We start from the raw sequence: 115343 nt of genomic DNA on the forward strand, positions 1-115343 counted from the left end.
ATCTGAAGCGGCCCGGCGGCCAGTCGCAGTTCAGCATGCACCTGAACAGCCAGAACACCAGCCACCCCGGCATCCGGGCGATCCAGGAATGGCTGCTGTCGAATCTATCGCTGCCGCTGGACGTGTCGGTGCTGGCCGGCCGCGCAGCCATGAGCGAGCGCAACTTCCGCCGGGTGTTTGCCAAAGAGGTGGGCAGCAGCCCACTGCAGTTCATCGAATCGGCCCGGCTCGAAGCCGGCCGGCGGCTGCTGGAAGAAGGCGACCTGCCGCTGAAGTCGATTGCCGGGCGCATCGGTTTTGCATCCGAGCAATCGCTGCGCAAGCTGTTTCTCAAGCGCCTGGGCGTAGGCCCGCAGGCCTACCGCGAACGCTTCGGCGGCGCGCGGCCCTAACTTGAACTACGCCGCTTTGCGCAACTTGGCGACTTGGGTGGCCAGCACGTCCATCAGCGTGGGCGACAGGCAGTCATAGGGCTCCAGCCCCGCCTCGCGCAGCTCCTGGCGGATGCCGGCCATCTGCTCGGGTGGAGTGCCGGTTTCGATGATGGACGACACAAAGGCCGCGAACTCCGGCCCGGCCCAGCCGGCGTCGCTGGACAGCTCGGTATGGATGAAGTCCAGACCGTAGAACCCATGGTCTTTGTTCTCGATGCGGCCGAACATATGCACGCTACAGGCCTTGCAGGCGTGGCGTTGGATGGTGGCGCTGGGGTCGACAACCTGCAATTTCTCGGGGCGTGAGGTCACATGCACCTTGTCGCGCGAAACCACACCGACGATGGAAAACAGCGCACGGGCCGGCTTCCAGCACTTGCTGCAGCCGCAGGCATGGTTGTGCGCCACCTGCGCATCCACCATCACCACCACCGGGTCGTGGCTGCAATGGCAGGTCAGCGTGCCGCCGCCGAAACCCGGTGCGCCCGGCTTCTTGCCCTGGCCAATGCCCGGGTGCAATGCAGAAAGAGTCATTTTTGTCTCCTGAAGGTCCACGCGGAACGGCCGCGCACCGCATGAAACTACTTGGCGCTAGTACAGCACCACACCCCGGATCGATTCACCGCGCTTCATCAAGTCAAAGCCCTTGTTGATGTCCTCCAGCGGCATGGTGTGGGTGATCAGCGGGTCGATGCTGATCTTGCCCTCCATGTACCAGTCCACAATCTTGGGCACATCGGTACGGCCACGGGCGCCGCCGAAGGCCGAACCTTCCCATTTGCGGCCGGTGACCAGCTGGAAGGGACGGGTGCTGATCTCGGCGCCGGCTTCGGCCACGCCGATGATGATGCTGCGGCCCCAGCCCTTGTGGGTGCATTCCAATGCCTGGCGCATGACCTTGGTATTGCCTATGCACTCAAAGCTGTAGTCGGCGCCGCCATCGGTGAGCTGGACAATCGCATCGACGATATTGCCGCCCGCGGCTTCGATGTCCTTGGGGTTGAGGAAGTGGGTCATGCCGAAGCTGCGGGCCATGGCTTCACGGGCGGGGTTCAGGTCGACGCCGATGATCTTGTCGGCACCGACCATCTTGGCGCCCTGGATCACATTCAGACCGATACCGCCGAGGCCGAAGACGACCACGTTGGCACCGGCTTCCACCTTGGCGGTGAACAGCACGGCACCGATGCCGGTGGTAACACCGCAGCCGATGTAGCAGACCTTGTCGAAGGGTGCATCCTTGCGGATCTTGGCCAGCGAGATTTCCGGCGCCACGGTGTAGTTGCTGAAGGTGCTGGTGCCCATGTAGTGGAAGATGGGCTGGCCGCCCAGGCTGAAGCGGCTGGTGGCGTCAGGCATCAGTCCCTTGCCCTGGGTGCCGCGGATCAGCTGGCACAGGTTGGTCTTACGCGAGAGGCAGAACTTGCACTGCCGGCATTCGGGGGTGTACAGGGGGATGACGTGGTCGCCCTTCTGCAGGGTGGTGACGCCGGGGCCGACATCGACCACGATGCCCGCGCCTTCATGGCCGAGGATGGCGGGGAAGATGCCTTCGGGGTCGGCGCCGCTCAAGGTGTAGTAGTCGGTGTGGCAGATGCCGGTGGCTTTGATCTCGACCAGCACTTCGCCGAACTTGGGGCCTTCCAGGTCCACGGTTTCTATGGTCAGGGGGGCGCCGGCTTTCCAGGCGACTGCGGCTTTGGTTTTCATGTTCGGGTTCTCTCGGGATACACAGGTTTCTGCAGGGTTCGGGCCTGGCAAGTGGCTGCCATGGCCGCGAATGTAATCCTGCATCGCGCTGCACCCCGTGGCAACAGGGCGCTCCCTAGATGAATGGCCGTCCTGGGGCGCAAGTTGGCCGAATTGAACCCCTGGCCGCGCGCCAACCCCGCTCCTGCGGCGGTCGCCGCGCAATCCCCGAATGCTATTTATTCAATAGCTGCCCGCGCACAGAAAATAAGCGCTAGAGGCCTATTTCTTACAAAGAATTACCGGCGGGCTAGGCGGCCAGGCCGGCGCTGTCGAACACACCCTCGAACAGCGCCGAGCTCAGGTAGCGCTCGCCCGAATCCGGCAGGATCACCACGATGGTCTTGCCCTCGCTCTCCGGCTTGTTCGCCCAGCGCACAGCGGCGGCCACCGCAGCACCGCAGGAGATGCCAGCCAAAATGCCTTCGTCGCGGGCCAGGCGGCGCGCGTAGTCCAGCGCTTCCTCGTTGCTGACCTGCTCGATCGCGTCGACCAGCGACAGGTCGAGCACATCGGGCACAAAGCCCGCGCCTATGCCCTGGATCTTGTGCGGCGCAGGTTTCAGCTCTTCGCCCGCGCGCTTCTGCGTCAGCACCGGGCTGGCAGTCGGCTCCACCGCCACCGAGATGATGGCCTTGCCCTGGATCTGCTTGATGTAGCGCGATACGCCGGTGATGGTGCCACCCGTGCCCACGCCGGACACCAGGATATCGATCTTGCCATCGGTGTCCTGCCAAATTTCCGGCCCGGTGGTGGTGGCGTGGATCGCCGGATTGGCCGGGTTCTTGAACTGCTGCAACAGCACGTATTTGGGGTCGCTGGCCGCTATTTCCTCGGCCTTGGCGATCGCCCCCTTCATGCCCTTGGCGCCCTCGGTCAGCACCAGCGTGGCTCCGTAGGCCAGCAGGATCTTGCGCCGTTCGATGCTCATGGTCTCGGGCATGGTCAGGGTGATGGGTATGCCTTTGGCCGCGGCCACAAAGGCCAGCGCGATGCCGGTATTGCCGCTGGTCGGCTCGACGATCTCTTTGCCCGGACCCAGTAGTCCTCGCTTTTCGGCATCCCAGATCAGCGCAGCGCCGATGCGGCACTTCACCGAATACGCGGGGTTGCGGCCCTCGATCTTGGCCAGCACCGTGGCCTTGGCCCCATGGGTGATGCGGTTCAGGCGGACCAGCGGGGTACGGCCAATCGACAAGGAGTTGTCGGCGTAAATCGAAGACATGGTGCGGCTTTCTGCGTAGCTAAAAGCGGCCACTCTAGGGCGGAAGCGCAGTCCGGCGAACGAATTAAAAATCAGCTGCAAACAAGCAATCTGTATAAGAACCTGTTCAGAGTCTTTTTGAGGCCGCGCAGGCGCCTTTTCGGGATGCGCTGCTAGGCGCAAAACCCAAGCCAAGGCTTCTGCCTTGGCTGGTTTTGTAACAACGCAGAGCGCCCGAAAAGGTACCTGCCCTACGGGTTGGGGTGAAATCGGGCGATTTGCCCGCCATCTCCCTTGCATGGGCAGAGAGCCCATGCTGCGGTCTATGACAGCCAACTCATCCCGATTGCCCCCCAACGCGACCCCAAAAAGATTCTGAACAGGTTCTTAGAACGTTTTTAGTTCTCTACACGAGCTGGTTATGCGTTTTTCCAGCTTGCATATCCCAAATGCTTCGTTCACGACGGCCATGTGTCTCTCTACATTCGGGCTCCTCATCACTTACAGGTAGCTCTCACAATGCAGTTCCGCCCCTCCGTTCTTTTGGCCGCCGTGCTTGCCACCTCCATGTTTGCCCAGGCTGCCTTGGCCGACCAGCTGGACGACATCAAGAAGAAAGGCGAGATCGTCATCGGCGTGCTCGGCACCGACGAGCCGAACAGCTTTGTCGACCCCAAGACCCGCGAGATCGTGGGCTACGAGGTGGATATCGGCAATGCGATTGCCAAGAAGCTGGGCGTGAAGCCGGTGTTCAAGCAACTGGCCGTGGCCGCGCGCATCCCCGAGCTGCAGCAGGGCCGGGTCGACATCCTGGCCGCATCGCTGACCCACAACAAGGAACGTGAAGCCCAGATCGACTTCTCGCTGACCACCTTCGTCACCGGCCAGAAGGTGCTGGTCAAGACCAGCAGCGGCATCACCGAACTGCCCCAGCTGGGCGGCAAGAAGGTGCTGACCGTCAAGGGCGGCACGCAGGAGCCGAACATCCGCAAGGCCGTGCCGAATGTCGACGTGGTGACTTTCGAAACCACCCAGCAGGCCTTCCTGGCCCTGCAACAGGGCAAGGGCGTGGGCTACGTGAACGACGAAGCTTCGCTAATCAACGACCACGCCAAGCTGGGCGCCGCCAAGAAGGACTACGCGATCCTGCCACAGAACATCAGCGTAGAGCCGCTGGCTCTGGGCCTGAAAAAAGGCGAAAAAGGCCTGAAGACCCTGGTTGACGGCGTGCTGCGCGAGCTGGAAAGCTCGGGCGACGCCAACAAGCTGTTCGTCAAATGGTATGGGCCTGAGACCAAGCTGCAGTTCGACAAACGCAGCTTCAAGATCGACAGCGACCAGATCTAAGCACCCGCACTTTTCTTAGCCGCGCCACCCCATTACCGGGGCGGTGCGGTTTCTTTTTTGCACAGTACGGCTTGGTGCGTGATGTTGAATTTTGATCTGAACCTGCTGCGAACCGGGCAGTACCACGACTGGCTGGTCAGCGGTCTGCTGCTGTCGCTGCAACTGGCCGGCATCACCCTGGTGCTGGCGCTGCCACTGGGGGCGGTGATCGCCCTGCTACGCCTGTCGCCACTCAAGCTGCTGCGCGGCCTGGGCTGGCTGTATGTGGAAGTGATACGCAATGTGCCGCTGCTCGCGCATCTGCTGTTCTGGTACTTCGGCGCGCCCGAGCTGCTGCCCGAGCCGGTCAAGCAATGGCTGTACGCGGGCAATATCGAAGCCATCAGCGCGGTGGTGGCGCTGACGCTGTACACCGCGGCCTATATGGCCGAAGACATACGCAGCGGCATCCGCGCGATCCCTACGGTGCAGACCGAGGCCAGCCGCGCGCTGGGCTTCGGCTTTCTGGCCACCATGCGCTTGGTGGTACTGCCCCAGGCCTTGCGCGTTACCGTGCCGCCGCTGCTGTCGCAAACGCTGAACCTGTGGAAGGACACCAGCGTGGCCACCGTGATCGGCGTGGCCGAACTGATGTACCAGGCGGCCAAGGTCGAGTCGGCAAGCTTTCGCAGCGTCGAAGCCTTTGCCTTCGCCACCAGCGCCTACCTGCTGGTATCGCTGGCCATCACCGGGGCCGGCGCCTGGTACCACCAGCGCTACCCCGTGCGCACTCTATAAGGCTGCCATTCCATGTTGGAGCTTATCCAGACCTACTGGGTCTATTTTCTGGTCGGACAGTACCCGAACGGAGCCCTGGGCGGGCTGGCGCTGACCGTGCTGCTGGCCGGGCTGGCGCTGGTGCTGGCCTTGCCGCTGGGCCTGCTGCTGGGCCTGGCCCGGGTCAGCCCCTACCGCTGGGTCTACTGGCCGGCCACGGTCTTTGTCTTCGTGCTGCGCGGCGTACCGCTGCTGATGGTGATCTTCTGGGCCTATTTCTTCCTGCCCAGCCTTACCGGCCACAAGACCGACCAGTTCAGCACCATGCTCATGGCGCTGGTGGTGTTCGACAGCGTGTACCTGGCCGAGATCGTGCGCGCCGGTATTCTGGGCATTCCCAAGGGCCAGGTGGAAAGCGCACGCTCGCTGGGCTTCAGCTACCTGGCGACGATGCGCCTGGTGGTGCTGCCCCAGGGCCTGCGCCACATGCTGCCCTCGCTGGTCAACCAGTTCATCGCCACCATCAAGGCCACCTCGCTGGGCTACATCATCGGCCTGACCGAGGTGTCGTTCATCGCCGCGCAGATCAACACCCAGGTATTCACCCGCAGCACCGAGGTCTACGCGCTGCTGGCGCTCAGCTATTTTGTTTTGTGCTTCGGTTTGTCGCGCCTGGCCTTCTGGCTGGAGCAGCGCAGCCAGGCACGTCCTTTGAAAGTATCCGCATGATCCACCTGGACAAGGTCAACAAATGGTATGGCGCCTACCACGCGCTGGTCGACGTCAGCGAAAGCATAGGCCGCGGCGAGGTGGTGGTGGTCTGCGGGCCGTCGGGCTCGGGCAAGTCCACCCTGATCCGCACCCTGAACCGGCTGGAAGCCATCCAGTCCGGCCAGATCCAGATCGACGGCCAGGACATCCACCGCAAAGGCCTGGACGTGAACGCCTTCCGCTCGGGAATCGGCTTTGTGTTCCAGCAGTTCAACCTGTTCCCGCACCTGACGGCACTGCAGAACTGCACCCTGGCCCCGGTGCGGCTGCGCGGCCTGCGGCCGGCCGTGGCGCACGAAGAAGCGCTGTCGTTGCTCGACCGCGTGGGCCTGGCGCACAAGGCCAACGCCTATCCATCCGAGCTGTCGGGCGGCCAGCAGCAGCGCGTGGCGATTGCCCGGGCCCTGGCGATGCGGCCGCCGTTGATGCTGTTCGACGAACCGACCAGCGCGCTCGACCCGGAGATGGTCGGCGAGGTGCTGCAGGTGATGCGCGCCCTGGCCAAGGACGGCATGACCATGGTTTGCGTGACGCACGAAATGGGCTTTGCCCGTGAGGTGGCCGACCGCGTGCTGTTCATGGACCAGGGCCAGGTGCTGGAGCGCGCCACGCCGCAGGACTTCTTCGCCCAGCCCCAGCATCCACGGGCGCAGCAGTTTTTGGCGGATATCCGTACGCCCTTTGCGGTGGCGGGGTAGGCATACCACCATCTCTTGATGGCCATGAATCTCCCAATCACGTCGCACCACGGCGGAATGTCTGTACCGCTAATGCGATGAATGCCCGGGTGGCCGGCGACGCTTGGCGCTCATCAACCACCGCCAAACCGACACATCGCTTGACCATAGGAGCCAGCGGCTTCTTGACGTAATGGATGTCTTCGGCCAGCGGCAAAGACGACTCGGCAACAATCGTCACGCCATCTCCTCGCGCCACCGTGGCCAGGGTGCTGAGCAATTGAGATGTCCGATAGCGGATATTGGGCTGCAGCTTGGCCACCAGAAAGAGCCTGGACACCAGCTCTGCCGAGCCCGCCTCGGTCAACACAAAGGGGTCGGCGCAGAGCTCCTTCAAGCTCACCGCATCCTTGGATGCCAACGGGTGCGTTGCCGGCAGCAAGGCCACCATTTGGTCTTCGATGATCGGATAGGTGTCGAACTGGTCTTCCGGCAGCGCCACAAAGCCCACGTCGACCCGCCTGTCCATAAGCCATTGCACGACCTGCCGATCAGGCCCTTCGTCCACATGGATCTCGATCCCCGGATAGATCCGGCGATAGTCGGCCAGTATCGCGGGCAGCAGCCGCGTGGACGAGGTGGGCCCGAACGAGCCGATCCGCAGCGTACCCCGCTTCATGCCCCGGGCATCGGACGCTTCCTGCTGCATGGTTTCCGCCAAACCCAGGATGGCTTGCGCCCGGCCCAGCAGGCGCGCGCCGATGTCGGTCAGCTCCACGTCGCCCTGGTGCCGGTGGAACAATTCCACGCCCAGCTCTTGCTCAATCGCCCGGATGGCATGCGATACGCCTGACTGGGAGATCTTCAGCTGCGCCGCCGCGGAAGTGAAGCCCTTGCGCTGCGCCACGACGGAAAATATTTCAAGCTGCGTCAAGGTCACAGTCGCCTCCTCATGAGTAATTGCTCATTTCCACATGATCGAGCATCCAATGAATGATAGGCGCCAGCAGGCTCCCACCGAGCGACAAAATGGTTTTGTCGCGCATGCAGGGAAGCAGCGACCAAGGGCCGATGAATAGCAAGCAAACCACCCGCGCATCGCATACCGATGCCGCCACCTACGTCAAGCTGTCTCTCGTCGCCATCATCTGGGGCGGGACCTTCATTGCCGGCAGAACCCTTTCGCCAGGCACGCCACCACTGCTGTCAGCAAGCCTGCGTTTTCTTATCGCGGGTACGGTATTGGCCATTTTTTTGATCGTCTCTGGCGAGCGGTTTGTCCGCATCAACCGGCTCCAGCTCTTGAAGATCAGCGGGCTGGGGCTGTGCGGTGTGTATGCCTACAACCTGTTTTTCTTCTATGGCCTGCAGCACACAACGGCGTCCAGGGCATCGCTCATCGTGGCGCTGAATCCCGCGGTGATGGCGATCACCGCCTACCTGTTTTACCGGGAGCGGCTATCGCTGGTGAAGGCCGCGGGCATTGCCCTGTGCCTGCTGGGAGCGGCGACCGTGATCTTCAGCAAATCGCCCCAAGTACTGGGCGCTGCAAGCAGCTGGCAAGGTGACGCACTGATTTTTGGCTGCGTCTTGAGTTGGGTGGCCTACAGCGTGTTTTGCAAAAATACCGTCGTGCAAGTCGGCGCCCTGCATACCGTCACCTATTCCCTGTGGGCCGGCGCCGCCTTGCTGACATTGACGGCGCTGCTCACCGGGCAAATGAGCCCGTCGTCCATCGCGGCACTGGGCATCGGCGACCTTGCCAGCCTGCTGTACCTTGGCGCTGTGGGGTCGGCCGTAGCCTATATCTGGTACTACAACGGCATCCAAGAAATCGGTGCCACCCGTGCTGGCGTGTTCATCGCCCTCAACCCCTTGACGGCAGTGCTGCTCGGCGCAGTGCTGCTAAACGAGCCGCTGACACCCGCGATGCTGGTTGGCGGCGCTGTGGTCATCCTGGGCATCCTGGTCTGCAACAGCGCGCCTCTGTTCGATGCCAAACAAAACGCCCAGGGCGCTACCTAAGTCCTTATGTGTTTTCCGAGTAAGCATCTGCAAGCTTATTCGTTGGCCTTTGGTGGGTGGCTTTCCACAATCGAAAATCTTTTTTCCTTCGATTGCCCCGCATGCGCCTGCCTCTTGCCCTTACCCGTTTTGCCTGCCTGCTGGCCAGCGCAGGAGCGCTGCTAGGCGCCCAGGCCGACCCGGCTTACCCTGCCAAAGCCGTGCACCTGCTGGTGCCCAACACAGCGGGTAGCTCGGCCGACTCCATCGCCCGGCAGGTCGGCCAACGCCTGGCCACCGTGTGGAAGCAACCGGTGGTGGTCGAAAACCGGGCCGGCGCGGGCGGCATCGTGGCCGCCGATGCGGTGGCCAAGGCCACGGCTGACGGCCATACCCTACTGCTGGGCGCGGACGGTCCGATCACCATCCTGCCCAATCTGTCCGTTGCCCTGCCCTACGACCCCAAGCGCGATCTGCTGCCCGTGGTCTCACTGGGCGAAACCGACTTTGTGCTGGTGGCCAACCCCAAGCTGGGGTTCAAGACCCTGCAGGACTTCGTGCAAGCCGCCAAGGCCCGGCCCGGCAAGTACAACTACGCCTCGGCAGGCAATGGCAGCCCCCAGCATTTCGCGGCCGAACTGTTCAAGCAGGCGGCCGGGGTGTACCTGACGCACATCCCCTACCGCGGCGGCCCCCTGGGCATGTCGGACGTGATAGCCGGCCAGGTAGACGTGATGTTCATCGCCGTCGGCCCGGCCCTGGCGCACATCCAGTCCGGCCGCCTGGTGGCGCTGGCCAGCGGTGGCGAGAGTCGCCTGGCGCTGCTGCCCGCCGTGCCCACGGTGGCCGAAAGCTATGCAGGTTTCCGCGCCGGCACGTGGTTCGGCCTGTTTGCGCCGGTAGGCACGCCGGCCGCAGTGGTCGACAGCATAGGCGCCGAAGCCGGGCGCGTGCTGGCCGACCCCGCGCTGCGCAGCGAACTCGCCGCCCAGGGCATAAGAGTCACCGGCTACCCGCAAGTGCGCTTCCAGGCCCTGGTGGGCAACGAGTCGCGCAAATTCGCCGCCCTGGTCAAGACCGCCGGCATCCACGCGGAGTAACAGCATGTCCGTCAACGACTTTCAAGACATCCAGCGCCGCTACGAAGTGCTGCAGCACGACCTCGGCCCGCACCACGCGCCGCAAGGCCTGTACGTGCAGAACAAGGCCCTGCCCTTTATCGGCAGGGTGCAATGCAACGTCAGCGAGATCGAGGCAGGCAGCTGGCAAGAGATCATCCTCGACTACGAGGTCGGCGCCTCCGGCATTGCCGACGGCGCCTGGATCAAGGCCACATTCAAGTTCTATTCCGACTGGGCTCTGTTCCAGACCAGCGACCCGACGGCCGCCAACTACATCAGCGCCGAATACCAGGCCGCGCCCCTGGTGCCCGGCCAGAGCCCGGCATCGGTGCAGTCCCTGTCCATCCGCTTCGACCAAAAGGGCCACGAGCGGCCCTACCAAAAGGCCATCATCGTCGACGTGGTCGACGGCTACCTGAACGCCGGCGACCACATCATCATCCGCCTGGGCGACCGCCGCGCGGGCGGCCCTGGCACGCGGGTGCAGACCTTCGTGGAAGACAGCTTCCGCTTCCGCCTGTATGTAGACCCGCTGGGCACCTCGCGCTTCGTGACCGTGCCCGACGATGTGGTGATCAAGGTGGCCCACGGCCCTGCCGCCAAGCTATTCCTGAACGCGCCGCGCTACGCCCAGCCCCAGGTGCCGCTGCCGCTGCGGGTATCAGTGCTCGACCGCTGGGGCAACATCGTGCGCGACCAGGGCCTGCCGCTGCGCCTGCAGGTGCAGCAGGACGGCACCACGCTACACACCCACAACTTGGACCTGCCCGCGCAAGGCTGGGCGTCGGTGGGCCTGGACATTGGCACAGGCCTGCGCCTGCCCGCCGGCAGCTACCGCCTGCTGGCCGATGTACCTGGCCTGCCGCAACTGCCGGCTACCGAGTTTTATGTGGACGTGGCGGCCGACTTCCCCACCCAGCGCCCGTTTTATGCCGACCTGCATGTGCATGCCCACGACACCGTGGGTACCAACAGCCCGGCCTACAACGCCGCCTATGCGCGCGACATCGGCGGTATCGACGTGTTCGGCTACACCGCCAACGACTTCCAGATCACCGACCAGAACTGGCAGCTCGGCCTGGACGCGGTGAACGAAATCGACCGCCCGGGCAGCTTCGTCGCCTTCCCGGTGCAGGAATGGTGCGGCAGCTCCACCGCCGGAGGTGACCACAACGTGGTGTTCCTGGGCGACACCGCGCCCGGCTTTCCGTACAACGCGCGCGGCGAGCACAACCGCACCCTGGTGTGGAACGAGGACATGAAGGGCAGCGCCGTCAGCCTGGGCCGCTGGCCGGTGGAAGAGCTGTGGGCCGCCTATGTGGGCGAGGCGCAGCAGCATTTGCTGATCCCCCACGTCGGCGGGCGCCGCTACATCCCCGACTGGCACCACCCAGAGCTGGAGCGGCTGGTGGAGATCGCCTCCACCTGGGGCCACTTCGGCTGGCTCTACCAAGACGTGATCCAGCGCGGCTACCAGCTAGGTGTGGCCGCCAGCAGCGACGAACACCGCGGCCGACCCGGCGGCGGCGCACCCGGCGTGCAGGTATTTGGCGTACACGGCGGCCTGACCGGCGTGCTGGCCGACACCCTGGACCGCGCCAGCATCGGCCGCGCCCTGCGCGCCCGCCACACCTGGGCCACCACCGGTGAGCACGCGGCACTGATCACCCAATGCGGCCCGCACCCGCAGGGCGATGCCTTCCGCTGGCAGGGCGACGCCGTGCTGGACTACCGCTTCCTCGGGCAAAGCGGCTGGGAATACCTGGCCGCCAACGACCATACCGGCCGCATCTGGGAGCGCGACCTGCACCGCGAACTCGGCTATTCAGACCGCCGCATCCGCCTGCGCTGGGGCGGCGCGCGCATCCCCGACCGCTACCGCTGGGCCGCCTGGCAAGGCCGCATCCAGGTGCTGGGCGCCAGCATCCAGAGCTTTCGCAGCCATGGCTTCGAGCATGCCGAGGAATCCAGCTGGCGCGCCGACCCGACCAGCATCGCCTTCCGCAGCGACACCTATGGCGATGCCGACAGCATCGAGATCGAAGTTAGCCAGCTCAAAGATTTGCGCCTGGTGGTCGAGGGCACGATAGACAGCTATGTGAAGGTGGGCGACCCGCTGCAGCGCAACCCCTTCGTGCACCGCCCCGACTTCCACTGGGAAGTATCCGGCGCCGACCTGCTGCGCGACGGCCGGGTGCAGCTGGAGCTGGGCGGCACCGAGCTGTTCCTGGCGCTGGAGCGGCTGACCGACGCGCCTTTGCCCCGCACGGTGGCAGGCCAGGTGCAGGTGGAGCCGGTGAACGCACCGTTCGGCTTCCGCCCCGTGTACTTCCACGGGCGGCAGCGCGACGACAGCAAGGTCTGGTCGTCGGCGCATTTCATCGAATTCGGCTGAAACCCGGCGCCCCTAAAATCGCCGGGTGAGTACCGTACTTCCCCACCCCATCGCCCGCCCTCCCCGCCGCAGCATCCGCGAGCTGCCCGACGAACTGATCAGCCAGATCGCGGCGGGCGAAGTGGTCGAGCGGCCGGCCTCGGTGGTGCGCGAGCTGGTCGACAACGCGCTGGACGCGGGCGCGACCCAGATCACCCTGCGGCTGCTGGCCGGCGGCGTAAGACTGATCGCGGTGGAAGACGACGGCGGCGGCATCCCGATGGAGGAGCTGCCCATCGCCCTGAAGCGCCACGCCACCAGCAAGATTCGCGACCTGCAAGAGCTGGAATCGGTGGGCACCATGGGTTTTCGGGGCGAGGCCCTGGCCGCTATCAACTCGATAGCTGACATGGCAATATCCTCGCGCGCCAGCGGCCAATCCAGTGCATTTTTACTGGACGGCCGCAGCGGCGAGCTGAAACCCGTGGCCCGCAGCACCGGCACCACGGTCGAGGTCAAAGAGCTGTTCTTCAGCACGCCGGCACGGCGCAAGTTTTTAAAGACCGACGCCACCGAGCTCGCCCACTGCGTGGAAGCCGTGCGCCGCCACGCTCTGGCCCGGCCCGATGTGGGCTTTGCCATCTGGCACGAGGGCAAGCTGGTCGAGCAATGGCGCGCATGCCCTCCCACCCAGTTCACCAACAATATCGACGCCATTAGCGAGCGCCTGCGCGACGTGCTGGGCGACGATTTCAAAGATAAATCGGTGGCAGTGGACTACCTGAGTTCGATGCGCGACGACGGCGGTCAGGCGGTGCGCGTCTGGGGCCGGGTAGGCATTCCCGACGCGGCGCGGGCCCGGCCAGACCAGCAGTTCGCCTATGTGAACGGCCGCTTCGTGCGCGACAAGGTCATCACCCACGCGGCCCGCAGCGCCTACGAAGACGTGCTGCACGGCCAGCGCCAGCCTATCTACGCGCTGTATGTAGAGATCGACCCGACGCGGGTCGACGTGAACGTGCACCCCACCAAGATCGAGGTGCGCTTCCGCGACAGCCGCGAGGTGCACCAGGCGGTGCGCCGCGCGGTGGATACGGCCCTGGCCGCCCCGCGCGCTGCCGCTGCGGCCCTGGCCACCACGTCCAGCTCGGCGCCCAGCCCGGCACCCGATATTTTCAAGCCAAATCTGCCTCTGGCGCAGACTCTACCTGCGCAGGCAGCTATGCATTTTGTAGCTCCGGTCGCACACCGGGTGTCGGACATGGAAGCGCTGTGGCCGGTGCAGCCAGCCGTGACAGCCGTGTCGACTGCGCCCACGCCAGCACCCACCACTCCAGCCCCGGCCGCCGCCGAGATCTGGCCGCTAGGCCGGGCCATCGCCCAGCTGCAAGGCATCTACATCCTGGCCGAAAACGCCCAGGGCCTGGTGATCGTCGACATGCATGCCGCCCACGAGCGCATCGTCTACGAGCGCCTGAAGACCCAGCTGGTGGATGCGCGCATCACCAGCCAGCCGCTGCTGATCCCGGTGACCTTCGCCGCCACACCGCAGGAAGTGGCCACCGCCGAGGCGCATACCGACACCCTGGCCACGCTGGGCCTGGAGATCACCCCGTTCTCGCCCAAGACCCTGGCCGTGCGCGCCGTGCCCACCAGCCTGGTGCAGGGCAACGCCACCGAACTGGCACGCAGCGTGCTTGCCGAACTGGCACAACATGAAGCCAGCACCGTCATACAGCGCGCGCAGAATGAGCTGCTCGGCACCATGGCCTGCCACGGCGCCGTACGGGCGAATCGCCGCCTGACCACCGACGAAATGAACGGACTGCTGCGCCAAATGGAAACCACCGACCGCTCCGACCAGTGCAACCACGGCCGACCGACCTGGCGGCAGATCAGCATCAAAGAGCTGGATGCTTTATTTATGCGTGGCCGCTGAAAGATGAAGCGCCTACTCCTCTTGGTCGCCTGCATCTGTAGCCTGGCCCAAGCCGAGACCGTGGACTGCCACGTCAGCTACGGTGGCGAGACGCAAGTCATCCGCGCCCACCCCGCGACCTCGCCGTATACCGTGGCGCCGGTGTCCATCGGCTCTTACTTCATGTTCCGCCTGGTGTTCGAGCGCCAGCCCGCCGACCAGGCGGCCATCAAGCTCTACACCTACGCCGACCGCGAGCCGCCGCAAGGCGCGGTGCTGCTGCACCAGGCCGATTACCTGTATCCTCCTGCAAAAAATGGGCGCTACGGCTTCACGGGTTTGCAACGCGTGTACGAGCCCATCCGCGACGGCGAGCTGTATTACTGGTGCGAGTGGAAGAAATGATGAAAACCACCCTGCTAGCTGCCCTGCTCTGCCTGCCGCTTATCGGCCACAGCGCTCCGCCCACAGTAGAGCTGCTATTCGGCGGCGACGTGATGCTGGACGACGGCCCCGGCAAACTGATTGCCGCGGGCGGCGACCCGCTGGCGCCCATCGCCAGCATCCTGCAAAGCGCCGACGTGGCCATTGGCAACCTGGAAACCTCGGTGGCCAGCAGCGGCACGGCGCTGGACAACAAGATCTACACCTTCCGCGCCACGCCGCAGAGCGTCAAGGTGCTGCAAGGCCGCTTCCACGCCATGTCGGTGGCCAACAACCACAGCGGCGACTACGGCCGCGATGCCTTCATGGAAACGTTGGACCACCTGCACAACGCCGGCATCGCCGCCTTTGGCGGCGGCGCCAACCTGACCGAAGCCCACAAGCCGTACTGGATCGAGAAAAACGGCATCCGCATCGCCGTGCTCGGCTACGACGAATTCAAACCCCGCTCGTTCGAGGCCGGCGCCCAATGGGCCGGCGTAGCCTGGAGCGAAGACAGCCACGTGGTGGCCGACATCCGCGCGGCCCGCGCAGCCGGTGCCGACGTGGTGATCCCTTTCATGCACTGGGGCTGGGAACGCGAGCCCGGGCCCAGCCAGCGCCAGCGTGAGCTGGCCAAGCTGATGGTCCAGGCCGGCGCCGACGCCGTGGTCGGCAGCCATCCGCACGTCACCCAGGGCGCCGACGTGGTGCTGGGCAAGCCGGTCATCTGGAGCCTGGGCAATCTGGTGTTCGACGGCTTCGAGCTGCCCGAAGCCAAGGTCGGCTGGCTGCTGCGCCTGAGCGTGGACAAACGCGGCATCCGCAGCTGGAACACCGTCACCGTGCGCATGGACGCCGACGGCACCCCCATCCCCGACCCGGCCACCCCCGGCCCCTGCGGTCAACGCGGTCAAGCCCAGGTGGGAGCCTGCGCTACGCCCAAAGCTCCTCGGCAGGTAAATCCCAAGCCGAAAAAGTGGGCAGCGACTCGAAGCCCGGCTTGGCAAAATAGTAGCCCTGCATCAGGTACACGCCGTGGGATTGGAACCACCGGGCCTCGGCGGCGGTTTCCACGCCCTCGGCCAGCAGGCGCACACCCGGCAACTGGCTGCATGTCTGGATCATGCCTTTGACGATGGCCTGGCGCACCGGGTGCTGGTCGATGCCGCGCACCAGATGCATGTCGAGCTTGATCACATGGGGCTGGAAATCCACCAGCAAATTCAGCCCGGCGTAGCCCGCACCAAAGTCGTCGATGGCGGTCAAGAATCCACGGCTTTGGTAGTAGCGAAAAATCGCCACCAGCTTTTCGGGCTCCAGAATCTGCTGGCCTTCGGTCACTTCAAAAATAATCTGTTGCAGGGGGAAGCCCGCCGCCTCCGCCGCAGCAATCGTCGTGCGTATGCACAACTCCGGCTGGTACACCGCATTCGGTAAAAAGTTGATGGAGATGCGCGTTTGCATACCCAGCCGCTGCGCCAAAAAAATGCTGCGGATGCGGCACTCCTGGTCAAAGCGGTAGCGGTTCTCATCGTTCACCTGGCCCAGCACCTGCATGGCGCCCTGCCCCTGCGGCCCCCGAACCAAGGCCTCATAGGCAAAAATACTGCCCTCAGCCACATCCACGATCGGCTGAAAAGCGAAGGTGAAGTCAAAACCCAATCGGTCCAAGCACACCTTGCATCCCGGCTCGGGAATATCAATAGAAACCGGCGCGATGCGTATGTCGGCAATAGACATAGATACCTCTTCAGGGCAAAAAAATCTTGGCTGACCATGCTAACAGCGCATGCGCAACGACACCTGTGGCACGGCAAGCCAGCATGCGCGACAGCTCACGGCCTGAACAAAGGCTTTGGCGTCGCTGATACGGCCGCATAATACAATTCAAAATGTATTGAACTGCACCACATGTCCACCACTCCGGTCGAACTCCACCAGTTCCTCGAAACCCTCGCCAAATCCGCCAATCCCGGCGATCGCGCGCCCACCGTACGCGACCTGATGCGGCGGTTTGGCGCCTCGCAAGCCCTGGTGCAACACGCATTGGGGAGCCTGAAGAATCAGGGTCTGATCGACTCCCAGGTAGGCCGGGGCACTTTTTTCACATCCAACGGCGAACCGCTGCGCGCCACGGTGGATGCACCGTCGGCAGCGACACGCTCCATCCTGCTGCTGCGCCGCTCGGTCAGCATTGCGCGCGGACGGGTGGTGGTCGACGGGCTGCAGCGGCGGTTTGCCGCCGAAGGGCACCGGGTGCTGGAAGTCTCGTACACCGACCCCGAGCACGCCCGCGCCGTGCTGCGCGGCATGCCGCGTTTCGACGCCTGCGTGATCCAGTCGTCGTTCGAAACCATCCCGATTGAAACCCTGGCCGCGGTACGCCAGAAGACTGACGTGGTGGCGGTGGACGGCCTGGGCCTGGTCGGCACCAACGTGGATGCCGTGGGCATGGAATGGGGCGAGCCCCTGGCCGCCGCCGTGCACGGCCTGGTGCAGCAAGGCCACCGCAGCATCGCACACGCCACCAGCACCCACCAATTCCTGGCCAACGCACTGGGCTTGCGCCGGCTGGAACAGCTACGCGGCACGTACTCCGATGTCGACCTGCAATCCATCGCCGTCGCCAAGCTGCCGCACGAAGACTTTGCGAGCGCCCTGGTCGCGCTGCTGCAGGCGCGCCGCGACTCTGCGGGGCAGCTACCGTTCAGCGCGCTGGTGGCCTGGGGCATAGAAGACGGCGCCGGCTTTCGCGCACTGCTGGCGAGCCTGGGCCTGGACGTGCCCAACCAGCTCAGCGTGGTCCTGCTAGGGCGCGCCGACCTGGCGAATGAACATGCGGATTTCTTCGATACCGTAGGCTGCAACGCGGCCGACCAGGTCGAATACCTGCACCAGGCCATCCATGCGCGCTGGGCTGATGCCGCACGCGCTTACGGCGTGCGCTTTCTGCCGGTGGCACTGCGCCCAGGGCAGTCGACCCAGGCGCCAGCCAGCGCAGCCAAGCGCCGCGCCAGGGCCTAACCCCAACTCATCGACGCGCCAGCCGGGCCGCGGTCTCCACCGCAATCGCCGCCGAATCACCCACATAGGCGCTGGCTTGCAGCGACTGCGCCAAGTCGTCCGGCAAGGCGCGCGTGCCCCACATGGCGTGCGTGCAAATCGCCTCCAGAAATGGAATTCCCTCGGCCACCGTGCGCTGGGCTGCGTCGTACAGCAGATGGTGCGCCTCGTGCCGGCCCATCAAGGCCGTCAGGCGCATCATCACCGCCTCCGAGGCGATCAGGCCTTGCGACAACTCCAGATTGAGCCGCATCGCCTCAGGATGCACCACCAGTCCACGCACCAGCTGCGCCAGGGTTTCGGCAACCGACGTAGCCAGGATGGCGATCTCGGGCAACAAGGCGTCCGTCACATTGGTGGCCGACGAATCACCCTCATCCATGCGCACCATGGCCTCCAGCGCCAGCGGCACCCGCGCGCGCAGCATGCGGGCCAGACTGGTCAGCATCAGAGCAGAGGAAGGGTTGCGCTTTTGCGCCATGGTCGAGCTGCCCACCTTGCCCAGGTGGAACGCCTCCTCCACCTCGCCGATCTCGGTGCGCTGCATGAACACCACGTCCTGCGCGATCTTTTGCGCCGTGCCCGCCAGCAAACCCAGCGCCGCCACGAAATCGCTCACCCGGTCGTACGAGGAGCGCATGGGCAGGCCCGCCGGGGCCAACCCCAGGTGCGCAGCCATCCGCACCTCGACCGCCCGGCCCTGGCCCGCCATGGCCGCGAAGGTGCCGATAGCGCCCCCCAGGCTGGCCACAAAAGCCCCGGAGAGCCGCTGATTCAAACGGCTGCGGTCGCGGTCCAGTTCGTCCATCCAGCCCGCCAGCTTGAAGCCAAAGGTCATGGGCAGCGCATGCTGTCCGTGGGTACGCCCGGCCTGCACGGTGTCGCGGTGCTGCTGCGCCAGCGTGCACAGCGCCTCGATGGCCGCATCCAGATGCCGGGACAGCACCCGGTGCGACTGGAACATCTGCAGCGAAGCCGCGGTATCGAAAATATTCTGCGTGGTGGCGCCCCAGTGGATGAAGCCCGCGGCGGGTTCACCGCACAGCGCTTCATACTGGCGCAGCACCGGAACGAAGGGATGCTGGGCAAACGCGATATCGCTGGACAAACGCTCCATGTCGAAGGCACTGGCATCTGCCTTCTCGGCAATTGTCTGGGCCGCCGCTTGGGGAATGATGCCCAGCTCGGCCTGGGCGCGCGCCAGCGCGGCCTCGACCGTCAGCCAGGCCTGCAAGGTGGCATGGTCACTCCATATCGCCTTGGCCTCGTCATTGAACCAATGGCGGGTGACGAACGAATCAAACATGCCTGTACTCATGGGTACTCCAAAGAAAATAAATACAATATGCATTGTATCAGTACAATACACGCAAGCCAACGCCGTACGTTGGCTGCCCCGGAACTACCGATCCTTCAAATGGAGACTTTCATGCAACGCAGACTTTTGAACCAACTGGCCCTTTTCAGCACCGGCATGCTGCTGGCCGGCCTGTGCCATGCGCAGTCCAACAAACCGATCTCGCTGGTCGTCGGCTACTCGGCGGGCGGCAGCTCCGACTATGTGGCGCGGGTGGTGGGCGCCGAGCTGTCCAAGCGACTGGGCCGCGCGGTGGTAGTGGAAAACGTCGCTGGCGCCAGTGGCATGCTGGCCGCACAGAAGGTGTTGAACGGGCCAGCAGACGGCAACCTCATCTACATGGGCGGCACCGACACCGTGCTGGTGCCCATGGTCAACACCCGGGTCAAGCTGGACTGGGAGAAAGACCTGGCGCCCATCGGCCGCATATCCACTGCCCCGCTGATTTTTGCGGTGCCCGCCAGTTCGCCCTACAACTCACTGGCCGATCTGGTCGCCGCGCTACGCAAAGGCGGCAAGGAGAGCTTTAACTACGCCACGCCGGGCATTGCCACCATGCAGCACATCTATGGCGAACTCATCAACGACCGGGCCAAGATTTCGATGCTGCACATTCCCTACCGGGGCGGCGCGCAAATCACCACCGACCTGGTCGGCGGCCAGGTGGACAGCGCGGTGCTGGTGCTGTCCACCGCCATGCCCTTCCTCAAGGAGGGAAAGATCAAGGCACTGTCGGTATCCGATGGCGCGCGGGTGGCGCAGCTACCGGCCGTCAAGCGCGTAGGCGAGGAAGAGGGCTTCACTGGCGTCTCGCTGCCAATCTGGCAGGGCTTGTTCTTGAAGGCAGGCACCCCGGCGGCCACCGTGGCAGCGTATGAAAAGGCGCTGCACGAGGCCACGGCCGAGCCCGAGGTCCGCAAAAAACTGGCCGACGCCGGCTTCACCGTGGCACCCGCCAGCGGGCAAGAATTGCACAGCTTCGTCAAACCCCAGGCCGTGCTGTACCGCGACATCATCAAGGGCGCCAAAATCACCATGGATTGACATACCCTGGCGGCAGCGCCCAGCCAGGCTTATCTGGTAGCCTCAGGCGGATGTCTGCACCGCCCCTGTCTGCCGCCCCCCTCGCCTCCACCCCTACCAGCATGCCCTCTGGCCTGGTGGTGCTGTTTCTGGCGCTGATGCTGGGCATCCAGCCCGTCACCACCGATCTGTATTTACCCGCCCTGCCCAGCCTGACCGAAGACTTCGGCGCGTCCATGGCCCAGGCGCAACTCACCTTGACCAGCCTGCTGCTGGCGTTTGGCGCCTCGCAGCTGGTCTGGGGGCCGCTGTCCGACCGCTTCGGGCGCCGCCCCATCTTGCTTTGCGGACTGGCGGTGTACACGCTGGCGGCAGTGGGCAGCGCACTGGCGCCATCGATGGCGCTGTTGGTGCTGTGGCGTACCCTGCAGGGCGCGGCCATGGGCGCGGTGGTGATGTGCGCTCGGGCGCTGGTGCGAGACCTGTACGCGCCAGAGGTTGGCGCCCGGGTGCTGTCCAAAGGCCTGTCGGGCCTGGCGGTGATTGCCTGCATCTGCGCGCCGCTGGGCGGCCTGCTGTCAGACACCTTCAACTGGCGGGCTGCGCTGGCGGCGTTGGGGGTGTTCAGCGCGGCCACCTTGGCCCTGGTGGCACTGCGCTTTGTGGAAACCACGCCGCGCAAGAACCCGCAGGCGCTGCAGCCCCGCGTGCTGCTGTCCACCTGGGTGATGATTCTGCGCAACCCCACGTTCTGGGCCTTCACGCTGCTGGCCACCGCGTCCTACGGCGTGCTGTTCACGGTGCTGGCTTCGTCGTCCTTCGTGTTCATCCAGGTGCTCGACCTGAGCAAGACGGCGTACGGCCTGGTGATGTTTTCCTTCAGCTTCGTCTACCTGCTGGGCACTTTTTTGTGCCGCCGCCTGCTGGCGCGCTTTGGCATACGCCGCACGGTGGCCCTGGCAGCCGGTGCGTCGCTGCTGGGCGGTAGCCTGGTCGGTGTATTCGGCCTGCTGGGCTGGCACACGCCGGCGGCCATCGTACTGCCGTTCTGGCTGGTGGCGCTGGCCCACGGCGTACACCAGCCCTGCAGCCAGAGCGGCGCGGTCGGCCCGTTTCCGCAGGCGGCCGGCGCGGCGTCGGCACTGAACGGTTTCAGCATGACCCTGGCGGCCTTTGGCATGGGCCGCTGGCTGGGCGGGCGCATGGATGGCACGGTACTGCCACTGAGCAACGGCGTCTGGTTCTGGAGCCTCTGCATCGCCATCGTCGGCTGGACCCTGGTGCAAAAGTACGGCGAGGTGCGCAGATGAGTGCCCTGCCCCGCTGCATTGCGATTGCCGGCCCCACAGCATCCGGCAAGACCGCCGCCGCCCTGGCGATTGCCCAACGCCACCCGGTGGAGATCATCAGCGTCGATTCGGCCCTGGTCTACCGCGGTATGGACATCGGCACGGCCAAGCCCACAGCCGCCGAGCTGGCCGCCGCGCCGCACCATCTGATCAACATCCGCGACCCGCTGCAGGCCTATAGCGCCGCCGAGTTCGTGGCCGATGCCGAGCGCCTGCTGGCCGAGATCCACGCACGCGGCCGGCTGCCGCTGCTGGTGGGCGGCACCATGCTGTACTTCAAGGCGCTGTTCGACGGCATCGACCCCATGCCCACCGCCGACCCGGCGGTGCGCGCGGTGCTGGAAGCCGAGGCCGCCGCCGTCGGCTGGCCGGCCATGCACGCCCAGCTAGCCCAGGTCGATCCGGTCACCGCGGCCCGGCTGCAGCCGCTGGACAGCCAGCGCATCCAGCGTGCGCTGGAGGTGTACCGGCTGTCGGGCCAACCCTTGTCCAGCTTCCACGCTACAAAAGACATAGCTGCTCGCGCAGACAGAATCAGCGCTACCACCCTTATTTCCTTGGAACCCGCAGACCGCGCCTGGCTGCACGCGCGCATCGCCCTGCGCTTCGAGCAGATGCTGGCGGCGGGCTTCTTGGACGAAGTGGTCACCCTGCGCGCCCGCGGAGACCTGTACCCGGACCTGCCCAGCATGCGCTGCGTGGGCTACCGCCAGGCCTGGGAGGCATTGGACGGAACCCTGCCCATGGCCGAGCTGTGTGAGCGCGGCATCTACGCCACCCGCCAGCTTGCCAAACGGCAAATCACCTGGCTGCGCTCCATGCCGCAGCGCCAGATCGTGGCCTGCGACGCACCCGATGCGCTGCAGCAGGTGCTGGCCCTGGTGGACGACATCGCATGAGCCTGGTCGTCGAAGCCCTGGGCAAACGCTATGGCGACAGTGCTGTGTTCAGCAATGTGTCGCTGCGCGTGGCGCCCGGCGAATTCGTGGCCATCGTCGGTGAATCGGGTGTGGGCAAGTCCACCCTGCTCAACTGCATGGCCGGGCTGGACGGCTGGGACAGCGGCAGCGTGCACATAGGCGGCACCGACCTGGGCACGCTGGACAACGACGCCCGCGCGCTGCTGCGGCGCAAGCAGGTGGGCTTTGTGTTCCAGGCCTTCCACGTGCTGCCGCATCTGGACGTGGCGCAGAACGTGGCCCTGCCGCTGATGCTGCTGGGCCAGCAGGATAATGCGCGGGTGCACAGCCTGCTCGCCGCCGTGGGCCTGGACGGCCTGGGCGCGCGCCTGCCGCAGCAGCTCAGCGGCGGCCAGCTGCAGCGCGTGGCCATCGCCCGCGCCCTGGTACACCGCCCGGCCCTGCTGCTGGCCGACGAGCCCACCGGCAACCTCGACCCGACCACCGCCGCCAAGGTGATGGACGCCTTGCTGGCCCAGACGCGGGCCCAGGGCGCGGCGCTAGTGCTGGTCACGCATTCGCAGGCGGCGGCCGCGCGGGCCGACCGCGTACTGCAGCTGCGGGCGGACGGCATCTTTGAATGATTCATGCCGCTGGCGCTTATATAGCCTGCGCCAGCAGCTACCAATTAGATAGCATGCAAGCATGCCTGCCCAACTTTCAGACAGAACGCATGCCGTCCAGAAACACCGCAGAACTGGCTTTGCCAGGCTGCTGGTGTTGCCCCCTGCAAGGGGGTTGGCGGAAAGTGCGCAGCACTGCAGCCTGGGGGTGAGCTAAAAGGTGGTTTCAGCGTTCAGGCTCTGCCGGGCGGGCAGAAAGACGCGGAAAATGGCGCCACCCTCGGCGTTGTTGTCGGCCTGGATGCTGCCGCCATGCGCGTCGATGATCTTCTTGCAGATCGCCAGGCCCAGGCCGGTGCCGCCCGAGCCGTCCTTGCTGCTGCTGGACTGCACAAAGGCTTCGAAGATCTTCTCCAGCTCGCCCGTAGGAATGCCCGTGCCCTGGTCGCGCACGCTGATGCAGATGCGCCGGTCCGCGGTGATGTGGCCTTGCACCATGATCTCGCCGCCGGCGGGCGAGACCTTGATGGCGTTGGCGGCGATATTGCGCACCACCTGCTGGAAGCGCACCGGGTCCACCTTGGCGATCAGCGGCTTACGGCCCAGCTCGCAAACCAGCTGGATGTGCTTGGCGTCGAGCAGCGGGCTCAGCTCGTGCAGCACGCTCTGCACCAGGCCGCGCAGGTCGGCCCGCTCCAGCGTGATGGCGCCGACCGAGCTTTCGATCTTGGCCACGTCCAGCAAGTCGTTCACCAGCGCCAGCATGCGTCCGCCCGAGGCATGGATGTCGGTAAACATGGACTGCAGCTTGGGCTGCTCCCGGCCGCGCAGCATGCCCAGCTCGGAAAATCCGAGTATGGATTGCAGCGGCGTGCGCAGCTCGTGGCTGATGTTGGCAATGAATTCGGACTTGGCGCGCGACGACTCTTCGGCGGCTGCACGCGCATCGTCGATGGCCCGCTCGGCGGCGCGGAACTCGCTCACGTCCATCATGCTGCTGAGCAAGCTGGCGCCGAACTCCTCGCCCGGCACCAGCACCTTGGTGACTACCACGTCGCGGCGCGAGCCGTCGCGGTGCTTGAGCTTGAGCTCGTAGCGCAGCGTGCCGCCGCTGCGCCACAGCTGGGCGTCGGCCTTGGCATGCTGCTCGGCATCGGCCTCGGACATGAAGGCCGCGCCGCGCTGGCCGATCACCTGCTCGCGCGGGATGCCCATGAAGTCTTCCCAGGCGCGGTTGACGCTGGTGTACTGGCCGCGCGAATTGATCGTGGCCACCGGCGCCGGGCTGATCTCCAGCAGCGAGGCAACGAAGGCCAGCTGGTGCTGCAGGGCTTGCTGGGCGGCAAAGCGCTCGGTCACGTCCACCGCGCTGCCGGCAAAGCCGACGATGCCGCCGTTGTCACCGGTATCGCGCAAGGGCACCACGGTCACGTCAAAGCGGTGCAGCGCACCGTCCACCGCCCGCAGATGCGCGGTCGCCATCCGCACGCCTGCACCGTTCTGCGGTGCAAACAAGTGGGCTACGGCATCAAAGTCGGCCGGTTCGACAAAGGCCGCCAGCGCCTGGCCCAGCGCCTGCTCCACCGGCTGGCCGCGCAAGGCCTCCCAGCGCTCGTTGACGAAGGTCATTGCGCCCTGTGGGTCGGTGCGGAAGATCAGCTCCTGCACGCTTTTCAGCAGCACCCGCAGCTCGCGCTCGCGGCGCACCAGATCAAGCCGGGCGGCGGCCAGCTTGGCATCGGCGGCTTCGCGGGCCAGCAGGCTGCGCCGCACCGATAGCGTGACAAACAGGATGAACACCACGGTACACGCAGCCGCCGCGGCAAACCAGCGCATCGACACAAACCAGCGCCACAGGCTGTCGGCATAGGGTTGCTCGACCAGCACCACCAGCGGCCGGGACTTGGACAGGCGGAACGCCACCACCTGGCGGGCCGGCGCCACCCCATCGCCCACGTAGCTCGCATGCTCGGTCTTGGGCAGGTAGCTTGTGAACACCGGGTGCGGCCCCACCCTGGCGCCGGGCGCCAGCGCGTCCGGGCCGCTGCTGGCCAGCACATTGCCCTGGTAGCCCAGCAGGTAGGCGGCGTTCTTGTCGTTGTTCAGGGTGAACAACTGGAAGTTCGAAAAGTAGTCGGGGTTCAGCAAGGCCACCAGGATGAAGTTCTGCCCGGCCCGGGAGCTGAACGCCCGCGTGAACGGAATAAAGCCCAGGCCGGCCATGGTCTTGCCGGGCGTGGCCTGTTCGACCAATGAGGCCAGGCTGCGCCCGGCCTGGAACGCGCCCAGCGCCTCCTGGCCGGGAGCCAAGTCCATGGGCAGCCGGCCTGGCGCAATCCGCAGGCCGATCTCGTTGGACGAAGAGCTGGACAGCACCAGGCCCGAGGCATCCAGCACACTGAGTTCGCGCACAAACGGCAAAGCCACCAGCGCCTGGGTCAGCATGGCATCGGAGCGCGCAAAGCCGCCCAGGATGTCGGCCCGCGCCAGGTCGGTGGACAGGTACTTCAAGGCCACCGACACCGTGCCCATGGAGCGGGTGACGTGGTCTTCCAGTACCCGGGCCTGCAGGTCGCCGCGCTCGCGGTCTTCGTCCAGCCGGACATCGTATTCATGCCAGCCCAGCAGGCTCAGCGCGCCCAGGGTTGCCAGCGTCAGCAGGATGCCGGTGGCCAGAGCCAGCCCGCTGGACACGCGGTTGTTCAGCACCTTGAAAGACGCAAGCTTGGGCATGGATCAGCAGGTGGCCGCAGCGCTCATTTGTGCACCACGATGGCCGACAGGCCATGGCGCTTGGCCGCGGTTTCCAGCCGGCCGTCGCGCTGCACGCGCTCTACAAAAGCATCGATCTTCTTCCACCAGGTATCATCGCCCTGCTTGACCGCATAGCCGTAGGGCAACACGCTGAAAGGCTTGGACGGCGAGATCAGCCGGGCCCAGTCGGCGTTGTCCAGCAGGCGCCGGCTGTACGGGTAGTCGGTCATGAACACGTCGATACGGCCGGCTTCCAGCTCGCTTTCGCGGCTGGCTGGCGGCTTGACCACCACCATCTGCGCGCGCTTCAGATGGGCCCGCATGATGGGCTCCATGAAGGTGCCAGCCTGCACCCCTACCAACACGCCCGGCTGGTCAATATCGGACCACTGCTGCACCACCCGGCTGCTCTTGGTGGCCATGCCGTAGATATCGCTTTGCAGGTAGGGGCGCGAGAAGCGCAGGTGCTGCATGCGCTGGGGCAGCATGCCGACGGCAAACATCGCCACATCGCAGCGCTCGTTGTTCAGGTCGTCTACCAGGGTGGGGAAGGACGAGTCGACGTACTGCAGCTTGAGCTTCAGGTCGCGTGCCAGCTCGGCCGACAGATCGATGTCCACACCTTCGAGCTGCTGGGTGTTCGGGTTGCGGTGGCTGACGCCGTAATAGTCGGGCCAGATGCAGACCCGCAGCGTGCCGCTGGATTGCGCGCGGTCGGCCACTTTGCCGGCCCAGGCCAGGCTGGCCACGCCGCAGAGGGCCACAACCGCCAGTCCGCGGATCAGATGCATACAGGTTCCTTCAATCGGCTTCTACCAGGTCATTGAATGTGGGATTGGTCTGGTTGACGCGATCGCGCACTGCGATCAGCCCATCCGCATGGGCCAAGAATACATCGACGATATGCGGATCGAAAGCAAAACCGCGCTGCAAGGCCAGCATGCTGAGTGCGACGTCGTCCGAAAACGCCGGGCGGTAGCAGCGGTCCATGGTCAGCGCATCAAAAAAGTCCACCACCGCCACGATACGGCCGGACAGCGGAATCGCCTCGCCACTGAGCTGGCTGGGGTAGCCCGAGCCGTCCCAGCGCTCGTGGTGCGACAAAGCCAGCTCGGCCGCCATCTGGAACAAGGGGATGCGCGAGCGGCCCAGCAGCTCTGCACCCATGATCGGATGCTGGTTCATGGTGACGCGCTCCTCGGGCGAAAACGAGCCCGGCTTTTTCAGCACGTCGTCAGGGATGCCGATCTTGCCGATGTCGTGCATGGGCGCGGCTTTGCGCAGCATGCGCGCAGCCTCCTTGGTCTGCCCCAGCAGCAGCGCCAGCGCCTCCGACAAGTAGCCCATGCGGATGATGTGCACGCCGGTGTCGTCGTCTTTCAGCTCGGCCGCCATCGCCAGCCGGAACAAGGCGTCGTGGTGGGCCCGGGCCACCTCTTCCAGCGCGTCGTTGCGTTCGCGGTACATGCGGCCGAAGTCGGCCACCAGGCGCTCCATCTGCTGGCTTGCGGCCTCGGAAAAGCTGTTCCCCCCGTCGGGGATCAGCGATTGCTGGCTATGGCGGGTCATGCTGGCTCCCATTGTTGTTCAACGACTTCCATCAGCTGCAAGGGGCTGAAGGGCTTGACCAGATAGGCATCGGAGCCGGCGCGCAAGCCAGCCTCCAGGTCTTCGCTGCGGCCGCGGGCGGTCAGCAGCAGCACACGAGGTGCGGTCGGCTGGGCCTTCAGCTGGCGGCATACCTCCAGGCCGTCGATGCAGCCCGGCATCATCACGTCCAGCAGCACCAGGTCGGGCTGCACCTCCTGCGCGATGCGCAGGCCGCTCTCGCCGTCGGCTGCTTCAAAAATGTCGTAGCTCTCGAACTCCAGGGTCATGCGGATCAGGCGGCGGATGTCGGCGTGGTCTTCCACAATCAGAATTTTCTTCATGAGACGTTCTTTGTACTAAAAATGATATTTAAATTGATAAATGTATCATATGTGATCGAATCATATTTTAGAAGTGATGCATTTAACGAAATCTGATGTATTCGCTAAAATAGCCCCATGGCCCACGACCCCACCCGGATATCCCCACCTCCCCCCGAAGACCACTACACCACCATCGAGGTCGCCCGCATGCTCGGCTTGGCCGTGCGTTCGGTGCAGCTCATGGTGGACCGGGGCGAGCTCGAAGCCTGGAAAACCCCGGGCGGCCACCGCCGTATATCGCGGCAATCGGTAGAGCGCTGGCGCAGCGGCGAACGCAGCGCAGCACCTGCGCCCGATGCGTCCGCCCCCGGCACTTCCGATGTGGCCAGCGCGATTACCCGCCACGGCCGCATGGCCGGCCCGGTCAAGCTGCTGCTGATCGAAGACTCGATGCACTTCCAGAACCTGGTCTCGCTGCTGGTGCGGCGCCAGTTCCCCACGGTGGAGCTGCAAACCGCCAGCGACGGCATCGCCGGGCTGATCATGGCCGGCCAGTTCCAGCCCGATGTGCTGATGGTCGACCTGCTGCTGCCGGGCATAGACGGCGCCACCTTGCTGGCCGGCCTGCGCGCCCACCCGCTGTTCGGCAAGCTGCAGGTGATCGTCATTACCTCGCTCAGCCCCGGTGAACTCGCGCCCTATACCTTTGCGCTGGACGGTGTGCCCGTGGTGCACAAACCCCAGTTGGTGACCGACCTGCCTCCGCTGCTGGCCCAGTGCCTGGAGCAGGTGGCGGGCAAAGGACTCTGAATGGCACAACCCCGCGTCCTGCTGGTCGAAGACGATGCCCTGCTGCGCCGCTTCGTCCGCATGGCCCTGGAAGAGCTGCCCATCGAGCTGCTGGAATGCGAGAGCGTGGCCGGGGCGCTGCAGATACTCGGCACCGCCCCGGTGCAGCTGATCCTGACCGACTTGATGCTGCCCGGCGCCTCCGGCGTAGACCTGCTGCAACAGCTGCAGCAATCGCCCTGCCTGCGGGGCCAGGCCAAGGTGGTGGTGCTCAGCGCCGGCCTGACGCAGGACACCCGGCAGCAGCTGGCCCCGCTGGGCGTGTGGCGGCTGCTGGAAAAGCCAGTGTCCGTCGGCCTGCTGGAGCAGTGCGTACAAGAAGCCGTGCAAGGCGACCCGCCGGCTCCAATCCCGCCCCAGCCCGCACCCGCCGACCTGGAGCGCACCAACGCCATCGACCAGTACTTTGCCGGCGATACCGAGTTGTTCCAGCTCTACCGTGGCAGTTGCTTGCTTCAATTGCCGCATGACATCGCCACCGGCGACCAGGCCGTGGAAGACGCCGACCTGCCGGCCCTGCGCCGGGTGGCGCACAGCCTGAAGACCGTGTTGCTGACCCTGGGCGCACCCCAGCTGTCGGCCCAGGCACGGGATCTGGAGCAGCTGTGCCACAGCGCCGCACCTGGCCCCGCCCACAGCGGTTGGCTGGTGCTGCGGGTTGCCCTGGCCCACTGGATAGATGTGCAAAAAACCGGCCTCTAGCGCATATCCTAGCTGCGCAACCAGCTATTAATTGAATAGCAAACAGCCGCGGCATGGGAATGCCTATGATCGCAGCCATGCAAGACCGCCGCGCGCTGCGCAACCCCAACCGCTCCGCCGTGCGCAGCCTGCTGGCCAGCTTCTCCTGGCAAGAGCTTGTCCACCACCCCTGGCGCAACGCGGCCGCCGTGGTGGCGGTGATGCTGGGGGTGGCGCTGGCGTTCTCTGTCCACCTGATCAATGCCTCGGCGCTCAGCGAATTCTCCAGTGCCGTCAGCGCCGCGGGCGGCCAGCCAGACCTGGAACTGCGCGCCACCCAAGGCCAGTTTGACGAAGCCATCTACACCCGCATCGCCGGCCACACGGATGTGGCGCTGGCCAGCCCGGTGCTGGAACTGTCCACCCTGGTCACCGGGCAGGACGGGCGCCGCCAGCTGCTCAAGGTGCTGGGCGTGGATGCGCTGGTGGTGGCCGCCGTCGCCCCCGGCCTGATGCCGGTGCCGGACAAAAACGCCGAACGCCTGGCCTTGCTGGCACCCGACACGCTATTCCTCAACCCCGCCGCCCAGCAGCTGCTGACCAGCCCCGTGCAGCTGCAAAACGGGTTGAGCTTGCGCGTGGCGGGCAGCGTAGGCGCCACCGGCCCGCCGCTGGCGGTGATGGACATAGGCGCGGCCCAGCAGGCCTTTGGCCGGCTCGGCCAGCTGTCGCGCATCGACCTGCGGCTGCGCAGCGGGGTGGACCGCGCGACTTTCATCCAGGCGCTGAGCCTGCCGCCAGGCATCACCGCCGCCGAGCCCGGCGACGCCGCGCAGCGCATCAGCAACCTGTCGCGCGCCTACCGCGTGAACCTGACCGTGCTGGCCCTGGTGGCGCTGTTCACCGGCGCGTTCCTGGTGTTCTCGGTGCTGTCGCTGAGCGTGGCCAAGCGGGCCCAGCAGTTTGCGCTGCTCGGCGTGCTGGGCCTGACCGGGCGCGAGCGGCTGCAGCTAGTGCTGTGGGAATCGCTGGTGCTGGGCAGCATTGGCAGCCTGGCCGGGATTGCGCTGGGCACGGGGCTGGCCGCCCTGGCGCTGCGCCTGCTGGGCGGCGACCTGGGCGGTGGCTACTTCGCCGGCGTGGCGCCGCGGCTGCAGTGGGACGGCCTGGCGGCCCTGGTGTACGGCGCGCTCGGCGTGGCCGCAGCGCTGGTCGGCGGCTGGTGGCCGGCGCGGGCCGCACAGCGCCTGCCGCCTGCCCAAACCCTGAAAGGCCTGGGCGCCGACCTGGGCCGCGGCCACCGCCATGGGCTGAGCCTGGCGCTGGTGCTGCTGGGTGTGTTGCTGGCGCTGGCGCCGCCGGTGTTCGGCATCCCGCTGGGTGCGTATCTGTCGGTGGCCTTGCTGCTGGTTGGCGGCATCACCGCCCTGCCCTGGCTGATCGCCGCGCTGTATGACCGGCTCGCGCCGCTGCTCGCGCACCGGCTGCTGCCCATGCTGGCGATTGAGCGTGCGCGCCGGGTGCGGCAAAGCGCGGCGGTGGCGGTCAGCGGTGTGGTCGCCTCGCTAAGCCTGGCGGTGGCGCTAACGGTGATGGTCGCCAGCTTCCGCGACTCCATGGTGCAGTGGCTGGACGTGGTGCTACCCGCCGACCTGTATGTGCGCACCGCCACGGCCAGCGCCGGCAACGACGCACAGACCTTGCCGCCCAGCCTGGTGCAGGCCGTGGCGCAGATTCCCGGCGTGCAGCGCGTGGCCACACAGCGCACACGCGCCCTGCTACTGGACCCGGGCAAGCCCAGCGTGACCCTGATCGCCCGGCAAATCGGCGACCCCGCGCGTAGCCTGCCGCTGGTGGGCGCCGCGCTGCCGGTGCCGCCCGGCCAGATTGGCATTTATGTGAGCGAGCCCATGGTCGACCTGTACGGCGCCCAACCTGGCACTACGTTCACTCCGCTTTTGAAGACTTTTGAGGCTCTACCGCAGGCAGCACCTGCACCACCAGCTACTTTTTTTGTAGCAGGCGTGTGGCGCGACTATGCACGGCAGTTTGGCGCCATCAGCCTGGAGCAGGCCGACTTTGTGCGCCTGACCGGCGACGCATCGGTGAACGACATGGCGCTGTGGCTGGGCGACGGCGCGCGCGAGGCCGATGTGCAGCAGGCCATCCGCGCCCTCAGCGATGCGCCGCTGGAGTTCTCGTCGGTCAGCCAGATCCGCGCCACGTCGCTGAAGATTTTTGACCGCAGCTTTGCCGTGACCTACTGGCTGCAGGCAGTGGCGATTGCCATTGGCTTGTTCGGCGTGGCCGCCAGCTTCAGCGCCCAGGTGCTGGCGCGACGCAAGGAATTCGGCCTGCTCGCGCACCTGGGGCTGACGCAGCGGCAGATCCTGGCGGTTGTGGCCGGTGAAGGCGCGGCTTGGACGCTGATCGGCTCGGTCGCCGGCCTGGCGCTGGGCCTGGCCGTGTCCATGGTGCTGGTGTTCGTGGTGAACCCGCAAAGCTTCCACTGGACCATGGACCTGCACCTGCCCTGGCCCCGCCTGCTGGCCCTGTGCGCCGCCGTGGTGCTGGCCGGCACGGTGACCGCCTGGTTGGCCGGCCGCGCAGCCGCCGGCCACGACGCCGTGCTGGCGGTGAAGGAGGACTGGTGATGCAGCGCCGCGAATGGTTGATGCTGGCCATGGCCAGCCTGGGTGGCCATGCCTGGGCCCTGCCGCCGATACACATGCAGTTCCCACGCGACCTGGGCAGCCACCCAGGCTTCGGCACCGAGTGGTGGTACATCACGGGCCGGGCAGTATCCGGTACCCGCGAGTTCGGTTTCCAGCTCACCTTCTTCCGCAGCCGCGTGGAAGCCACGCAGGCCATGGCCTCGCGCTTCGCCGCCAAGCAGCTGCTGTTCGCGCATGCGGCCATCACCGATGTGCAGGGTAAGAAACTCTGGCACGACCAGCGCATTGCCCGCGCCGGTTTCGGCATTGCCGAAGCCAGCGAAACCGACACCGCCGTACGCCTGCGCGACTGGTCGCTGGTCCGGACCGGAGAGCAATACATCGCCGAGCTGCCGGCGCAGGATTTCGGCCTGTATCTGCAGCTGGCACCGACACAGCCGCTGCTGCTACAGGGCAGCCAAGGCCTGTCGCGCAAAGGTCCGCAGCCCGACCAGGCCAGCTACTACGTGAGCCAGCCGCAACTGGCCGCCAGCGGCCACCTGCAGCTGCAAGGCCAGCGCTTCGAAATCAAGCCCAGCGGCAGCCGTGCCTGGCTGGACCACGAGTGGAGCAATGCCTACCTGGCGCCCGAAGCCGCCGGCTGGGACTGGCTGGGCATGAACCTGCAAGACGGCAGCGCCCTCACCGCCTTCCGCATCCGCCGCAAGGACGGCGGCACGCTATGGGACGGCGGCTCGTTCCGCACCGCGCAAGGCGCGCTGACCATCTTCCAGCCCGGCGAGCTGCGCTTCACGCCGGAGCGCGTCTGGACCAGCCCGGCGAACCAGGCGCGCTATCCGGTGGAATGGACGCTGGATACGCCGCTGGGCCGCTTCAACGTGCAGGCCGTAATCGACAACCAGGAACTGGACAGCCGGCAGTCCACGGGTGCCGTGTACTGGGAAGGCCTGAGCCGGCTGCTGGATGCGCAGGGGCGGCTGGTGGGGCATGGGTATCTGGAGATGACGGGGTATGCGGGGGCGTTGCGGATGTGAGGAACGCCTGCAACCCAGCTACAACGTCTGCAGAATTCACAGCTATTTTTAATGAAGCAAGCTATTCAAGTGAGGCGAGCCTGAACGGCATTTTTTACAGCTACAGTCACTGCGTTATACCGCACTGTTTGCGGTATGTGTAACGTTAGCCCCTGCGGGCAGATCTATGCGCCATTTCATGAAATCCGTCTCTGCAACACTGTTCGCGGTAGCGCTCTCGGGGTGCGCATCCATGACGACGGTGAAGGTATATGACGGGCCGGAACGAGACCAAAGTCAACTGGCGATCGTGCAGCTTGATCCCCATGTGCTGATTTCGCGCGTAGACAATATTTCGAAGCATCCCGACGGTGGAGCTAGGGTGTTAGCTCACTCGGCTGGAAAGCGACGTGAATCAATCGCCGTTCTTCCGGGGAGGCACGAGTTGTCCACTCGATTCTTTGTTCTGTGCCTTCAATCCGATGAAATTACCATTCCCTTTACCGCCGAACCCGGAGGCAGGTATAGACTCAAATCTGAGGTCGATACCGAGCTGAAAAAGTGGAGGCCGTCAATCGTTCCCTACTCCGGAGAGCCAGTCGAGGACAACTTTCCATGGCTCCAAGCGCTATGTCCGGTCAACGTCACAATCATTCGCCTGGGTCGGTAAAACGATAGGCTAATTGGTCAGCCAACACGGATCCGCGACAGCATGAGGAGGATTCGCCGCGAGTGTTACGGTCCGATTGCCTCCAACGTTAGGTATCACAACCACCATGTCGCTGTCCACTTCGATCTCTTTCAAGACTGAACGGTTCGACTACAAATCCGAATTACCCGAAGACATCAACGCCGGAAACCGCTTCTACGGCAGAGACGTTGCAGAGTTTATTGTGGAGCAACTAAACTCGAACGGGCTGAAAACTGACTACTTGGACGAAGACTGGGGCTGGCTTGTTTTCAGCTCAAAAGACCAGACACCAATCTTCCAAGTTGCTGTCTACAACTTGGCCGAGTACAAGGGCGCCACGGAACGCGGCATCCCTGAATGGGGACTTTGGATTCGAGCGTACGAGAGCCGTAAATTAATTGGAATCCTGCCGAAGAAGCGTGAGGTATCTGTTCCTCCCGAAGTACTCAGGGCGATCGAGTCTTCGGTTCGAGCGGCTGGCGCAGTGCCTATGCACTGGGAGGGCGGCCCCAATGACGCCTAACCCCTCGCTCAAGCGGAGCGCCAACGTTAAACCTCAGAAACCAACCTTCTCCCCCCCATGATCAAGTCTGTCGCTGGCGTCGCCATCCTCCCCAAGCACCGCCTTTCATGCCACTGTGGCACCGTCGTGCTCGAACTGGACTTGCCGGACGGCATCGTCAATCCGCGCCGGTGTGACTGCTCGATCTGCCGTAGGAAAGGCGCCATCGTCGCCTCGGTACCGCTTTCGGGCATTACCGTCATCCAAGGCGGCGAGTCGCTCAAGCTCTACCAGTTCAATACAAACGTCGCCAAGCATTACTTCTGTGCGAACTGTGGCATCTACACGCACCACCAGCGCAGGTCTTTCCCGGACCAGTACGGCTACAACGTCGGCTGCCTGGAAGGCGTGAATCCATTCGCGCTGGAGCCCGTACCGCTGAATGACGGTGTGAACCACCCTGCGGATCGCCAGGGCTGAAACTTGATCCCAGCCCCCCCGCCGCAGGAGGCGGACTCGGGGCTGAAGTGCCGCACCTTTATCTCAGCCGCCCCAGCAAAGCATCAAAGCGTGGCCCGTTCATCAGAATGCGCCCACGCTTGTCGGCCGCCACCTCGCGCACCTGCGCCAGGTTGACCGGAGCCCCTGCCTGGATGATGCCGACCATGGCCATCATCAGATGCGGCGGGCACATGTAGAAATACACGCCGGGCTGGTCGATGCGCACGCTGTAGTCCTGATCTTCTTCGCTGAGCCAGGGCTCCACGCCGTCGGGCAGGGCCAGCGAACGCACATAGTGCCCGCTGTTGACGGCCTTGAAGCGCACCGTGTCGCCCACGGCAACGGTCAGGTACTGCGGCGAAAACACCATGCTGCCCTCGGGGCCGCTGTTGAGCATCTGCACCGTGTGCTCGGCTGCAGTTGCCATGCCCGCGCTGCAGCACAGCCACGCGGCCACAAGCCATGTCTTCATGCGGCCTCCTGTTGCAGGGCTACGGCGTGCAGGCTGCGTTCGCGGATGGGGCGGATATGCGGATCGCCGAAGCGGTCGTGTCCGACATCGACCGCCACTCCGTACAAACGCTGCACCAGCTCGGCGGTGAGCACGTCTGCGGGTGTGCCGAAGGCCTGCAGCGTGCCGTGGGCCAGCACTACCAGGCGGTCGCCGTACTGGGCGGCGAGGTTGAGGTCGTGCAGCACGACGACGGTGATCCAGCCGTTCTTGCGGGTCTGGCGATGCAGCAGGTCCAGCAGCAGCACCTGGTGCTTCAGGTCCAGCGCGCTGACGGGTTCGTCCAGCAGCATGATGCGCGGCGCGCGCAGCAGCACCTGGGCAAACAGCACCATCTGGCGCTGGCCGCCGCTCAGGCTGTGGACAGCACGGTCGGCCAGTGCCACCAGGCCTACGGCGCGCAATGCCTCCAGGGCCTCCATCAGCGTGGCGTCGTCCACATGCATGCCCAGGTGGTCGAGCTTGCCCATCAGCACCACTTCGAGCACGCTCAGATCCAGGTCCAGCCCGGTGTCTTGCGGCATGTAGCCAAACTGCTTGCGCCACGGCCCCAGGTGGTGGCGCGGCATGGCCTGCCCGTTGAGGCGAATCTGGCCGGCGGCCGGCGGCAGCTCGCCAAACAGGGTGCGCAGCAAGCTGGTCTTGCCGGTGCCGTTGGGGCCGATCACCACGTTGATCTCGCCCGGCGCCAAGGCCACCGACAGATTGCGTGCCAGTACCTGGGGGCCGACCTTGACGTTCACATCGTCCAACTCAAGCATGGCGGCGCCGCTTTCCCAAGATCAGCCAGAAGAAAAACGGCACGCCAATGATGGCCGTCACGATGCCAATCGGAAACAGTGCTCCGGGCACGATGGTTTTGGAAAGCACCGACGCGGTGGACAGCAGCAGCGCCCCGCACAGCATGGACAGCGGGATGAAGAAGCGTTGGTCCTCGCCCACCAGCATGCGGGCGATATGCGGTGCCACCAGGCCAATGAAGCCGATCACACCAACGAAGCTGATGGCCGTGGAAGTCATCAGCGCCACCAGCACCAGGGTTTTTAAGCGCAGCCGCGTAACGTCCACCCCCAGGCTGCGGGCACGCACTTCGCCCAGGCGCAAGGCCGTCAGACGCCAGGCATCCTGGAACAGCAGCAGCGAGCACACGGCGGTCACCACGGCGGTGATGCCCAGGGTTTGCCAGGTGGTCTTGGTCAGGCTGCCGAACAGCCAGAACAGGATTTGCTGGTTCAGCTCAGGCGACGACAAAAACTGCAGCAAGGACAACAGCGACTGGAACAAAAACAGCAAGGCAATGCCCGCCAGAATCAGGGTTTGCGAACTGACGTGCTTCAGCAAGGCCAAGCCAAACAGCACACTGGCGGCCAGCATGCACATCACGAAGGCACCCAAGGGAATCGCCACCAGAGGCGGCAGACCAAAGCCGCCAAAGTACAAGCTCAGCGCAGCCCCCAGGCCGGCAGCGGCTGCCAGCCCCAGCGTAAAAGGGCTGGCCATGGGGTTGTCCAGCAGGGTTTGCATTTCACCGCCGCCAATCCCCAAAGCCGCGCCCACCACCAGGGCCATGAGGGCGATGGGCAAGCGCATGTCCAGCACGATGGCCTTGGTGGTGGCGTCCGCCGTCTCGCTGTGCAGCAGCGTGTTGACCACATCGGCCACGCCCAGCAAGGACGGGCCGGTGGCAATGTCCAGCACCAGGCTGACCGCCGCCAGCCCAGCAAAACCCAGCAGAACCAGCCAACGCCGGCTTTCACGGCGGCGCTGTCCGTCCAGTGCAGACCGCAGCGCTAAAACTTCGGCGTTCATTTGCTGTCCAGACCGAGCATGAACGTGCCTTCAGGTCGGATCGGCAGGTAGTTGCGGTAGAAACCCAGGTAGCTGGCTTGGGGGTCCAGGTCTTTGAACAGCGTGGGGTACAGAGACTTGGCCATGTACTGCAGCAAGGCCAGGTCCATGATGCTGCGCGTGGCGCCGTGGTACACGCCGTATACGCGCTTGTTCTTTACCGCAGGCAAATCGCTCCAACCACTGCGTTGGGTAAAGCCCGCTAGACGCTGTGCCGCACTCTTGGCATCGATGCCGAGGCCCATCTGCATCGCTGTGGGATTGAGCACGTTTTCATAGCCGGCAATCAAGATCACCTCGGGTTTGGAGGCCAGCAATTGCTCGGGGTTGATCGCGCCCCAGGTCTTGATGAAGGGTTCGGCTACGTTGTTCCCGCCCACTAAATCGGCCATGGCTCCCCACATGTTTTTGCCGTAGGTATAGCTGTATTCGGCGGGCCCTTTGTCGCCCAGCTCGATATAGATACGCGGTTGCGGCAGCTGGGCTTTGGCTATGCGTTGCTGGATCAAAGTGACGGCTTGCTGGTATTCGCTGGCAATGCGCTGGGCGCGTTGCGGCTCCCCGGTCAGCGCGCCCAAAATTTTGGTACTGGCCAGGTGGCGCTCCAAGGTTTGGGCGTTGTAGTCAATCACTACCACAGGGATACCGGCGTTCTCCAGCCGAGCCAGATCCGACCCCAGCGCCTTGTACTGCCAGTCGGCCAGCACCACCACATCGGGCTTGGTGGCCAACACCTTTTCGATCGAGAAAGTCTGGTCTTGCACATTGCCCACATCAGGCACTTGCTGCAGCATGGGCTTCTGCGCTACGTACTGGCTCCAGGCGGCCGGACGGGATTTGACAAACCAGCCACGCGACATACCCACCAGCCGCTCAAACGACGCATCGCCACCCACAGCAAAATAGTCTTCGATATAAAAGCCCAGCAGGATGCGCTTGGCGGGCAAGTCCAGCGTAACCTTGCGGTTAGCCACGTCTTGAATCGTCGCCACGGCCGCCTGGACGGCTGTGCCGCACAGGCCCAGCACCAGCGCCAATACGTTCAAACCCCATCGCATGCTTACTTGCCCCCCTGGCTGACCATGAAGGTGCCCGTCGGAATCACCGGCAGGTAGCGCTTGTAGAAGTCGAGGTAGTTTGTTTCGGGATTCAGGTCTTTGAATAGCGTGGGATACAGCGCCTTGGCCATGTACTGGACCATCACGTAATCAGAAATGGTACGTGAAGCTCCTTGGTAGATGCCGTACACGCGGTTGGTCTTGACTGCAGGCATTTCAGCCCAGCCATTGCGGCCGGTAAAGCCCGCCAGGCGCTGTGCGGCCTGCGCCTTGTCCACGCCCTGGCCCATCAGCATGGCCGCCTGGTTTTTTGTGGATTCGGTACCGGCAATCAGTACCACTTCGGGCCTGGAGGCCAATACCTGCTCGGGGTTCATAGGGCCCCACCATTCAACAAAGGGGGCCGCAATATTGTCACCGCCGGCTACCGCAGCCATGGCTCCCCACATGTTTTTGCCGTAGGTAAAGCTGTATTCAGTGGGCCCTTTATTCCCAAACTCGATATACACACGTGGCTTGGGTAGCTTGGCTTGAGCAATGCGCGACTGCACCTGGTCAATGGCATCCTTGTATTCGGCATTGATGCGCTCGGCGCGTGCGGTTTCGCCAGTCAGCTGGCCCAGCACCTTGGTACTGGCCAGGTGGCGTTCAAGCGTCTGGGCGTTGTAGTCCACCACCACCACGGGGATCTTGGCGGCTTCCAGTCGCTTGATGTCGGAGCCCATGCCCTTGTACTGCCAGTCGGCCAACACCACCACATCGGGCTTGAGGGCCAGAGCTTTTTCGACCGAGAACGTCTGCGCCTCGACTTCACCCACATCGGGAATATCCTTCAACGACGGACGGTGCGCCACATGCAAGGCCCAGTTGGCAGCCCGCCAGCCGGCCCAGGCTTCGCGCGAAATTCCGACCACCTTGTCAAAAGCCTTCTCCCCGCCTACCGCCATGTAGTCTTCAAAGTAGAAGCCAAGCAGTACCCGCTTGGCAGGTGCCTCGACCTCGACTGTGCGACCCAGCACATCCTGGATGCTGGTGGGTGCGGCCTGGGCGGCCACGCAGGCCATGCCCATGGCAAAGGTGGAGAAGGATGCGGCGAGGCTTCGGCGGTACAACATGTCAGAGGCGCTTTCCTGGTTTAAACACAAATGACAATTATTATCATTCACAACACCAGCAAAACGCCTCGTCGCATGTTTTCTTTCTTTACCTACCCTGCATCGCTTAGAAGCGGTAGGTAGCACTGAGCACCGCGGTGCGGCGCGCGCCGTACCAGCAATCGCCGCGCGACATGCAGATGGTGTTGTAGACCTTGTCGGTGAGGTTGTTCACGTTCAAAGCATAACGCCAGTGCTGCTGGTCCCAGGACAACATCGCATCCACCAGCGTAATGGCCGGCGTGGTGGGCGCGGCGCCGTCGCGGAAGGCGCTCAGGTAGCGAACGCCTGCACCCATCGCCAGCCCTTCGATGCCAGCGAGCGTAAAGCGGTACTTGCCCCAGGCCTTGGCCTGGTTGCGCGAAGTCTGGGTCAGCTGCTTGTCCACATCGGTGTAGGTGTAGCTGGCCATGGCGTCCACATCGCGGGTGACGGCAGCCTTCCACTCCAGTTCCAGGCCCTTGTTCTGGGTGCTGCCCACCTGGATGGTGTTGTCGGCCCGGGTTGGGTCGACCGTGGACTGGTTCTTCTCCTTCAGCTGGTAGACCGATGCGGTGAACTGCGTGCTGCTGTTGGCCGGCATGTATTTCACCCCGGCTTCGATCTGCTCGCCGCGCAGCGGTTTGAAGCGGGCACCGTAGACATTGGTGCCAGCCACCGGTGTGAACGACTCGCTGTAGCTCAGGTACGGTGACCAGCCATTGGGCAGCAGGTACATCAGCCCCAGGCGCTTGGTGGTGGCCTGGCTGCGCTCATCCACCGTGCCTTGCACGCTATTGGTTACGCGGTCATGGCGCAGGCCCGCCACCACGATCCAGTCTTGCGCGATCTTCATCTGGTCCTGCAGATAGATGCCGGCCTGGCGCTGGCTGGAGTGCACGCTGTCGCCCAACTCAATAGGTGCGGCGAGCCCATAGACCGGCGCATAGGCGTCGATGGTGTCGTAATTGCTACCCGAGCGCTTGTCGTTGCGGTAGCGGGTCAGGTCCAGCCCGGTCAGCAGGGTGTGCTGTACCACGCCGGTCTGCAGATGGCCTTCCAGGTGCTGGTCGATGGTGGCGATGTGCACCTTGGTTTGCGTATGGTCGCCGTAGCGCCCGATGACGCGCTGGTTCACCGGGTCGTCATACCAGCCACCAGGCAGACTGAAGGAGTTCGCATAGTGGGTCAGGTAGTCCACCTTGTTCTCTGCATAGCGGAAGTTCTGCCGCAGCTTCCACTGGTCGTTGAACTGGTGCTCGAACAGGTAGCCCAGGGTATTGCGGTCGGTATCGTAGAGGTCGCCCGGCTCGCCAATGAAGCGGCTGGTGGGAATCTGCCCATTCGGGTTGGCGGTCAGCATGCCGGCCCAGGGCAGGAACTGCGAGGTCGATCCGGTGCGGTCGTGCTGCGACAGGCCTTGCAAGGTGAGCGAGGTGACGGCATTCGGTTTCCAGGTCAGGCTGGGCGCCAGCAGCGTGCGGTCGTCTCCCACGTAGTCCACCTGCGTATCGGACCGGCGCGCCACAGCCACCAGGCGGTAGAGCCATTCGCCATCGGCTGTCAGCGGGCCGGTGACGTCGGCCTGCAGCTGCTTGCGGCCGTAGTTGCCCAGCTGCACGCCCACTTCGCCCTGGAATTCCGCCTGCGGCCGCTTGCTGACCAGGTTCAGCACCCCAGCTGTGCTGCCTTGGCCGTACAGCATGGCCGCCGGGCCGCGCAGCACTTCGATGCGCTCCATGGTGTACGGGTCGGGCCGCGCGGTGGATGTGTAGTAATCGTTGGTCTGGCGCAGGCCGTCGATATAGGTCTCGGCGGTACTGCCGCGGATGTGGGCATCGTCGCTGCGCGAGTCCAACCCGTAGAGGTCTGCACGCACCCCTGCGGCGTACAGCAGCGCTTCTTGCAATGTGTTCGCCCCCTGGTCGACCATCTGGTCGCGCGTCACCACGGTGATGGACTGCGGGGTCTCAGACAGCGGGGTATCGGTCTTGGTGGCGGTGCTGCTGCGTTTGGCGACATAGCCCAGCACCGGGCTGAAGGCGGTTTCCACATCGGCTGTGGCCGTCACAGTGACCGCTGAGAGCGTGGCTTCGGGTTTGGCCGGGGCCGCCTTGACCACCACGGCATTGCCCTCGGACACCGCCACCAGGCCGCTGTCGGCCAACAGGCGATCCAGCGCTTGTTTGGCGCTCAGGCTGCCCGCCACCGCAGGCGCCTGCTTGCCCGCAACCAGTGCGGGCTGGACGATGATTTGCATACGGGTTTGCAAGGCCCAGTCGTTCAGCGCCTGGCCGAGCGGCTTGGCCTCGATGCGGATCTCCAGTGCCCCTTGGCTGGATTGGGTATGACCAGGTAGGGAGCAAAAACCCAGAGCTAGGGCCAGAGCCAGCGGTGCCGGCTTCAAAGGGGTACGAAACATAAAACATCCTTCAACAACAAAAACAAATGGTTCTTGCTGGTGAAGACGGACGGGCCCGCGGATACCCCAGGTCCCGCCTCAAAAATAACGGTAACTTTTAGAGTTTGGGCAGATCTATGCGGTCCGCACGCACCACCTCGATCGCGCCCGCAACATCCTTCAAGCGCACCGGCAAAGACTGCGGCAGCACGCGCCTAAAGGTTGCCGGGTCCATCGGATCAAACACGCCGGTGATGCGCAGCGCGGCTACACCCTCGTCTTGGATCAGCAGTTGCGGATCGCGGTAGCGGGCGAATTCCGCCAGAGCCCGGTCCAGGCGCATGTTGTCGAAGCTGACCCGCCCTTCACGCCAAGGTGCAATGCCCGCAGCCGACACGGCCAGTACCGCGCCCAAGCCACCGGCCGCATCGCTGTAGCTCCGCTGGCCGGGTGATAAAAACACCACGCTGGAATCGACACCGCCCTTGGCCACCTCCACAGGCTCAACCCGCACCCGGCCTGCTTCGACGGCCACATGCACGCCTTCGTCCCCCAGCATGCCCGGTGTATGGCGCACAGAAAAACGCGTGCCGACCACGGTGACGCGGGTGCGGCCGGCCAACACCTGAAACGGCCGCTCGGCATCGGCCTGCACCGCAAATACCGCCTGCCCTTCCAGCAGCTTGACCTCGCGGTGCTGCCGGTAGTAAGCGACTTCCAGCCGCGTCGCGGTATCGAGACGCACGCGGCTGCCGTCCGGCAACCGTTGCTCGGCCTGCTGGCCGCGCTGGGTGCTGAACGCTTGGCTGTACAACGGCTGCGCCTGCGATTGGTTCCACAACACCAGACTGCTGCCACCCACGACCGCAGCAAGCCCAGCCAAAGCCGGCAGAAAAGCCCGGCGACGGACCTGCCGGGCGCAGGGCGCGATTGGCACAGACGCCGGCGCAGCTGGCCGCGGGCCGCTGTCGCTCGCAGCCTCCATGGCTTGGTCGAACGCCAGATTACGCTGCAGCAGATGTCGCATCTCTGATGGAATGCCGTCGAAGGCCTGCCATTCGTCCTGCCAGCGGGCGAACGCTTCACGGTGGATGGCGTCGCTGGCCAGCCAGGCCTGAAAGCCCTGTTCCTCCTTCTCCGTGAATGCCGCGTCGCGCCGCCGAACAACCCAATCGAGCGCTGTCTCACGCACGTGCGCAGCAGCGTCAAGGGTGGGAGTAAAAGGTGGGCGCATGGCGTTCAGGGGATCTCATGTGGGTAGACGCGCGAGCCGCCGGATACCCTAGGTCGCGGAGTCAGAGATTACTGGTTTTTTATAAATGCTTTGACCGGTGCAGCTTGGTGCGTGGCGTGGTTTCGCCAACCGTCCCTCCGGCGGAAGCACGCCGGCAGCGTTCACAGCTGTCAAGCGCGAGCTTGATGTGCTGCTCGACCATTTTGACGGAAATACCCATCTGCGCTGCCACCTGCGCATAGCCCAGTCCGTCAAAGCGATTCAGCATGAAAGCTTCGCGGCAGCGTGGCGGCAGCTTGTCGATGGCGGCAACCATTGCCAATACGCCTTGGTGCGACGACAGTGCAACCTCGGGCTCCCAGTCGCAGGGACCGGCGGCTTCCAAAGGCTCGTTTTCCTTCGGCGCTACTTCAACACCCGCCCGGACTGCACCGTGGCGCTGGTGATCGATCACCAGGTTGCGGGCTGTGCGGTAGAGCAAGGCGCGAGGCTCTTGAATGGATGAACCCGATGCCTGGGCCGCGTAGACCCTGGCGTAGCTCTCCTGCGTCAGGTCGGCTGCCGTGGCGCGGTCAGCGACTTGGCGGACCAGAAAATTCAGCAGTTCGCGGTAATAGCGGTCGAACACAGTCCAGCCAAGCCCTGTAGACATGGATTGAAATCCATGGGCAGGTTGGCGTCGACACGGCGTGGCTCACCTGATGCAATTGAGAATAATTCCCATCATTATCTGCGATGCTCGCCCACATCTGGCTGGCCTCCAGTTTCGTCAGCAGCTTCATAGCCCCTTACAATACGAATTATTCTTATTTACATACCGGCATACGTCACCGGTGAGGGAAAAGAAACGCATGTCCATCGCCGAGCTTTCCCCGCAGCACGAAGTTCAAGCTCTCTACAGCGCGCACCACGGCTGGTTGCATCGCTGGCTGCGCAAGAAGCTGGGTTGCGCACACAACGCGGCCGATGTGGCGCAAGACACTTTTTTGCGCATCATCACCTCGCGCGATGCATTGCTGGGTATGCGCGAGCCACGCGCCTACCTGACCACCACGGCACAACGGCTGATCGTGGACCGCGCACGGCACAGGCATTTGGAGCAAGCCTATCTAGCGGAACTGGCATTGGCTGCGGAATCGATGTCGGGCTACCCGTCACCCGAAGAGATTCTGGTCGCAGTGCAAGCAATGGAACACATCGGCACTGCCTTGCAGAACCTGTCAGAAAAGGCCCGCACAGCCTTTTTGCTGCATTACCTGGATGGGCAGACCCATGCCAGCATCGCGAACCAACTTGGCGTGTCCACCAAGATGGTGCAAAAGTATCTAGCCCAGTCGCTGCTGCATTGTCACCAGGCCCTGGGGGCATAGCGTGGGCGGTCAAACCACACATCCCACTGCCCTGAAGGATCCGATTGCGGAGCAGGCTGCAGCATGGATAGTCCGCCTCACAGCCGACGACGAGGCCGAGTGCCAAACCGCGCAGATTGGTTTTGAAGCCTGGCAGCAGGCAGATCCACGCCATGCGGAAGCGGCAGCCCGCATGCAGGGCTTTATCGGCCAGGTGCAGCGCTTGCGCGAAAGCAGCGGTGGCAACACCCAACCCGCCCACACCGTGCTGCAGGCTAATTTTCCACGAGAGCGCTCGGCCCGGAGCCGCTACAGAGGCAAGCGTGTGGGCGCGCTGCTAACGCTTGTAATTGCGTTGGCCGTGCCTAGCTGGCTTGTGCTGCAGAGCCATCCGCTGTCCTATCTGCTGGCCGATGCACGTAGCGCTACCGGTCAGTGGCAAACGCAAACCTTGCCAGATGGCACACGCCTCACCCTGGGTAGCGCCAGCGCAGTCAACCTGCGCTTTGACCGCCAACGCCGCACGTTGGAGCTGGTGCGAGGGGAAATTCTGGTCGACGTGGCGCACGACCCCGCCCGACCCTTCGTGGTGGAAACCTCGCACGGCAGCATTCGTGCACTGGGGACGAAGTTCGTGGTGCAACGTGAGGCAAATAGCACCTTGCTGAGCATGCTGGAGTCCAAAGTGGCCGTGCAAACCGCTGCCCAGCGCAATACTCCACTGGGCGATACCACCACGGTCAGTGCAGGACAACGCCTGCGTATTTCTAGCAATGATCTAGGCAAGACCGAAGACATCAGCACGCGCAGCATCAGCGATGCATGGAAGTTCCACCACTTGGTCGTCAACGACTGGCCACTGGCCCAAGTGCTCGACACGCTGGATCGCTACCGGCCCGGCCACATCCAGTACGACCGCGCGCAAATCGCGGGCATACAAGTGTCCGCCGTGCTACCGCTCGACGACACCGACAACGCACTGCAACTGCTGCTCACCAGCTTCCCCTCGTTACGGATACGCACGTTGACACCCTATCTGGTGATGGTGGATGCACCCGGTGACAGATAAACAGATTGCTGTTGCGGTCAAGTAATTTAAAAATATTTCCGGTCTGCTGGTTCCAGTTTTCGAATCTCGCTCGTCAAACAGAGTGAAAGCACGATAAACGGACAGCCAAACTCCAACCGGAAAGCGATTTCCGCGTCTGTGGCACTAGCCAGTTCCAGTTTTCATGTCGGGCCTATCCAGGCCATGAAATCACCCACCAAGGAACTGCTGACTATGCCTGCCACCGTGGCCAAAGCCGCCCTCTTTTCTACACGTCTATCGCCTCTGGCGTTTGCTGCTCGTCTTAGCCTAGCCACCAGCTTTGCACTGACTGGTTTCGGATCGGCACAGGCGCAAGCCCTCGCGCCGCATACCCAGTACGAGATACCCGCCGGGCCATTGGCCGAAGCCTTGAACCGCTTCGCCCAACAGTCCGGCGTGGCCATCGTGGTGGACGCGAACAAGGTGCAAGGCCTGCGCAGCCCCGGCCTGCACGGGAGCTACGAATTGGACGAGGGTTTCAACCTGCTGCTGCGCGGCAGCGGCTATGTGATTGCCAAAACCGCCGCCGGCTATGTGCTGTCACCGGCTCCCAAGTCGCAAGATGCGGCAAGCACCACGCCCACACTGCCGGCGGTACTGGTGACCGCCAGTGCGGATCTGCCAGGCGATCTGCCCAAACCCTATGCTGGCGGGCAACTGGCCCGCGGTGCCCGGCTGGGCATGCTCGGCAATACGGACATGATGGACGCCCCCCTCAGCAGCACCAGCTATACCGCGCAAACCATCCAGAACCAGCAAGTACGCACCGTTGCCGACGTGGTGGTGAATGACGCCTCGGTGCGCGCCGCCAGCCAGTCCGGCGGCATCTTGGACGCATTCTTCGTACGCGGCTTCCCGGTGGGCAATGGCAACCTGGGAGAAATCGCGTTTGACGGCTTTTACGGTGTGGCCCCGAACTACCGCGTAGGGACTGATTACGTTGAACGGGTTGAGGTCATCAAGGGCCCCACGGCGTTGATCTACGGCATGGCACCCAGCGGCAGTGTGGGTGGAGGCATAAATATTGTGCCCAAGCGCCCTGCCGACAAAGACCTCTCACAATTCACCGCCGACTATGCCAGCGCATCCCAGCTGGGTGGACACCTCGATCTGAGCCGTCGATTTGGCGAGGATCGCCAGTTCGGCATGCGCTTCAACGGCAGCTACCGCAGCGGCGACACCGCGCAAGACAAGCAATCCCGCCAGGCCGGCGTGGGCGCACTGGCACTGGACTACCGGGGCGAGCGCTTGCGGGCTACGGTCGACTACGTGAACCAGCAGGAGAACATCGACGCACCGTCGCGCCTGCCCCGCATGACCGCAGGCATCGCCGTACCAGCTGCAGCAGATGGCCGACGCAACACCACCCAACCCTGGGAATACGCCAAGGTGGAAGACCAGTCGCTGTTGCTGCGCGCGGAATACGATCTCACCGATAGCACGACATGGTCCGTCGGGGCAGGCGCGGGCCGTACCCATGTGGACCGCTTATTTGCCACATCGCCCGTGTTATTGAATACAGCCGGCGATGTCAGCGCCCTGCCCTCCAACTTCAGGTTCAATATAGACCGGGCATCGGTCGATACCAGCCTACGCTCGCAGTTCGCCACGGCGTCCGTCCACCACAGCGTTAGCTTTCAGGTCAGCGCTTACCAGGACCGTCTGGGGCGGGCATCCAACTCCGCAGCTACGGCGCTGGCAACCAATATCTACCAGCCCATTGATTACGCTCCGCAAACAGTCGCCACGCCCCTGGTGGTGCCCAAGGTGTCGGAAACCCATTTGACTGGTGTGGCCCTGGCCGACACGCTGTCGATCCTCGACAAGCGTGTGCAACTTACCCTAGGCTTGCGGCACCAGAAAATCGAATCGGACAACTTCAGCGAAACCACCGGCGCCACCACCTCGCAATACGCCAAGAGCGCCACCACGCCCATGCTCGGCCTGGTCGTCAAGCCGTGGCAAAACATCTCTCTTTACGCGAATCGCATCGAGGGCCTGACCAAGGGCGATACAGCTCCCGGGACCGCCTCAAATGCCGGAGTAGTTTTCGCGCCGTACAAATCCAAGCAGTACGAGCTAGGCGTCAAGATCGACCACGGCCGCCTGAGCACCACGCTCAGCGCGTTCGAGATCAAGAAGCCCAGCGGGCAATTGACTGGTTCACTGTTTTCTGTAGAAGGCGAGCAACGCAACCGGGGCCTGGAATACAACCTGTTCGGCGAAATCCTGCCGCATATCCGGGTGCTGGCCAGCGCCAGCCTGCTCGACGCCAAATTGACCCGCACCAACAGTGCCTCAACGCAGGGCAAGACGGCGGTTGGTGTGCCATCGGTGCAAGCCAATCTCGGCCTTGAATGGGACACGTCTTTTGTGCCCGGACTCACATTCACCGGCGGCCTGGTCCACACCGGAAAACAGTATGCGAACACTGACAATACGCAAAGCATTCCCGGCTGGCGCAGACTGGACCTGGGTGTGCGCTACGCCACCCAGCTCGCCGGGCGCACAACGACCTACAGGCTCCTGGTACGCAACGTAGCCGACAAGAGCTACTGGGCCAGTGTGGATGCTTACGGTGGCCTGGTGCAAGCTGACCCGCGCACCCTGCTGCTCTCGGCTACGGTGAACTTCTAAAGATGCAGCTGCAGCAGGTGCGGCGGGCGATCCGCACCTTGTTTATCCTCCAACTGATCTCCATGGGCGCCATGGAGATGAGCGGTCCATTCTGGCCCGTGCATTTGCGCTCGCTGGGCGCGTCCGGTTTGTGGTTCGGCTTTGCCGGGATTGCGGTGTATGTGGGTCCGATGCTGGGCATCATGCTCACCAGCGCATTCTGGGGCCGCATCGGCGACCGTTATGGGCACAAGCCCATGATGGTCCGGGCCTTGCTGGGCTTGGCGGTCACCCAACTGGCACTGGCGTTTTCCAACGACATCGCCACGATTTTGCTGCTGCGCTTTCTGCAAGGCAGCTGCGCGGGCTTTATTGCGCCAGCCCAGGCCTATGGCGTGCGCATCGAATCGCCGATACGCCGGGCTCGCTTGTTTGCCCTGTTGCAGGTGTCCACCAATATAGGTTCGTTGCTGGGCGCTGTGGTAGGTGGCGTGATCTTGGACACCGCCAGCTTTTTCTGGATCAATGCCGTAGCCGCCCTGCTGTGCGCACTGTGTGCACTGGCGGTCATGTCCTTGTTGCCCACCGTGCCGACGGCGCAAGCTGTGGTACCGCAAGCAAGTGCGCAGCAGCCCCGCCCAGCGCCACTGTGGCGCTCCACACCCGTCTCTGGGCTGCTCTGCGTGATGGGCATTTTGCTGATGGCCCGCATGCTGACCCAGACGCCGTTCTCGTTGTACGTAACCTCGGTGTTCGGTGCGGCCAACAGCCTGGTCGGCCTGTGCTACGGCGTGCTCGCGTTGGGCTTTGTGGCTTCGGCCAGCGCCTGGGCAAGGCACTTCGAGGGCAAGGCCTTGGGCGAGGTGCTGATGCGCTTGACCGGTATTGTCGTCACCTGCGCCGCCTTGATGCTGGTGGCGGGCCTGACCCGCCACATCGCCGTGTTCGCCGCGATGTATCTGGCCTGGGGCGTGCTCCTGGGCGCCACCACACCGGTGCTGATGGCCCTGGTGTCCCGCGCCGCTGCCAGCCACCAGCAAGGCCATGTATTAGGGCTTGCGCAAAGCGCCTCGCAGGCCGCTTCCATAGCAGGAATTGCTTTGGGCGTTGGCTTCAGCCAGGTCTTCGGTCTGGAATCCATTTACTTTTTTGTCTCACTGTTTTACGCGCTGGCAGCGGCGGCCATTCTGCTGCTGCGGCGCGCTTGCAGCCCTACCCCACCATGACCATCAAACTACGTAAACCGCTCCTATGGGTGGCTGGCATCGCCGGCACCGCATTGGCCTTGTTCTACTTCTTCCACACACCCTCTCCCGCCACTTCGCTGGCTTCTGCGGACGGTGCAGAAAAAACCACCATCACCGACCTCGCCGGGCGCAAGGTGCAGGTCAAGATCCCGGTGCAGCGTGTGATTCTGGGCGAGGGGCGGCAACTCTATCTGGTGGCGGCGCTGGATACCGACAACCCGATCCAGCGCATCGTCGGCTGGCGCAAAGACCTGATGCAGGCCGACCCGGACACCTATGCGCAGTACCGGCAGAAGTTTCCGAAGATAGCCGACATCCCCAGCTTCGGTGGCTTCGAAGAAGGCAGCTTCGACATCGAACAGGCCATCGCCCAGCAGCCAGACGCCATTCTGCTGAACATCGAAGCCCAGCGCTCCACCGAAGATGCACAGTACATCGAGAAGCTGGACGCATTGGGCATCCCGGTGGTCTACGTAGACTTTCGCCATAACCCCATGGCAAATACCGAGCCGACCATGCGCCTGTTCGGCAAGCTGTTTGGCAAGCAAGCCCGTGCCGAAGAGCTGATCGCGTTTCGCACCGCGCAAATCAAGCAGGTGACCGACGTGATCGCCGCCCACCAACCGCCACGGCCCAAGGTCTTTATCGAACGCATCGGTGGCTATAGCGAAGACTGCTGCCTGAGCTTTGGTGATGAAAACTTCGGCCGCTACGTAGAGCTGGCCGGCGGCAGCAATATCGCCAAAACCCTGATCCCCGGTACCTTCGGCCAACTCAACCCCGAGCAGATCATCGCCGTCAATCCCGACCAGATCGTCGTCACCAGCGCCAACTGGGAGGCCTTTGTACCTGGCGGCAAATGGATAGGTGTCGGCCCCGGAGCGAACCTGGCCGAGGCCCGGCGCAAGCTGCAGGCCTATACCGCCCGGCCGGCCTATGCCGGCGTCAAAGCCAACCAGGACCAGGCCTTCCACGCCATCTGGCACCAGTTCTACAACAGCCCCTACCAGTTCATCGCCATCCAGCAACTGGCCAAGTGGTTCCACCCCGATTTGTTCGCCACGCTGGACCCGGATGCGAGCTTCCGCGAGCTGCACGAACGCTTCCTGCCCATCGCCTACACGCCCGGTTACTTTGTATCGCTCAACCCGCAAGGAGCACAGCCATGAGCGCGCGGCCATTGCCGGCTCTCGCAGACAAACACGGCAGCTACCGCAGACTCGTCTTGCGCAAACAGCTGCTGCTGCTGGCCCTGGTGGCCCTGCTGTTGTTCAGCCTGGTACTGGACCTGGCCATCGGTCCGGCCAACTACGGGCTGGGCGAAGTGGTCCAGGCCCTGCTGGCCCCCGACAGCGTACGCCTGCAGGCGCGGGTGGTGATGTGGGACATCCGCCTGCCGGTGGCTCTGATGGCGATTGCCGTGGGTGCGGCGCTGTCGGTGGCCGGCGCGCAGATGCAAACCATTCTGAACAACCCGCTGGCCAGCCCGTTCACCCTGGGCATCTCGGCCGCCGCCAGCTTTGGCGCCGCCCTGGGCCTGGCTTTTGGCGTCAAGCTGCTGCCTGTGGCCGTGGACTACCTGGTGCCGGCCAACGCCTTTGCCATGGCGATGCTCACCGCATGGTTGATCCATATGCTGAGCCTGCGGCGCGGCGTGACGGCCGAAACCATCGTGCTGCTGGGTATCGCCCTGGTGTTCAGCTTCAACGCCCTGTTGGCGCTGGTGCAGTATTTTGCGAGCGAGCAGGCGGTGGCCGCCGTGGTGTTCTGGACCATGGGCAGCCTGACCAAGGCCACCTGGCCCAAGCTGGGCCTCACCTGTCTGGTGATTGCCGTCACCCTGCCGATCTTCGCGCGCCGCGCCTGGGCCTTGACGGCACTGCGGCTGGGCGACGACAAGGCGGCCAGCTTTGGCGTCAACGTGCAGCGGCTGCGCCTGGAAACCATGGTGCTGGTCAGCCTGCTGGCGGCGATCCCCGTGGCTTTTGTGGGCACCATCGGCTTCATCGGCCTGGTAGGGCCGCACATCGCCCGCATGCTGATCGGCGAAGACCAGCGCTTCTTTCTGCCGGCCTCGGTGCTATCGGGCGCGCTGCTGCTGTCGCTCAGCTCGGTGGTCAGCAAATCGCTGGTAGATGGTGCGATCTTTCCCATCGGCGTAATCACCTCGCTGATCGGCATACCGTTCTTCATTGCGCTAATCCTCGGGCAGACGAGGCGCTCATGGTGAGGCTGCGCCTGCAAGACCTGGGAGCCCACCATGGGCGCCATCTGGCCCTCTCTGGCGTCAACACCCCCAGCTTCCAGGGCGGCGAGCTGGTGGCGGTGATCGGCCCCAACGCCGCCGGCAAGTCCACGCTATTCAAGCGCATGGCCGGGCTGCTCAAGGGGTCTGGCCAGCTGCACCTAGAAGGCTCAGCCAAAGGCCCGGCCGGCATCTGCTACATGCCGCAGGACACCACGGCAAATGCAGTGCTGACGGTCTACGAATCGGTGCTGCTGGCACTGAAGCAAAAAGCCTCCTGGGCCGTGAATGACAGCGAGTTGGCATTGATTGACGGCGTACTCGCCTCGCTGGGCATTGCCGACATCGGGTTCCGCAACCTGGGTGAACTCAGCGGTGGCCAGCGCCAGCTGGTGTCGATTGCGCAAACCCTCGTGCGCCAACCGGAAGTCCTGCTGATGGACGAGCCGACCAGCGCGCTCGACATGCACCGGCAGGTGCAGGTGCTGGGCTTTGTGCGCGATCTGGCGCGGCAGCGCGGCATGCTGGTCTTCGTGGCACTGCACGATCTCAACCAGGCGCTGCGCTTTGCCGACCACACCCTGGTGATCGCCGACGGCACGGTGCGCTGCAGCGGCCCGTCTGCGGAAGTCATCACGGTACAGATGCTGCACGAGGTCTACCAGATAGACGCCCGGGTTGAGCGCTGCTCACGGGGCATGGGCCATGTCATTGTGGATGGCGTTGTATAGCGCCCGAACACTATTCAATTTATAGCCGGTAGCGCTGACAGAATAAGCGCCAGCGGCCTATTTGGCACTCAAAATGGCTACAGCGGGCTGTCGATGCGGATCCAGGTGGTCTTCAGCTCGGTGTATTTATCGAAGGCATGCAGCGACTTGTCTCGGCCCACGCCGCTTTGCTTGACACCGCCAAAGGGGACGGTGATGTCGTCCTCGTCGTACTGATTGACGTGCACCGTGCCAGCCTTCAGCGCGCGGGCCACGCCGTGGGCCTTGTTGATGTCGCTGGTCCACACCGCAGCCTGCAGGCCGTAGATGCTGTCGTTGGCCATGCGCACCGCCTCGGCAGCGTCGGTAAAGGACAGCACCGACAGCACCGGGCCGAAGATCTCCTCCTGGGCGATGCGCATGCGGTTGGTCACGCCGTCAAAGATCGTCGGTTCTACATAAAAACCGCCTGTGTCGCCCATTACCTGTGCGCCACCTGCTATCAATTTTGCACCTTCGCTCTGGCCGGCGGCGATGTAGCCCAGCACCGTGTCCATCTGCGTCTTGTCGACCAGCGCGCCCATGATGGTGTCGGGCAACAGCGGGTTGGCCGGGGCGTAACGCGGCACCAGGGCCAGGGCCTTTTCCAGGAACTTGTCCTTGATCGAAGCCTCGACCAGCAGCCGCGATGGCGCGTTGCAGCTCTCGCCCTGGTTGAAGAACACGCTGCCCACCGCCGCCTCCACCGCGCGGTCCAGGTCCGGGCAGTCAGCGAACACGATGTTCGGCGACTTGCCACCGAGTTCGGTCCAGGCGCGCTTGAGGTTGCTCAGGCCGGCCATCACGTGGATGCGCTTGCCGACCTTGGTGGAGCCGGTGAAGGCGATGCAGTCCACATCCATGTGCAGCGCCAGCGGCTCGCCGGCCTCCTGGCCGAAGCCGGGCACCACGTTGAACACGCCGGGCGGAATACCCGCCTCCAGCGCCAGCTCGGCCAGGCGCAAGGCGGTGAGCGGCGATTTCTCACTCGGCTTGAGCACGATGGAGTTTCCGGCGGCCAAGGCCGGAGCAATCTTCCAGGCGGCCATGATCATCGGGTAGTTCCAGGGCACGATGACCCCGACCACACCCACCGGCTCGCGGGTGATCAGCGCCAGCGAGGATTTGCCGGTGGGGGCAATTTCGTCGTACACCTTGTCCACCGCCTCGCCGTACCAGCGGATGCAGTTGGCTGCGCTGTTTACGTCCACCGCACGCGCATAGCGCACAGGCTTGCCCATGTCCAGGGTCTCGGTCAGCGCCAGCTCGTCGGCGTGCGCCAGCAGCAGGTCGGAGAACTTGACCAGCACCCGCTTGCGCTGCGCCGGCGCCAGGCCGCGCCAGCGCGCGTCTTCAAACGCGGCGCGGGCGGCGGTGACGGCCAGGTCGATCTCGGCCTCGCCGCCGCGGGTGACTTCGCACAGCACCCGACCATCGACCGGCGAGGTCTTGCTGAACACTGCCGCGCCCTGTACCCGTTTGCCATCTATGAGGGCGCGACCGTCTAGCTTGAGATCAGAGACATTGAACATGCTGGTTTCCGTAACGGGGTTAACGTGAAAGAACTTTCATGACCCGGGGTGCTCTGCCCCCAAAGTACATGACAGTTAAGCGGCCGTGGCCGCCTGGATATCGCGCGCACGGCGGGCCTGCTGGCGCGCCATGATCACGCTGTAGGCAATGATGCCGACGCTGACGACCGTGATCAAAATCGCAGCCGCAGCATAGATCGACGGGTTCACCCCGCGCCGCGCGTAACCAAAAATCACCTGCGGCAACGTGGTCACACCCGGGCCGGACAAGAACTCGGACACCACCACGTCGTCAAACGACAGGGTGAAGGTCAGCATCCAGGCCGCCACCAGCGACGGTGCGATATTCGGCAAGGTCACCAGAAAGAACACCTGGAACGGACGGCAGCCCAGGTCCATGGCGGCCTCTTCAATGGAGCGGTCCATCTCGCGCAGCCGGCCGGTGATGACCACCGTGGCATAGGCCATGCCCAGCAGGGTGTGGCCCAGCACGATGGTGATCGCCCCGCGGTCCGGCCAGCCCAGCGCCCGCTGCACCGCCACCATCAGCAGCAGCAGCGACAGACCGATGATCACCTCGGGCATCACCAGGGGCGCGCTGACCAGGCCGGCGAACATGGTGCGGCCCTTGAAGCGCACGTAGCGCACCAGCACAAAGGCCGCAAACGCACCCAGGATGGTGGACAAGGTACCGGTGATCACCGCCACCTTGAGCGACAGGAAGAAGCCCTCGACCAGCCGAGAATCGCCCATCAACGCGTTGTACCAGCGCAGCGAAAAGCCGGTGAAGATGCCGTCCTGGCGCGTGCTGTTGAACGAGAAGACGATCAAGAAGAACAGCGGCAGGTACAAGAACAGGTAGACCGCCGCCAGCCAGAAGCGGCCGAAGTATTGCTGGATGAAGCGTGTCATTTCAGGCGTCCTTCGGTGCGTTGCTGGCGTCGCTGTACCGGTTATAGATGGCCATGGGCACCAGGATGAACAGGATCATCACGATGGCCAGCGCCGAGGCCCGCGGCCAGTTGTTGCTGCTGAACATTTCGTCCCACACCACGCGGCCGATCATCAGGTTCTCGGCACCGCCCAGCAGGGACGGAATCACGAACTCACCAACGCTGGGGATGAACACCAGCATAGAGCCGGCGATGATGCCGGCCTTGCTCAAGGGTACGGTGATCAGCCAGAACGCATGCCAGGGCGAGGCGCCCAGGTCGTGCGCGGCCTCCAGCAGGCGAAAGTCCATCTTCACCAGATTGGCGTACAGCGGCAGGATCATGAACGGGCAGTACACATAGGTCATGCCGACCAGCATGGACACATCGGTGTAGAGCATCTGTATCGGTTCATGGGTGATACCGGCCCACATTAGCAGGTTGTTCAGCACGCCCTGGTCGGCCAGGATGCCCTTCCAGGCATAGACCCGCAGCAGAAAAGAAGTCCAGAACGGCAGCATTACCAGCATCAGCAGCGCCGGCTGGCGGCTGGCCTTGGCCCGGGCGATGAAGTAGGCAAACGGGTAGCCGATCAGCAGGCACAGCACCGTGGTCCAGAACGCATACTTGACCGAGGTGATATAGGCCTCGATGTAGATGGTCTGGCCCCAGACCATCACGCCATCGTCGCCCTGCTCGCCCACGATGGACAGGTAGTTGTGGTACTTGAGCAGGATGTGCCACACGCCGTCGACCGCGGTGACCAGGGGTGCAAACGGGTCCACGCCATTGCCCATGTCGGTCACGCTGATGCGCACCAGAATCAAAAACGGTACGACGAAGAAGATGACCAGCCACAGGTAGGGCACGCCGATCACAAAGCGTGCGCCGGGCAGCAGCCGGGTCCATTTCAGAAGGTTCTTCATGGCACGGTGCTCCTATTGGGTCAGGGTCACAGGGGCGGCATCGTCCCACCAGAAGAACACCTTGTCGTCCCAGGTGATGTTGCTGTTGTCGTGGCGGCTTTGGTTGGCCTCGGTCACCTTCACGCGGCGGCCGCCGGGCATCTCGACGATGTACGAGCTGTAGCTGCCGAAGTAGGCGATCTCGCGCACCGTGCCGTGGAACAGGTTGATGGCCACATCGGCCGGCTTGTCTTTGGAAATCTGTATCTTCTCGGGCCGTACCGCCACCGCCAGCGGCATGCCCAGGGTGCCGCTGATGCCGTGGCCGATATGCACCACGCCCTGCTCAGTGGTGACTTCGCAGCGGTCGGGTTCGTCGACGCTGAGCTGGCCGTCGAACAGGTTGATATTGCCGATGAAGTCGGCCACAAAGCGGTTCGCCGGGTGCTCGTAAACCTCTTTGGGTGTGCCGACCTGCAGCACCTTGCCTTTGCTCATCACGGCGATGCGCGAGGCCATGGTCATGGCTTCTTCCTGGTCGTGGGTCACCATCACCACGGTCACGCCCACCGATTCGATGATGTTGACCAGCTCGAACTGGGTACGCTCGCGCAGCTTCTTGTCCAATGCGCCCAGGGGTTCGTCCAGCAGCAGGAGCTGGGGTTTCTTGGCCAGGCTGCGGGCCAGGGCCACGCGCTGCTGCTGGCCACCGGACAGCTGGTGCGGCTTGCGCTTGGCGAAGTCGGTGAGCTGCACCAGGTTCAGCATCTCGTCCACGCGGGTCTTGATCTGGGCGCTGGGCATGCCTTCGCGCTTCAGGCCGAAGGCGATGTTGTCCCAGATATTCAAATGCGGAAACAGCGCGTACGACTGGAACATCATGTTGATGGGACGCTCGTACGGCGGCATCTTGGCGATGTCCACGCCATTCAGGATCACCTGGCCCGAGGTCGGAGTTTCAAAACCGGCCAGCATGCGCAGCAGGGTCGATTTGCCGCAGCCCGAGCTGCCCAGCAGCGCAAAAATCTCGCCCTTCTGGATCGACAAACTGACGTTGTCCACCGCCGCCACGCCGTCAAAGCGTTTGACCAGGTTCTCGGTGCGCAAAAAACCTTCAGGACGAAGTTTGGGCAAATTCATAAGGCTGTATCCCCGCAGCAATCAATAAACAATAAAAAAAGCCGTGCACCCCGGTAAAGACGGTGCACGGCCTGTCACTCACAACCGCTTATTTGCTTTTCTTGAACAGCGTGTAGACGTTGCTCATGGATTCGCGGGTTTCGTTGCTCAGGCTGGTGGGCGAAACCATCTTGGCCATGTTGTCGGCATCGACAAAAATCGTCTTGTCGTTGGCGATTTCAGGCTTGACCTTGTCCAGGCTGGCCTTGTTGGCCGTAGGGTAGGTCAGCTCGTTGGTCAACGAAGCCGAGACTTCGGGGCGCAGGAAGTAGTCCATGAAGATCATGGCATTGTTCGGGTGGCCCGCGTCCTTGGGAATGGCCAGGTTGTCAAAGAAGATCAGGCCGCCGCTCTTGGGCACCAGCACTTCAATGTCGTTGCCGTTCTTGTTCTCGATGGCGCGCGCCTTGGCGATGTTCATGTCACCCGCCCAGCCCAGGCCCACGCAGGCCTTGCCGCCGGCCAGATCGTCGATCATGGTGCTGGAGAACAATCGGATGTCCTTGCGCACCTTGGCCAGCATGGCGCCGGCTTCCTTGTGGTCGGCCACTTCGGCGGAATAAGCGTTCTTGCCCAGGTAGTGCAGTGCGGGCGGGATCACCTCGGTAGGCGAATCCAGGTAGGCAATGCCGCAGGATTTGAGCTTAGAGGTGTAGGTGGGGTTGAACACCAGATCCCAGGCGTTGTCGGGCAGAGGGGTCGAACCCAGGGCCTTGGCAACCTTGGCCTTGTTGATGGCCACCGTGGTGTAGCTCCAGGCCCAGGGCACGAGGTAGTCGTTGCCGGCATCTACGCTGGCCACTTTGGACATGATGGTCGGGTCGAGGTTGGCCAGGTTCGGGATCTTGCTCTTGTCGAGCTTCATCAGCAGGCCGCCGTCGATTTGCGACTTGGCGAACACCGCGCCGGGCACCACGATGTCGAAACCGCTATTGCCGGCCACCAGCTTGGCCTGCAGGCCTTCGTTGTTCTCAAAGGTCTGGTAGTTGACCTTGATGCCGGTTTCTTTCTCGAAATTGGCCACCATATCTGCCGCGATGTAGTCGGGCCAGTTGTACACGTTCAATACCTTTTCTTCGGTATTGGCGGGGGGTGGTGGGGGTGCGGCAGGAGCCGATGCCACCGGCGCGGCAGCCGGCGCAGCGGCCGCCGGGGCCTCTTCTTTTTTACCGCAGGCGCTCAGCAAAATTGCCGACAGCGCAATAACCAGTGCTTGCTGTTTCATAGTGTTGGTAACTCCAAAAAAACCTGTAATAAGTAAGGAAAAAGAGGCCGGGCCAGATTGTATAAAGCGAATCGATCTTAGAACGTGTTTACGATCTCTTTGGGGTCGCGCAGGTATCTTTTCGGGATGCGCTGCTAGGCGCAAAACCCAAGCCAAGGCTTCTGCCTTGGCTGGTTTTGTAACGACGCAGAGCGCCCGAAAAGGTACCTGCCCTTCGGGTTGGGGTGAAATCGGGCGATTTGTCCGTCGTAGCCCTTGCATGGGCAGAGAGCCCATGCTGCGGTCTCCGACAACCAACTCATCCCGATTGCACCCCAACGCGACCCTAAAGAGATCTTAAACACGTTCTTATTGCACGTGACCGGCGGTTTTAAGCTCCTGCCAGGTCAGGTCCAGGCATAGCAAGATCAGCGCCACCATTTCGTCGATCTGGGCGTGCGTCATCACCAGCGGCGGGGCAATGATCATGCGGTCGCCCACGGCGCGCATCACCAGGCCGTTGGCAAAGCAATGCTTGCGGCATAGCATGCCGACCGACAGGCTGGGGTCGAAGCGCTCGCCGGTGCGCTTGTCCTTTACCAGCACCAGCCCGGCCACAAAGCCGCAGGATTCGGCATGCGACACCAGCGGGTGCTCGTTCAAAGCCGCGTACTTGGATGCCAAGTACGGCCCCAGATCGGTACGCACCCGCTCGGGCAGGTTTTCGCGCTCCATGATGGCGATGTTGGCCAGCGCCACCGCGCAGGCTACCGGGTGGCCGCTGTAGGTATAGCCGTGGTTGAACTCGCCGCCTTTTTCAATCAGCACCTTGGCCACGCGGTCGCCAACCAACACGCCGCCCAGCGGGATGTAGCCGCTGGTCACGCCTTTGGCAAAAGTCACCAGATCAGGCTTGTAGCCAAACTTCTCGTAGGCAAACCAGTGGCCCAGGCGGCCAAACGCACAGATCACCTCGTCGCTGATCAGCAAGATGCCGTACTTGTCGACAATCCGCTGGATCTCCGGCCAGTAGGTAGCTGGCGGAATGATCACCCCGCCCGCGCCCTGCACCGGCTCGCCGATGAAGGCCGCCACCTTGTCGGGGCCAACCTCCAGAATCTTGGCCTCCAGCCAGCCGGCGGCGCGCAGGCCGAAGGCATCGGCTGTCTCGCCCGGCTCGGCGTTTTCCAGAAAGTACGGCTGCTCGATATGGGTGATGTTGGGAATCGGCAGATCGCCCTGGGCATGCATGTACGACATGCCGCTCAGCGAGGCCGCCGCCATGGTGCTGCCGTGGTAGCCGTTATGGCGGCCAATGATCACCTTGCGCTGCGGCTGGCCCAGCAGGTCCCAGTAGCGGCGCACCATGCGCACGTTGGAGTCGTTGCTCTCGCTGCCGCTGCTGGAATAAAACACATGCTCGAAGCTGCGCCCATCCACCTTGGGTGCCAGGCTGGCCAGCTTGGCGGCCAGAGTCGCGGCCGGCACATTGGTGGTCTGGAAGAAGCTGTTGTAGTACGGCAGCGTCATCATCTGCTGGTGGGCGGCATCGGCCAATTCCTTGCGGCCATAGCCCACGCTCACGCACCACAGGCCGCTCATCGCGTCCAGCAGGCGGTTGCCTTCGGAATCCCAGATGTAGATGCCCTCGGCCTTGGTGATGACCTTGGCGCCGCGCGCATTCAGGTCTTTGAAGTCGGTGAACGGGTGGAGAAAGTGTGCGCTGTCCAGCGACTGGATTTGGGCGGTATCGATGGTGTTGGTCATAGGCGTTTTCTGTGGATGAAGATCAAACGTGCAACAGCAGATGCTCGCGTTCCCAAGGCGAAATCACCTTCATGAATTCTTCAAACTCCAGCTCCTTGATCTCGGTGTAGACGGTGATGAACTCCTTGCCCAGGATCTCGTGCAGATCGGGCTCGTTGCGCAGCAGGTCCAGCGCCTCGCCCAGGCTGCGCGGCAGCGAGTACGGCGCCAGGTAGGCGTCGCCCTTCATCTCGGCCTTGGGCTTGATCTTCTTTTGCATGCCCAGGTAACCGCAGGCCAGGGTCATGGCCATGGCCACGTACGGGTTGGCGTCCACGCCGATCACCCGGTTCTCGATGCGCCGCGCCTCGGGGCTGGAGATCGGCGAACGTATGCCCACGGTGCGGTTGTCAAAACCCCATTCGGTGTTGATAGGCGCCGCGGTGTTACGCGACAGCCGGCGGTAGCTGTTGACGTAGGGCGCCACCAGGGCCATGGCCGCCGGCAGGTAGCGCTGCAGGCCGCCGATGTAGTGGAAGAAGGCCTCGGACGGCGTGCCGTCGTCGTTGCTGAAGATGTTCTTGCCTGTGGCCTTGTTGATCAGGCTTTGGTGCACATGCATGGCACTGCCCGGCTCGCCGGCAATCGGCTTGGCCATGAAGGTGGCGTACATGTCGTGGCGCAAAGCCACTTCGCGCACCGTGCGCTTGAAGAAAAACACCTCGTCGGCCAGGCCCAGCGGATGCGCGTGGAAGAAGTTGATCTCCATCTGCCCGGCGCCGGCTTCGTGGATCAGCGTGTCCACGTTCAGCTCCATCTTGCCGCAGTAGTCGTACAGCTCTTCGAACAGCGGATCGAATTCGTTCACCGCGTCAATGCTGTAGGACTGGCGCGAGGTCTCGGCCCGGCCGCTGCGGCCAATCGGCGGGCGCAGCACGGTGTTCGGGTCGGTGTTACGCGCCACCAGGTAGAACTCCAGCTCGGGCGCCACCACCGGCTCCAGGCCCAGCGCCGCATACAGATCGCAGACCCGGCGCAACACGCTACGCGGCGCAAACGGCACCAGCTTGCCTTCGCGGTCATAGCAGTCGTGGATCACCTGGGCTGTGGGGTCGCTGGCCCAGGGCACGATGCGCACGGTAGATGCATCGGGGCGCAGCTGCATGTCGCGGTCGGTGGGGTTGACCACGTCGTAGTACGGCCCCTGCGACGGCAGCTCGCCGGTCACGCCCATGGCGACTACCGCCTCGGGGATGCGCATGCCGCGGTCTTCGGTGAACTTCTCGCGCGGCAGTATCTTGCCGCGCGCCACGCCGGTCAGGTCGGGGACCAGGCATTCGACTTCGGTGACACGGCGCTCGTTGAGCCAGTTCTCCAGGTCGTTGAAGGTCATGTGTTCTTTTTTGACATCAGCCATAGGCAATTGCTCCGTTGAGGTTAGGTTGCTATGACTTACGGAGCGCCCGCTCCAGGGGATCGAGCGCTGCGTAAGCCGTTTTTTCACTGCTACGTGATCTGCAGGCGGCGCCAAAGGCCGCAAATATCGCTGTATAAAAAGTGTTCTCCCAAAACCGCCACTCGGGGTGCCATTGCACAGCGTAGGCAAAAGCCGCCGCACCGCGGACCTCGAAGGCCTCGACCAGGCCGTCGGGCGCATGGGCTATCGCACGCAAGCCCGGTGCCAGCCGCGCAATGCCCTGGCCGTGCAGCGAATTCACCCGCGTCTGCGTGCCGCCCGCCCAGCCGGCCATGGCCGAATCGGAGGCGATGTACAGGCTATGGCTCAGCCCGTATTGCTCGACCAGCGGCGCGGTTTCGTCCTCGCGGTGGTCCAGCATGCCCGGCAGTTGCTGCACCGCTTGGTGCAGGCTGCCGCCCAGCGCCACATTCATCTCCTGGAAACCGCGGCACACGCCGAGCAGCGGCACGCCCTGCGCAATGCACTCGCGCACCAACGCGAAGGTCAAGGTGTCGCGCGCCGGGTCCAGCGGCAGGCTGGGGTCGGCCACGGCCTCGTCAAAATGCGAGGGGTGCACATTGGACGGCGAGCCGGTCAGCATCACCCCGTCGACCAAGGCCAGCAAGGCCGGAATTTGGCCCACATCGGCCAGCGGAAACACCACCGGCTGGGCACCCGCGCCATCGCGCGCGGCGCGGGCGTATTTGTCGCCCAGATAGAGATAAGGCAGGGAGCTGTCGGCGTCACCGCTGCGGTTTTGCCGGTGGTCCATCGGCAGCCACACCAGCGGGCGCCGCGAAAAAGATGCATCAGAAGTGCTTGTGTCTGGAGTGGATGTCATGCCCAGCCATTGTTCAGAAGAATGGGTTACCGATCCGATGAGGCTTCACTGTAACCTAAACGAGCCACTGCGGCCGCCCTGCACACTATTATTTTTATAGCTGCTTGCGCAAATAGCATAAGCGCCAGAGGCACTTTTTATCTACAAATACGGGCTCATGGTGGCGCCGGATACAGCGCGTTCACCAGCTGGGCCAGCCGGGCGCCGGCCTTGCTGAGCTGCAGGGTTTGCAGCTGCTCGCGCCGGGCGCGGTAGGCGTCTTCGTCGTCGAATACCGCGGTCCAGATCCGGCCGCCCTTGGGCGTTGCAGCCGGGCTCAGCGACAGGCCGTCAAATGCCAGGTGCGACACCCGCAAGGTATCGCTGGCCCAGGTCTGTGCCCAGCGCGCGGGCGGGGTGCGGCTCAAGCGCAGCGCCCGCGCTTGCTGCAGCATGCGGGGCGGAATCGCGTCGGCCCGCAGGCCGTCGGGAATATCGTCCCACAGCGCATGCAGATTGCCGCCGCGCGCCAGCTCAATGCTGTTGCCGCCCCGGGTCTCAAAAGCCGCGGAGCCACCGGGCGCGTCCGGGTCGATGGGCTGGGCGTCGGCGTCCAGGTACAGCGCGCCCACATGCAGCGGCTGGTGCAGGTCGCCCACCCAATGGGCCAGCAACAGCAAGGCTTCGGCCCGGGTTTTGAGGTTGAACGGCGGCGGCACCGGCCGGCCCTGCAGCTGGGCGATGGCGGCGTTGACCGCATGCACCAGGTCGTGATCGTTGGTTCCCACAAAGCCCATCTTGTAGCGGTCGCGCTGGTAGGCCACATCGGTGTAGTGGTAGACCTTGTGGCAATCGCGCCGCTGGCCGCAGCTGTCCCAGTTGCGGGCCACGAAGTCCTGCATGGCGCGGATACCGGCCGGCGTTTCGAAGCGCGCACAGGCCGGCGAAGCCCAGCGCTCGTCCACCGCGTATTCAAAGCCGTGCGCGCCCAGGTTCACACCCTTGGCGCAGTCGGCCCAGGGCCCGGCCTGCGCCAGGCGCAGCCCCAGGTCGTGTTGCAGCCCCGCTCGGGCCTGCGGCGTCAGCAGCTGGTCGGCAATCGCGCCCACCACCGCATGGCCCTGGTGGCCCCACGCCCGGGCGGGTGCCGGCAGCAGGGCCAGCCATGCCAGCCAGCACGCGCCAAGCGCATGCCAACCCAGCGTCCACCCTTGTCTCTTCTTTCTTGCATCCATTCCGTATGCTATCAATTTAAAAGCACGTTACGCGCCAGGGATAAGCGCTGAAACAGTTTTTTACTACGCCACCCAAAGCACGGCAGCATGGATCGCCAGGCCGGCCAAGCCGCCCACCAGGGTGCCGCTGATGCGAATGAACTGCAGGTCGCGGCCCACGCTGAGCTCCAATTCCTGCACCAGTTGCCGGTCGTCCCAGCCCTTGATGGTCTGCGAGATATGGGCCGTCACGCCCGAGCGCAAGCTCAGCGCCAGTTGGCCGGCAGCCGCCATCACATGTTCGTTGATGGCCTCGCGCAGGCTGGCGTCGCTGGCCAGCCGCTCGCCCACGGTGCGCAGCGCGCCCTCCAGGTTGCGGGCGATGGCCGATTGCGGATCGGCCAGGTCGGCCTGCAACAGCTGCTTGATGTCGGTCCATAAGGAGGCGACGAAATTGCGCAGTGCCGGGTCGGTCAGGGCCTTCTCCTTCAAGTCGTCGCAGGCCTGGCGCAGGGCCGGGTCGTCGCGCAGACGCGTGATGTATTCGCTCAGCCAGGCCTCATAGCGCAGGCGCACCGGGTGTTCGGGCTGGGCCAGCACCTCGCGCAACTCCTCTAGCGCCGAGGCGCTGAGCTTCTCGGCCATGCTGTCCGCCATTTTGGAGGTGGAGGCCACCGCGTCCACCATGCCCACCACCTTGGGCCACTCCTTGCGCACATGCTTGAGCAGCAGCTGCGCCACGGTGGCCTTCACCTCGTCCTGCGCCAGGTATTCGCCCACCTTGACCAGCCCGGCATCCAGCAGCGCGTCGTGGCGCCCGCCCTGCGTCAACAGGCCCAGCACCTCGCCGGCCGTGGCCGCAGCATCCCAACGCCGCGCCTGCGCCACCACCAGCTCCAGGGTGGCGCGCTGCATGCGCTCGTCATCAAACATGTTCAAAGTGCCCAGCGCCCAGCCGCGCGCCTCCTGCACCCAAAAGCCCACCCGTGCCGGGTCGCGCAGCCATTCGCCCAGGCGCTGCGCCGGGTCCAGCACGGCCAGCTTGGCCAACAGGGTTTTCGGGTCCAGAAAATGGTCGCGCACAAAGTCGGCTAGGCTGTCGGCAATCCGCTCCTTGCTCTGCGGAATGATGGCCGTGTGCGGCAGCGGAATCCCCAGCGGATGGCGGAACAGTGCTACCACCGCAAACCAGTCGGCCAGCGCGCCGACGGCCGATGCTTCGCAAAACGCCCGCAGCCAACCCCAGCCCCCCAGCCCGCCCATCCAGTGGCTGAGCAGCAGGCCGCAGAGCGAAGCCAGCAGCAGCGCGATGGCGAACCATTGCATGCGGCGTAAAGACTGGCGGCGGGGATCAGGGATGGATGCCATGGTCGGAGCATAGCCGCTCCCACCACGGCACATTCTGATACAAATTTAATAGCAGCTTGCGCAGCTGGAATATGCGCTGGCGGCCGGTTTTATTTAAATTTCATGCCTGCGCCTTGTAGGCCCGCCAGCCGCCAAAGGCGGTGATGTCGCGCGCACCGTCCAACCCCGACGGTTCGCAGATGAAGCCCGCGACCGATGTGCCATCGGCCAGCAAAGTCCGGCCAATCCCCAGCGGCGCCGGGATGCCGTCCACGAAGCTGCCGAACTGCGCGCCGGGCAGCTCCCACACTTCCACTTCGATGGCGGCACCACTTTCGGCCACACGGACCAGGCCTGGGCGCTTGCCATCGGGCAAGGCGTAGAGACGGTATTCGGGTGCCGTCGTGGTGCGCTGCACCAGTCGCGCGCCGCGGCTGGTGAGCTGCGGGTTCAGCGGCTGGCCTTGCAGATGGGCGCCACAAACCGCTACCTGGATCTGGCCGTACGGGACAGCCTTGGTCGCTGTAAACGTGACTGCCGCATGGCCAGTGGCGCCCAGCGTCGCCGCCCTGCCCTGCAGGCTCTGCTGCCAGCGCTGCGCCAGGTGCAGCAGCGGCTGGTCCTGGTGCGCCGGCGCCACGAAGGTAATGCCGAACGGCAGGCCATCAACGCGGAACCCGGCGGGCACGGCGATGGCCGCGTAGTCCAGCAGGTTGACGAAGTTGGTGTAGACGCCGAAGTCGCTGTTGCGGGCGATCGGCTCGGCCAGCATTGTGTCTATGCGGTGGATGGTCGGCGCGGTCGGCAGCAGCATGCAGTCGATGTAGGCCCAGACGACGGCGCAACGTTGCGCCAAAGCCCGCAACTTGTACTGGGCGGCAAACGCATCGGCGGCCAGCGGCTTGGCGCCGCCGAGCGTGATCTCGCGGGTCACCGGAAACACCGCATCCGGCTGCGCGTCAATGAAGGCGCGGATGGCCTGGTAGCGCTCTGCGACCCACGGGCCTTCGTAGAGCAAGCGCGCGGTCTCAAAAAAGGGCTCGAAGTCGATCTCGACCAGCTCGGCGCCCAGCGCCAATGCATGGGCGCGGGCCTCTTCGAAGCACTGGGCATAGCCGCTGTCGCCCAGGAACTGCAGTTGGTCGGCACGCGGCACACCCAGGCGTGGCCGAACGGCGCGGCCGAAGTCATGGCCGTGCGGCTGCGCCGGCCGCGCATACGCGTCCTGTGCGTCGTAGCCATGGGCGACGGCGAACACCTGCTGCGCGTCGTCGGCCGTCAGCGCGAAGATCGACACCGCATCCAGCGAGCGGCAGGCCGGCACCACGCCACTGGTGGACAGCAGGCCCAGGCTGGGTTTCAGGCCAACCAGGTTGTTGAAGCCCGCCGGCACGCGGCCGGAACCGGCGGTATCGGTGCCCAGCGAAAAACTCACATGGCCCAACGCGACTGACACGGCCGAGCCGGCACTGGAGCCGCCCGACACATAGTCGGGGTTGAAGGAATTACGGCAGGCGCCATACGGCGAGCGCGTGCCGTTCAGACCGGTGGCGAACTGGTCCAGATTCGTCTTGCCGATGGCGATGGCGCCCGCATCCAGCAGGCGTTGCACCACGAAGGCGCTGGCCTCGGGTATGTAGGCGTAGGCCGGGCAACCAGCGGTGGTGGGCACGCCGGCCAGGTCGATGTTGTCCTTGATGGCGAAAGGCACGCCCCACAGTGGCAGGCCCTCGGCGCCGCGGTCCATCAAGGCCTGGGCGCGGGCACGCAAGCTTGTGGCGTCGATGCGGTGAATCCACGCTTTATGCGGGTCGTCACCAATGGCGGTGATGACCTGCTCCACCATCTGCAACGGGCTGAGGCTGCCGTCGCGGTAGGCCTGCTGCAACGCGCCAAGGCTGAGGGGAATATCTGTCTTGTTCATGCTTGTGCTCCCTGGATCACCACCACGTCCTGCCCTGCCGCCACGCCGCTGCCCTCGCGGCAAGCGAGGCGCCACACCGTGCCGGCACAGGGCGCGGCGACGGTGAATTCCATCTTCATCGACTCGATGACCAGCAGCGCATCGCCCTCGGCCACGCTGTCGCCTTCGGCCACCAAGACTTTCCACACGCTGCCGGGAACGGCGCTGGCCACGCTGCGGGCGCCGGGGGGTAGGTCGTCTTGCGAGACAGCAGCGTCCATCGCTTCGGGTTCGCTCAGGTATTCGGCCTGGCCGGCCACGCGCCAGCGCTCGCGTTCTTCCTCAAACGCATTGCCTTGCAGCGCACGGAAGGCGGCGATGTCGTTGGCGTTGTCGGCCAGGAAGCTGCGGTAGTCGTGCAGGCTGAACGTGCCCTCCTCCACCCGCAGCGGGTAGCGGCCAGCGGGGAAATCGCGGCGGATCTGCAGCAGCTCTTCCTCGCCCACCGGGTAGAAACGGATCTGGTCGAAGAAACGCAGCAGCCAAGGCTTGCCGGGCTCAAAAGCCGGTGCGCCACTGGATGCATCGCGCCAGCGGTTCCACATCTGCAAGGTGCGGCCGACGAACTGGTAGCCACCCGGCCCTTCCATGCCGTAGACACACATATAGGCGCCGCCTATGCCGACGGCGTTCTCCGGCGTCCAGGTGCGGGCCGGGTTGTACTTGGTGGTCACCAGGCGGTGCCGCGGGTCCAGCGGCGTGGCTACCGGCGCACCCAGGTAGACATCGCCCAGGCCCAGCACCAGGTAGCGCGCGTCGAACACAGTCCGCTGCACTTCGGCAATGCTGTCCAGACCATTGATGCGGCGGATGAACTCGATATTGCTCGGGCACCAGGGCGCATCGGGCCGCACCGACTGCATGTATTTCTCGATCGCCAAGCGCGTCGCGCTGTCGTCCCAGCTGAGCGGCAGGTACACGGTGCGCGACGGCACGACCAGGTCGTCGGTATCGCCCAGCGCATCGTCTGCTACAAAAATCGCAGCTATCAGCGCAGATACATCCAGCGCCAGCGGCTCAAAATGTATTTGAAGTGAACGGATGCCGGGCGTCAGGTCGACGATGCCAGGCAGGTTTTGCGCCTGCAGGGACTGCATCAGGCCGTGCACTCTCAACCGCAGCGCGATGTCCAGCACCGCGTCGCCCAGCTCGACCAATACATAGCGGTCGCCGGCCTGGCGCAGCACCAGCGCCGGGCGCTCGCCCTGCGCGGCGCGCTGGGCCAGGATAGGCGAACCTACCGCTTCACTGCGCTGCGCAATCGCGGGCGGGCTCCAGGCCAGATCGGCAATGCGGCGCTCTTGCGCGGCGTGCAGGACCAGGGCTTCGTCGGCGGTGACGCAGCGGAAACGCACCGTATCTCCGGGGCGCAGCTGGCCCATCTTCCAGCGCTCGCTGGCCAACACCACAGCGGGGCAGACAAAGCCGCCCAGGCTGGGGCCGTCGGGGCCGAGAATGACGGGCATGTCGCCAGTGAAGTCGATGGCGCCGATCGCGTAGGCGTTGTCGTGGATGTTGGACGGGTGCAGCCCCGCCTCGCCGCCGTCGCGCCTCGCCCATTCGGGCTTGGGGCCGATGAGCCGCACGCCCGTGCGGCTGGAGTTGTAGTGCACCTGCCAAGCGGTGCCGAAGAACATTTGCACGTCGGCATCGGTGAAGAAATCCGGCGCGCCATGCGGGCCGTAGAGCACGGCGATGTCCCAGTGGTTCTGGTAGACCGGCACCACCTGGGCCGGCAAAGCCGCCAACGGCTCGACAACGGCATCCACGCCTATGTGCAGCATGTCGCCGACCCGCAGCGTGCGTCCGGCGTGGCCGCCGAACTGGCCCAAGGTGAAGGTGGAGCGACTGCCCAGGTACAACGGCACATCCAGCCCGCCACGCAGCGCCAGATAGGTGCGCGCGCCCGCGCCCTGAACCGCGCCTAGCTTCAGCACGCTGCCAGCCTTGACCATGTGCGACTGCCACAGCGGCAGTGCCAGGCCGTCTACGCTGACGGCCATGGCTGCGCCGCAGACTGCAATGACCGTATCGGCATGCAAGCGCAGGCTGGGGCCGCTGAGTGTGCATTCCAGCGCCGCCGCATCCGGCGCATTGCCAACCAGCCGGTTCGCCAGGCGCATCGCCAGGCCGTCCATCGGCCCGCTCGGCGGCACGCCGACCGCCCAGTAGCCGACGCGGCCCGGGTGGTCTTGCACGGTGGTCTGCACGCCGGCGTCCAGCACCTCCAGCGCCTGCGGCTGGTAGTGCAGATCGGCCAGGCTGCGCGTGACCATCAAGCCATCGACAAACACCGGGGCGACGGCAACGGTGCGCAGGTAGCGCAGATTGGTTTCTATGCCCGCCAGCCGCGTGGCCGCCAGGGCGGCCTGCAGCTTGGCGACGGCATCGGCGCGGTCGCTGCCGGTGACGATCAACTTGGCGATCATCGGGTCGTAGTTGGGCGGTACTTCGCTACCCGTCGCGACCCAGGTTTCGATGCGCGCATCTGTAGGGAAAACCACTTCGGTCAAACCACCAGCACACGGCTGGAAGTTGCGCGCCGGGTCTTCGGCATACAAGCGCACTTGGATCGATGCGCCCTGCGGCGCAGGCACATCCAGCGTGAAATCATCGCCCCGCGCCAGCTGCAGCATCCAGGCCACCAGGTCCACGCCGGTCACCTGCTCGGTCACGCCGTGCTCCACCTGCAGGCGGGTGTTGACCTCCAAGAAATAGAAAGCGCCGGTGTCGGCGTCCAGCACGTATTCCACCGTGCCGGCACTGCGGTAGTTCACGGCCTCGGCCAGGCGCACGGCGGTCTGTTGCAAGGCGGCGCGGGTGGCGTCCGACAGGCCGGGCGCCGGGGTTTCTTCGATGACCTTCTGGTTGCGCCGCTGGGCCGAACAGTCGCGCTCGCCCAGGGAAACCACCTGGCCTTTACCGTCACCGAACAGCTGCACCTCGATGTGGCGCGCACGTTCGACGAACTTCTCCAGGAACAGGCCGGCATCCTTGAAGTTGGCTTGCGCCAAACGCTGCACCGCCTCAAAGGCTGGTGCCATTTCGGCATCGCTGCGGATCAGCCGCATGCCGATGCCGCCACCGCCGGCCGTGCTCTTCAGCATCACCGGGTAGCCAATCCGCGCGGCCTCGCTCTGCGCCTGGGCTAGGTCGGCCAGCAGACCGCTGCCGGGCAGCAAGGGCACGCCCTGGGCCTCGGCCAGCGCGCGGGCGGTGTGCTTGAGGCCGAAGGCGCGCATCTGCGCCGGCGTGGGGCCGACGAAGGCGATGCCGGCGTCTTCACAGGCCTGGGCGAAGTCCGGGTTCTCGGACAAAAAGCCGTAGCCGGGGTGGATGGCGCCCGCGCCGGTGGCCCGCGCCGCGTCGAGGATGCGCTGCGGGTCCAGATAGCTTTGCGCGGCCGGCGCCGGGCCGATGCAGACGCTGGCATCGGCCATAGCCACGTGCAGTGAATCGGCATCGGCCTCGGAATACACGGCCACCGAGCGCAGGCCCAAGGCCCGCAGGCTGCGGATCACGCGGCAGGCGATGGCGCCGCGGTTGGCGATCAAAACGGTATCGAACATGGGGTGGTCCCTCATGGGGCGGGTCGTCCCGCCAGGTCAATGGCGCACCACGAGCCGTCCCGTGGGCAAAATTTAAGGAAAATCGGGCTCTGGCGCAGATAACACCTGCGCCAGCAGCTACGGATTCAATAGCAACTCAATCCCAGACCAATAAGCGGATCGGCGTCGGGTTGTAGCCATTGCAGGGGTTGTTCAGCTGCGGGCAGTTAGAGATCAGCACCACCACGTCCATCTCGGCGCGCAGCTCCACGTACTTGCCGGCTCCGGAGATGCCGTCTTCAAAGCTCAGGTGGCCCTCGGGCGTCACCGGCACGTTCATGAAGAAGTTGATGTTGGGTGCGATGTCACGTTTGCCCAAGCCCAGCACGCCCGCCTCGTGGCAGTGGCAGAGCGCGTGCATGAAGCTGTCGCGGCAGCTGTGCATGGGGCGCTTGTCCAAGGCGTAGCGCACGGTGTTGCTCTCGCTGGAGCAGGCGCCGCCCAGGGTGTCGTGGCGGCCACAGGTATCGGCCGTGATCGTCAACATGACCCGGCCTTCGCTGGAGTACAGCCGCGAGCCCAGGCCCAGGTAGAGCTGACCGTTGCGGGCAATGGTGTCGGCCGCGCTGTAGCGCTCCTCGGCATTGGCGGCGCTGTAGAACAGCGTGTCCACCGCCTGGTTACCTTCGAGGTCGAGGATGCGCAGGGTTTGGCCCGCACGCACGGTGGCCATCCACGGATCGCCTGCCAGGCAGGTCTGGTCGAGTACGGCGGTGGCCGGGCTCAATGGGCTTTCCAAAAGCTTGCTCATGCTGCGACTCCTACGTAGCGCTCGGTGTTGGTGAAGGCGCGGCCGTTCTGTGCGCACTGGTTGCGGCAAGCGTCGTCTGCCGCTACAGCGTCAGCGCGGTAAGCGCTGAGCTGCACGTCAGCGGGCGCATACGTGGTGCTTGCATCCAGTGGATGCGGTGCGCTGCTGAGCACGACCAGGGTGTCCATCTCGAAGCGCAGATCGACATGGCTGCCGGCAAGGCTGTGGCCCGGAACGTGGCTGAGTGCGCCATCGGCATCGGGCACCACCTTGCTGAAGAAGTTGACGCTGGGCACCAGGTCGCGCGCGCCGAGTCCCCACTTGGCGAGTTCGATCAGCAGGTTGTCGCGGCCGTTGCGGTGCATGGCGTTGCGGTGCTGCTGGTAGCGCTTTTCGCCGTACTGGGCCAGCACCATGGCCGCGTCGCTGACGCCGCACCAGGTGTCGTGCCAGCCCAGGCTGTCGGCCGTAATGGAGCACAGCACGCGGCCCATGTCGGACTGGCAGACATAGCCGGCGGTGAGGAAGGCGGTGTGCTGCGACTTCAAGGTGTCGGGCATGTTGTAGCGCTCCAGCGGCTGCTCGGCGTTAAAGAACAGCGCGGAGACATTCGCGCCGCCTTGCAGGTCGGTCAGGCGCAAAGCGGTGCCGCGGCGCAGGCGGCCAGACCAGTGGTTGCCGCCGGGAAGGTGTTCCTCCCACAACAGACGGTTAGCGGGGATGGGGTTCATACAGGGTTCCTTTCGTCGGCCATTTGCGTGAGTTTTTGCAATTGGTCCAGGTCGGTTTTCATGCCCGAGGTCTCGCGGATGCGGTCCAGCAGCTGGCGCTTCAGGCGCAGGAATTCGGGCGCCAGCTTCATGTCCTGCTCGCGCTTGGCTGGCAGTGGTACGTCGTAGACCGAGTCGATGCGGCCGGGCCGCGGCGCCATCAGCACCACGCGGTGGCCGAGGTAGATGGCCTCTTCCACGTCGTGCGTGACGAAGACGATGGTGGTGCGCTCCAGGCGGTGCACGTGCAAGATCAGGTCGTGCATCACCTCGCGGGTCTGCGCGTCCAGCGCGCCAAAGGGCTCGTCCATCAGCAGGATTTGCGGCTTGCCCATCAGCGCCCGGGCAATCGCCACGCGTTGCTGCATGCCACCCGACAGCTGGTTCGGATAGGCCTGGGCCGAGGCCGTCAGCCCCATCAGTTGCAGCAGTGCGTCGGCGCGGCCGGACGCGGCTTCGACATCGGCGCTGCTACGGTCGCGGGTCTGGGCGCTCAGCTGGCGGCAGAAGCGGATGTTCTCCGCCACGCGCAGCCAGGGGTACAGGCTGTAGTGCTGGAACACCATGGCCCGGTCCTGGCCTGGCCCAGTGATGGGCCGGCCGTCGACCAGCACATCGCCCTTGCTATGGGTTTCCAGCCCGGCCAGCGTGCGCAGCAAGGTGGACTTGCCGCAGCCCGAAGCGCCCACAAGCGTGACGAACTCGTTGTTGGAGATGCCCAGGTTCACGTCGTTCAACGCGGTGGTCTGGCCGAAATACTTCCAGACGTTTTTGCATTCGATCTTCATCATTTCAGCGTCCATGCATCCAAGGAAAAGCCTTGCGGTGCAGCAGGCGGAACAGCTGGTCGATAGCCAGGCCGATGCAGCCGATCAGCAAGATGCCGGCAAAGATCTTGTCGGTCTGCAGGAAGCGCTGGGCCTTCAGAATCGCAAAGCCCAGGCCCGAATTCGCAGCCACCAGTTCGGCGACGACCAGATAGGTCCAGGCCCAGCCCATGGTGATGCGCAAGGTGTCCAGCAGCGCGGGCTTGGCCGACGGCAGGATCACCTTCTCCAGCACCTCGCGCCGGGTCGCGCCCATGGTCTGCGCGGCCTCGATCTGCGCCATCGGCACGCGGCGCACGTCCTCGGCCACCATCAACACCATCTGGAAGAAAGTGCCGATGAAGATGATCGCCACCTTGGCGCCTTCGTCGATGCCCACCCACAGCATCACCAGCGGGATGAAGGCCACGGCCGGCATGTAGCGGATGAAGTCGGTCAGCGGCTCCAGCAGCGCCTGCACCGCGCGCCAGCTGCCGATCAGCAGGCCCAGCGGCAGCGCCAGCAGGGCCGACAGCGCCCAGCCGGTGACCACACGCAGGGTGCTAATGGCGGCGTCTCCCAGCAAGTCGTCTTCCATGGCCCAGGTGAGGATGCGCGCCACCACCTTTTGCGGACCCGGCAAGAACACCGGGCTGACGCCGGCAAACGCGCTCAGCAGCGCCCAGCCCAGCAGCGGAACCACCAGGCCGGCGAGCGCGAGCAAGCCGTAACTGCGACGCGAGATCGCCAGTCTTATCGACCACATGGGGACGACCTACTTCAGCGCATCTTGGACCAGCGTGCCGTCTATGCCCTTGGCGGCATCGGGCTTGCCGTCGATCAGCTTGTACTGGGTCAAAAAGGCGGCGATGGTCGGCGCGGTGCTGGACAGCGACAAGGGGTTCTTGACATCAAAGGCCTGGGTGTTGGCGGCGGCGTCGAAGAACTTGGTGCCAGGCAGGAACACGGTGTATTCCTCGGGCGACATGCTGACCACCTTGGACATGATCTTGGCGGCTTCGGCGGGCTGTTCGCGGATGAATTTCTCGGTCTCGAACCAGGCCTTGATCATGCCGACCAGCTCCTTGCGCTTGGTCTGGATGGCCTTGTCTTGCGCCACCAGCAGGTCGGGCACCAGGCCTGGCATGTCCTTGGATGTGAACAGTGGCTTGCCCTTGCCGCTGGCTTCGATCTGGTGCACCCAGGGGTTCCACAGCACGGCCGCATCGACCTTGCCACTGATGAAAGCGGCAGCGGCATCGCCGGCCGACAGATTCACGATCTTCACGTCGCCCAGCTTCATGCCGTTCTTGGCCAGCGCGGTGGCCAGCACGAAGTGCGAGATGCTGTACTGCTCCAGCGCCACCTTCTTGCCCTTGAGCTGGGCGAAGGAGGTGATCTTGGGGCCGACCATCAGAGCGTCGTTGCCGGCCGAGTTGTCGTTCACAAGAATGGCTTTGAGTGGCAGGCCCTTGGCCAGAGGGCCCAGTGTGTCAGACCAGGTTTGCGAATTCGCATCCAGCTGGCCGGACGACAGCGCGCCAATGGAGTCGGTGTAGTTGGCGAACCAGACCAGCTTGACGTCGGCGCCGTGCTTCTTGAAGAAGCCTTTTTGCTCGGCCACGTACCAGGCGACCCAGCCCGGCCAGTCGGACAGGCCGACCTTGACTTCGGCTGCAGCCGGCGTGGCGACGCTGGTGGCAGCCACACCGGCCAGCACCATGCAGGCGCCAGCGACGCTGCGTTTGAACGCGCGGGAAATCGACAGGAAAGAAGAAGACATAGCAGGGCTCCAGGTTGAGGGACAAATGCGGGAGACCACCTCGATTACGAAGTGAACCTCCCGGGCTTTTGTCCCGCCGTGGAGCCTGCAGCGGTATGGGCCGCTGTTGGCCGACTGCTCTCGGACCAGACACCGCTCGAATGCATCAAGCGGCCGGAACCCTAGCGGTCATTTGTAGAAGCAATCCAGTGTGGCTGCCCCCGCGGCATAGGAGCATGCAAATTCGGTGCCAGTTCGGCCAGAGCCGCCAATTGCGGGCACGGCCCAATGGGAGGGCTGGTATAGCGGGTGGACGCAGCCCGGTACAACTGCCGCAGCCGCACCCCGCTGGTGCCTGGGCACGCCTGCGATGCACCAGGAATGCACAGCCCGCAAGTCCAGTTGCTACTATTTAGATAGCTGCCTGCGCAGCTTATATAAGCGCCAGAGGCAGTTTTCTTATAAACCCATGAGCAACTGGGCCAGCGCGGCGGTCAGGCGCAAGCCGCTTTGCTGCTCCAGATCGCGGTAGGTGGGCGCCGAGTTGACCTCGAAGCACACGTACTCGCCATCCGGGCACAGGCGCAGATCTATGCCCGACACATGCAAGCCCATGGACGCGGACATGGCCGCGCACTGCGACTCCACGGTAATCGGCAAGCTGGTGGCCACGGCCTGCACAAAGGCCTCGCTGCCATAGGCCTGGCGGGAGCCTATGGTGCCGTTGCGGGCCTTGGCGGCAAACACCTGCTGGCCGATCACATGGACCCGCACATCGACACCCGGCACATAGGCCTGGAACTGGCTGGGCAGCGGCGCCTGGTGTTGCATGTGCGCGAGCCAGCCACCGTCCTGCGCCGACACCGTGGTGTGCACGCCGCTGGCGGATTCGAACACCGCCCGCCCGTGGGTTTGCAAAAAGGCGTAGGCCTCGGCCTCGTCGGACGTAACCAGCATGGGTGGCACCAGAAAGCCGGCCTCGCCGATGCGCTGGGCCTGCCAGGGTTTGCAGGCATTGGCCTGCAGCGCGGCAGGCCGGTTCACCACCACACCGGGCACCATGTCGAGCCAGGCCAGCAGCTGCTGGTGCAGCGCCAGCCGGGAGCGGCTGCTCTGCACATAAGCCGGCAGCTGCGGGTACACATAGATGGCGCGGATGGCGTCCAGCGCGATTTGTTGGCCGTCTACCGTGAGCACGCCGTGCAAGCCCTGCGGCCCGACTTCGATGTGCAGCGCGGCCTGGTCCAGATCGTCCATGTCCAGCAACTGATAACGCGCTGCAGCGGCCTGCAAAGCGGCAACCAGATGTTGGATCGAAGGGTCGCTACCTGGGCCGTAGACCAGGATCATGCCGTGACCACCGTCTCCGTCAGGTCGGCGATGCACAAGGCGACGGCATCGATGTCTTCCATGTCGCTGAGGTCGGGGTGCGGCGACACGTCGACCAGCTCCACTACATCGTCGCGGCGCACGAAGCGGAACTCCAGCACCCGGAAACCCAGGGTCTGGGCGGTGGCAATGCAGGCCACGCCAAAGCGGGTGGCCAGGATGCCGGTGGTGTGGGTACCGGCCACCAGCACCGTGGCGTCCCAGGGTTCAGCCGAGGCGGCGGTGTCACGGGCCGCCACCGGCAGGCCACAGCGGGTGGCAGCGGCCGCCCATTGCAGCACCGGCAGCTGCGGCGTCAGCCAGGGCTGGTTGCGCAGGGGCTGCACCGCGCGGTCGCCGCAGGCCGCCAGCCAGCTCAGCACCAGCGCCTGGAACTCGCGCTCGGCCTGTGCATGGTCTTGCTCGCTGGCATGGGTGCTGGGGGGAATCGGCAGGTGCTGGATGCGGTTGAACACGGCGCGGATCTGCGTGCTGTCCAGCTCCGGGCGGCCCGGCAAGGCCAGACAGGTATGCGGCCGGCCATGGCTGTCCACGGTATGCGACCAGCTGGCCTGGCCCAGGGTTTCGGGCCGCACGCCCCAAACTTCGGTGCGGTGGTGGCGCGGCTGCAACAGGCTGCGCACCGAGGCGGCGACCGAGGCCGCGCCGTCGTCTTCGGCATGGGCCAGCACCAGGACCACTGGGTTCATGCCAGGCTCCGGGGAGTGTGCACTCGGCGCGTCCGCGCTGCATGCTGGGTCATGCTGCGGTCCCGCGTGTGGGGGTCTGTGGATAGGGGTTCATGGCGCTGCCTCGCATTGGGTCGTTGTTGGGTCGTTCGTCAGACGTTTTGTATGTCGTCCAACGATAGACGCGCCCCGGCACCACGTCACCCCGGTTTTCCACCTTTTGGGGGAAAACCAGAGCCCTCTAACAACCAGTCGCGCCCCGTGCGGACCAGCGCCGACCTAGGCGAGCTTTACCAAACGTCGGAGCGCACCTGCAGCTCCCACAGCCCGTCGCGGGCGCGGTAGACCCCGATCACGCCGTAGCGCTGCTCGCCTTTGGCGTCCCACTTCATGGAACCAGTCACCGGCGCATAGCCGTCGATGCGGCGCAGTTCTTCGACGATGGCCGCCGGCTTGGCCGACTTGGTGCGGCGGATGGCGGCTGCCAGCACATAGGTGGCATCGTAGGTGTAATGGCCTCCATAAGCGGGCTCCAGCTTGAACTTGGCGCGGTACTTGTCCAGAAAGGCGGGGCCGGCCGGGAACTCGCGCGCTTCCTGGATCGACGAAGTGACGAACAGGCCTTGCGGAATCGCCCCGCCCTTGAGCATCAGTGTGGTCTTGATGGTGTCGCCGCCCAGCACAGACACACGGGTGTAGTCGATCTTCTTCAGCTCCTCCAGCAGCGCCAGCACCTGGAAGTCGTTGAGGGTGGACACCATGGCCTCCACGCCCGCAGCCTTGAGCTTGCCGGCCAGGGCCTCGAAATCCTTGGTCTTGTCGTCGAACGACTGGGTCAACACCACCTCCTTGTTGGCCAGCTTGAGCTGCACGGCGGCGCCGGCGGCCAGGTCTTTGCCGTAGGTGGTGCCGTCGTCCAGCACCGCGTACTTGGTCGCCTTGAATTGCGATGCCGAATAGCTGCCGATGGCCTTGGCCTGCATGGTGTCATTGGCCACCAGCCGGAAAGTGGTGGCCAGGCCGAGCGCGGTGTACTTGGGGTTGGTGGAGATCGCCATCTGGGCAATGCTCTTCTCTGCATAGATAGGCGCGGCGGCAATGCTGACGCCCGAATTCAAATGCCCGATGACGGCCACCACGCCGGCATCGACCAGCTGGCGCGCGACTTCCTTGCCGGTATCGGCATTGGCCCGGTCGTCCACGGCCACCACCTCCAGAGTCACCGGCTTGCCGTCGATCTTGAAGCCTTCCTTGTTCAACTCGTCCACCGCCAGGGTGACGCCGTTCAGCAAATCCTGCCCCAGAGACGCCAGGTTGCCGGTCAAAGGCTGGGCCACGCCGATCTTGATGGTGGCGGGTGGGCTGTCACAGCCTTGCAGCAACAGGGCACAGGCAATACCCGCCAAGGTGGGTAGGCTGCTGCAGGAAAATCGCTCTAGCATGGGGAAGACTCCGGTGTAACAAGGGTTGATTTGTAATCCTATGTAACACAAGCACGCTTTAGGCCACCTGCCGAAGCCTCCCCCGGCCGGCGCGCTAAGCCTTGGCAGGCGCCAGCAGTTGCCCCAAATACGCCAAGAGGCCGGGCGTCCGGGCCGGCGCGGGCCTCTGCGGCACTGCCGGATGCAGCGCCCGAACGCCGGCGTGGCGCACATATGGGATCAGCTGGTAGCTGTGACAGATGATGAATAAATCTACTAGGTTGGTAGGCTGGTTCTTTTGCATGCTGTCAATGCTAAGGATCGACAGCGTTTATGAATATCGATCAATTTTCCAAAATACATGATTTCAATTCATACCTTAAACACGCTGTGTACCCCGCTTTCGCCGCAGCATCTGGCGGCGTGGTAGCTTTCTGCCCATGACCACTGCCCTGCCCCAGCACCCTGCCCTCGCCCCGGCCGCCCTGGCCCGGCGTTTCGCCACCGAAACCCAGCGCTTCACCGCCAGCCACCCGCGCTCCATGGCCTTGGCCGAGCAGGCAGCGCAGCACTTTTTGTTCGGCGTGCCGCTGCACTGGATGCGCGACTGGCCCAGCCCGGCCAGCCTGTGCGTGCAGCAGGCGCAGGGCGCGCAGCTCACCTGCGCCGACGGCCTGACCTACAGCGACTTCTGCCTGGGCGACACCGGCGCCATGTTCGGCCACAGCCCGGCGCCGGTGGCCCAGGCGATTGCCCAGCAGGCCAGCCGCGGGCTGACCAGCATGCTGCCCTCCACGCAAACCGCCGAGGTCGGCCAGCTGCTGGCCGCCACCTTCGACCTACCGCAGTGGCAGATGGCGCTGACCGCCAGCGACGCCAACCGCTTCCTGCTGCGCTGGGCCCGCGCCGTGACCCAGCGGCCGCAGCTGCTGGTGTTCGACGGCTGCTACCACGGTGCAGTGGACGACACCCTGGTCGATCTGGTCGATGGCAAAACCGTAGCCCGCCCGTCCATCCTGGGCCAGGTGCACAACCACGCGGCCTTTACCCGCATCATCCCGTTCAACGACCTGGTCGCGCTGGAGGCGGCGCTGGCCGACCGCCAGGTGGCTTGCCTGCTGGCCGAACCGGCGCTGACCAACTGCGGCCTGGTGCTACCCGAGCCGGGCTTCTGGGCTGCCGCGCAGGCCCTGTGCCAGCGCTACGGCACCCTGCTGGCGCTGGACGAAACCCATACCCTGTCCACCGGCTGCGGCGGCTACGCCCGCGTGCATGGCCTGGCGCCGGACCTGCTGGTCATCGGCAAGGCCGTGGCCGGCGGCCTGCCCTGCGCGGTCTACGGCTTCAGCGATGCGCTGGCCCAGCGCATGCGCGAGGCCAAGCAGGCCGCGCCCGAAGGCCATAGCGGCATCGGCACCACCCTGGCCGGCAACGCCCTGACCCTGGCCGCGCTGCACGCGGCCCTCACCCATCTGCACACGCCCGCCACCTACGCGCCCATGCTGGCGCTGGCCGACACGCTGGCGCAGGGCCTGCGCGAGCGCATCGCCGCCCATGGCCTGGACTGGAGCCTGACCCAGCTGGGCGCGCGCATGGAGCTGCACTGCAGCGCCCAGCCGCCGCGCAACGCCGACGACGTGCGCCGCAGCAGCCAGCCGGCACTGGAGGCGCTGCTGCATTTGTTCATGCTGAACCGCGGCGTGCTGCTGACGCCCTTCCACAGCATGCTGCTGGTGTCGCCAGCCACCACGGCGGCCGATGTGCACAAGGTGCTGGACGGCCTGGACGCTTTTCTGGCCGCCTGACATTTCAAGTCTTTCAGGCCTCCAGCGCAGGTACAGTCTGCGCTGCCCGCTATCAAAATCATAAAACGATGTTCCACCCCTCTCACCTCGTCGCCCGCCTGTGCCTGGCTGCGGGCATGGCCCTGGTGGGCGTGTATGTGGCGCTCAGCAAACCGCTAGTCGTGGCCTTGCCGGTGTTTCTGCTGGCCTGGCTGCGTTTCGGGATTGCGGCCATCGCCATGCTGCCCTGGCTGAAAAAACCGGCCTCCGAAGGCCCGATGTCGCGGCGCACCCAGGGGCTGGTGTTTCTGGAATCCTTTCTGGGCAACTTCCTGTTCTCGATCTGCATGCTGTACGGCGTGAGCATGACCACGGCGGTGTCGGCCGGGGTGATCCTGGCGGCGATTCCGGCCACGGTGGCCCTGTTCAGCTGGCTGCTGCTGGGCGAGCGCATAGGCCTGCGGGTCTGGGCGGCGGTGGCCTGCGGCGTGCTCGGCATGGGGCTGTTGGCACTATCAAAACAAGAGCACCTTGCGCAATCTCTACCTGCACCAGAGGCCGATTTGGCATCAAAAAACCAGCTATGGGGCAATCTGCTGGTATTTGGCGCCGTGCTGTGCGAGGCCGCGTATGCGGTGATCGGCAAGAAGCTCACCGGCAGCATAGGCCCAAAGCGCATCAGCGCGCTGATCAACCTGTGGGGCCTGGCGCTGATGACGCCGATGGGCTTGTACCTGGCGCTGTCGTTCCCGTTTGCCGGCGTACACCCCGGCATCTGGGTGCTGCTGGTGTTCTATGCGATGGCGGCCAGCATAGGCACGGTCTGGCTGTGGATGACCGGCCTACGCGTGGTGCCCGCGGCCCAGGCCGGCGTGTACACCGTGCTGCTGCCCATTGCCACCGCGCTGACCGGCGTACTGGTGCTGGGCGAAACCCTGGGCGCGATGCAGTTGCTGGCCTTCGGCGTGGCACTGCTGGGCGTGCTGCTGGCCACACTGTCCTGAACGAGGAATTTTTATGCGCCTGCGCCACATCGAAGTCTTCAACGCCATCATGCTGACCGGCAGCGTCAGCGCCGCGGCCCGGCTGATCAACGTGACCCAGCCGGCCGTCAGCCGGGTGCTGGCGCATGCCGAGCTGCAGCTGGGCTTTCCGCTGTTCCAGCGCACGAAGGGCCGGCTCACGCCGACCAACGAGGCGCAGACCCTGTACCCGCACATCGAGCGGCTGTTTGCCCAGCTCGACGACGTGCAGCGCCTGGCCAACAGCCTGAAGCAAGGCCACCAGGACGGCGAGCTGCACATCCTGACGGTGCTGGCGCTGAGCTACGAGGTGCTGCCGCGGGCGCTCAAGCTGTTCCGCCAGCAGCACCCGAATGTGGTGGTGACCATGGACGCGCTGCACTCGCCGCAGATCATCTCGTCGCTGGTGCTGCAGGAAGCCGATGTGGGCTTTGTCTTCAGCGCTATCGCCCACCCCTCGCTGGAGCAAAAGCACCTGGCCGATGGCCGCATGGTCTGCGTGGCGCCCAAGGGCGTGCTCAGCGCCAAGCAGGTCAAGCAGGGCGTGGTGAACCTGGCCGATCTGGCCCAGACGCCGGTGGTGAACATCGACGTGCGCGACCCGGTGGGCTCGACCCTCAGCCACGCCTGCCGCGAGGCCGGCGTGGGCCTGTCGTCGGCCATCACGGTGCAGACCTACCACGCGGCCCTGGCGCTGGCGCACCACGGCCTGGCCGTGGCCCTGGTTGACAGCTGCACTGCCTTGTCGGCCGATACCAGCAAGGTCGACGTGCTGGTGCTGGAGCCGCAGATCGTGGTGCCCATCAAGGCCTTGCGCGCGGTGAACCGCCCGGGCTCACTGCTGGCCAGCGCTATGACGCAGTGTGTGCAGCAGGTGGTCGAAACGGCCTTGCGCCCGGCTTGAGTACGTCGCGGCCCAGCAGGCCATCGGCCAGCTGCTGCGCCGTGCCAAACGCCAGCGTCAAACCCAGGGCGCCGTGCCCGGTGTTGAGCAACAGATTCTCCGGCCCGCGCGCCTGCCGCCCCACCAGCGGCAAGCCGGTGGGCGTGGCCGGGCGCATGCCGGTCCAGGGCTGCACGTCGGCGCCCGGCACGCAGTCGGGGAAAAGCGCGTGCGTGCTGTCCTGCAGGCTCTGGATGCGCGCGGGCGGGATGCGGCTGTCCTGTCCCACCAGCTCGGCCATGCCAGCCACGCGCAGCCGGTTGCCGATGCGGGCAAACACCACCTTGCGCGCCGCGTCCGTCACGCTGACCCGCGGGGCGGTGTGCGGCACATCCGCAATGTCCAGGGTGATGCTGTAGCCCTTGAGCGGATACACCGGCAAGCGCAAACCCAGTTGCTGTGCCAAGGCTGGGCTGGCGCTGCCCAAGGCCAGCACGAACTGGTCGGCTTGTACCGTGCCCGCCGTGGTGTGTACCGCGCTGATGCGTGCGCCCTGGCGGGCCACGCCCTGCACCTCGGCGCCCAGCACGAAGCGCACACCGCGCGCCAGCAGCGCCGCGTGCAGGCCGGCGCAGACCTTGAGGCAATCGGCAGCGCATTCGTCCGGGGTGTAGACCGCGCCGGCCATGCGCGCCTGGTAGTGCTGCAGCGCGGGCTCCAGTTCCACGCAGCGCTGCGGCGACACGACTTCCTGCACACTGCCCAGGCGCCGCTGCAGCGCCACCTGCCGGCCAGCCGCGGCCAGGCCGTCGGCGCTGGCATAGACCACCAGCTTGCCGGTGCGGCTGAAGTCGCAGTCCAGCGCCAGGTCCTGCAACATGGCCTCGAAGCCGAGCCGGCTGCGCGCCGCCAGCTGCAGCAGCTGCGCCGTGCTGCTGGCCGAAGTACGGGCATTGCAGGCGCGCAAAAAGGCCAGGCCCCAGCGCCACTGCTGCAAGTCCCACTGCGGCTGCAGCTTCAATGGCGAATCCGCGGACAGCAACAGCTTGGGCAGCTGCCGCCAGATGCCAGGGTCAGCCAGCGGCTGCACATAGCTGTAGCTGAGCTGCGCACCATTGCCGCCGCTGGCCCCGGCTCCGGGCGTGGCACGGTCCACCACCGTCACCTCCAGCCCCTGCTGGCGCAGCACATAGGCCGTAGCCAGCCCGACGATACCGGCTCCTAAAACACATACATGCATTTGCGCTCACCCTGGTTGATTGGCATGGGTTGGACTCTAGATGCGCGCTGCGCGGCTGAACAGTTCCAAATCCGCCACCACCCATAACTTTATGTAATACCCTGCCCCGAAAAATGCACTATCCGCAGCTGCCAGTGGCTCCTAAACTGCCCCCACATTCCAACCACCAAGGGCCACCATGCAAACCTCCGCTCTCCTGTCCACCGTGCTTCTGGCCACCGGCCTGGCTGCCACATCGGCCAGCGCCGACACACTGCAAAAGATTGCCGAATCCGGCCAGATCACCGTGGCCTACCGCGAAGCCTCGGTGCCGTTCAGCTACCTGGCCGGCGCCACCACGCCCGAGGGCTTTTCGGTGGAGATCACCAACGCGGTGGTCGATGCGGTCAAGAAGCAGCTGAAGAAGCCCGACCTCAAAGTGGCACTGCAGGCCGTCACCTCGCAAAACCGCATTCCCTTGCTGCAGAACGGCACCATCGACCTGGAATGCGGCTCGACCACCAACAACACGGTGCGCGGCAAGGACGTGCAGTTCGCCATCAACCATTTCTACACCGGCACCCGCCTGCTGGTGAAGAAGACCGCGGGCATCAAAAACTACGCCGACCTGGCCAAGAAAACCGTCGCCAGCACCTCCGGCACCACCAACGCCCAGGTGATCCGCAAGTACAACCTGGAGAAGAACCTGGGTATGGAAATCCAGCTGGGCAAGGACCATGACGACGCCATGCTGCTGGTCGACAGCGGCCGGGCCACGGCCTTTGCGATGGACGACATCCTGCTGTTCGGCCTGATCGGCAATGCCAAGAGCCCGACCGAATGGGAGGTGGTGGGCGACTCGCTGCAGGTCGAGCCCTATGCCTGCATGCTGCGCAAGGACGACCCGCAGTTCCAGCAGCTGGTCAACGGCGTGATCGGCGGCATGATGAAGTCCGGCCAGTTCGAGAAGCTCTACACCAAGTGGTTCATGTCGCCGATTCCACCCAAGGGCCAAAACCTGAACCTGCCGATGAGCAAGGAGCTGCGCGACAACATCAAGGCTCTGAGCGACAAGCCGGCGGTCTAAGTATGCAAGTCGTAGGCATTCTGGGCGGCATGGGGCCCGCCGCCGGCGCGGACTTTGTGCGCCTGTTTGTCCAGTCCTGCATAGAACGCATGCAGGCCCTGGGCCTGGCGGTGAGCGACCAGCACTTTCCCGAGCACTGGCTGGCCCAGGTGCCGGTGCCGGACCGCACGCGGGCGCTGGAAGCCGATGCAGCCTGGGCGCAGCAGCCGCTGGAGCCCATGCTGCAGGCCCTGGGCCGGCTGGCCGCGCTGGGTGCGCGCTGCGTGGCCATGCCTTGCAACACAGCCCATGCCTGGCACAGCCGTTTGCAGGACAGGTTTCCGCAGCTGGATGTGCTGCACATTGCCGAAGAAATGGCGCTGAACCTGGCGTCCCAGGGCGTGCCGGCCGCCGCCCTGATGGCCACCGATGGAACCTACCGCAGCGGTGTCTACGAGCAGGCCCTGGCGCGCGCCGGCGTGCAATGCCACCTGCCCACACCGGCCGAGCGCGCCCGCATCATGCAAGGCATTTACGACGGCGTGAAAGCCGGCAACATGCCGCTGGCGCAGCGCTGCTTTGGTGAGGTGGCCCAGGCTTTGGCGCAACGCCATGGCGGCGCGCCGCTGCTGCTGGGCTGCACCGAGATTCCGCTGGCGCTGGACGGCGCGGCGCAGACTGCCGGGCTGCGCCTGTTCAACCCGGCGCAGGTGCTGGCCCAGGCTTTGGCACAGCGGGCCTACGCGTCCTAAGCTGCGCTCCAGCCCCCGGTAGGTTCGAGTACCGGCGACAGCTGGGCCTCGCCCCAGCGCAGCGCCAGGCCTGCCGGCACCCGCCGCATCTGCTGAACCTGCATGCGCAGCAGCCGCTGGGCGCCGGTAAAACTGGCGAGCTCCGGACCGTCCCAGACGATCTCGGCACGCACCGCCAGGTACAGCAGATCGCCGCTGTCAAAGTCGATGAACAGCAGGCCGGCCTGCGGCTGCACCGCTAGATTGCCCAAGGTGTTGAAAAAGAAGTTGCCGACAAAGTCGGGCGCCGTCAGCCACTGCTGGCCGGCCGCATCGACCTCCACTTTCACAAAGCCCGGCTTGCCGCCGCGGTGCGATACGTCCACGCCCTGGGCCCGTCCGCCGGCGGAACCGGCATCGGGATGGGCGGTGGCGATGAAGAAGGTGTCTGCGGCCTGCACCAGCTGCAGCGCAGCGGCGTCGAGACGGTTGTCGGCAACCGCCGCTGCCGGCACTTTGGCCGGTGCCAGATACACCGGCTCGCGCGCCTGGATGTACTTGGGGCAGTTGCCAAAGCTCTGGTCGACCTCCAAACCAAAACCAGCGCCATCCACCGCATTGACCCGGCCGTTCATGCGGTTGCGGCGCCGGGTGTGCGGCTCTATGCCCAGCAGGCCTATGGCCGCGCCTTCCACCAGGTTGCTCGCCAGCGGGTCCGACTCTGCGGGCAGCGCGTGTATCCGCAAGCGGCTCGCATCCGGCGAGCGGATGAAGCCCGGCGGCTGCGCCAGCACCGACGCCCAGGGCTGGCCTTGGCTATCCACACTGCCCAGCACCACGAACGGCAGCTGGGCAAAGAAGTCGCGGTGCTGGTCGGGCATGTAGTCGCGGATCACCCGCGGCCCGATCTCGGCCATACGCTGGGCCACACCGGCGCGCTGCTGCACCGCGCGCTCGCCCGCATGGAAGGTGGCGGTCATGCTGCCAACCCGATGCGGGTTTGCACCATGGGTACAAAACCCGGCAGCGCCTCGATGCGGGCCAGCCAGGCGCGCAGCTGTGGATACGGCTGCAGCGCCACATTGCCTTCGGGTGCGTGGGCGATGTAGCTGTAGCAGGCAATGTCGGCAATGGTCGGGGCGCTGCCGACCAGGTAGCCGGACGGCTGCAGATGCGCGTCCATCACGGCAAACAACTGATTCGCCCGATGGATCGCGTCGCTGGGGTCGGAGGGCAATTTGAACAGCTGGATGATCCGCGCCGCGGCTGGGCCAAAGGCGATCTGCCCGGCCGCTACCGACAACCAGCGCTGCACCTGGGCGGCACCCAGCGCATCGCTGGGCAGCCAGGTGTCAGGTGCAGCGTAGCGCGTGGCAAGGTAGACCAGGATGGCGTTGGAATCGGCCAGCGTGACATCGCCGTCCTGGATCACCGGTACCTGGCCAAAGGCGTTCAGCGCCAGGAACTCGGGGCTTTTTTGGGCCTTGGCCAGCAGATCGACCTCGACCATGTCAAAGGGCAGCTCCAGCAGCGACAGCATGAGCTGCACGCGGTGGGCGTGGCCGGACACCACGTGGCGGTACAGCTGGATGGGTTGGGCGGGACGGCGGTTTGTCGATGCGTGCATGGTGGGTCTCTTGGGTTAGTGGTTGCAGAAGCCCTGATTGTGTTTACTCCACCCTTCAAGATAAATGGCGCTTATTGCATTTAACTACTCCACTTATCGGATTAATATGCCCACATGGACAAACTCAAAGCCATGCAGACTTTTGTGCAGATTGCCGACCACGGCAGCCTGACCGCGGCCGCCGGCGCCATGGACTCGTCACTGCCCGCGGTGGTGCGCAGCCTGGCGGCGTTCGAGGCCGAGCTGGGCGTGCGCCTATTCAACCGCACCACGCGACGCATCTCGCTGACCGACGAGGGCCGGCGCCATCTGGACAGCTGCCGCCAGCTGCTGAACAACCTGCAGGAAGCCGAGGCCGCGCTGACCGCCGATGCCGCCGAACCCGTGGGCCACCTGAACATCACCGCGCCGGTGCAGTTCGGCCAGATGCATGTGGCGCCCGCCATCACCCGCTTCGTGCAGCGCTACCCGCAGATGCGCTGCAGCGTGCTGCTGTACGACCGGGTGGTGAACCTGCTGGAAGAAGGCATAGACCTGGGCATCCGCATAGGCCCGCTGGAGGACTCGACCCTGGTGGCGCAGACCATAGGCCACATCCGCCGCGTGGTCGTGGCCAGCCCCGGCTATCTGCAGCAGGCCGGCCAGCCCGCGCACCCCAACGATTTGCTGCGCGCCAACTGCGTGCGCCGCACCGGCAACAACCCCAGTTGGGGCCCGTTCATCGACAAGGGCCGTCCCTTCAGCATCAACGTCAGCGGCAACCTGGAGTTCAACCAGATCGCTCCCGCCGTCGAGGCCTGCGCGGCCGGCCTGGGCTTTGGCATGTTCCTGTCGTACCAGGTGGCGCCGTATCTGGCCACGCAGCAATTGCAAATCGTGTTGGAAGCGTTCGAGTCGCCGGCCCGGCCCTTGAGCGTGGTGTATCCGCATGCCCGGCTGCTGCCCACACGCACCCGGGTACTGGTCGACTGGATGCGCGAGGAGCTGAAAGGCTTTGGCAGCTGAGGCAAACAGCGCTTACTTGCCGGTCACCTTCTGGATCGAATGCTTGATGTTTTCGCGCCGCGCGGGCAGCACCGGGGCGTTCTCGCGCGGGGCGTTCAACACGATGGCGGTGGAGGTCTCGGTGAGGATGCAGAACTTGGTGACCACCGCGTCCAGGTGCTGCACGTCGATCACCGCGATCTCCAGCACCCAGCTGTCTTCGCCGGTCACGTTGTAGGCGTTGATGACCTCGGGGGTTTGCTCGATCAGCTTGACCACCCGCGCGTACTCGGCCCGGGCCACGCGGATAATGCCGCGGATGCCGTAGCCCAGCTTGGTCAGGTCCAGCTCGGCGCGGTAGCCTTTGATGACGCCGCTGCTCTCCAGCTTGCGCACCCGCTCGGTCACCGCCGGCTGGCTGAGGTGTACGCGCCGGCCCAGCTCGGCCATGGTGATGCGCGCATCGCGCTGCAATTCGGCCAGGATGCGGTCGTCGCAGGCATCGAATTCGGAAACTTCAGTCAACATCTATTTTTCCCAAGAAACTAACGGCACAAGCTGCTTATTTCCGAGAATATCGCATGGCTTCGGTGCGCATGTCTACCTAACATAGCTGCCATGCACACCACCGCCTTACCCACTACGCCCCGGCGCAACGCCCTGCTGCTGCCGGCCCTGCTGGCCTGTTATCTGATCTGGGGCTCGACCTACCTGGCCATCCATGTCGCACTGCCCAGCTTTCCGCCGTTCTTCCAGATGGGCACGCGCTTTCTGGCCGCCGGCGGCCTGCTGATGGCCTGGCTGGTGGCACGCGGCCAGCCCATGCCCAGCCGCACCGAATGGCGCAACGCGCTGCTGATCGGCATCCTGATGCTGGGCGGCGGCATGGGGCTGACGGCCCAGGCCTCGGTGCACATAGGCTCAGGCCTGATCGCCACCTTTATCGCCGTCGTGCCCATGCTGACCAGCGGTTGGGGCCTGTTGTTCGGCCAGCGCCCGACCCGGCTGGAGCTGCTGGGCATGGCCACCGGCCTGCTGGGCGTGGGCCTGCTGGTGCAAGGCGCGAGCTTTGCCGCCGCGCCCATCGGCCTGATCTGCATCACGGGCGCTACCCTCACCTGGTCGCTGGGCTCGGTGCTGTCCACCACCCGGCTGCCGCTGGCCAAGGGGCCGGTCGGCTTTGCCAGCGAGATGCTGTGCGGCGGTGCGGCCCTGCTGCTGGTATCGCTGGCCCTGGGCGAGCAGCCGCAGTGGCCACCCACCCTGGCGGCCAGCGCCGCCTGGCTGTACCTGGTGCTGGCGGGCTCGCTGGTGGCCTTCAGCGCCTACATGTATTTGCTGGCCCATGCCTCGTCCGCGCTGGCCACCAGCTACGCGTTCGTGAACCCCTTGATCGCCTTGTTTTTAGGCGTGGTACTGGCCCATGAAGTGGTGACCAGCACCGAATGGCTAGCCTGCGGCGTGATCCTGCTGGGGGTGGTTTTGATACTCTGGGCCGGGCAAAAAGCGCGTTAGAGCCTTATGTAGACGCCGCCTGTTTGCCAAGCCCTCACTGGGTGAGCGCAAATTTGTAAGCACGAGAAACCGTACCGCGTCAGCCCTGAAAGTGGCCAACTTGATGGCGTAAAATCCGCCTCCCGCATCAAGACGGGCCAATCTTCGCTCCAGCAAGTGCGGAAGCGGGAACACCTGCAAATCAGGCGGAGGAGACGAGAAACGCCGGGACAATGGGCTCATGCCCCCCGGTCGTCACCGCTTTCCATGGAATCGAATGTGGGTCTCACACCGGAGCCGCAGTGCCCCGGCCTCCAGACAAACCGCCGCGCACCCAGCCCGGGCGACCACCGCATGCCCTGATGTGGAAAGACGGATTCCCCTACCAGGAGTAATCAAGTCATGAAGAGAAGAATGGTTCCGGCGGCCGTATTGGGTCTTGCCGCAGCGTTTGAAATAGAAGCCGCGCGAGCCGCAAACGAAATCACCAAATCAGGCGCACCCCGCAAGGTCGATGTGCTGCTGATCGGCGGCGGCATCATGAGCACCACGCTCGGCGTGTGGCTCAGAGAACTGGAACCCGACTGGTCGATGGAACTGGTCGAGCGCCTCGACAAGGTGGCCGAAGAAAGCTCCAATGGCTGGAACAATGCAGGCACCGGCCACTCTGCGCTGGCCGAGCTGAACTACACCCCCGAAGACAAGAACGGTAAGGTGCAGATCTCCAAGGCCATCGAGATCAACGAGGCCTTCCAGGTCTCGCGCCAGTTCTGGGCCTGGCAAGTGAAGACCGGCGTGCTGAAGAACCCGCGCTCCTTCATCAATTCGACGCCTCACATGAGTTTTGTCTGGGGCGCCGACAACATTGCCTTCTTGAAGAAGCGCTACGACGCACTGCAGGCCAGCCCGCTGTTCCGCCCCATGCAGTATTCGGAAGACCCGGCGCAGATCGCCAAATGGGTTCCGCTGATGATGACCGGCCGCGACCCCAAGCAGAAGCTGGCCGCCACCTGGACACCCATCGGCACCGACGTGAACTTCGGCGAGATCACCCGCCAGTTCGCCACACACCTGCAGTCGCGGCCCAATTTCTCGATGAAGCTGTCGAGCGAAGTACAAGACATCAAGCGCAATGCCGACGGCACCTGGCGCGTGACCTACAAGAACCTGAAGACCGGCGCCCTTACCGAGACCGACGCGAAGTTCGTCTTCATCGGAGCAGGTGGCGGCGCACTGCATCTGCTGCAGAAATCGGACATTCCAGAGGCACGCGACTACGCGGCCTTCCCGGTGGGCGGCTCGTTCCTGGTCACCGAAAACCCCACCATCGCCCTGCAACACATGGCCAAGGCCTACGGCATCGCCTCGACCGGCGCGCCGCCGATGTCGGTACCTCACCTCGACACCCGCGTGCTCGACGGCAAGCGCCTGATCCTGTTCGGACCCTTCGCCACCTTTTCCACCAAGTTCCTGAAGGAAGGCTCCTACCTCGACCTGCTGAGCAGTACCACGCCGCAGAACCTGTGGCCCATGACCAAGGTGGGCGTGGACCAATTCGAACTGGTGCAGTACCTGACCGGCCAGCTGATGCTGTCAGATGAAGACCGCTTCAACGAACTGAAAAAATACTTCCCCGAGGCGAAGAAGGAAGACTGGCGCCTGTGGCAGGCTGGCCAGCGGGTGCAGATCATCAAGAGCGACCCGGAAAAGGGCGGCGTGCTGAAGCTGGGCACCGAGATCGTCGCATCCAAGGACAACAGCATCGCCGCACTGCTGGGCGCTTCGCCTGGCGCGTCCACGGCCGCCCCCATCATGCTGAGCGTGCTCGAAAGAGTATTTAAGGACAAGCTCGCCACGCCAGCCTGGCAGCAAAAGATCCGCCAGATTGTGCCGAGCTACGGCACGCAGCTGAACGACAGTGCGGCACGTACGGTCCAGGAATGGGCCTACACCGCCGAGCTGCTGCAGCTGGCCCAGGCACCCGCCATCGACATGGGACGGGTCGCGCAACCCGCCGTGCGCGGCGAGCCCGCCGGTAACAAGACGACGCCAGCGCGCGACATGGCCCTGTAAGGGCAAGGCCCTCTGATGCGTAACAACAAACTCGTTGGTGCTGCGTTAGGGGGCGAAACCTGCGGTTGGTGCGCCTATCCGCCCCTCCCAAAAAGGCAGCTGCGCAGCCCTAAATAGGCCTCGAACAGGCTCGCAGGGCTGAAAACCGTGGCGCCAGAGCAGCTTTACAAGGGAAAAGACGGCCTCCGCATGCGAAAAATATGCATTCCGCCTAGGAAACCGGTTTTTTCTCCAGTAGCATCACGGTCTGCCAGAGGGGAAGCTGTCACGACTTACGCAGCTCCCGAGTGAAGGGCACTGGGCCCACCACTCGGACGCTGCGTAAGTCTGAGCCGCTTCACACTGGTGAATACTCAACTCCAATAAGGACCGAACATCATGGCAACTGCGAAAAAAGCCCCGGCAAAAACTGCCGCTCCTGCAAAGAAAGCTGCTCCTGCAGCCAAGGCCGCTCCAGCAACCAAGGCGGCTCCCGCCAAGAAGGCCGCTGCAGCTCCTGCTAAGCGCGCTGTGAACGCCGCCTTCATGAAGGCCTTGACCCCCAGCGCCGCTCTGGCCGCTGTGGTCGGTGCAGCACCCCTGCCCCGTACCGAAGTCGTCAAGCAACTGTGGGTCTACATCAAGAAGCACAAGCTGCAAAACGAAGCCAACAAGCGCAACATCAAGTCCGATGCAAAGCTGAAGGCTGTGTTCGGCAAGGACGAAGTCACCATGTTCGAAATGGCTGGCCTGATCGGCAAGCATCTGAAGTAATCGGCCCTGGGTCGAATACAAAGCCGCAGCGATGCGGCTTTTTTTATGGGTTTTTAAACAAAAACCGCTTCCAGCGCATATTCTTCCTGCGCGAGCAGCTACTATTTAAATAGCAAAAAAGCTTTCCCCTCAGCCATGCAAGCCAGCCTCGAATTCCACGACTCCGAAGTGCGCAGCACGGCTGCGCAGGCCGACACGCTGCAGATCGCTTTCTCCGCCGCCTGGGTGCGCATGGCGCCGGACCAGGCGGGCTATGCGCAGTCGCTGCATATCCAGTGCCTGGGAGCCCGCTGGGACGGCTCGCTGGCCGACTGCATGGGCCGGCTCTCTGGCGGGCGGCTGCTGGACGGCCAATCCGTACTGTCCAGCCTGGCCCTGCCCTACAAGTCTGCCGGCGCGGTGCGGCTGGAGCTGCAGTTCAGCAACGGCACGCAGCTGCAGGTCCACGCCCAGTCGCTAGTTTGCGGCTTCACCGGCGACCCGAAGTTCGTCGAGTCGTTTGCCTGCTGAGGCCGGCTAGGCCGCGCGGCCCAGCAGCAGACTGCCGCCCGTGCCCGGCGACAGCTTGAACACCGCCACAGCTTGCACCAGTTCCAGCGCCTGGGCCTTCAAGCTGCTGGCCGAGGCGGCCATTTCCTCCACCAAAGCGGCGTTCTGCTGGGTCACCAGGTCGATCTGCGTCACCGCCTCGCCCACCTGGCTGACACCCGCGCTCTGCTCGCTGCTGGCGGCGCTGATCTCGCCGACGATGGCCGTCACGCGGCGGATCGCACCGACCACCTCGGTCATCGTAGTGCCGGCCTGGTTCACCAGCGCCGTGCCGCGCTCGGTGCGCTCCACGCTGGTGGCGATCAGTTGTTTGATCTCCTTGGCCGCGCTGGCGGCGCGCCCGGCCAGGCTGCGCACCTCGCCGGCCACCACCGCAAAGCCGCGGCCCTGCTCGCCCGCGCGGGCGGCTTCCACGGCCGCGTTCAAAGCCAGGATATTCGTCTGGAACGCGATGCCATCGATCACGCCGATGATGTCGGAAATCTTGCTGGACGCCTCGTGGATGCCCTTCATGGTATCCACCACCTGTCCCACCACCTCGCCGCCTTGCACCGCCACCGTGCTGGCCCGCAGCGCAAGTTGGTTGGCTTCGCGTGCACTGTCAGCGTTCTGCCGCACCGTGGCGCTCAGCTGCTCCATCGATGCCGCGGTCTGCTCCAGTGCGCTGGCCTGGCTCTCGGTGCGGGCCGACAGATCATGGTTGCCCTGGGCAATCTCCGAGCTGGCCATCGACACCGCGTCCGAGCCATGGCGCACGCGCGAGACCACGCTCGACAGGCTGCTGCGCATCGCCTCCAGCGTGTGCAGCAACTGGGCGGTCTCATCCGCCCCGGTCACATGCAGCCGCTGCGACAGCTCGCCGCCGGCAATCTGGCTGGCGGCCGCACCGGCCTGGCCAATCGGCCCGGTGATCAGCCGGGTAATCCACACCGCCAGAAAGCTGGCAATGGCGATGGCCACCACCAGCAAACCAATCACCCAGCGCAGGGACGCGGCAAACACCTGCTGCGACGACGCATAGGCCGTGTCGGCACCATCGCCATTCAGCTTCACCAGCTTGGCAATCGCGCCGGCCATCACGCGGAAGGTGGTGCGCGATTCGCCGTTCAGAAAGGCCTTGGCGGGCTCGTGCTGGGCCTCCCCTCCGCGCGATATCGGCAACAGCTTGGCATTGCTGGCGTAGTGCGCGCTGGTCATGCCCTTGAGCGCGTCGAACTGGGCCCGCTCCTCGGCGGAGCCTATGGTCGGCTCATAGGCCGCCAAGGCGTCGTCGATGCGTTTTTTGGCAGCTTGCAGGCGCTTGTCGTTTTCGGCCACCCCGGCCGGGTCCACGGCCAGCACGTGCTGGATCTCGGCCCGGCGGTATTCGTTCAGCGCTGCGTCGACCTCGCCGAGGATGCGCGTGCTGGGCAACCAGTTGGTGGCAATATCCTTGGTGCTGGTGTTGACCTTGTCGAGTTGGGTCACGGCATATACGCCGGTGATGACGGTCAACAGCAGGATCGCGATGAAAGCCACCGCCAGCTTGACCCCAATCTTCAGATTTGAAAAAGCCATTGTTCACTCCTATGCGGGTAGACAGACCAGTCGACGCAGGCAGCGCCGGGCCGCTGCAAATTAGCAGACCCGCCCGGCCCGTGGGCCACCCGCCACCCACACCTTCATCAGAATGGATGAAAACCCCGGGCGCCCCGCAGTTCCTTCTCGCCTACCAAGGCGTTTGCGCAGTCCTCCTATGCGCAACACGCTACACTTTAAATAGCAAATCAACCAGACAAGCACAGCGCCAAGCACCGCCATGACCACGCCCCCCACACTGCGCATCGCCGCAGCCCAATCCTGCTCGGTGCCCGGCGACATCGCCGCCAATCTGCGCACCCACCTGCAGTTCATAGACGCGGCCCGCCAGGCCCGGGCCGATCTGCTGCTGTTTCCCGAACTGTCGCTCAGCGGCTACGAGCCCGCGCTGCTGCCCGGCTGCGTGCTGCACCCCGCTGACAGCCGGCTCGCGCCCTTGCAGGCGCTGGCGCGCGAGGCCGGCATGGCCATCGTCGTCGGCGCGCCAGTGGCCAGCGGCGTGGCCGACAAGCCCTGTATTGGCGCCATCAGCTTCTACCCGGACGGCAGCAGCACGGTCTACCGCAAGCAGCACCTGCACGCCAGCGAAGACCGCTTCGCCGCACCGGGCGCGGTGGACGCCGGCAACCCCAACCACTACCTGCTGGGCCACATGCCCGCGGCCCTGGCCATCTGCGCCGACGCCATGCACAGCCCGCATGCCGAGCGCGCCGTGGCCGCTGGCGCCGCGCTCTACCTGGCCAGTTCGCTGGTCTCCGAGGGCGGCTATGCGGCCGAAGCCCTGCAGCTGCAGCGCTACGCCCGGCAGTGGAAGCTGGGCGTGCTGCTGGCCAACCACGGCGGCCCGAGCGGTGGCTACACCAGCGCCGGCAAAAGCGGCTTCTGGGCGCCGGGCGGCGGGCTGGTGGTGGCCGCAGTCGGCACCGGCAACGTCCTGCTGCTGGCCAGCTGCGAGGCCGGCGTATGGAGCGGTGCGCTGCAGCCGGTCTAGACTATCGCTGTCACCGCAACCTTTCCGCACCGAGGTCCGCCATGCCCCCCACCCTCCACACCGGCTACCTGCCTGGCTGCATAGGCCGCATCGCCGAGCTGCACGCCCGCTACTACCACCCGCTGGTCGGCTTCGGTCTGCCGTTCGAGGCCAAGGTGGCGCGCGAACTGGCCGCCTTTTGCGAACGCATGGACCCGCAGCGCGACGGCCTGTGGCTGGCCCTGCAAGACGGCGTGGTGCATGGGTCGATTGCCATCGACGGCGCCCACGCCGCCCAGGACGGCGCGCACCTGCGCTGGTTCATCGCCTCCGACGCGCTGCGCGGCAGCGGCATGGGCAAGCAGCTGCTGTCCACAGCCATGGACTTCTGCAACGCCCGGGGCTATGGCCACAGCTACCTCTGGACCTTCGACGGCCTGGGCGCGGCCCGGCATTTGTACGAAAAGCACGGCTTCCAGTTGGTGCACCAGCAAGCCGGCACGCAGTGGGGTGCCGAGGTGCGCGAACAAAAGTTCGAGCGGCGCGCTGATATCTAGAATCTAAAGAAAATCAGCCGCCAGCGCACACCCTACCTGCGTGAGCTGCTATGAAAACAGGAATAGGTATCGCGCGCACCGTACCGGCGTCAGTCGGCAATGGCTGGGCTATAGTGACCATCCTTGTCTCGTTCCAAGCCGCCCCACCCCTTCCACGCGCATGTTCGAGTTCCTCTTTTCCATCTTTGGCGAGTTCCTGCTGCAGATCGTCGTAGAGACGTTTTTTGAACTCGGCCTGCACTCGTTGGCCGAGCCATTCCGCCGCAAGCGCAACCCTTGGATGGCGGCTACCGGCTACGCGATCTTTGGCGCCCTCTTCGGCGCGCTGAGCCTGCTGCTGTTCCCTGCGCACTTGGTACTGAACCACCTGGGCCAGCTGTCCAACCTGCTGCTGGTCCCAGTGGCCGCGGGTCTCGGCATGTCCGCCCTCGGCGCCTGGCGCGAGCGCCGCGGCCAAGATGCGCTGCGCATCGACAGCTTCTCCTACGGCTATCTGTTTGCACTGGCGTTTGCTTTAGTGCGCTTCCAGTTTGCCAATTGAAAAATAGCCAACACATGCTTTTGCGCCAGCAACAACAAACCACCATGCGCATCGCGTCTTGAAGTGCAATCCACATGATCGTTCCACAATATTGGGCTGAAGCCCGCCTGCAGCAACGGCATAAAGGTAAACAGACTACGGTGCGCCGCTTTGGTTGGTCGGACACCGACCAAGCCAGCGCCCAAGCCAGTGCGGACACGCGTGCCCAAGAAGCCATGTCCCGTCTGCTGGCGGGCGAGAAGCTGGAGCGCCGCGAGCCCAAAATGCCGTACAACGGCGCGTCTGGCGTGCCCATCCGCGAGGAGATCGTCAGCCGCCACGGCAGCACCATCATCACGCGCAACGCGTACGGCGCGCGCTGCCTCAACACGCCCCATGCCCTCTTCGCCGATATCGACTTTCCGGACAAGTCCTACTTGCGGCTTGGCCTGCGGGGCGGCGTCGCCATACTGCTGATGGCAGCTGCCATAGGCTGGCTTGCGCAATCGCGGTTTGCCGGCATGGCCTTCGCCCTGCTGGCATTCATTGCATCCGGGCCCGTCACGCGGTGGATTCAAAGCCGCCGCCCCGACGAGGCAGCTGCCGCCGAGGCTCTGGCACGCAGCCGGGTTGCCCAGTTCGCGCAAGAACATGCCGACTGGAGCCTGCGCCTGTACCGCACGCCCGCCGGGCTGCGCGTGCTGGCCACGCACCAGCCTTTTGACCCCTCGGACCCGGCCGTCGACGCGTTCTTCAAAGCGGTCCAGGCAGATGCTGTGTACGCCGCCATGTGCAACAACCAGCAATGCTTCCGCGCCCGGGTGAGCCCCAAGCCTTGGCGCATCGGCATACAGACCAATATGCGCCCCCGGCCCGGCGTCTGGCCCATCAAGCCGGAACAACTGGGCGTCAGAAACGCCTGGATCGCCCAGTACGAAGCCCAAGCACCGGCCTACGCTGCTTGCAGATTTGTGGAAACCCTAGGCAGCGGCGCCATCCACGCGGACATCCAAGCCGTGCAAGAACTGCACGATGCGATGTGCCAAGCCACACAACCCCACATGCCTTTAGCCTAAGCTAGCGCATATTCCGCCTTCGCCAGCAGCTACTAATTCAATAGCACAATGCCGACCATAGAACAGCTTGCCCCATCCGCCGCGCCTGCCGGCATCGACTTCTGGTCCGTCCGCCACGTGGTGGAATCAACCGAGCGCCTGACGGTGCGCAACGACGTGGCCGAGGCGCCTTCGCGCGAGCGCGATGCCGGCGTGATGGTCTCGGTGCAGCACGGCGGCGGGCTTGGGTATGCCGCGACCAGCGACGTGTCGGAGCGCGGCCTGCGCCAGGCATTTGCGCAGGCGCAAGACTTGGCGGCGGCCAGCGCCGCGCACAGCGTGTTCGACTTCCGCGATGCACCGCGGCCCGGCGGCCGGGGCGACTACCGATCCGCCACCACACGGCCCATCGCGCAGACCTCGCTGGCCGAGCGCTTCGATCTGCTCAAAGACGTCTGCGCCAGCGCCAACATCGGCGACGCCATCAAGGACCGCCGCGCCTCGCTGTGGACCACGCATACCGAGCAACTGCTGGTCACCAGCGACGGCGGCCACATGGCGCAGAACTGGGACTTTGTGGTGCCCAACATCCTGGCCGTGGCCAGCGCCAACGGAGATACCCAAACCCGCTCCGCCGCCGGCCAGTACAACGGCTTTTGCCAGCAAGGTGGTCTGGAGGTGCTGGAGCGCGCCGGTTTCGCCCAGGACGGCCCGCGCGTGGCGCGTGAAGCACTGGAGCTGGTGCAGGCCCCCAACTGCCCCAGCGGCGTGATGGACGTGCTGCTGATGCCCGACCAGATGATGCTGCAGATCCACGAAAGCATAGGCCACCCGCTGGAGCTGGACCGCATCCTGGGCGACGAGCGCAACTTTGCCGGCACCAGCTTCGTGACGCTGGACATGTTCGGCCACTACGCCTACGGCAGCCCGCTGCTGAACGTCAGCTTCGCGCCCGACCAGCAGCATGAATTTGCCGGCTTTGCCTTCGACGACGACGGTACGCCGGCGCAGCGCGAATGGATCATCCGCCACGGCATCCTGCAGCGGCCACTGGGCGGCAGCCTATCGCAAGCCCGCGCCCAAGGCCTGTTACCAGGCCTGGGCGGCGTGGCCACCACCCGTTCCTGCAACTGGAATCGCGCCCCCATAGACCGCATGAGCAACCTGAACATCGAGCCCGGCGACAGCACGCTGGATCAGATGATCGCCAGCATCGACTACGGCATCCTGCTGCGCACCAATGCGTCGTGGAGCATCGACGACTCGCGCAACAAGTTCCAGTTCGGCTGCGAATGGGGACAGATGGTGCGCAACGGGAAGTTGGCCGAAGTGGTCAAGCGGCCCAACTACCGCGGCATCTCCGCCGGCTTCTGGCGCTCGCTGGCGATGGTCGGCGACGCATCCACCTTCAAGGTGATGGGCACGCCCTACTGCGGCAAGGGCGAACCGAACCAGGTGATACGCGTGGGCCACGCGGCGCCTGCCTGTTTGTTCAAAGACGTGTCGGTGTTTGGTGGAGCCGCATGATGCAAAGCTATTTCCAGCAACTCGCCGCAGCCGTCTGCGCGCCCCTGGCCGGCACCGACCGCGTCACCCTGTACTTCAGCGCCGAAGCATCCGACTTCATCCGCTTCAACCATGCCCAGGTGCGCCAGGCCACGCATGTGGAGCAGCGCTACGGCACGGTCAGCGTCGTCAGCGGCCAGAAGCGCGCATCGAGCAGCATCAGCCTGGGCGGCGACCTGGCGGCCGACACGGAAGCCCTGCTGGCCGAGCGCACCGCGCTGCTGGAGCAGCTGCCGCTGGTGCCCGACGACGCCTACCTGCTGCTGCCCGAGGCGGTGGTCAACACCGAGCGCAGTGCCACCGGTAGCCTGCCGACGCCGCAGCAACTGATGGACGCGGTGGCCGAGCATGCGGCCGGCAGCGACCTGGTCGGCTTCTACGCCGGTGGCAGCGTGGTACAGGCCTTTGCCGACAGCCGCGGCCAGCGCAACTGGCACAGCGTGGAAAGCTTTCTCTTCGACTGGTGCCTGTACCGTGAGAAAGACCAGGCGGTGAAATGCAGCTATGCCGGTACCGCTTGGAGCAGCGCCGAATTTGCCCGCCGCGTAGCCGAGGCCCGCGCCCGCATCCAGCTGCTGGCGCTGCCGCCGAAAACCCTGGCACCCGGCGCCTACCGCGTCTACTTCAGCCCGGTGGCGGTGGCCGAGCTGCTGGGCACTTTGTCTTGGGGCGGCTTTGGCTTGAAAGACCTGCAAACCGGCACCTCCAGCCTGCTGCTGGCGCACCAGGGCAAGGCACCGCTGAGCCCGCTGCTGACGCTGACCGAGGCCACGGCCGAAGGCATCGCCCCGCGCTTTCAGGCCGATGGCTTCACCAAGCCCGACGCGGTAGCGCTGGTGCGCGCTGGCCAGATGGCGGCCTCGCTGACCAGCCCGCGCAGCGCCAAGGAATACAGCCAGCCTACCAACGGCAGCCATGGCGGTGAAAGCCCCGAGTCGCTGGCCATGGCCCCCGGCAGCCTGCCCGAGGCCGAGGTGCTGCAGGCGCTGGGCACCGGCGTCTACATCGGCAATCTGCACTACCTGAACTACAGCGACCGCCAGGCCTGCCGTATGACCGGCATGACCCGCTTTGCCTGCTTCTGGGTGGAAGACGGCCAGATCGTCGCGCCGATCCCCGTGATGCGTTTCGACGACTCGTTCCTGCGCATGTTCGGCCCGGGCCTGGTGGTGCTGACCGAGCATGCCGAGCTGGTGCCGGCCGACAGCACCTACGGCGCGCGACAGCTGCAGAGCATCACTGCGCCGGGGGCGATCGTTGAGGGGTTTGCGCTGACGCTGTGAGGCGATCAGATTGATATGAAATCGCGTTTCTACGCAGACAGCTAGGGCGCCAGCAGCTATACATTAAGGAGCAACTCCCGGATGCGGGCATAAATCCGCATAATGGGGCAAGCCTTCTGGACCACAGACGGCAGCACAAGATCAACCCTCTCGAAAGCCGCCATTCGACATGTTTGCTTTTTTTAAACGCGCCAAGCGCTCCGCGCCCGGCCCGCTGAGTATTTCGGACGAGTCGCCGGCCATGCGCATGGCGCTGGAAGAGCGCATGGCCTACCGCAAGGAATGCCTGTACCAGTCGATCCGCGAGACGTTTTTGTCGATGGAGGTGGTCTCGCACATGTACCGCTTCAAGGTGATGCCGGTGGACGAGCGGCACCACCGCTTCATTGCCATGGTCGACGTAGCCAAGTCGTTTGTCGCCGGCAAGCATGCCAAGACCAAGAGCTTTGCCGCAATGGAGCACAGCATGCGCGACCACGCCTACCGGCGCTTCGGCATCGTGATCGACGGCATGTACTGGCGGGTCAGCGAAACCGAAGACCAATTTGAACGCCGCTCCCGCGCCACCGACCCGGCGCGCACCGGCAACTTTGAGCCCGCGGCCGGGCAACGCACGGCGGGCGGCCCACAGAAGCCCACAGGCGTGCTGTCGCGGAATCGCTACCAGCCGATTTCGCCCGAGGAGCGCGCAGCCTTCATGGAAGCCCTGGAGCGCGGCAAGCCGCCGCCACCGGTGCGTGTGGGCGAGCTCGAATACCAGTCGGACCTGATGCCGCTGGAGGGCGGGATCATGATCGGCGGCACCCAGTACGGCAAGCTGTAGGCGCCGGCCTCAGCCGTATTTGTTGCCGACTTCGGCGCGGATGGGGTGGGTGTCGTAGACGATGGTCATGCAGGTAATCTGCCCCTGCGCATCGAAATCGAAGACGTCGGCGCAGTTGAAATGCACCATGCTGCCGTCCTTCAGCTGCCAGTGGTAGACAAAGTAGCCAACCGCGCGCGGTGCATTCCGCGCACTCAGCAGGATGTCGATGGTCTCGATCTGGCTTTGGCCCGAGGCATCGCGGACCTTCTCGAAAAACGGGCGCGGGCCCATCCAACCCAGGAACGGGGAAAACACCTGCGCATCGCCGCTGAACAGGGCGCAGATCGCATCCACATCGCCCCGCTCCAACTGGGCCAGGTATTGTTCTATGGTCTCGACGTAAGACGTGTGGGTAGCCGGTTGGCCCATATATAGCTCCTGTAACTCCTGGATTTCCGCTTCAAATGCTTTCCGCAGTGCTCTGCGCCAAGCCCGATAATGGCCGCTATAGCATGCATCTGAAGCATGCTGTCTCGCAAACCACGTGGGAATTTTAGGAAGCAAGTGCCGATTGGGCTAACGAAAGATTCGCACAATACCCATGCGTTGAACGCATGCCACAGCCATGCCATCAGAACTCCCACCTCTATATGCCTTGCAGGCCTTTGTGGCGGCGGCCCAGCTCGGCAGCTTTACCCGCGCCGCCACGGCGCTGCACCTGACGCAGAGCGCGGTGAGCCGGCAGATCCAGCTGCTGGAAGAGTTCTACGGCTGCCCGCTGTTCGTCCGCCAGGCCAAGGGCCTGGTGCTCAGCGCCGAGGGTACGCAGCTGCTGCCGGCGGTGCAGGAGGCCTTCAAAACCCTCAAACAGGCCACGGCCAGCCTCGCCCCGGCACGCGGCGTGCTGACCCTGCAGCTGCCGCCCACGCTGGCCTCGCGCTGGTTTCTGCCGCGGCTGCCACAGCTGCGCCAGGCGCTGCCCGACCTGGAGGTACGCATCGCCACCCACTGGTCGGATGCACCCGACTTCAGCCGCAGCGGCGTGGATGCCATCGTCGCGCATGGCCTGGGCGGTTGGCCGCATTTGGTGGAGGTGCCGCTGATGCAAGAAAAGTTGACGCCGTTGTGCGCGCCGGCCTTGCTGCCCCAGCTGCAGAACATCCGCGATCTGGCGAACTTGCAGCTGCTGCACCCCGACCCGCGGCTGCGCGAATGGGCGCTGTGGTTGAAAGGCGTGGGGGCCGATATGCCGGACCCGGCGCAAGGCCAGGTGTTTGACACGTTGGACATGGCGCTGTCGGCCGCCACCCGCGGCCAGGGCGTGGCGATTGCCGACCCGGCGCTGCTGCGCGAAAGCCTGGCAGACGGCGTGCTGGCCATGCCGTTCCACCAGCAGATTCCCAGCGGTATGTCGTACTTTCTGACCTACCCCGCGCAGCGCGCCGAACAGGGCAAGCTCAAGGCATTCCAGGCCTGGCTGCTCGCGCAGCTTCACACCGAATAGGCCGCTAGCGCACATATAGCCTGCGCAAGCAGCTACGCATTCCATAGCAAAATGCCCCCTGCAGACCGCAAGGTCCGCAGGGGGCATGGCGTCAAAGCCTGGTGGCTTCAGCGCATGGCGCTATCAGGCCGCGACGGTCTTCAGTGCGGCGTTCAGCGTGGCGCTGGGGCGCATCACGGCGTCGGTCTTGGCGACGTCAGGCAGGTAGTAGCCGCCGATGTCCACGGCCTGGCCTTGCACCGCATTCAGTTCGGCCACGATCTTCTCTTCGTTCTCGGTCAGGGCCTTGGCCACGGGTGCGAACTGGGCTTGCAGGGCCGCGTCCTCGGTCTGTGCGCCCAGGGCCTGGGCCCAGTACAGCGCCAGGTAGAAATGGCTGCCACGGTTGTCCAGCTGGCCGGTCTTGGGCGATGGGCCCTTGTTGTGGTCCAGCAGCTTGCCGGTGGCCGCGTCCAAGGTCTTGGCCAGCAGCTTGGCCTTGTCGTTGCCGGTCTTGATGCCCAGGTCTTCCAGCGACACGGCCAAAGCCAGGAACTCGCCCAGCGAATCCCAGCGCAGGTGGTTTTCTTCCACCAGCTGCTGCACGTGCTTGGGCGCCGAGCCGCCAGCACCGGTTTCGTACATGCCGCCGCCGGCCATCAAAGGCACGATGGACAGCATCTTGGCCGAGGTGCCGAGTTCCATGATGGGGAACAGGTCGGTCAGGTAGTCGCGCAGGATGTTGCCGGTGGCGCTGATGGTGTCTTCTCCGCGGATCACGCGCTCCAGGGTGTAGCGCATGGCGCGCACCTGGCTCATGATCTGGATGTCCAGGCCGGTGGTGTCGTGCTCGTGCAGGTACATCTTGACCTTGGTGATCAGCTGGGCTTCGTGCGGACGGTAAGCGTCCAGCCAGAAGACGACGGGCATGCCGGAATTGCGCGCGCGGCTCACAGCCAGCTTGACCCAGTCGCGGATGGCGGCGTCCTTGACCTGGCACATACGCCAGATGTCGCCGGCTTCCACGTTCTGGCTCAGCAGCACTTCGCCGGTAGCCAGGTCGGTGATGTTGGCCACGCCGTCTTCGGCGATTTCAAAGGTCTTGTCGTGCGAGCCGTATTCTTCGGCCTGCTGGGCCATCAGGCCGACGTTGGGCACCGTGCCCATGGTCTTGGGATCGAAGGCGCCGTGCCATTTGCAGAAGTTGATGATTTCCTGGTAGATGCGGGCGAAGGTCGATTCAGGCATCACAGCCTTCACGTCCTTCAGACGGCCATCGGCGCCCCACATCTTGCCGCCGCTGCGGATCATGGCGGGCATGGACGCGTCGACGATCACGTCGTTGGGCGAATGGAAGTTGGTGATGCCCTTGGCCGAGTCCACCATGGCCAGTTCGGGGCGGTGCTCGTGGCAGGCGTGCAGGTCGCGCTTGATCTCGTCCTGCTTGCTTTGCGGCAAGGTGGTGATCTTGTCGTACAGATTGGCCATGCCGTTGTTCACGTTCACGCCCAGTTCATCGAACAGCTTGGCGTGTTTTTCGAACGCGTCCTTGTAGAAAATCTTCACGCAGTGGCCAAACACGATGGGGTGCGAAACCTTCATCATCGTGGCCTTGACGTGCAGCGAGAACATCACGCCGGTCTTGTGCGCGTCTTCGATTTCTTTTTCGTAGAACTCGACCAGCGCCTTCTTGCTCATGAACATGCTGTCGATGACTTCACGGTCCAGCAGCGACACCTTGGGCTTGAGGATGACGGTCTTGCCGCTCTTGGTGATCAGCTCCATCTTCACATCACGCGCCTTGTTCAGCGTGATGGACTTTTCGCCATGGTAGAAGTCGCCATGGTGCATGTGCGAGACATGCGAGCGCGAAGCCTGGCTCCACTCGGCCATGCTGTGCGGGTTCTTGCGCGCGTATTCCTTGACGGCCTTGGGGGCGCGGCGGTCCGAGTTGCCTTCGCGCAGCACTGGGTTCACGGCGCTGCCGGTGCACTTGGAATAGCGGGCGCGGATGGATTTTTCTTCGTCGTTCTTCGGATCTTCAGGGAAGTCGGGAATCGCGTAGCCCTTGCCCTGCAGTTCCTTGATACAGGCTTGCAGCTGGCCCACGGAGGCGCTGATGTTGGGCAGCTTGATGATGTTGGTGTCGGGCAACAGGGTCAGGCGACCGAGTTCGGCCAGGGTGGCAGGAACCTTCTGCTCTTCAGACAGGAATTCAGGAAACTCAGCCAGCACGCGGGCCGCCACCGAGATGTCGCTGGTCACCACGTCGATACCGGCAGCCGCGGTAAAAGACTGGACGATGGGCAGCAGCGAATAGGTCGCCAACCGCGGCGCTTCGTCGGTCAGGGTGTAGATGATCTTTGATTTTTCGGCAGACATGGATGACCTCTCAGGCAATAAACAAAATGGGCAAGCCGTTTGGAGCGGCTAAACAGGGTCGCTCCTGCGACATTCAGCGGCCTAGAGTCTACTTTAGGGGCGCCCAGAAAATCGATTTGGGCATGAAGTCATGTCGTAGAGCATGGGGATGTAGGCTTACGCTGCAAGTAGATCAAGAGAAACCCGGAAGGCGGCGCGTGTAGATTTTTCGGACATAGCAAGCTGCACTCGAGCCTGAGCTACTTAGAAAGTCCTCCTGCTTCCTCACGCGTTAGGTAAATAATTTGGGGTAAGCTATTTCGGCCCCAGCCGGTGCAGCCCGTTATTGCGTTCAACGCCTTCTATCCATGCCCCAACCTCTCATTACCGCGATTGTTTCGACATACAGCGCCGAACGTTTCATGCGCAGTTGTCTGGAGGATCTGGTAGAGCAAACCCTCTTTAGCGAGATGGAGGTGTTGGTGATTGACAGCGGCTCTCCGCAGGGAGAGAGTGCTATTTGCGAGGAGTTTGTGCGCAAATATCCGCAGATCAAGCTCCTACGCACCGAGCGCGAACCTTTGTATGTGGCATGGAACCGCGCCATTCCATTGGCCAGGGGGCAATACCTGACCAATGCCAATACCGATGACCGCCACCACCCCGACTTCATGGCGACCATGGTTGCCGCACTGGAAAGCCACCCCGAGGCCGCGTTGGCGTACGCCGACCAGCTGATCAGCCATACGGAAAACGAGAGCTTTGCCGAATGCGAGAGCCGTGGCGCCAAGCTGCGCCGCTGGCCCGACTACACGCCAGAGGACTTACTGCTGCGCTGCATTACCGGGTCGCAGCCGGTGTGGCGCAAATCGCTGCACAGTGCGCTGGGCGTTTTTGATACCAGCTACCGCATCGCAGCCGATTACGATATGTGGCTGCGGTTCGCCAGCCAGCACCCGCTGCTGCATGTTCCCAAAGCCTTGGGCGTATTTTTTGATTCTCCTCACACCATCTCAGGGGCGAGCAACCAAGTTCATGTCAATTTGGAAACACTGGCTATCCAAAAAACCTATGTCGATCATCCGAACTGGCGGGGTATTCCAAAAATGCGCAAGCGTTTAGCTGCAGAGCTGTTTGGCCGGGGTTACCAGCATATTGAGCGCGACCACAATGTGCAGGCGGCGCAGCCTTTTATCCGGGAAGCGGTAAAGCTGGACCCAACCAATCTTCGATTTTTAAAAACTTATGCCGTCCGCTGTCTCGCAGGCATTCAATAAAAGGCATAGCGTGAAAAAATATTTAATTACCGGATTCTCGGGTTTTGTAGGGCGTCATTTTTTAGATTATTTAAATGGTTTGAATGAACCAATTTCTGTACTGGGCATTGACCGGGATGCGGTTAATTTTGACCTGAACCAGTTTGGCAATCTGGAATGTGCGTTCAAGAAGGCCGATTTATTGCAAAGCCATGAATGGGAGCCTTTGATTGCGCTGTTTCAGCCAGATTACATCGTGCATTTGGCGTCTTTTAGCAGTGTGGCGTTCAGCTGGGTGAATCCTATTCAGAGTTTTGCCAATAACACCAATGTATTTTTGAATCTTCTGGAGACGGTGCGTAAGGTCAATCCCCGCTGCCGCATTTTGTCGATTGGCTCTTCTGAGGAATATGGCGCTTGCGCCTTGGACCAATTACCTTTGACCGAGGACGCCAAGCTCAACCCCGTCAGCCCTTACGCGGTGGCGCGTGTGTCCCAGGAACTGTTATCCACGGTGTATGTCGATGGGTTTGGCTGCGACATTGTGATGACCCGCTCGTTCAACCACATCGGTCCCGGACAGCTAGATACCTTTGTCATTTCTTCGTTCGCCCGCAAGCTATTGGCCATACAAAATGGAAGTGCAGATGCCGTCATGTTGACAGGCGACACTACCATCGTGCGCGACTTTGTCGATGTGCGGGACGTTGTGCGCGCGTATGACCTGCTTTTGCGGCAAGGGCGTTCTGGCCATATCTACAACATCTGCAGCGGCACCGGCGTAGCATTGAAGTCAGTGATTGACCAGATGGCTTCCATTCTGGGGATTTCTGTCGTACAGAAAATAGACCCTCAGCTGGTTCGGCCTAATGACAACAAGGCCATTATTGGATCCCTGAAAAAAATCAATGATGAAATTGGGTGGGCGCCAAGCATTCCACTGGATACCAGCCTGCGGGATATCTTGAACTACTGGCGCGAAAAATCCATCGCATGAAAATACTTTATGACCACCAGGCCTTTGAAATGCAGAAGTTCGGAGGTATTTCCCGTTACTTTTGCGAGCTTATTACCCAGCTAGACAACACCCCTACAGCCTCGGTAGAAGTGGCCATACAGTACTCTCATAACGAGTATTTGAAGAGCACCCGGTTTGGATTGAAGACACAGGAAAATCCGGATAGTTACGAGAATTTTATGAGAGGGCACGATTTTCGCGGAAAATGGAACCTCTACGCCGCCAGAAACAAGCTGCGCAAACCAATTGATGCAGAGGCGATTAACAAGCAAGTGGCTATTGCCGCGTTGCAGCGGCAAGATTTCGATGTCTTCCATCCCACGTACTACGACGATTATTTTTTGCCCTACATAGGCAATAAGCCATTCGTTTTAACCGTGTACGACATGATCCATGAGATCTACCCCGAGTATTTCAATCTGGCGGACCGTACCTCAGACCGTAAACGCAGGCTGGCCCAGAAGGCCCACAAGATTCTGGCCATATCAGAGTGCACGAAGAAAGACTTGGTACAGTTTTTTGGCATATCCGCTGAAAAAGTGGAGGTGGTCCATCTGGCCAGTTCCATGGGCACTACTAACACCCCGCCCACCCGATCGTCCGAGCTACCTGCACGGTACGTGTTGTTTGTGGGATCACGGACGGTCTATAAAAACTTTTTCTTCCTTATCAACAGCATACGCACGCTACTGGCTGCAGACCCGGAACTGCACATCGTCTGCACCGGGACCGGGTTCAACAAGAACGAGCGTGTGTTCTTCGAGATACACGGCCTGGCAGACCGGGTGCACCACCGCTCGGCCAACGATGCCGAGTTGCAAGCGCTCTACCAGCAGGCGCAGGTGTTTGTGTTTCCGTCGCTGTACGAAGGATTTGGCTTGCCGGTGCTAGAAGCCTTCAGCTGCGCCTGCCCTACAGTGCTTGGCAATTCCGGCTCCTTGCCGGAAATCGGTGGTGACGGCGCTTTGTACTTCGAACCCAAAGATGCCCAGTCGCTCCGGCTAGCGATGTCACAAGCGCTGTACGACCAAGCATTGCGCTCCGACCTGGTAGCTCGTGGGCAGCGCCGCCTTGCGCTATTTACCTGGGAAAAAACTTGCCGCGGCACCGAGATCGCTTACCGCGAGCTGGCGGGCTCACAAGCAGCGCCCGTAACCAGGATTCGCACTGCTTGAATGCCTGCAAGAGCGTCGCTGCCAGCAAACGAATGACTGCCAGTTGCTGCGTGGGTGCAGCATCAATAGCTGCCACCACATATCGGATATAGGCGACCTGCTCGCCGACGTTGTGGTCTCGCGCAGTTCATCCTCTGTTTGAGGGATGCATCGGGCGCCGCTGAACCGTAGACTGCCCCCGCGCTTACCAGAACTTTACTTTTCCCAAAAGAAGGCGCACTGTTTAGAAGTTGCGTGTTTGGCAATTAGTGGGCAAAAACCGCGTTTTTTGCGCCGCGCGCCCTACTGCCACAGCGGATGTCCGCGCTGTGCCCACCCCGCCAGTCCTGCAGCAGCGTGGATATTCCGTTTCCTTCACCGGAGGATGGCGATGGCACATCGGCACTGGCACACAACAACCCGCTGGCTCCTGTTGCTGGGCGGCCTGCTCATCGCAGCATGCTCCCAAGGCCCGCAACCCGGCGCGGTGCTGGACGAGGCCAAGCTCGCCGGCCGCGACGGCAAGAGCTTCCCGCATGCAGCCGAGGACTACTTCCATGACATGGACGGCGCGCTGGCGCTGTCGCCGCAGGAAGTGGCCGGGCGCAATATGTGGATCGTCTGGACCGGCGGCAACGACCGCCTGTGGGACCACATGACGGACTTCACCTTCGGCGCCTTCGACCTGCTGAAATCCATCAGCTCGCACCCCAGCCAGGGCTATTCGCGGGCCAACCGCTGGGAATACCTGGGCCTGGTCAACGAGCCCTGCTTCGGCAATGCCAGCGGCCCCGACAAAGCCCGCCACGGCCTGTGGCTGGATGTGCGCGACAAAGGTTGCGCGCCCGACCCGTTCGAAGACGCCACCAAGTACCCGGGCGTGGCCATCGGCGCGCGCGGCAAGCCGCTGGGCGACGGCAGCACGCTGCCGGTGGGCTCGTACTACGGCGAAGCCACCGGCATCGTGGGGCTGCGCCTGTTTCCGAATCCGGCGTTTGACGAAAAAGCCGCCAAGGCCTGGGACGCGGAAAAGTACTACACCGACCCCAAGTACTACAACCGGCAGGACCTGGTGCGGCCCTACCGGGTCGGCATGTCCTGCGGCTTCTGCCATGTAGGCCCGAGCCCAGTGAACCCGCCCAGCGACCCGAATGCGCCTGCCTTCGCCAACCTCAGCTCGTCGGTGGGCGCGCAGTACATGTGGGTAGACCGGCTGTTCATCCACAACGCCAACAAACCCGAGGGCCAGAAGAACTACATGTACCAGTTGGCGCACAGCTTCCGGCCCGGCGCCATGGACACCTCGCTGATCTCCACCGACAACATCAACAACCCGCGCACCATGAACGCCGTGTACGACTTCATGGCCCGCATGGGTACGGCCAAGCAGCTGTGGCATGAAAAGCTCAGCGGCGGCGAGCTGGACAACAAGCAGTTCAACGACTACATCGCCAGCGGCCCGCTGAGCGAGTTCTTTGATAAGGCCAGTAGCACTGTGCGCACCCCGCATGTGCTGAAGGACGGCGCCGATTCGGTCGGTCTGCTGGGCGCGCTGAACCGGGTCTACCTGAACATCGGTCTGTTCAGCGAAGAATGGCTGCTGCATTTCAACGCCGTGGTCGGCGGCAAGACCGTCACCCCGATCCGCATCGCCGACGCGCAAAAGAACTCAGGCTACTGGCAGGCCACCGAGGCCGGCACGCCGAACACCGCGCTATTCTTCCTGAAGGCCGCCAAGCCCGACTACCTGCAGGATGCGCCCGGCGGCGCGGCCTTCCTGGCCACCGACAACAGCACGCTGGAGCGCGGCAAGGCGGTGTTTGCCGATACCTGCGCGCGCTGCCATTCCAGCAAAGCCCCCACCCCGCCGCCCGATCTGGGCCTGGAGCCGCAAAAATGCGCAGGTGCCGGCTACCTGGCCTGCTTCAAGCGCTACTGGGGCTGGACCCAGACCGAGGCCTACAAGACCCAGATGCGCCAGATCGTGCTGGCGCCCGACTTCCTGCAGGGCAACTACCTCTCGACCGAGGCGCGCATCCCGTCGACCCTGCTGCGCACCAATGTCTGCAGCCCGCTGGCTACCAATGCGCTGGGCGGCAACATCTGGGACAACTTCTCGTCCAGCTCGTACAAGCAGCTGCCCTCGGTCGGCACGGTTACGTTGAACGACCCGTTCACCGGCGCCCTGCTGCCCTACACCATGCCCGCTGGCGGCCGCGGCTATACCCGCGTGCCGTCGTTGATCGGTCTGTGGTCTACCGGGCCGTATCTGCTGAACAACACGGTCGGCCCGTTCGAATCCAGCCCCTCGGTCGCCAGCCGCATGAAGGTGTTCGACGCCTCCATCACGCAAATGCTCTGGCCCGAAAAACGCGAGCGCGATGCCGAGCTCGGCGACAAGCTGCCCGGCACCATAGACCGCACCACGCAGCGCAGCGAGGTGGTGGTGCCCGCTGGCTATGTGCCCGACGCGCTGCAGCCCCTGCAAGGCACGCTGCACCGCTGGCTGCCCTGGCTGGTGGGTGCGGGCGAGGACATCACGCTCGGCCCCATCCCCAAGGGCATGCCGGTGAACCTGATCGCCAACCTCAAGCTGCGCGCCGAGAGCGACGACGTGGGCGACAAGCTGGCCCATGTGCGCAATGTGGGCGAGCTGGTGCTCAAGCTCAAGGCCGACCTGGCCACCGCGCCCAAGGACGCCAGCGACCAGGAGCTGCGTGCCAAGTTCGCCAATCTGCGCGAACCCATGCTGCGCCTCAGCAAGTGTCCGGACTTCGTGGTCAACCGCGGCCACTACTTCGGCACGGCCGAGTTCAACCAGCAAGAAGGCCTGAGCGCCGACGAAAAAGCCTTTGGCACCGAACCGGTGCTGAGCGACGACGACAAGCGCGCGCTGATTGCCTTCCTGAAGACCTTCTAACCCATGGTGGATGCCGAAACATGCGAATGGGACTACATCATTGTGGGATCGGGCGCAGGCGGCGGCACCCTGGCGGCGCGGCTGGCGGAAGCCGGCATGCGCGTGTTTCTGCTCGAAGCCGGCGGCGATCCGCGCCTGGCCCAGGGGCCGCGCCTGCCCGAGGACTACGACGTGCCGGGCTTCCACGCCTTTGCCTGTGAGAACCCCGCCATGGCCTGGAACTTCCAAGTGCGCCACTATGCCGACGAAGCCCGCCAGGTGCGCGACCCCAAATACAGCACTGAGCGCCAGGGCGTGCTCTACCCGCGCGCCGCCGCACTAGGCGGTTGCACCGCGCACAACGCCATGATCTTCATGCGGCCGCACGACTCCGACTGGAACCAGATCGCCACACTGACCGGCGACCCCAGCTGGCGTGCACCGCAGATGCAGCGCTACGCCCAGCAGCTGGAAAACTGCCACCACCGCCCGATCTGGCGCGGCCTGCGCCGGCTCGGGCTGGACCCGACCGGCCACGGCTGGAACGGCTGGCTGCAGACCGAGCGCCCGGTGCCGCTGGAAGCCTTGGGCGACCCGCAGATGCGCGGCCTGGTGTCCCAGACCGCACACAACTTCACCCGCGAGCTGCCCACCCCGCTGCGCAGCGCCCTGCGCTGGCTGCGCGGCAAGGGCGACCCGAACGCCCGGCCCTGGGGCGGCGGCAGCTTCGAAGGCCTGTGCTACACACCGCTGTCCACCGCCGCCGGCGGCCGCACCGGCGCGCGCGAACGGGTATTGCAGGCCGCGGCCCGGCACCCCGACCGGCTGCACATCGAGCTGCACGCCCTGGCCACGCGCGTGTTGCTGGATGCGCAGGGCACGGCCTGCGGCGTCGAATTCCTGAAAGGCGAGCGCCTATACCGCGCCCATGCCGCCACCAGCAGCATCCCCGGCCGGCGCAAGCAGGTGCGAGCTAAACGCGAGGTCATCCTGTGCGGCGGAGCCTTCAACACGCCGCAGCTGCTGATGCTGTCCGGCATCGGCCCGGCCGACGCCCTGCGCAGCCACGGCATTCCGCTGCAGGTCGATCTGCCCGGCGTGGGCCGCAACCTGCAAGACCGCTACGAGGTGGCCGTCACCCACCGCATGCAGCGGCCCTGGCAGATGCTGGACAAGGCCCGCTTCGCGCGCGGCGACCCGCAGTGGCAGCGCTGGAACGCGCTGCGCGCTGGCATGTACGCGACCAACGGCGCGGCCCTGGGGCTGGTGCGCAAATCCGCCCCCACACAGCCCGAGCCCGACATCTTCTGCATGGCCCTGCCCGCGCGCTTTGAGGGCTATGCGCCCGGCTTCGCCGAGATGATCAGCCAGCACGCCGACAGCCTGACCTGGGCTGTGCTCAAAGCCCATACGCAGAACCGTGCGGGCAGCGTGACGCTGCGCTCGGCCGACCCTTGCGACATGCCACTGGTTAACTTCCGCTACTTTGAAGAAGGCAGCGATGCCGCTGGCGGCGACCTACAGTCGGTGGTGCAAGCCATCCGGTTTGTGCGCGGCCTCACCTCCCCATTGCAGGCCCGCGGCCTGATCGCCGAGGAATGCCTGCCCGGCAACGGCGTGCAGAGCGACGCGGCCCTGGCCGACTATGTGCGAGACACCGCCTGGGGCCACCATGCATCCTGCTCCTGCCCTATCGGCCCGGCGGCCGACGGCGGTGTGCTGAACAGCCGGTTTGCGGTACACGGCACGCGCGGCCTGCGGGTGGTGGACGCCTCGGTGTTCCCGCGGATTCCCGGTTTTTTCATCGCAGCAGCGGTCTACATGGTGGGCGAAAAAGCCGCCGATGTGCTGCTGCAAGACGCGGCCCAGGCATAGCATTTTTCACAGCGGGCAACCGCACAAGGAGAAGACCATGGCATACGACGTACCCCAACTACTGGCCATGACGCAAGTCCAGCTGGACGACCTGTTCCGCTCCAGCCCGGCCGGCGAGATTCCGAATGGCAGTGCCCACGGCACGGCCATCATCGCCCCGGGCACCAAGTACACAGAGAGCATCGCCCATATCATCAACCTGTTCGGCTGGCAGGGCAAAACCTTCGACGCGCAAAAAGGCGTGCTGAAGAACAAGGTGCTGGTGTTCGGCTTCGAAGCCGTGGTGGCCAAGGTCTACAAGGACAAGAGCTGGCTCGATGGCGAGGAATGCATCGTGCTCGACTATTCGGACACCTCACTACTCGCGCACTACATCCGCGACGAGATCCGCCTCATCGGCCCGGGCTTCTACCTGGGCAAGGTGTACTGGGGCAAAGAGCGCTTAATCGACTTCTGCCTGCAGTTTTAGCGCTGGACGCCCCGGATCTCCGCAGTGACCCCGCAGTCGCACTTCATGGTGATCGCCCCGCTGGCAACCGGCCGCGAGGACGCGCTGCGTGCCTTGCTGGCCGGCATGAACCGCAACGCCGGCATGGTCGACCCGCAGAATGCGCTGCTGCCGTTCGGCCGCTTTGCGCAGCTGCACTATGCGCGCCTGGTCATGCTGGACGATGCGCTGCAGGTCGACCTGGAAACCCTGGGCCTGCCACGCCCGCGCCTACCCGCTTACCTGGCTTTCATGGGCGACTGCGACGGCCCGGCACGCGACTGCCTGGCCGACCTGGCGCTGCATGCAGGCGACGGGCTGCGCCGCATCTTTGCCCACTGCGCAGGCTTTGCGGCGTCAGGCGACCTGCTGGACTGGATGCTGGCGCACGACCAGCCGGTGGCCGCCAGCTACATCCACTGGGTGGGCCGCAGCGTGCTGCAGATCCGCCAGGAAAGCGCCTTGCAGCGCGTGCTGGCCGCCTGCGTGCCGCGCGCGCCCCTGGCATCGGAGGCCGAGGCGCTGCGCATCTGGCGAGAGCTGCGCGCCTTTGTCGAAGCCGAGCGCAGTGCCGGCCGGCTGCTGCTGACGCCCGCCGAGCCCACGCCGCTGGGGTGGACAGCGGCCAAGCTGCTGAACCTGCTGGCCCTGCCCCTGGTCGGCCTGGCCGTGCTGCCGCTATTCATCATCCTGCTGCCGCTGCTGGTGCAGCAGCTGCGCAGCCGCGAGATCCACGACCCCGAGATCTGCCCGCGCCCCGACCCCGCAGCCCTGCAGGCGCTGCAAGACCTGGAGGACTTTGATGTGAGCAACCAATACACCGCCTTGGGCGCGGTCAAGCCCGGACTGTTCCGACGCGGGCTTGTCACCCTGCTGCTGGTGCTGATCAATTACGCCTGCCGCCATGTGTTCACCCGCGGCCACCTGGCAAGGGTGCAGACCATCCATTTCGCACGCTGGGCGTTTCTGGACGACAAAACCCGCGTGGTCTTCACCAGCAACTACGACGGCAGCCACCAAGGGTATATGGACGACTTCATCAACAAAGTAGCCTGGGGCCTGAACCTGGTGTTCAGCAACGGCATAGGCTGGCCGCGCACGCGCTGGCTGATACTGGGCGGCGCGCGCCACGAGCAGCCGTTCAAGTACTTCCAGCGACGCCACCAGATACCCACCCAGGTTTGGTACAAGGCCTACCCCGGCCTGACCCTGGCCGACATGCGGCGCAACCAGCGCATCCGCGAAGGCCTGGAGCGCAGCTACATGAACGAGGCCCAGGCCCTGGCCTGGCTGAGGCTGCTATGAGCGGCGCACCGGTCGACCTGGACGACATCCAGGGTCTGGTCCGCTTTGGCTACAAGCACCATACCGAGGCCTGCTTTCTGCTGCTGCGCGTGACCGACCCCGCAGCCGCCCGCGCCTGGCTGGCCCGCGCGCCCGTCGCCAGCGCCGCCACCACCGAGCCCCCACCGGCCACGGTGCTGCAGCTGGCGCTGGGCAGCGAAGGCCTGCGCGCCCTGGGCGTGGCCGAGGACACGATTGCCGGGTTCTCGCCCGAATTCCTCTCCGGCATGGGCAACGACCCGAGCCGCGCACGCCGACTCGGCGACACCGGCGCCAACGCACCCAGCGGTTGGCTCTGGGGCAGCGGCGCGCAGATACCGCATCTGCTGCTGATGCTGTACGCCCTGCCCGGCCAGCTGCAGGCCTGGCAGGCCACCATAGAAGCGCAATGCGCAGCCGGCTTTGAGATCATGACCCGCCTGCCCTGCGGCGAGCTCCGCGGCAACGAGCCGTTTGGCTTTGCCGACGGCATTTCGCAGCCCATGCTCGACTGGCGCCGCGACCGCGCGGTGCGCGACGCCGAGCAGCTGCGCTACACCAACCTCAGCTGCCTGGGCGAATTCCTGCTCGGCTACCCGAACGAATACGGCGGCTACACCGACCGCCCCCTGCTCGACCCGCAGCGCGACCCGCAAGCCCTGCTGCCACGCGCCGAAGACGCGCCGCACCGCGCCGACCTGGGCCGCAACGGCAGCTACCTGGTGATGCGCCAGCTGCAACAAGACGTGGATGGCTTCTGGCAGGCGCTCGACCAGCTGGCCGAGGGCGACCCGGCGCTGCGCGAAAAGCTGGCTACCGCCATGGTCGGCCGCACCCGCAGCGGCCACCCGCTGCTGCCCACCGCAAAAAGCTCGCCGCCGGACCTGAACGCCTTTACCTACAACGAAGACCCCCGCGGCACCCTGTGCCCGCTGGGCGCCCATATACGGCGCGCCAACCCACGCACCGCCGACCTGCCGCCCGGCGACCCGGGCATGGTGTCGTGGCTGATGCGCACCCTGGGTTTTGACGCCCAGTCGCTGGAGCAAGACCGCGTGGCCTCCACCCGCTTCCACCGCCTGCTGCGCCGCGGCCGGGCTTACCACCACGCCCAGGGCCCGGAGGGGGCCGAAACCGGCCTGCACTTCATCTGCCTGGGCGCCAGCATCTCGCGCCAGTTTGAATTTGTACAGGGCGCCTGGCTGCATGCGCCGCACTTCGACGGCCTGCCCAACGAGAGCGACCCGCTGCTGGGCAGCCGCGCAGCCGCAGCCGACGGCACCGCCACCGACAGTTTCTCCATCCCCCAGCTGCAGGGGACCGACCAGCGCCTGCCG

The 115343-nt window shown here is 64.5% G+C and carries 99 protein-coding genes, 1 pseudogene and 1 riboswitch (2 of these 101 running past the window's edge); of the genes and pseudogenes, 55 read left to right on the forward strand and 45 right to left on the reverse strand.

Going from position 1 to position 115343, the window contains the following annotated elements; genetic code table 11:
• Positions 1-392: the final stretch of a GlxA family transcriptional regulator gene (locus BLT66_RS03635; RefSeq protein ID WP_092755807.1), read on the forward strand. It extends 607 nt beyond the left edge of the window; the window shows 392 of its 999 coding nt (coding positions 608-999); the start codon falls outside the window, past its left edge; it ends in the stop codon at positions 390-392.
• 6 nt (positions 393-398) lie between these two features.
• Here BLT66_RS03635 and gfa read toward each other — a convergent pair whose 3' ends face one another.
• The 3 genes from gfa to cysK all read right to left on the reverse strand — a co-directional run bounded on the left by gfa (position 399) and on the right by cysK (position 3408).
• The gene (gene gfa, locus BLT66_RS03640) at positions 399-968 is read right to left on the reverse strand and encodes an S-(hydroxymethyl)glutathione synthase (RefSeq protein WP_092755809.1); all 570 of its coding nucleotides are present in this window, start codon (positions 966-968) and stop codon (positions 399-401) included.
• A gap of 57 nt (positions 969-1025) precedes the next feature.
• Complete coding sequence (locus BLT66_RS03645) at positions 1026-2144, reverse strand: S-(hydroxymethyl)glutathione dehydrogenase/class III alcohol dehydrogenase (RefSeq protein WP_092755811.1); 1119 nt, start codon at positions 2142-2144, stop codon at positions 1026-1028.
• Between the two features lie 289 nt (positions 2145-2433).
• Positions 2434-3408, reverse strand: a complete 975-nt coding sequence (cysK, locus tag BLT66_RS03650) for a cysteine synthase A (protein ID WP_092756995.1) — start codon at positions 3406-3408, stop codon at positions 2434-2436.
• Positions 3409-3906: 498 nt separating this feature from the next.
• Between cysK and BLT66_RS03655 the strand changes: the two genes are divergently transcribed.
• The 4 genes from BLT66_RS03655 (at position 3907) to BLT66_RS03670 (ending at position 6959) form a co-directional block, all read left to right on the forward strand.
• Positions 3907-4734, forward strand: a complete 828-nt coding sequence (locus BLT66_RS03655) for an ABC transporter substrate-binding protein (RefSeq protein ID WP_176954953.1) — start codon at positions 3907-3909, stop codon at positions 4732-4734.
• 81 nt (positions 4735-4815) lie between these two features.
• The gene (locus BLT66_RS03660; protein WP_092755813.1) at positions 4816-5511 is read left to right on the forward strand and encodes an amino acid ABC transporter permease; all 696 of its coding nucleotides are present in this window, start codon (positions 4816-4818) and stop codon (positions 5509-5511) included.
• Positions 5512-5523: 12 nt separating this feature from the next.
• Entirely contained in the window at positions 5524-6219 is a 696-nt protein-coding gene (locus BLT66_RS03665) for an amino acid ABC transporter permease (RefSeq protein WP_092755815.1), read from the forward strand.
• Entirely contained in the window at positions 6216-6959 is a 744-nt protein-coding gene (locus BLT66_RS03670) for an amino acid ABC transporter ATP-binding protein (protein ID WP_092755817.1), read from the forward strand. Before BLT66_RS03665 ends, BLT66_RS03670 begins: the two co-directional genes overlap by 4 nt.
• A gap of 37 nt (positions 6960-6996) precedes the next feature.
• Here the strand turns inward: BLT66_RS03670 and BLT66_RS03675 are convergent, their stop codons facing one another.
• Positions 6997-7878, reverse strand: a complete 882-nt coding sequence (locus BLT66_RS03675) for a LysR family transcriptional regulator (RefSeq protein WP_092755819.1) — start codon at positions 7876-7878, stop codon at positions 6997-6999.
• 131 nt (positions 7879-8009) lie between these two features.
• On the opposite strand from BLT66_RS03675, the gene BLT66_RS03680 reads away from it, so the two are divergent.
• From BLT66_RS03680 to BLT66_RS03705, 6 genes and pseudogenes are all read left to right on the forward strand, one after another.
• Positions 8010-8963 carry a DMT family transporter gene (locus BLT66_RS03680; RefSeq protein ID WP_092756997.1) on the forward strand — a complete coding sequence of 318 codons (954 nt, stop codon included), beginning with the start codon at positions 8010-8012 and terminating at the stop codon, positions 8961-8963.
• Positions 8964-9064: 101 nt separating this feature from the next.
• Positions 9065-10042: a Bug family tripartite tricarboxylate transporter substrate binding protein gene (locus BLT66_RS03685; protein ID WP_092755821.1), complete on the forward strand. Its 978-nt coding sequence runs from the start codon at positions 9065-9067 to the stop codon at positions 10040-10042.
• A gap of 4 nt (positions 10043-10046) precedes the next feature.
• Entirely contained in the window at positions 10047-12458 is a 2412-nt protein-coding gene (locus BLT66_RS03690; protein ID WP_092755823.1) for a hypothetical protein, read from the forward strand.
• A 25-nt stretch (positions 12459-12483) separates the two neighbouring features.
• Positions 12484-14376: a DNA mismatch repair endonuclease MutL gene (gene mutL, locus BLT66_RS03695; RefSeq protein ID WP_092755825.1), complete on the forward strand. Its 1893-nt coding sequence runs from the start codon at positions 12484-12486 to the stop codon at positions 14374-14376.
• Between the two features lie 3 nt (positions 14377-14379).
• Positions 14380-14760: a hypothetical protein gene (locus tag BLT66_RS03700; RefSeq protein ID WP_092755827.1), complete on the forward strand. Its 381-nt coding sequence runs from the start codon at positions 14380-14382 to the stop codon at positions 14758-14760.
• Positions 14760-15524: pseudogene (locus tag BLT66_RS03705) on the forward strand (CapA family protein); the annotation flags it as partial. The gene BLT66_RS03700 and the pseudogene BLT66_RS03705, both read left to right, overlap by 1 nt.
• Before the next feature lie 190 nt (positions 15525-15714).
• Here BLT66_RS03705 and BLT66_RS03710 read toward each other — a convergent pair.
• Positions 15715-16521 carry an EAL domain-containing protein gene (locus tag BLT66_RS03710; RefSeq protein ID WP_092755829.1) on the reverse strand — a complete coding sequence of 269 codons (807 nt, stop codon included), beginning with the start codon at positions 16519-16521 and terminating at the stop codon, positions 15715-15717.
• A 171-nt stretch (positions 16522-16692) separates the two neighbouring features.
• On the opposite strand from BLT66_RS03710, the gene BLT66_RS03715 reads away from it, so the two are divergent.
• Positions 16693-17805 (forward strand): GntR family transcriptional regulator, encoded by a 1113-nt coding sequence (locus tag BLT66_RS03715; RefSeq protein ID WP_092755831.1) that lies wholly within the window; start codon positions 16693-16695, stop codon positions 17803-17805.
• 7 nt (positions 17806-17812) lie between these two features.
• On the opposite strand, the gene BLT66_RS03720 is transcribed toward BLT66_RS03715, so the two are convergent.
• On the reverse strand, positions 17813-19162 hold the full coding sequence (locus BLT66_RS03720) for a class-II fumarase/aspartase family protein (RefSeq protein ID WP_092755833.1): 1350 nt from the start codon (positions 19160-19162) through the stop codon (positions 17813-17815).
• Positions 19163-19273: 111 nt separating this feature from the next.
• Between BLT66_RS03720 and BLT66_RS03725 the strand changes: the two genes are divergently transcribed.
• Genes BLT66_RS03725 through BLT66_RS03740 form a run of 4 tightly spaced genes read left to right on the forward strand, consistent with a single transcriptional unit; the run spans position 19274 to position 23116 of the window.
• Positions 19274-20245, forward strand: a complete 972-nt coding sequence (locus BLT66_RS03725) for a Bug family tripartite tricarboxylate transporter substrate binding protein (RefSeq protein ID WP_092755835.1) — start codon at positions 19274-19276, stop codon at positions 20243-20245.
• Between the two features lie 50 nt (positions 20246-20295).
• Positions 20296-21534 carry a multidrug effflux MFS transporter gene (locus BLT66_RS03730; RefSeq protein WP_092755837.1) on the forward strand — a complete coding sequence of 413 codons (1239 nt, stop codon included), beginning with the start codon at positions 20296-20298 and terminating at the stop codon, positions 21532-21534.
• The gene (gene miaA / locus BLT66_RS03735; RefSeq protein WP_092755839.1) at positions 21531-22472 is read left to right on the forward strand and encodes a tRNA (adenosine(37)-N6)-dimethylallyltransferase MiaA; all 942 of its coding nucleotides are present in this window, start codon (positions 21531-21533) and stop codon (positions 22470-22472) included. The genes BLT66_RS03730 and miaA overlap by 4 nt, the downstream gene beginning before the upstream one ends.
• Positions 22469-23116, forward strand: coding sequence for an ABC transporter ATP-binding protein (locus BLT66_RS03740; protein ID WP_092755841.1), 648 nt, complete (start codon positions 22469-22471; stop codon positions 23114-23116). The genes miaA and BLT66_RS03740 overlap by 4 nt, the downstream gene beginning before the upstream one ends.
• A 192-nt stretch (positions 23117-23308) precedes the next feature.
• Here BLT66_RS03740 and BLT66_RS03745 read toward each other — a convergent pair whose 3' ends face one another.
• Genes BLT66_RS03745 through BLT66_RS03760 form a run of 4 tightly spaced genes read right to left on the reverse strand, consistent with a single transcriptional unit; the run spans position 23309 to position 27780 of the window.
• The gene (locus tag BLT66_RS03745; RefSeq protein ID WP_092755843.1) at positions 23309-25828 is read right to left on the reverse strand and encodes a sensor histidine kinase; all 2520 of its coding nucleotides are present in this window, start codon (positions 25826-25828) and stop codon (positions 23309-23311) included.
• 23 nt (positions 25829-25851) lie between these two features.
• Positions 25852-26640, reverse strand: coding sequence for an ABC transporter substrate-binding protein (locus BLT66_RS03750; RefSeq protein ID WP_092755845.1), 789 nt, complete (start codon positions 26638-26640; stop codon positions 25852-25854).
• A gap of 10 nt (positions 26641-26650) precedes the next feature.
• Positions 26651-27418, reverse strand: a complete 768-nt coding sequence (locus BLT66_RS03755; protein WP_255406749.1) for an HD-GYP domain-containing protein — start codon at positions 27416-27418, stop codon at positions 26651-26653.
• Positions 27415-27780 carry a response regulator transcription factor gene (locus BLT66_RS03760; RefSeq protein WP_092755847.1) on the reverse strand — a complete coding sequence of 122 codons (366 nt, stop codon included), beginning with the start codon at positions 27778-27780 and terminating at the stop codon, positions 27415-27417. The genes BLT66_RS03755 and BLT66_RS03760 overlap by 4 nt, the downstream gene beginning before the upstream one ends.
• A 117-nt stretch (positions 27781-27897) precedes the next feature.
• Between BLT66_RS03760 and BLT66_RS03765 the strand changes: the two genes are divergently transcribed.
• From BLT66_RS03765 to BLT66_RS03790, 6 genes are all read left to right on the forward strand, one after another.
• Positions 27898-28572: a helix-turn-helix domain-containing protein gene (locus tag BLT66_RS03765; protein ID WP_092755849.1), complete on the forward strand. Its 675-nt coding sequence runs from the start codon at positions 27898-27900 to the stop codon at positions 28570-28572.
• The gene (locus BLT66_RS03770) at positions 28573-29313 is read left to right on the forward strand and encodes an Hpt domain-containing response regulator (protein WP_092755851.1); all 741 of its coding nucleotides are present in this window, start codon (positions 28573-28575) and stop codon (positions 29311-29313) included. It abuts the gene before it with no gap.
• A 77-nt stretch (positions 29314-29390) separates the two neighbouring features.
• Positions 29391-31946: an FtsX-like permease family protein gene (locus tag BLT66_RS03775; protein ID WP_092756999.1), complete on the forward strand. Its 2556-nt coding sequence runs from the start codon at positions 29391-29393 to the stop codon at positions 31944-31946.
• A complete protein-coding gene (locus tag BLT66_RS03780; protein ID WP_255406751.1) occupies positions 31946-33001 on the forward strand; it encodes a lipocalin-like domain-containing protein in 1056 nt (351 codons plus the stop codon). The genes BLT66_RS03775 and BLT66_RS03780 overlap by 1 nt, the downstream gene beginning before the upstream one ends.
• Positions 33002-33756: 755 nt before the next feature.
• Positions 33757-34194, forward strand: a complete 438-nt coding sequence (locus tag BLT66_RS03785; protein ID WP_092755853.1) for a hypothetical protein — start codon at positions 33757-33759, stop codon at positions 34192-34194.
• A gap of 57 nt (positions 34195-34251) precedes the next feature.
• Complete coding sequence (locus BLT66_RS03790; RefSeq protein ID WP_092755855.1) at positions 34252-34653, forward strand: GFA family protein; 402 nt, start codon at positions 34252-34254, stop codon at positions 34651-34653.
• 58 nt (positions 34654-34711) lie between these two features.
• On the opposite strand, the gene BLT66_RS03795 is transcribed toward BLT66_RS03790, so the two are convergent.
• The 8 genes from BLT66_RS03795 to BLT66_RS03830 form a co-directional block, all read right to left on the reverse strand.
• Complete coding sequence (locus BLT66_RS03795; RefSeq protein WP_092755857.1) at positions 34712-35146, reverse strand: plastocyanin/azurin family copper-binding protein; 435 nt, start codon at positions 35144-35146, stop codon at positions 34712-34714.
• The gene (locus BLT66_RS03800) at positions 35143-35946 is read right to left on the reverse strand and encodes an ABC transporter ATP-binding protein (RefSeq protein ID WP_092755859.1); all 804 of its coding nucleotides are present in this window, start codon (positions 35944-35946) and stop codon (positions 35143-35145) included. The genes BLT66_RS03795 and BLT66_RS03800 overlap by 4 nt, the downstream gene beginning before the upstream one ends.
• Positions 35939-36994: a FecCD family ABC transporter permease gene (locus tag BLT66_RS03805; protein ID WP_092755861.1), complete on the reverse strand. Its 1056-nt coding sequence runs from the start codon at positions 36992-36994 to the stop codon at positions 35939-35941. The genes BLT66_RS03800 and BLT66_RS03805 overlap by 8 nt, the downstream gene beginning before the upstream one ends.
• The gene (locus BLT66_RS03810; protein ID WP_092755863.1) at positions 36991-38091 is read right to left on the reverse strand and encodes an ABC transporter substrate-binding protein; all 1101 of its coding nucleotides are present in this window, start codon (positions 38089-38091) and stop codon (positions 36991-36993) included. The genes BLT66_RS03805 and BLT66_RS03810 overlap by 4 nt, the downstream gene beginning before the upstream one ends.
• Before the next feature lie 2 nt (positions 38092-38093).
• Positions 38094-39206, reverse strand: coding sequence for an ABC transporter substrate-binding protein (locus BLT66_RS03815; RefSeq protein WP_092755865.1), 1113 nt, complete (start codon positions 39204-39206; stop codon positions 38094-38096).
• Between the two features lie 106 nt (positions 39207-39312).
• Positions 39313-41646 carry a TonB-dependent siderophore receptor gene (locus BLT66_RS03820; RefSeq protein ID WP_092755867.1) on the reverse strand — a complete coding sequence of 778 codons (2334 nt, stop codon included), beginning with the start codon at positions 41644-41646 and terminating at the stop codon, positions 39313-39315.
• 97 nt (positions 41647-41743) lie between these two features.
• The gene (locus BLT66_RS03825) at positions 41744-42859 is read right to left on the reverse strand and encodes a FecR family protein (protein WP_092755869.1); all 1116 of its coding nucleotides are present in this window, start codon (positions 42857-42859) and stop codon (positions 41744-41746) included.
• Between the two features lie 79 nt (positions 42860-42938).
• On the reverse strand, positions 42939-43511 hold the full coding sequence (locus BLT66_RS03830; RefSeq protein WP_255406752.1) for an RNA polymerase sigma factor: 573 nt from the start codon (positions 43509-43511) through the stop codon (positions 42939-42941).
• A 49-nt stretch (positions 43512-43560) separates the two neighbouring features.
• Here BLT66_RS03830 and BLT66_RS03835 point away from each other — a divergent pair, with 49 nt between their 5' ends.
• From BLT66_RS03835 to BLT66_RS03865, 7 genes are all read left to right on the forward strand, one after another.
• Entirely contained in the window at positions 43561-44229 is a 669-nt protein-coding gene (locus tag BLT66_RS03835; RefSeq protein ID WP_369821571.1) for a sigma-70 family RNA polymerase sigma factor, read from the forward strand.
• Between the two features lies 1 nt (position 44230).
• A complete protein-coding gene (locus BLT66_RS03840) occupies positions 44231-45277 on the forward strand; it encodes a FecR family protein (RefSeq protein WP_092755875.1) in 1047 nt (348 codons plus the stop codon).
• A gap of 183 nt (positions 45278-45460) precedes the next feature.
• Entirely contained in the window at positions 45461-47935 is a 2475-nt protein-coding gene (locus tag BLT66_RS03845) for a TonB-dependent receptor (RefSeq protein ID WP_255406753.1), read from the forward strand.
• 2 nt (positions 47936-47937) lie between these two features.
• Positions 47938-49140 carry an MFS transporter gene (locus BLT66_RS03850; RefSeq protein ID WP_092755879.1) on the forward strand — a complete coding sequence of 401 codons (1203 nt, stop codon included), beginning with the start codon at positions 47938-47940 and terminating at the stop codon, positions 49138-49140.
• Entirely contained in the window at positions 49137-50330 is a 1194-nt protein-coding gene (locus BLT66_RS03855) for an ABC transporter substrate-binding protein (protein ID WP_092755881.1), read from the forward strand. Before BLT66_RS03850 ends, BLT66_RS03855 begins: the two co-directional genes overlap by 4 nt.
• Complete coding sequence (locus tag BLT66_RS03860; RefSeq protein WP_092755883.1) at positions 50327-51391, forward strand: FecCD family ABC transporter permease; 1065 nt, start codon at positions 50327-50329, stop codon at positions 51389-51391. Before BLT66_RS03855 ends, BLT66_RS03860 begins: the two co-directional genes overlap by 4 nt.
• Positions 51385-52137, forward strand: a complete 753-nt coding sequence (locus tag BLT66_RS03865) for an ABC transporter ATP-binding protein (protein ID WP_092755885.1) — start codon at positions 51385-51387, stop codon at positions 52135-52137. The genes BLT66_RS03860 and BLT66_RS03865 overlap by 7 nt, the downstream gene beginning before the upstream one ends.
• Before the next feature lie 77 nt (positions 52138-52214).
• Here the strand turns inward: BLT66_RS03865 and BLT66_RS03870 are convergent, their stop codons facing one another.
• The 20 genes from BLT66_RS03870 to BLT66_RS03965 form a co-directional block, all read right to left on the reverse strand.
• The gene (locus tag BLT66_RS03870; protein WP_092755887.1) at positions 52215-53687 is read right to left on the reverse strand and encodes an aldehyde dehydrogenase; all 1473 of its coding nucleotides are present in this window, start codon (positions 53685-53687) and stop codon (positions 52215-52217) included.
• A gap of 75 nt (positions 53688-53762) precedes the next feature.
• Positions 53763-54599: an ABC transporter permease subunit gene (locus BLT66_RS03875; protein ID WP_092755889.1), complete on the reverse strand. Its 837-nt coding sequence runs from the start codon at positions 54597-54599 to the stop codon at positions 53763-53765.
• A 1-nt stretch (position 54600) separates the two neighbouring features.
• The gene (locus tag BLT66_RS03880) at positions 54601-55545 is read right to left on the reverse strand and encodes an ABC transporter permease (protein ID WP_092755891.1); all 945 of its coding nucleotides are present in this window, start codon (positions 55543-55545) and stop codon (positions 54601-54603) included.
• Between the two features lie 12 nt (positions 55546-55557).
• On the reverse strand, positions 55558-56664 hold the full coding sequence (locus BLT66_RS03885; protein WP_092755893.1) for an ABC transporter ATP-binding protein: 1107 nt from the start codon (positions 56662-56664) through the stop codon (positions 55558-55560).
• Between the two features lie 88 nt (positions 56665-56752).
• A complete protein-coding gene (locus BLT66_RS03890) occupies positions 56753-57928 on the reverse strand; it encodes an extracellular solute-binding protein (protein WP_092755894.1) in 1176 nt (391 codons plus the stop codon).
• A gap of 348 nt (positions 57929-58276) precedes the next feature.
• Positions 58277-59674: an aspartate aminotransferase family protein gene (locus BLT66_RS03895; RefSeq protein ID WP_092755896.1), complete on the reverse strand. Its 1398-nt coding sequence runs from the start codon at positions 59672-59674 to the stop codon at positions 58277-58279.
• A 22-nt stretch (positions 59675-59696) separates the two neighbouring features.
• Positions 59697-61070, reverse strand: coding sequence for a glutamine synthetase family protein (locus BLT66_RS03900; protein ID WP_092755898.1), 1374 nt, complete (start codon positions 61068-61070; stop codon positions 59697-59699).
• Positions 61071-61098: 28 nt separating this feature from the next.
• Positions 61099-61953 carry a gamma-glutamyl-gamma-aminobutyrate hydrolase family protein gene (locus BLT66_RS03905; protein ID WP_218922550.1) on the reverse strand — a complete coding sequence of 285 codons (855 nt, stop codon included), beginning with the start codon at positions 61951-61953 and terminating at the stop codon, positions 61099-61101.
• A 155-nt stretch (positions 61954-62108) separates the two neighbouring features.
• Positions 62109-63167 carry a S1/P1 nuclease gene (locus tag BLT66_RS03910; RefSeq protein WP_092755902.1) on the reverse strand — a complete coding sequence of 353 codons (1059 nt, stop codon included), beginning with the start codon at positions 63165-63167 and terminating at the stop codon, positions 62109-62111.
• A 63-nt stretch (positions 63168-63230) separates the two neighbouring features.
• On the reverse strand, positions 63231-64514 hold the full coding sequence (locus BLT66_RS03915; RefSeq protein WP_092755903.1) for a DUF445 domain-containing protein: 1284 nt from the start codon (positions 64512-64514) through the stop codon (positions 63231-63233).
• Positions 64515-64614: 100 nt separating this feature from the next.
• Positions 64615-66417 carry an allophanate hydrolase gene (atzF, locus tag BLT66_RS03920; protein WP_092755905.1) on the reverse strand — a complete coding sequence of 601 codons (1803 nt, stop codon included), beginning with the start codon at positions 66415-66417 and terminating at the stop codon, positions 64615-64617.
• Positions 66414-70025, reverse strand: coding sequence for an urea carboxylase (uca, locus tag BLT66_RS03925; protein WP_092755907.1), 3612 nt, complete (start codon positions 70023-70025; stop codon positions 66414-66416). Before uca ends, atzF begins: the two co-directional genes overlap by 4 nt.
• Before the next feature lie 136 nt (positions 70026-70161).
• Positions 70162-70815: an urea amidolyase associated protein UAAP2 gene (locus BLT66_RS03930; protein ID WP_092755909.1), complete on the reverse strand. Its 654-nt coding sequence runs from the start codon at positions 70813-70815 to the stop codon at positions 70162-70164.
• Positions 70812-71546, reverse strand: coding sequence for an urea amidolyase associated protein UAAP1 (locus tag BLT66_RS03935; RefSeq protein ID WP_092755911.1), 735 nt, complete (start codon positions 71544-71546; stop codon positions 70812-70814). The genes BLT66_RS03930 and BLT66_RS03935 overlap by 4 nt, the downstream gene beginning before the upstream one ends.
• Positions 71543-72373, reverse strand: coding sequence for an ABC transporter ATP-binding protein (locus tag BLT66_RS03940; RefSeq protein WP_092757001.1), 831 nt, complete (start codon positions 72371-72373; stop codon positions 71543-71545). Before BLT66_RS03940 ends, BLT66_RS03935 begins: the two co-directional genes overlap by 4 nt.
• Before the next feature lie 4 nt (positions 72374-72377).
• Complete coding sequence (locus tag BLT66_RS03945; protein WP_092755913.1) at positions 72378-73157, reverse strand: ABC transporter permease; 780 nt, start codon at positions 73155-73157, stop codon at positions 72378-72380.
• 9 nt (positions 73158-73166) lie between these two features.
• A complete protein-coding gene (locus BLT66_RS03950) occupies positions 73167-74174 on the reverse strand; it encodes an ABC transporter substrate-binding protein (protein WP_092755915.1) in 1008 nt (335 codons plus the stop codon).
• Between the two features lie 55 nt (positions 74175-74229).
• Positions 74230-74350, reverse strand: a riboswitch (guanidine-I (ykkC/yxkD leader).
• A gap of 262 nt (positions 74351-74612) precedes the next feature.
• Positions 74613-75539, reverse strand: coding sequence for an ATP-grasp domain-containing protein (locus tag BLT66_RS03955; protein WP_176954954.1), 927 nt, complete (start codon positions 75537-75539; stop codon positions 74613-74615).
• Entirely contained in the window at positions 75500-76231 is a 732-nt protein-coding gene (locus BLT66_RS03960) for a hypothetical protein (protein WP_092755919.1), read from the reverse strand. The genes BLT66_RS03955 and BLT66_RS03960 overlap by 40 nt, the downstream gene beginning before the upstream one ends.
• Positions 76232-76500: 269 nt before the next feature.
• Positions 76501-77652: a branched-chain amino acid ABC transporter substrate-binding protein gene (locus tag BLT66_RS03965; protein ID WP_092755921.1), complete on the reverse strand. Its 1152-nt coding sequence runs from the start codon at positions 77650-77652 to the stop codon at positions 76501-76503.
• 419 nt (positions 77653-78071) lie between these two features.
• Between BLT66_RS03965 and BLT66_RS03975 the strand changes: the two genes are divergently transcribed.
• From BLT66_RS03975 to BLT66_RS03985, 3 genes are all read left to right on the forward strand, one after another.
• Positions 78072-79436, forward strand: a complete 1365-nt coding sequence (locus BLT66_RS03975) for an aspartate aminotransferase family protein (protein ID WP_092755925.1) — start codon at positions 78072-78074, stop codon at positions 79434-79436.
• A 68-nt stretch (positions 79437-79504) separates the two neighbouring features.
• On the forward strand, positions 79505-80419 hold the full coding sequence (locus BLT66_RS03980) for a DMT family transporter (RefSeq protein ID WP_255406756.1): 915 nt from the start codon (positions 79505-79507) through the stop codon (positions 80417-80419).
• Positions 80420-80432: 13 nt separating this feature from the next.
• Positions 80433-81341, forward strand: coding sequence for a LysR family transcriptional regulator (locus BLT66_RS03985; protein ID WP_092755927.1), 909 nt, complete (start codon positions 80433-80435; stop codon positions 81339-81341).
• Here the strand turns inward: BLT66_RS03985 and BLT66_RS03990 are convergent.
• On the reverse strand, positions 81289-82560 hold the full coding sequence (locus BLT66_RS03990; RefSeq protein ID WP_092755929.1) for a D-amino acid dehydrogenase: 1272 nt from the start codon (positions 82558-82560) through the stop codon (positions 81289-81291). The genes BLT66_RS03985 and BLT66_RS03990 overlap by 53 nt on opposite strands.
• A 178-nt stretch (positions 82561-82738) precedes the next feature.
• On the opposite strand from BLT66_RS03990, the gene BLT66_RS03995 reads away from it, so the two are divergent.
• Both BLT66_RS03995 and BLT66_RS04000 read left to right on the forward strand, forming a co-directional pair.
• Positions 82739-83626, forward strand: a complete 888-nt coding sequence (locus BLT66_RS03995; RefSeq protein ID WP_092755931.1) for a transporter substrate-binding domain-containing protein — start codon at positions 82739-82741, stop codon at positions 83624-83626.
• Between the two features lie 2 nt (positions 83627-83628).
• Entirely contained in the window at positions 83629-84357 is a 729-nt protein-coding gene (locus BLT66_RS04000) for an aspartate/glutamate racemase family protein (protein ID WP_092755933.1), read from the forward strand.
• On the opposite strand, the gene BLT66_RS04005 is transcribed toward BLT66_RS04000, so the two are convergent.
• Positions 84354-85316, reverse strand: coding sequence for a pyridoxamine 5'-phosphate oxidase family protein (locus tag BLT66_RS04005; protein ID WP_092755935.1), 963 nt, complete (start codon positions 85314-85316; stop codon positions 84354-84356). The genes BLT66_RS04000 and BLT66_RS04005 overlap by 4 nt on opposite strands.
• Positions 85313-85963, reverse strand: a complete 651-nt coding sequence (locus BLT66_RS04010; RefSeq protein WP_092755937.1) for a glutathione S-transferase family protein — start codon at positions 85961-85963, stop codon at positions 85313-85315. Before BLT66_RS04010 ends, BLT66_RS04005 begins: the two co-directional genes overlap by 4 nt.
• 114 nt (positions 85964-86077) lie before the next feature.
• On the opposite strand from BLT66_RS04010, the gene BLT66_RS04015 reads away from it, so the two are divergent.
• Positions 86078-86968 carry a LysR family transcriptional regulator gene (locus BLT66_RS04015; protein WP_092755939.1) on the forward strand — a complete coding sequence of 297 codons (891 nt, stop codon included), beginning with the start codon at positions 86078-86080 and terminating at the stop codon, positions 86966-86968.
• A gap of 12 nt (positions 86969-86980) precedes the next feature.
• On the opposite strand, the gene BLT66_RS04020 is transcribed toward BLT66_RS04015, so the two are convergent.
• Positions 86981-87475 (reverse strand): Lrp/AsnC family transcriptional regulator, encoded by a 495-nt coding sequence (locus tag BLT66_RS04020; RefSeq protein ID WP_092755941.1) that lies wholly within the window; start codon positions 87473-87475, stop codon positions 86981-86983.
• A gap of 90 nt (positions 87476-87565) precedes the next feature.
• Here BLT66_RS04020 and yedA point away from each other — a divergent pair, with 90 nt between their 5' ends.
• From yedA to BLT66_RS04040, 4 genes are all read left to right on the forward strand, one after another.
• The gene (gene yedA / locus BLT66_RS04025) at positions 87566-88462 is read left to right on the forward strand and encodes a drug/metabolite exporter YedA (protein ID WP_092755943.1); all 897 of its coding nucleotides are present in this window, start codon (positions 87566-87568) and stop codon (positions 88460-88462) included.
• Positions 88463-88843: 381 nt separating this feature from the next.
• Positions 88844-90514 (forward strand): malate dehydrogenase (quinone), encoded by a 1671-nt coding sequence (gene mqo / locus BLT66_RS04030; RefSeq protein WP_255406757.1) that lies wholly within the window; start codon positions 88844-88846, stop codon positions 90512-90514.
• Between the two features lie 378 nt (positions 90515-90892).
• Positions 90893-91267 carry an SWIB/MDM2 domain-containing protein gene (locus BLT66_RS04035; protein WP_092755947.1) on the forward strand — a complete coding sequence of 125 codons (375 nt, stop codon included), beginning with the start codon at positions 90893-90895 and terminating at the stop codon, positions 91265-91267.
• Positions 91268-91402: 135 nt separating this feature from the next.
• Entirely contained in the window at positions 91403-91777 is a 375-nt protein-coding gene (locus BLT66_RS04040) for a hypothetical protein (RefSeq protein ID WP_092755949.1), read from the forward strand.
• Positions 91778-91783: 6 nt separating this feature from the next.
• On the opposite strand, the gene BLT66_RS27375 is transcribed toward BLT66_RS04040, so the two are convergent.
• Entirely contained in the window at positions 91784-93373 is a 1590-nt protein-coding gene (locus BLT66_RS27375) for a methyl-accepting chemotaxis protein (RefSeq protein ID WP_092755951.1), read from the reverse strand.
• A gap of 241 nt (positions 93374-93614) precedes the next feature.
• On the opposite strand from BLT66_RS27375, the gene BLT66_RS04050 reads away from it, so the two are divergent.
• The 7 genes from BLT66_RS04050 (at position 93615) to BLT66_RS04080 (ending at position 100168) form a co-directional block, all read left to right on the forward strand.
• A complete protein-coding gene (locus BLT66_RS04050; protein WP_255406759.1) occupies positions 93615-94385 on the forward strand; it encodes a carbon-nitrogen hydrolase family protein in 771 nt (256 codons plus the stop codon).
• Between the two features lie 41 nt (positions 94386-94426).
• The gene (locus tag BLT66_RS04055; RefSeq protein ID WP_092755952.1) at positions 94427-94921 is read left to right on the forward strand and encodes a GNAT family N-acetyltransferase; all 495 of its coding nucleotides are present in this window, start codon (positions 94427-94429) and stop codon (positions 94919-94921) included.
• A 160-nt stretch (positions 94922-95081) separates the two neighbouring features.
• The gene (locus BLT66_RS04060; protein WP_092755954.1) at positions 95082-95462 is read left to right on the forward strand and encodes a hypothetical protein; all 381 of its coding nucleotides are present in this window, start codon (positions 95082-95084) and stop codon (positions 95460-95462) included.
• 74 nt (positions 95463-95536) lie between these two features.
• A complete protein-coding gene (locus BLT66_RS04065; protein ID WP_092755956.1) occupies positions 95537-96517 on the forward strand; it encodes a hypothetical protein in 981 nt (326 codons plus the stop codon).
• A gap of 48 nt (positions 96518-96565) precedes the next feature.
• The gene (locus BLT66_RS04070) at positions 96566-98023 is read left to right on the forward strand and encodes a TldD/PmbA family protein (RefSeq protein ID WP_092755958.1); all 1458 of its coding nucleotides are present in this window, start codon (positions 96566-96568) and stop codon (positions 98021-98023) included.
• Entirely contained in the window at positions 98023-99345 is a 1323-nt protein-coding gene (locus BLT66_RS04075; RefSeq protein WP_176954955.1) for a metallopeptidase TldD-related protein, read from the forward strand. Before BLT66_RS04070 ends, BLT66_RS04075 begins: the two co-directional genes overlap by 1 nt.
• Positions 99346-99514: 169 nt before the next feature.
• Entirely contained in the window at positions 99515-100168 is a 654-nt protein-coding gene (locus tag BLT66_RS04080) for a hypothetical protein (protein WP_092755962.1), read from the forward strand.
• Between the two features lie 9 nt (positions 100169-100177).
• On the opposite strand, the gene BLT66_RS04085 is transcribed toward BLT66_RS04080, so the two are convergent.
• Positions 100178-100579, reverse strand: coding sequence for a nuclear transport factor 2 family protein (locus tag BLT66_RS04085; RefSeq protein WP_092755964.1), 402 nt, complete (start codon positions 100577-100579; stop codon positions 100178-100180).
• A 196-nt stretch (positions 100580-100775) separates the two neighbouring features.
• On the opposite strand from BLT66_RS04085, the gene BLT66_RS04090 reads away from it, so the two are divergent.
• Positions 100776-101654, forward strand: coding sequence for a LysR substrate-binding domain-containing protein (locus BLT66_RS04090; RefSeq protein WP_092755966.1), 879 nt, complete (start codon positions 100776-100778; stop codon positions 101652-101654).
• Between the two features lie 123 nt (positions 101655-101777).
• On the opposite strand, the gene BLT66_RS04095 is transcribed toward BLT66_RS04090, so the two are convergent.
• Positions 101778-104015 (reverse strand): NADP-dependent isocitrate dehydrogenase, encoded by a 2238-nt coding sequence (locus tag BLT66_RS04095; RefSeq protein WP_092755968.1) that lies wholly within the window; start codon positions 104013-104015, stop codon positions 101778-101780.
• A 347-nt stretch (positions 104016-104362) separates the two neighbouring features.
• Here BLT66_RS04095 and BLT66_RS04100 point away from each other — a divergent pair, with 347 nt between their 5' ends.
• From BLT66_RS04100 to BLT66_RS04135, 8 genes are all read left to right on the forward strand, one after another.
• Complete coding sequence (locus BLT66_RS04100; RefSeq protein ID WP_092755970.1) at positions 104363-105271, forward strand: glycosyltransferase; 909 nt, start codon at positions 104363-104365, stop codon at positions 105269-105271.
• A gap of 10 nt (positions 105272-105281) precedes the next feature.
• Positions 105282-106247, forward strand: a complete 966-nt coding sequence (locus BLT66_RS04105) for a GDP-mannose 4,6-dehydratase (RefSeq protein ID WP_176954956.1) — start codon at positions 105282-105284, stop codon at positions 106245-106247.
• Positions 106244-107443 (forward strand): glycosyltransferase family 4 protein, encoded by a 1200-nt coding sequence (locus BLT66_RS04110; RefSeq protein ID WP_092755974.1) that lies wholly within the window; start codon positions 106244-106246, stop codon positions 107441-107443. The genes BLT66_RS04105 and BLT66_RS04110 overlap by 4 nt, the downstream gene beginning before the upstream one ends.
• A 370-nt stretch (positions 107444-107813) precedes the next feature.
• Entirely contained in the window at positions 107814-110342 is a 2529-nt protein-coding gene (locus tag BLT66_RS04115; RefSeq protein WP_092757004.1) for a hypothetical protein, read from the forward strand.
• A 3-nt stretch (positions 110343-110345) separates the two neighbouring features.
• Complete coding sequence (locus BLT66_RS04120; RefSeq protein ID WP_092755976.1) at positions 110346-112196, forward strand: GMC family oxidoreductase; 1851 nt, start codon at positions 110346-110348, stop codon at positions 112194-112196.
• 37 nt (positions 112197-112233) lie between these two features.
• Entirely contained in the window at positions 112234-112665 is a 432-nt protein-coding gene (locus tag BLT66_RS04125) for a hypothetical protein (protein WP_092755978.1), read from the forward strand.
• 24 nt (positions 112666-112689) lie between these two features.
• Complete coding sequence (locus BLT66_RS04130) at positions 112690-113988, forward strand: hypothetical protein (protein ID WP_092755980.1); 1299 nt, start codon at positions 112690-112692, stop codon at positions 113986-113988.
• Positions 113985-115343: the 5' portion of a Dyp-type peroxidase gene (locus tag BLT66_RS04135; protein WP_092755982.1), read on the forward strand. It continues 99 nt past the right edge of the window; only the first 1359 of its 1458 coding nucleotides appear in the window; it begins with the start codon at positions 113985-113987; its stop codon lies off the right edge, out of view. The genes BLT66_RS04130 and BLT66_RS04135 overlap by 4 nt, the downstream gene beginning before the upstream one ends.

It is taken from the genome of Rhodoferax sp. OV413 (assembly GCF_900104385.1).
Taxonomy (GTDB): Bacteria; Pseudomonadota; Gammaproteobacteria; order Burkholderiales; family Burkholderiaceae_C; genus Rhodoferax_B.

Excerpts from the sequence above, each read along its gene's own strand:
- gfa (WP_092755809.1), bottom strand. The coding sequence starts at position 968 with ATGACTCTTTCTGCATTGCACCCGGGCATTGGCCAGGGCAAGAAGCCG.
- BLT66_RS03645 (WP_092755811.1), bottom strand. The coding sequence starts at position 2,144 with ATGAAAACCAAAGCCGCAGTCGCCTGGAAAGCCGGCGCCCCCCTGACC.
- cysK (WP_092756995.1), bottom strand. The coding sequence starts at position 3,408 with ATGTCTTCGATTTACGCCGACAACTCCTTGTCGATTGGCCGTACCCCG.
- BLT66_RS03655 (WP_176954953.1), top strand. The coding sequence starts at position 3,907 with ATGCAGTTCCGCCCCTCCGTTCTTTTGGCCGCCGTGCTTGCCACCTCC.
- BLT66_RS03660 (WP_092755813.1), top strand. The coding sequence starts at position 4,816 with ATGTTGAATTTTGATCTGAACCTGCTGCGAACCGGGCAGTACCACGAC.
- BLT66_RS03665 (WP_092755815.1), top strand. The coding sequence starts at position 5,524 with ATGTTGGAGCTTATCCAGACCTACTGGGTCTATTTTCTGGTCGGACAG.
- BLT66_RS03670 (WP_092755817.1), top strand. The coding sequence starts at position 6,216 with ATGATCCACCTGGACAAGGTCAACAAATGGTATGGCGCCTACCACGCG.
- BLT66_RS03680 (WP_092756997.1), top strand. The coding sequence starts at position 8,010 with ATGAATAGCAAGCAAACCACCCGCGCATCGCATACCGATGCCGCCACC.
- BLT66_RS03685 (WP_092755821.1), top strand. The coding sequence starts at position 9,065 with ATGCGCCTGCCTCTTGCCCTTACCCGTTTTGCCTGCCTGCTGGCCAGC.
- BLT66_RS03690 (WP_092755823.1), top strand. The coding sequence starts at position 10,047 with ATGTCCGTCAACGACTTTCAAGACATCCAGCGCCGCTACGAAGTGCTG.
- BLT66_RS03700 (WP_092755827.1), top strand. The coding sequence starts at position 14,380 with ATGAAGCGCCTACTCCTCTTGGTCGCCTGCATCTGTAGCCTGGCCCAA.
- BLT66_RS03710 (WP_092755829.1), bottom strand. The coding sequence starts at position 16,521 with ATGTCTATTGCCGACATACGCATCGCGCCGGTTTCTATTGATATTCCC.
- BLT66_RS03715 (WP_092755831.1), top strand. The coding sequence starts at position 16,693 with ATGTCCACCACTCCGGTCGAACTCCACCAGTTCCTCGAAACCCTCGCC.
- BLT66_RS03720 (WP_092755833.1), bottom strand. The coding sequence starts at position 19,162 with ATGAGTACAGGCATGTTTGATTCGTTCGTCACCCGCCATTGGTTCAAT.
- BLT66_RS03725 (WP_092755835.1), top strand. The coding sequence starts at position 19,274 with ATGCAACGCAGACTTTTGAACCAACTGGCCCTTTTCAGCACCGGCATG.
- BLT66_RS03730 (WP_092755837.1), top strand. The coding sequence starts at position 20,296 with ATGTCTGCACCGCCCCTGTCTGCCGCCCCCCTCGCCTCCACCCCTACC.
- miaA (WP_092755839.1), top strand. The coding sequence starts at position 21,531 with ATGAGTGCCCTGCCCCGCTGCATTGCGATTGCCGGCCCCACAGCATCC.
- BLT66_RS03740 (WP_092755841.1), top strand. The coding sequence starts at position 22,469 with ATGAGCCTGGTCGTCGAAGCCCTGGGCAAACGCTATGGCGACAGTGCT.
- BLT66_RS03745 (WP_092755843.1), bottom strand. The coding sequence starts at position 25,828 with ATGCCCAAGCTTGCGTCTTTCAAGGTGCTGAACAACCGCGTGTCCAGC.
- BLT66_RS03750 (WP_092755845.1), bottom strand. The coding sequence starts at position 26,640 with ATGCATCTGATCCGCGGACTGGCGGTTGTGGCCCTCTGCGGCGTGGCC.
- BLT66_RS03755 (WP_255406749.1), bottom strand. The coding sequence starts at position 27,418 with ATGACCCGCCATAGCCAGCAATCGCTGATCCCCGACGGGGGGAACAGC.
- BLT66_RS03760 (WP_092755847.1), bottom strand. The coding sequence starts at position 27,780 with ATGAAGAAAATTCTGATTGTGGAAGACCACGCCGACATCCGCCGCCTG.
- BLT66_RS03765 (WP_092755849.1), top strand. The coding sequence starts at position 27,898 with ATGGCCCACGACCCCACCCGGATATCCCCACCTCCCCCCGAAGACCAC.
- BLT66_RS03770 (WP_092755851.1), top strand. The coding sequence starts at position 28,573 with ATGGCACAACCCCGCGTCCTGCTGGTCGAAGACGATGCCCTGCTGCGC.
- BLT66_RS03775 (WP_092756999.1), top strand. The coding sequence starts at position 29,391 with ATGCAAGACCGCCGCGCGCTGCGCAACCCCAACCGCTCCGCCGTGCGC.
- BLT66_RS03780 (WP_255406751.1), top strand. The coding sequence starts at position 31,946 with ATGCAGCGCCGCGAATGGTTGATGCTGGCCATGGCCAGCCTGGGTGGC.
- BLT66_RS03785 (WP_092755853.1), top strand. The coding sequence starts at position 33,757 with ATGTCGCTGTCCACTTCGATCTCTTTCAAGACTGAACGGTTCGACTAC.
- BLT66_RS03790 (WP_092755855.1), top strand. The coding sequence starts at position 34,252 with ATGATCAAGTCTGTCGCTGGCGTCGCCATCCTCCCCAAGCACCGCCTT.
- BLT66_RS03795 (WP_092755857.1), bottom strand. The coding sequence starts at position 35,146 with ATGAAGACATGGCTTGTGGCCGCGTGGCTGTGCTGCAGCGCGGGCATG.
- BLT66_RS03800 (WP_092755859.1), bottom strand. The coding sequence starts at position 35,946 with ATGCTTGAGTTGGACGATGTGAACGTCAAGGTCGGCCCCCAGGTACTG.
- BLT66_RS03805 (WP_092755861.1), bottom strand. The coding sequence starts at position 36,994 with ATGAACGCCGAAGTTTTAGCGCTGCGGTCTGCACTGGACGGACAGCGC.
- BLT66_RS03810 (WP_092755863.1), bottom strand. The coding sequence starts at position 38,091 with ATGCGATGGGGTTTGAACGTATTGGCGCTGGTGCTGGGCCTGTGCGGC.
- BLT66_RS03815 (WP_092755865.1), bottom strand. The coding sequence starts at position 39,206 with ATGTTGTACCGCCGAAGCCTCGCCGCATCCTTCTCCACCTTTGCCATG.
- BLT66_RS03820 (WP_092755867.1), bottom strand. The coding sequence starts at position 41,646 with ATGTTTCGTACCCCTTTGAAGCCGGCACCGCTGGCTCTGGCCCTAGCT.
- BLT66_RS03825 (WP_092755869.1), bottom strand. The coding sequence starts at position 42,859 with ATGCGCCCACCTTTTACTCCCACCCTTGACGCTGCTGCGCACGTGCGT.
- BLT66_RS03830 (WP_255406752.1), bottom strand. The coding sequence starts at position 43,511 with ATGTCTACAGGGCTTGGCTGGACTGTGTTCGACCGCTATTACCGCGAA.
- BLT66_RS03835 (WP_369821571.1), top strand. The coding sequence starts at position 43,561 with ATGCAATTGAGAATAATTCCCATCATTATCTGCGATGCTCGCCCACAT.
- BLT66_RS03845 (WP_255406753.1), top strand. The coding sequence starts at position 45,461 with ATGAAATCACCCACCAAGGAACTGCTGACTATGCCTGCCACCGTGGCC.
- BLT66_RS03850 (WP_092755879.1), top strand. The coding sequence starts at position 47,938 with ATGCAGCTGCAGCAGGTGCGGCGGGCGATCCGCACCTTGTTTATCCTC.
- BLT66_RS03855 (WP_092755881.1), top strand. The coding sequence starts at position 49,137 with ATGACCATCAAACTACGTAAACCGCTCCTATGGGTGGCTGGCATCGCC.
- BLT66_RS03860 (WP_092755883.1), top strand. The coding sequence starts at position 50,327 with ATGAGCGCGCGGCCATTGCCGGCTCTCGCAGACAAACACGGCAGCTAC.
- BLT66_RS03865 (WP_092755885.1), top strand. The coding sequence starts at position 51,385 with ATGGTGAGGCTGCGCCTGCAAGACCTGGGAGCCCACCATGGGCGCCAT.
- BLT66_RS03870 (WP_092755887.1), bottom strand. The coding sequence starts at position 53,687 with ATGTTCAATGTCTCTGATCTCAAGCTAGACGGTCGCGCCCTCATAGAT.
- BLT66_RS03875 (WP_092755889.1), bottom strand. The coding sequence starts at position 54,599 with ATGACACGCTTCATCCAGCAATACTTCGGCCGCTTCTGGCTGGCGGCG.
- BLT66_RS03880 (WP_092755891.1), bottom strand. The coding sequence starts at position 55,545 with ATGAAGAACCTTCTGAAATGGACCCGGCTGCTGCCCGGCGCACGCTTT.
- BLT66_RS03885 (WP_092755893.1), bottom strand. The coding sequence starts at position 56,664 with ATGAATTTGCCCAAACTTCGTCCTGAAGGTTTTTTGCGCACCGAGAAC.
- BLT66_RS03890 (WP_092755894.1), bottom strand. The coding sequence starts at position 57,928 with ATGAAACAGCAAGCACTGGTTATTGCGCTGTCGGCAATTTTGCTGAGC.
- BLT66_RS03895 (WP_092755896.1), bottom strand. The coding sequence starts at position 59,674 with ATGACCAACACCATCGATACCGCCCAAATCCAGTCGCTGGACAGCGCA.
- BLT66_RS03900 (WP_092755898.1), bottom strand. The coding sequence starts at position 61,070 with ATGGCTGATGTCAAAAAAGAACACATGACCTTCAACGACCTGGAGAAC.
- BLT66_RS03905 (WP_218922550.1), bottom strand. The coding sequence starts at position 61,953 with ATGACATCCACTCCAGACACAAGCACTTCTGATGCATCTTTTTCGCGG.
- BLT66_RS03910 (WP_092755902.1), bottom strand. The coding sequence starts at position 63,167 with ATGGATGCAAGAAAGAAGAGACAAGGGTGGACGCTGGGTTGGCATGCG.
- BLT66_RS03915 (WP_092755903.1), bottom strand. The coding sequence starts at position 64,514 with ATGGCATCCATCCCTGATCCCCGCCGCCAGTCTTTACGCCGCATGCAA.
- atzF (WP_092755905.1), bottom strand. The coding sequence starts at position 66,417 with ATGAACAAGACAGATATTCCCCTCAGCCTTGGCGCGTTGCAGCAGGCC.
- uca (WP_092755907.1), bottom strand. The coding sequence starts at position 70,025 with ATGTTCGATACCGTTTTGATCGCCAACCGCGGCGCCATCGCCTGCCGC.
- BLT66_RS03930 (WP_092755909.1), bottom strand. The coding sequence starts at position 70,815 with ATGAGCAAGCTTTTGGAAAGCCCATTGAGCCCGGCCACCGCCGTACTC.
- BLT66_RS03935 (WP_092755911.1), bottom strand. The coding sequence starts at position 71,546 with ATGAACCCCATCCCCGCTAACCGTCTGTTGTGGGAGGAACACCTTCCC.
- BLT66_RS03940 (WP_092757001.1), bottom strand. The coding sequence starts at position 72,373 with ATGAAGATCGAATGCAAAAACGTCTGGAAGTATTTCGGCCAGACCACC.
- BLT66_RS03945 (WP_092755913.1), bottom strand. The coding sequence starts at position 73,157 with ATGTGGTCGATAAGACTGGCGATCTCGCGTCGCAGTTACGGCTTGCTC.
- BLT66_RS03950 (WP_092755915.1), bottom strand. The coding sequence starts at position 74,174 with ATGTCTTCTTCTTTCCTGTCGATTTCCCGCGCGTTCAAACGCAGCGTC.
- BLT66_RS03960 (WP_092755919.1), bottom strand. The coding sequence starts at position 76,231 with ATGAACCCAGTGGTCCTGGTGCTGGCCCATGCCGAAGACGACGGCGCG.
- BLT66_RS03965 (WP_092755921.1), bottom strand. The coding sequence starts at position 77,652 with ATGCTAGAGCGATTTTCCTGCAGCAGCCTACCCACCTTGGCGGGTATT.
- BLT66_RS03975 (WP_092755925.1), top strand. The coding sequence starts at position 78,072 with ATGACCACTGCCCTGCCCCAGCACCCTGCCCTCGCCCCGGCCGCCCTG.
- BLT66_RS03980 (WP_255406756.1), top strand. The coding sequence starts at position 79,505 with ATGTTCCACCCCTCTCACCTCGTCGCCCGCCTGTGCCTGGCTGCGGGC.
- BLT66_RS03985 (WP_092755927.1), top strand. The coding sequence starts at position 80,433 with ATGCGCCTGCGCCACATCGAAGTCTTCAACGCCATCATGCTGACCGGC.
- BLT66_RS03990 (WP_092755929.1), bottom strand. The coding sequence starts at position 82,560 with ATGCATGTATGTGTTTTAGGAGCCGGTATCGTCGGGCTGGCTACGGCC.
- BLT66_RS03995 (WP_092755931.1), top strand. The coding sequence starts at position 82,739 with ATGCAAACCTCCGCTCTCCTGTCCACCGTGCTTCTGGCCACCGGCCTG.
- BLT66_RS04000 (WP_092755933.1), top strand. The coding sequence starts at position 83,629 with ATGCAAGTCGTAGGCATTCTGGGCGGCATGGGGCCCGCCGCCGGCGCG.
- BLT66_RS04005 (WP_092755935.1), bottom strand. The coding sequence starts at position 85,316 with ATGACCGCCACCTTCCATGCGGGCGAGCGCGCGGTGCAGCAGCGCGCC.
- BLT66_RS04010 (WP_092755937.1), bottom strand. The coding sequence starts at position 85,963 with ATGCACGCATCGACAAACCGCCGTCCCGCCCAACCCATCCAGCTGTAC.
- BLT66_RS04015 (WP_092755939.1), top strand. The coding sequence starts at position 86,078 with ATGGACAAACTCAAAGCCATGCAGACTTTTGTGCAGATTGCCGACCAC.
- BLT66_RS04020 (WP_092755941.1), bottom strand. The coding sequence starts at position 87,475 with ATGTTGACTGAAGTTTCCGAATTCGATGCCTGCGACGACCGCATCCTG.
- yedA (WP_092755943.1), top strand. The coding sequence starts at position 87,566 with ATGCACACCACCGCCTTACCCACTACGCCCCGGCGCAACGCCCTGCTG.
- mqo (WP_255406757.1), top strand. The coding sequence starts at position 88,844 with ATGAAGAGAAGAATGGTTCCGGCGGCCGTATTGGGTCTTGCCGCAGCG.
- BLT66_RS04035 (WP_092755947.1), top strand. The coding sequence starts at position 90,893 with ATGGCAACTGCGAAAAAAGCCCCGGCAAAAACTGCCGCTCCTGCAAAG.
- BLT66_RS04040 (WP_092755949.1), top strand. The coding sequence starts at position 91,403 with ATGCAAGCCAGCCTCGAATTCCACGACTCCGAAGTGCGCAGCACGGCT.
- BLT66_RS27375 (WP_092755951.1), bottom strand. The coding sequence starts at position 93,373 with ATGGCTTTTTCAAATCTGAAGATTGGGGTCAAGCTGGCGGTGGCTTTC.
- BLT66_RS04050 (WP_255406759.1), top strand. The coding sequence starts at position 93,615 with ATGACCACGCCCCCCACACTGCGCATCGCCGCAGCCCAATCCTGCTCG.
- BLT66_RS04055 (WP_092755952.1), top strand. The coding sequence starts at position 94,427 with ATGCCCCCCACCCTCCACACCGGCTACCTGCCTGGCTGCATAGGCCGC.
- BLT66_RS04060 (WP_092755954.1), top strand. The coding sequence starts at position 95,082 with ATGTTCGAGTTCCTCTTTTCCATCTTTGGCGAGTTCCTGCTGCAGATC.
- BLT66_RS04065 (WP_092755956.1), top strand. The coding sequence starts at position 95,537 with ATGATCGTTCCACAATATTGGGCTGAAGCCCGCCTGCAGCAACGGCAT.
- BLT66_RS04070 (WP_092755958.1), top strand. The coding sequence starts at position 96,566 with ATGCCGACCATAGAACAGCTTGCCCCATCCGCCGCGCCTGCCGGCATC.
- BLT66_RS04075 (WP_176954955.1), top strand. The coding sequence starts at position 98,023 with ATGCAAAGCTATTTCCAGCAACTCGCCGCAGCCGTCTGCGCGCCCCTG.
- BLT66_RS04080 (WP_092755962.1), top strand. The coding sequence starts at position 99,515 with ATGTTTGCTTTTTTTAAACGCGCCAAGCGCTCCGCGCCCGGCCCGCTG.
- BLT66_RS04085 (WP_092755964.1), bottom strand. The coding sequence starts at position 100,579 with ATGGGCCAACCGGCTACCCACACGTCTTACGTCGAGACCATAGAACAA.
- BLT66_RS04090 (WP_092755966.1), top strand. The coding sequence starts at position 100,776 with ATGCCATCAGAACTCCCACCTCTATATGCCTTGCAGGCCTTTGTGGCG.
- BLT66_RS04095 (WP_092755968.1), bottom strand. The coding sequence starts at position 104,015 with ATGTCTGCCGAAAAATCAAAGATCATCTACACCCTGACCGACGAAGCG.
- BLT66_RS04100 (WP_092755970.1), top strand. The coding sequence starts at position 104,363 with ATGCCCCAACCTCTCATTACCGCGATTGTTTCGACATACAGCGCCGAA.
- BLT66_RS04110 (WP_092755974.1), top strand. The coding sequence starts at position 106,244 with ATGAAAATACTTTATGACCACCAGGCCTTTGAAATGCAGAAGTTCGGA.
- BLT66_RS04115 (WP_092757004.1), top strand. The coding sequence starts at position 107,814 with ATGGCACATCGGCACTGGCACACAACAACCCGCTGGCTCCTGTTGCTG.
- BLT66_RS04120 (WP_092755976.1), top strand. The coding sequence starts at position 110,346 with ATGGTGGATGCCGAAACATGCGAATGGGACTACATCATTGTGGGATCG.
- BLT66_RS04125 (WP_092755978.1), top strand. The coding sequence starts at position 112,234 with ATGGCATACGACGTACCCCAACTACTGGCCATGACGCAAGTCCAGCTG.